This window comes from Pusillimonas sp. (genome assembly GCF_044464525.1).
Lineage (GTDB): Bacteria > Pseudomonadota > Gammaproteobacteria > Burkholderiales > Burkholderiaceae_B > Pusillimonas.
This window is the reverse complement of record NZ_JBIQLE010000004.1, coordinates 1-115,343: the sequence shown is the minus strand read 5'-3', so window position 1 is coordinate 115,343 and position 115,343 is coordinate 1. Positions and strand designations below refer to the sequence as shown.

The 115,343-nt window shown below is 59.2% G+C and carries 90 protein-coding genes, 1 tRNA gene and 1 CRISPR repeat array; of the genes, 60 read left to right on the top strand and 31 right to left on the bottom strand.

The window, feature by feature from the left end; all coding sequences use genetic code 11:
* Positions 1-7: 7 nt before the first annotated feature.
* Positions 8-604 carry a nuclear transport factor 2 family protein gene (locus tag ACIY1O_RS03665; protein WP_397473723.1) on the bottom strand — a complete coding sequence of 199 codons (597 nt, stop codon included), beginning with the start codon at positions 602-604 and terminating at the stop codon, positions 8-10.
* A 404-nt stretch (positions 605-1,008) separates the two neighbouring features.
* On the opposite strand from ACIY1O_RS03665, the gene ACIY1O_RS03660 reads away from it, so the two are divergent.
* From ACIY1O_RS03660 to ACIY1O_RS03640, 5 genes are all read left to right on the top strand, one after another.
* Complete coding sequence (locus ACIY1O_RS03660) at positions 1,009-3,939, top strand: ATP-binding protein (protein ID WP_397473722.1); 2,931 nt, start codon at positions 1,009-1,011, stop codon at positions 3,937-3,939.
* A 240-nt stretch (positions 3,940-4,179) separates the two neighbouring features.
* Positions 4,180-4,566, top strand: a complete 387-nt coding sequence (locus ACIY1O_RS03655) for a nuclear transport factor 2 family protein (protein ID WP_397473721.1) — start codon at positions 4,180-4,182, stop codon at positions 4,564-4,566.
* A 137-nt stretch (positions 4,567-4,703) separates the two neighbouring features.
* Entirely contained in the window at positions 4,704-5,372 is a 669-nt protein-coding gene (locus ACIY1O_RS03650) for a helix-turn-helix domain-containing protein (protein WP_397473720.1), read from the top strand.
* A gap of 482 nt (positions 5,373-5,854) precedes the next feature.
* A complete protein-coding gene (locus ACIY1O_RS03645) occupies positions 5,855-6,145 on the top strand; it encodes a hypothetical protein (protein WP_397473719.1) in 291 nt (96 codons plus the stop codon).
* Between the two features lie 155 nt (positions 6,146-6,300).
* Entirely contained in the window at positions 6,301-6,429 is a 129-nt protein-coding gene (locus tag ACIY1O_RS03640) for a sensory rhodopsin transducer (protein WP_397473718.1), read from the top strand.
* 59 nt (positions 6,430-6,488) lie between these two features.
* Here the strand turns inward: ACIY1O_RS03640 and ACIY1O_RS03635 are convergent, their stop codons facing one another.
* The 16 genes from ACIY1O_RS03635 to ACIY1O_RS03560 form a co-directional block, all read right to left on the bottom strand.
* A complete protein-coding gene (locus tag ACIY1O_RS03635) occupies positions 6,489-8,522 on the bottom strand; it encodes a polysaccharide biosynthesis protein (RefSeq protein WP_397473717.1) in 2,034 nt (677 codons plus the stop codon).
* A complete protein-coding gene (locus ACIY1O_RS03630; protein WP_397473716.1) occupies positions 8,512-9,708 on the bottom strand; it encodes a DegT/DnrJ/EryC1/StrS family aminotransferase in 1,197 nt (398 codons plus the stop codon). Before ACIY1O_RS03630 ends, ACIY1O_RS03635 begins: the two co-directional genes overlap by 11 nt.
* A 34-nt stretch (positions 9,709-9,742) precedes the next feature.
* Positions 9,743-10,402 (bottom strand): acetyltransferase, encoded by a 660-nt coding sequence (locus ACIY1O_RS03625; RefSeq protein ID WP_397473715.1) that lies wholly within the window; start codon positions 10,400-10,402, stop codon positions 9,743-9,745.
* Positions 10,399-10,995, bottom strand: coding sequence for a sugar transferase (locus ACIY1O_RS03620; RefSeq protein WP_397473714.1), 597 nt, complete (start codon positions 10,993-10,995; stop codon positions 10,399-10,401). The genes ACIY1O_RS03625 and ACIY1O_RS03620 overlap by 4 nt, the downstream gene beginning before the upstream one ends.
* Positions 10,992-12,125 carry a glycosyltransferase family 4 protein gene (locus tag ACIY1O_RS03615; protein WP_397473713.1) on the bottom strand — a complete coding sequence of 378 codons (1,134 nt, stop codon included), beginning with the start codon at positions 12,123-12,125 and terminating at the stop codon, positions 10,992-10,994. Before ACIY1O_RS03615 ends, ACIY1O_RS03620 begins: the two co-directional genes overlap by 4 nt.
* A complete protein-coding gene (locus tag ACIY1O_RS03610; protein ID WP_397473712.1) occupies positions 12,122-13,327 on the bottom strand; it encodes a hypothetical protein in 1,206 nt (401 codons plus the stop codon). Before ACIY1O_RS03610 ends, ACIY1O_RS03615 begins: the two co-directional genes overlap by 4 nt.
* 2 nt (positions 13,328-13,329) lie before the next feature.
* A complete protein-coding gene (locus ACIY1O_RS03605) occupies positions 13,330-14,706 on the bottom strand; it encodes a phenylacetate--CoA ligase family protein (protein WP_397473711.1) in 1,377 nt (458 codons plus the stop codon).
* Positions 14,697-15,881, bottom strand: coding sequence for a glycosyltransferase family 4 protein (locus ACIY1O_RS03600; protein WP_397473710.1), 1,185 nt, complete (start codon positions 15,879-15,881; stop codon positions 14,697-14,699). Before ACIY1O_RS03600 ends, ACIY1O_RS03605 begins: the two co-directional genes overlap by 10 nt.
* Complete coding sequence (gene asnB / locus ACIY1O_RS03595; RefSeq protein WP_397473709.1) at positions 15,878-17,839, bottom strand: asparagine synthase (glutamine-hydrolyzing); 1,962 nt, start codon at positions 17,837-17,839, stop codon at positions 15,878-15,880. Before asnB ends, ACIY1O_RS03600 begins: the two co-directional genes overlap by 4 nt.
* 18 nt (positions 17,840-17,857) lie before the next feature.
* On the bottom strand, positions 17,858-19,084 hold the full coding sequence (locus ACIY1O_RS03590) for a glycosyltransferase (protein WP_397473708.1): 1,227 nt from the start codon (positions 19,082-19,084) through the stop codon (positions 17,858-17,860).
* Positions 19,068-20,264, bottom strand: coding sequence for a polysaccharide pyruvyl transferase family protein (locus ACIY1O_RS03585; RefSeq protein WP_397473707.1), 1,197 nt, complete (start codon positions 20,262-20,264; stop codon positions 19,068-19,070). The genes ACIY1O_RS03590 and ACIY1O_RS03585 overlap by 17 nt, the downstream gene beginning before the upstream one ends.
* Before the next feature lie 34 nt (positions 20,265-20,298).
* Complete coding sequence (locus ACIY1O_RS03580; protein WP_397473706.1) at positions 20,299-21,771, bottom strand: lipopolysaccharide biosynthesis protein; 1,473 nt, start codon at positions 21,769-21,771, stop codon at positions 20,299-20,301.
* On the bottom strand, positions 21,771-24,002 hold the full coding sequence (locus ACIY1O_RS03575) for a polysaccharide biosynthesis tyrosine autokinase (RefSeq protein WP_397473705.1): 2,232 nt from the start codon (positions 24,000-24,002) through the stop codon (positions 21,771-21,773). The genes ACIY1O_RS03580 and ACIY1O_RS03575 overlap by 1 nt, the downstream gene beginning before the upstream one ends.
* 15 nt (positions 24,003-24,017) lie before the next feature.
* Positions 24,018-24,461, bottom strand: coding sequence for a low molecular weight protein-tyrosine-phosphatase (locus tag ACIY1O_RS03570; RefSeq protein ID WP_397473704.1), 444 nt, complete (start codon positions 24,459-24,461; stop codon positions 24,018-24,020).
* A gap of 1 nt (position 24,462) precedes the next feature.
* Positions 24,463-25,629 carry a polysaccharide biosynthesis/export family protein gene (locus tag ACIY1O_RS03565; protein ID WP_397473703.1) on the bottom strand — a complete coding sequence of 389 codons (1,167 nt, stop codon included), beginning with the start codon at positions 25,627-25,629 and terminating at the stop codon, positions 24,463-24,465.
* A gap of 170 nt (positions 25,630-25,799) precedes the next feature.
* Entirely contained in the window at positions 25,800-26,345 is a 546-nt protein-coding gene (locus ACIY1O_RS03560) for a transcriptional activator RfaH (protein WP_397473702.1), read from the bottom strand.
* Positions 26,346-26,818: 473 nt separating this feature from the next.
* Between ACIY1O_RS03560 and ACIY1O_RS03555 the strand changes: the two genes are divergently transcribed.
* Positions 26,819-27,127 (top strand): hypothetical protein, encoded by a 309-nt coding sequence (locus ACIY1O_RS03555; RefSeq protein WP_397473701.1) that lies wholly within the window; start codon positions 26,819-26,821, stop codon positions 27,125-27,127.
* A 53-nt stretch (positions 27,128-27,180) separates the two neighbouring features.
* Here the strand turns inward: ACIY1O_RS03555 and ACIY1O_RS03550 are convergent, their stop codons facing one another.
* A complete protein-coding gene (locus ACIY1O_RS03550) occupies positions 27,181-27,429 on the bottom strand; it encodes a hypothetical protein (protein WP_397473700.1) in 249 nt (82 codons plus the stop codon).
* 216 nt (positions 27,430-27,645) lie between these two features.
* On the opposite strand from ACIY1O_RS03550, the gene ACIY1O_RS03545 reads away from it, so the two are divergent.
* Positions 27,646-29,145 (top strand): amidase, encoded by a 1,500-nt coding sequence (locus ACIY1O_RS03545; protein WP_397473699.1) that lies wholly within the window; start codon positions 27,646-27,648, stop codon positions 29,143-29,145.
* A gap of 123 nt (positions 29,146-29,268) precedes the next feature.
* Here the strand turns inward: ACIY1O_RS03545 and ACIY1O_RS03540 are convergent, their stop codons facing one another.
* Entirely contained in the window at positions 29,269-30,006 is a 738-nt protein-coding gene (locus tag ACIY1O_RS03540) for a GntR family transcriptional regulator (RefSeq protein WP_397473698.1), read from the bottom strand.
* 172 nt (positions 30,007-30,178) lie between these two features.
* On the opposite strand from ACIY1O_RS03540, the gene ACIY1O_RS03535 reads away from it, so the two are divergent.
* The 12 genes from ACIY1O_RS03535 (at position 30,179) to ACIY1O_RS03480 (ending at position 41,556) form a co-directional block, all read left to right on the top strand.
* Positions 30,179-31,042 (top strand): VOC family protein, encoded by an 864-nt coding sequence (locus ACIY1O_RS03535; protein ID WP_397473697.1) that lies wholly within the window; start codon positions 30,179-30,181, stop codon positions 31,040-31,042.
* 14 nt (positions 31,043-31,056) lie between these two features.
* Positions 31,057-31,767 (top strand): class II aldolase/adducin family protein, encoded by a 711-nt coding sequence (locus ACIY1O_RS03530; RefSeq protein WP_397473786.1) that lies wholly within the window; start codon positions 31,057-31,059, stop codon positions 31,765-31,767.
* Entirely contained in the window at positions 31,764-33,215 is a 1,452-nt protein-coding gene (locus tag ACIY1O_RS03525) for a 2-hydroxymuconic semialdehyde dehydrogenase (RefSeq protein ID WP_397473696.1), read from the top strand. Before ACIY1O_RS03530 ends, ACIY1O_RS03525 begins: the two co-directional genes overlap by 4 nt.
* Positions 33,216-33,229: 14 nt before the next feature.
* Entirely contained in the window at positions 33,230-34,015 is a 786-nt protein-coding gene (gene dmpE / locus ACIY1O_RS03520) for a 2-oxopent-4-enoate hydratase (RefSeq protein WP_397473695.1), read from the top strand.
* 11 nt (positions 34,016-34,026) lie between these two features.
* The gene (dmpH, locus tag ACIY1O_RS03515; protein ID WP_397473694.1) at positions 34,027-34,815 is read left to right on the top strand and encodes a 2-oxo-3-hexenedioate decarboxylase; all 789 of its coding nucleotides are present in this window, start codon (positions 34,027-34,029) and stop codon (positions 34,813-34,815) included.
* Positions 34,816-34,845: 30 nt separating this feature from the next.
* Positions 34,846-35,793 (top strand): acetaldehyde dehydrogenase (acetylating), encoded by a 948-nt coding sequence (locus tag ACIY1O_RS03510; RefSeq protein ID WP_397473693.1) that lies wholly within the window; start codon positions 34,846-34,848, stop codon positions 35,791-35,793.
* Positions 35,794-35,812: 19 nt separating this feature from the next.
* Complete coding sequence (dmpG, locus tag ACIY1O_RS03505; RefSeq protein ID WP_397473692.1) at positions 35,813-36,832, top strand: 4-hydroxy-2-oxovalerate aldolase; 1,020 nt, start codon at positions 35,813-35,815, stop codon at positions 36,830-36,832.
* Between the two features lie 71 nt (positions 36,833-36,903).
* Positions 36,904-38,070: an ABC transporter substrate-binding protein gene (locus ACIY1O_RS03500; RefSeq protein ID WP_397473691.1), complete on the top strand. Its 1,167-nt coding sequence runs from the start codon at positions 36,904-36,906 to the stop codon at positions 38,068-38,070.
* 89 nt (positions 38,071-38,159) lie between these two features.
* Positions 38,160-39,080 (top strand): branched-chain amino acid ABC transporter permease, encoded by a 921-nt coding sequence (locus tag ACIY1O_RS03495; protein WP_397473690.1) that lies wholly within the window; start codon positions 38,160-38,162, stop codon positions 39,078-39,080.
* A 16-nt stretch (positions 39,081-39,096) separates the two neighbouring features.
* Positions 39,097-40,086, top strand: coding sequence for a branched-chain amino acid ABC transporter permease (locus ACIY1O_RS03490; protein ID WP_397473689.1), 990 nt, complete (start codon positions 39,097-39,099; stop codon positions 40,084-40,086).
* Complete coding sequence (locus ACIY1O_RS03485) at positions 40,083-40,838, top strand: ABC transporter ATP-binding protein (protein ID WP_397473688.1); 756 nt, start codon at positions 40,083-40,085, stop codon at positions 40,836-40,838. Before ACIY1O_RS03490 ends, ACIY1O_RS03485 begins: the two co-directional genes overlap by 4 nt.
* A gap of 19 nt (positions 40,839-40,857) precedes the next feature.
* Positions 40,858-41,556 carry an ABC transporter ATP-binding protein gene (locus ACIY1O_RS03480; RefSeq protein WP_397473687.1) on the top strand — a complete coding sequence of 233 codons (699 nt, stop codon included), beginning with the start codon at positions 40,858-40,860 and terminating at the stop codon, positions 41,554-41,556.
* Positions 41,557-41,609: 53 nt separating this feature from the next.
* Here ACIY1O_RS03480 and ACIY1O_RS03475 read toward each other — a convergent pair whose 3' ends face one another.
* Positions 41,610-42,641: a Rieske 2Fe-2S domain-containing protein gene (locus ACIY1O_RS03475; protein WP_397473686.1), complete on the bottom strand. Its 1,032-nt coding sequence runs from the start codon at positions 42,639-42,641 to the stop codon at positions 41,610-41,612.
* Positions 42,642-42,852: 211 nt separating this feature from the next.
* On the opposite strand from ACIY1O_RS03475, the gene ACIY1O_RS03470 reads away from it, so the two are divergent.
* The 5 genes from ACIY1O_RS03470 (at position 42,853) to bioD (ending at position 48,040) form a co-directional block, all read left to right on the top strand.
* Positions 42,853-43,854 (top strand): LysR family transcriptional regulator, encoded by a 1,002-nt coding sequence (locus ACIY1O_RS03470; RefSeq protein ID WP_397473685.1) that lies wholly within the window; start codon positions 42,853-42,855, stop codon positions 43,852-43,854.
* Positions 43,855-43,926: 72 nt separating this feature from the next.
* The gene (locus ACIY1O_RS03465) at positions 43,927-44,787 is read left to right on the top strand and encodes an alpha/beta hydrolase (RefSeq protein ID WP_397473684.1); all 861 of its coding nucleotides are present in this window, start codon (positions 43,927-43,929) and stop codon (positions 44,785-44,787) included.
* Between the two features lie 3 nt (positions 44,788-44,790).
* A complete protein-coding gene (gene bioA / locus ACIY1O_RS03460; protein ID WP_397473683.1) occupies positions 44,791-46,134 on the top strand; it encodes an adenosylmethionine--8-amino-7-oxononanoate transaminase in 1,344 nt (447 codons plus the stop codon).
* Positions 46,131-47,330, top strand: a complete 1,200-nt coding sequence (gene bioF / locus ACIY1O_RS03455; RefSeq protein WP_397473682.1) for an 8-amino-7-oxononanoate synthase — start codon at positions 46,131-46,133, stop codon at positions 47,328-47,330. Before bioA ends, bioF begins: the two co-directional genes overlap by 4 nt.
* Positions 47,327-48,040, top strand: a complete 714-nt coding sequence (gene bioD, locus ACIY1O_RS03450) for a dethiobiotin synthase (protein WP_397473681.1) — start codon at positions 47,327-47,329, stop codon at positions 48,038-48,040. Before bioF ends, bioD begins: the two co-directional genes overlap by 4 nt.
* Here the strand turns inward: bioD and cls are convergent.
* Positions 48,031-49,488 (bottom strand): cardiolipin synthase, encoded by a 1,458-nt coding sequence (gene cls, locus ACIY1O_RS03445; RefSeq protein WP_397473680.1) that lies wholly within the window; start codon positions 49,486-49,488, stop codon positions 48,031-48,033. The genes bioD and cls overlap by 10 nt on opposite strands.
* Before the next feature lie 248 nt (positions 49,489-49,736).
* On the opposite strand from cls, the gene ACIY1O_RS03440 reads away from it, so the two are divergent.
* From ACIY1O_RS03440 to ACIY1O_RS03390, 11 genes are all read left to right on the top strand, one after another.
* Positions 49,737-49,812: transfer RNA gene (locus ACIY1O_RS03440), tRNA-His, on the top strand.
* Between the two features lie 611 nt (positions 49,813-50,423).
* Positions 50,424-53,354 carry a xanthine dehydrogenase family protein molybdopterin-binding subunit gene (locus ACIY1O_RS03435; RefSeq protein WP_397473679.1) on the top strand — a complete coding sequence of 977 codons (2,931 nt, stop codon included), beginning with the start codon at positions 50,424-50,426 and terminating at the stop codon, positions 53,352-53,354.
* Positions 53,351-53,896 carry a (2Fe-2S)-binding protein gene (locus ACIY1O_RS03430; protein WP_397473678.1) on the top strand — a complete coding sequence of 182 codons (546 nt, stop codon included), beginning with the start codon at positions 53,351-53,353 and terminating at the stop codon, positions 53,894-53,896. Before ACIY1O_RS03435 ends, ACIY1O_RS03430 begins: the two co-directional genes overlap by 4 nt.
* Positions 53,897-53,910: 14 nt before the next feature.
* A complete protein-coding gene (locus tag ACIY1O_RS03425) occupies positions 53,911-55,284 on the top strand; it encodes a cytochrome c (protein WP_116518785.1) in 1,374 nt (457 codons plus the stop codon).
* Positions 55,285-55,401: 117 nt separating this feature from the next.
* Positions 55,402-56,841, top strand: a complete 1,440-nt coding sequence (locus tag ACIY1O_RS03420) for a glycoside hydrolase family 1 protein (protein WP_397473677.1) — start codon at positions 55,402-55,404, stop codon at positions 56,839-56,841.
* Positions 56,814-57,797: a SphA family protein gene (locus tag ACIY1O_RS03415; protein ID WP_397473676.1), complete on the top strand. Its 984-nt coding sequence runs from the start codon at positions 56,814-56,816 to the stop codon at positions 57,795-57,797. Before ACIY1O_RS03420 ends, ACIY1O_RS03415 begins: the two co-directional genes overlap by 28 nt.
* Positions 57,798-57,849: 52 nt before the next feature.
* Positions 57,850-58,866, top strand: a complete 1,017-nt coding sequence (locus tag ACIY1O_RS03410) for a helix-turn-helix domain-containing protein (protein WP_397473675.1) — start codon at positions 57,850-57,852, stop codon at positions 58,864-58,866.
* A 231-nt stretch (positions 58,867-59,097) separates the two neighbouring features.
* Positions 59,098-60,501 (top strand): family 1 glycosylhydrolase, encoded by a 1,404-nt coding sequence (locus ACIY1O_RS03405; RefSeq protein WP_397473674.1) that lies wholly within the window; start codon positions 59,098-59,100, stop codon positions 60,499-60,501.
* A gap of 154 nt (positions 60,502-60,655) precedes the next feature.
* Positions 60,656-61,075, top strand: a complete 420-nt coding sequence (locus ACIY1O_RS03400) for a RidA family protein (protein ID WP_397473673.1) — start codon at positions 60,656-60,658, stop codon at positions 61,073-61,075.
* A gap of 83 nt (positions 61,076-61,158) precedes the next feature.
* The gene (locus ACIY1O_RS03395; protein WP_397473672.1) at positions 61,159-61,953 is read left to right on the top strand and encodes an alpha/beta fold hydrolase; all 795 of its coding nucleotides are present in this window, start codon (positions 61,159-61,161) and stop codon (positions 61,951-61,953) included.
* A 78-nt stretch (positions 61,954-62,031) separates the two neighbouring features.
* Complete coding sequence (locus ACIY1O_RS03390; RefSeq protein ID WP_397473671.1) at positions 62,032-63,570, top strand: phospholipase D family protein; 1,539 nt, start codon at positions 62,032-62,034, stop codon at positions 63,568-63,570.
* 94 nt (positions 63,571-63,664) lie between these two features.
* On the opposite strand, the gene ACIY1O_RS03385 is transcribed toward ACIY1O_RS03390, so the two are convergent.
* Together ACIY1O_RS03385 and ACIY1O_RS03380 are read right to left on the bottom strand one after the other, a co-directional pair.
* Positions 63,665-64,099, bottom strand: a complete 435-nt coding sequence (locus ACIY1O_RS03385) for a hypothetical protein (RefSeq protein ID WP_397473670.1) — start codon at positions 64,097-64,099, stop codon at positions 63,665-63,667.
* A 140-nt stretch (positions 64,100-64,239) separates the two neighbouring features.
* Positions 64,240-65,751 carry an RNA polymerase factor sigma-54 gene (locus ACIY1O_RS03380; RefSeq protein WP_397473669.1) on the bottom strand — a complete coding sequence of 504 codons (1,512 nt, stop codon included), beginning with the start codon at positions 65,749-65,751 and terminating at the stop codon, positions 64,240-64,242.
* A gap of 343 nt (positions 65,752-66,094) precedes the next feature.
* Here ACIY1O_RS03380 and ACIY1O_RS03375 point away from each other — a divergent pair, with 343 nt between their 5' ends.
* The 16 genes from ACIY1O_RS03375 (at position 66,095) to bamC (ending at position 91,624) form a co-directional block, all read left to right on the top strand.
* Positions 66,095-66,823 carry a BON domain-containing protein gene (locus tag ACIY1O_RS03375; RefSeq protein ID WP_397473668.1) on the top strand — a complete coding sequence of 243 codons (729 nt, stop codon included), beginning with the start codon at positions 66,095-66,097 and terminating at the stop codon, positions 66,821-66,823.
* A gap of 25 nt (positions 66,824-66,848) precedes the next feature.
* The gene (locus ACIY1O_RS03370) at positions 66,849-67,247 is read left to right on the top strand and encodes a PRC-barrel domain-containing protein (protein WP_397473667.1); all 399 of its coding nucleotides are present in this window, start codon (positions 66,849-66,851) and stop codon (positions 67,245-67,247) included.
* Positions 67,248-67,587: 340 nt separating this feature from the next.
* A complete protein-coding gene (locus tag ACIY1O_RS03365) occupies positions 67,588-68,919 on the top strand; it encodes a sigma-54-dependent transcriptional regulator (RefSeq protein WP_397473666.1) in 1,332 nt (443 codons plus the stop codon).
* Positions 68,920-69,016: 97 nt separating this feature from the next.
* On the top strand, positions 69,017-69,304 hold the full coding sequence (locus ACIY1O_RS03360; protein WP_397473665.1) for a MatE family transporter: 288 nt from the start codon (positions 69,017-69,019) through the stop codon (positions 69,302-69,304).
* A gap of 70 nt (positions 69,305-69,374) precedes the next feature.
* Positions 69,375-70,937, top strand: a complete 1,563-nt coding sequence (glgA, locus tag ACIY1O_RS03355; protein ID WP_397473664.1) for a glycogen synthase GlgA — start codon at positions 69,375-69,377, stop codon at positions 70,935-70,937.
* Positions 70,938-70,979: 42 nt separating this feature from the next.
* Positions 70,980-74,000 carry an alpha-1,4-glucan--maltose-1-phosphate maltosyltransferase gene (locus ACIY1O_RS03350; RefSeq protein ID WP_397473663.1) on the top strand — a complete coding sequence of 1,007 codons (3,021 nt, stop codon included), beginning with the start codon at positions 70,980-70,982 and terminating at the stop codon, positions 73,998-74,000.
* Positions 73,997-77,398, top strand: a complete 3,402-nt coding sequence (gene treS, locus ACIY1O_RS03345; RefSeq protein WP_397473662.1) for a maltose alpha-D-glucosyltransferase — start codon at positions 73,997-73,999, stop codon at positions 77,396-77,398. The genes ACIY1O_RS03350 and treS overlap by 4 nt, the downstream gene beginning before the upstream one ends.
* A gap of 17 nt (positions 77,399-77,415) precedes the next feature.
* Positions 77,416-79,326, top strand: coding sequence for a 1,4-alpha-glucan branching protein GlgB (gene glgB / locus ACIY1O_RS03340; protein WP_397473661.1), 1,911 nt, complete (start codon positions 77,416-77,418; stop codon positions 79,324-79,326).
* Between the two features lie 4 nt (positions 79,327-79,330).
* Entirely contained in the window at positions 79,331-81,436 is a 2,106-nt protein-coding gene (gene glgX / locus ACIY1O_RS03335; protein ID WP_397473660.1) for a glycogen debranching protein GlgX, read from the top strand.
* Positions 81,433-83,277: a malto-oligosyltrehalose trehalohydrolase gene (gene treZ / locus ACIY1O_RS03330; RefSeq protein ID WP_397473659.1), complete on the top strand. Its 1,845-nt coding sequence runs from the start codon at positions 81,433-81,435 to the stop codon at positions 83,275-83,277. The genes glgX and treZ overlap by 4 nt, the downstream gene beginning before the upstream one ends.
* Positions 83,270-85,375, top strand: coding sequence for a 4-alpha-glucanotransferase (malQ, locus tag ACIY1O_RS03325; RefSeq protein ID WP_397473658.1), 2,106 nt, complete (start codon positions 83,270-83,272; stop codon positions 85,373-85,375). The genes treZ and malQ overlap by 8 nt, the downstream gene beginning before the upstream one ends.
* Positions 85,372-88,080, top strand: a complete 2,709-nt coding sequence (treY, locus tag ACIY1O_RS03320) for a malto-oligosyltrehalose synthase (RefSeq protein WP_397473657.1) — start codon at positions 85,372-85,374, stop codon at positions 88,078-88,080. The genes malQ and treY overlap by 4 nt, the downstream gene beginning before the upstream one ends.
* Before the next feature lie 37 nt (positions 88,081-88,117).
* Positions 88,118-88,744, top strand: a complete 627-nt coding sequence (locus tag ACIY1O_RS03315; protein WP_397473656.1) for an L-threonylcarbamoyladenylate synthase — start codon at positions 88,118-88,120, stop codon at positions 88,742-88,744.
* 86 nt (positions 88,745-88,830) lie between these two features.
* Positions 88,831-89,481 carry a site-2 protease family protein gene (locus ACIY1O_RS03310; protein ID WP_397473655.1) on the top strand — a complete coding sequence of 217 codons (651 nt, stop codon included), beginning with the start codon at positions 88,831-88,833 and terminating at the stop codon, positions 89,479-89,481.
* Positions 89,482-89,589: 108 nt separating this feature from the next.
* Positions 89,590-90,492, top strand: coding sequence for a 4-hydroxy-tetrahydrodipicolinate synthase (gene dapA, locus ACIY1O_RS03305; RefSeq protein ID WP_397473654.1), 903 nt, complete (start codon positions 89,590-89,592; stop codon positions 90,490-90,492).
* Positions 90,493-90,502: 10 nt separating this feature from the next.
* Entirely contained in the window at positions 90,503-91,624 is a 1,122-nt protein-coding gene (gene bamC / locus ACIY1O_RS03300; RefSeq protein ID WP_397473653.1) for an NlpB/DapX family lipoprotein, read from the top strand.
* A gap of 56 nt (positions 91,625-91,680) precedes the next feature.
* On the opposite strand, the gene ACIY1O_RS03295 is transcribed toward bamC, so the two are convergent.
* Complete coding sequence (locus ACIY1O_RS03295) at positions 91,681-92,205, bottom strand: rhodanese family protein (protein WP_397473652.1); 525 nt, start codon at positions 92,203-92,205, stop codon at positions 91,681-91,683.
* 21 nt (positions 92,206-92,226) lie between these two features.
* Positions 92,227-92,532, bottom strand: a complete 306-nt coding sequence (locus ACIY1O_RS03290; RefSeq protein WP_397473651.1) for an ArsR/SmtB family transcription factor — start codon at positions 92,530-92,532, stop codon at positions 92,227-92,229.
* 169 nt (positions 92,533-92,701) lie between these two features.
* On the opposite strand from ACIY1O_RS03290, the gene ACIY1O_RS03285 reads away from it, so the two are divergent.
* Both ACIY1O_RS03285 and ACIY1O_RS03280 read left to right on the top strand, forming a co-directional pair.
* Positions 92,702-94,057: an NAD(P)/FAD-dependent oxidoreductase gene (locus tag ACIY1O_RS03285; RefSeq protein ID WP_397473650.1), complete on the top strand. Its 1,356-nt coding sequence runs from the start codon at positions 92,702-92,704 to the stop codon at positions 94,055-94,057.
* 12 nt (positions 94,058-94,069) lie between these two features.
* Positions 94,070-94,426, top strand: a complete 357-nt coding sequence (locus ACIY1O_RS03280; RefSeq protein ID WP_397473649.1) for a DUF5368 domain-containing protein — start codon at positions 94,070-94,072, stop codon at positions 94,424-94,426.
* Between the two features lie 49 nt (positions 94,427-94,475).
* Here ACIY1O_RS03280 and ACIY1O_RS03275 read toward each other — a convergent pair whose 3' ends face one another.
* The 6 genes from ACIY1O_RS03275 to mutS all read right to left on the bottom strand — a co-directional run bounded on the left by ACIY1O_RS03275 (position 94,476) and on the right by mutS (position 103,906).
* Entirely contained in the window at positions 94,476-94,907 is a 432-nt protein-coding gene (locus ACIY1O_RS03275; RefSeq protein ID WP_397473648.1) for an SgcJ/EcaC family oxidoreductase, read from the bottom strand.
* Positions 94,852-96,312 (bottom strand): siroheme synthase CysG, encoded by a 1,461-nt coding sequence (gene cysG, locus ACIY1O_RS03270; protein ID WP_397473647.1) that lies wholly within the window; start codon positions 96,310-96,312, stop codon positions 94,852-94,854. The genes ACIY1O_RS03275 and cysG overlap by 56 nt, the downstream gene beginning before the upstream one ends.
* Positions 96,313-96,328: 16 nt before the next feature.
* Positions 96,329-98,026 carry an assimilatory sulfite reductase (NADPH) hemoprotein subunit gene (cysI, locus tag ACIY1O_RS03265; protein WP_397473646.1) on the bottom strand — a complete coding sequence of 566 codons (1,698 nt, stop codon included), beginning with the start codon at positions 98,024-98,026 and terminating at the stop codon, positions 96,329-96,331.
* 14 nt (positions 98,027-98,040) lie between these two features.
* Positions 98,041-99,843: an assimilatory sulfite reductase (NADPH) flavoprotein subunit gene (locus ACIY1O_RS03260; protein ID WP_397473645.1), complete on the bottom strand. Its 1,803-nt coding sequence runs from the start codon at positions 99,841-99,843 to the stop codon at positions 98,041-98,043.
* Positions 99,844-100,022: 179 nt separating this feature from the next.
* Positions 100,023-101,216, bottom strand: coding sequence for a JmjC domain-containing protein (locus tag ACIY1O_RS03255; protein WP_397473644.1), 1,194 nt, complete (start codon positions 101,214-101,216; stop codon positions 100,023-100,025).
* Entirely contained in the window at positions 101,213-103,906 is a 2,694-nt protein-coding gene (gene mutS / locus ACIY1O_RS03250; protein ID WP_487047365.1) for a DNA mismatch repair protein MutS, read from the bottom strand. Before mutS ends, ACIY1O_RS03255 begins: the two co-directional genes overlap by 4 nt.
* Positions 103,907-104,191: 285 nt before the next feature.
* On the opposite strand from mutS, the gene ACIY1O_RS03245 reads away from it, so the two are divergent.
* The 7 genes from ACIY1O_RS03245 (at position 104,192) to cas6f (ending at position 113,701) form a co-directional block, all read left to right on the top strand.
* Positions 104,192-104,617, top strand: a complete 426-nt coding sequence (locus tag ACIY1O_RS03245) for a hypothetical protein (protein ID WP_397473643.1) — start codon at positions 104,192-104,194, stop codon at positions 104,615-104,617.
* 181 nt (positions 104,618-104,798) lie between these two features.
* Entirely contained in the window at positions 104,799-105,800 is a 1,002-nt protein-coding gene (cas1f, locus tag ACIY1O_RS03240) for a type I-F CRISPR-associated endonuclease Cas1f (protein WP_397473642.1), read from the top strand.
* Positions 105,797-109,243 (top strand): type I-F CRISPR-associated helicase Cas3f, encoded by a 3,447-nt coding sequence (gene cas3f, locus ACIY1O_RS03235; RefSeq protein ID WP_397473641.1) that lies wholly within the window; start codon positions 105,797-105,799, stop codon positions 109,241-109,243. Before cas1f ends, cas3f begins: the two co-directional genes overlap by 4 nt.
* 413 nt (positions 109,244-109,656) lie before the next feature.
* Positions 109,657-111,024 (top strand): type I-F CRISPR-associated protein Csy1, encoded by a 1,368-nt coding sequence (gene csy1, locus ACIY1O_RS03230; protein ID WP_397473640.1) that lies wholly within the window; start codon positions 109,657-109,659, stop codon positions 111,022-111,024.
* Positions 111,024-112,061, top strand: coding sequence for a type I-F CRISPR-associated protein Csy2 (gene csy2 / locus ACIY1O_RS03225; protein WP_397473639.1), 1,038 nt, complete (start codon positions 111,024-111,026; stop codon positions 112,059-112,061). The genes csy1 and csy2 overlap by 1 nt, the downstream gene beginning before the upstream one ends.
* Before the next feature lie 48 nt (positions 112,062-112,109).
* On the top strand, positions 112,110-113,129 hold the full coding sequence (gene csy3, locus ACIY1O_RS03220) for a type I-F CRISPR-associated protein Csy3 (RefSeq protein ID WP_397473638.1): 1,020 nt from the start codon (positions 112,110-112,112) through the stop codon (positions 113,127-113,129).
* Between the two features lie 5 nt (positions 113,130-113,134).
* Entirely contained in the window at positions 113,135-113,701 is a 567-nt protein-coding gene (cas6f, locus tag ACIY1O_RS03215) for a type I-F CRISPR-associated endoribonuclease Cas6/Csy4 (protein WP_397473637.1), read from the top strand.
* A 128-nt stretch (positions 113,702-113,829) separates the two neighbouring features.
* A CRISPR array of direct repeats spans positions 113,830-115,298; the repeat unit is 28 nt; unit sequence GCTCGCTGCCGCATAGGCAGCTTAGAAA.
* Positions 115,299-115,343: the final 45 nt, after the last annotated feature.

Sequence of the window (115,343 nt, the reverse complement as noted above, 5' to 3'; positions counted from 1 at the left end):
CCTTGTGTTACTCCGCTCCTACCGAGAAGGCGGCTGTGTCTTCGGTCGTTTTCAAAGTCCACGAGCCCGACTGGCGGAACGAGCTGGCAGAGGCATAGGTATCTTCCATGAACTGGAAATAAATCATCTTTCCGTCACGGACCTTGGCGAGGATGGAAAACGGTGATGTGAACACGTCGCCCATAGTTACGGATCGGTAGGTAAATTTACCAAAAATCGCGACATCTTCGCCGGAAGCAATTTTATCGGTGATAGCAAAGTCTTCGATTTTCCAGTAGTGCCCGACCTGCATGAATACGCTGCTGTAGGCCTTCGGACCCTTGTTTGTACCGGTCCAAGGCAGGATTTTCTTAAGTTCCGGATTGTCGAAGTTAAGAGAAACGTAGGTTGCGTTTGGAGCGACCAATCGCTTCGCGGCAGCTTCAACTTTGTCAGGCGTGGTATTCGACAGGAATTCCATGACAACCGACAGTGAGGCTGCAGACTGCGCGTCGCCAATCGACTGTGCTTTGGCTGGGAGGACGAATGAAATTGACGCGATGGACATACTAGCGGCGAGCGCAATTACTGCGGCGGCCGATTTGGTTTGAATAATCGTGATCATGAGCGTTCTCCATTTAGGGGACCAATGGTGTTACTCAACGTTCGTCGGTCAATACTTTGAACCCCAAACTCTATCTGGGGTTGGCGATCGTGGAAGAGGTCCGGAGTCAGAAGTCTGAGTTTTGGGTTGGTCATGTTAAATTTCCTGTAGAACCTTTTTGTGTCGATAGTGGCTACCACCACTGCATCGATATCCGGTCTACCGTGGCGGTGCCTGAGGTAGATGCCCGGGCAGTTTTCGGCTTTATTGGCCGCACTCAGGCTATTGCCATAAAGGCAGTATCACTATCTCGCACAAAGCCCTCCGTTGATTGGACGGGCGTGCTTTTATGGACGATTCGTGCGGCCATTAGGGTGGTACAAGCTGGATGAGGACCTCGTGTATTGTCTTGCGGAGCCTGTAGCGTGGAAAAAAATCATTTGCATCCGCGGCCTCGCATGCCGGAGGAAGATGGGGTCCTCGAGTTTGGCCCGTTTCGTCTGCATGTCGCTAAACGCGTGCTGCAGCGACAGGGGGTGGCAGTCAAACTTGGCAGTCGCTCGCTTGATCTGCTGATTGCGTTGGTTGAGCGGGGCGGCGACGTACTTTCCCGGCGAGACTTGATCGCGCGAGCATGGTCAGGTCTAGTGGTGGACGAGGCCAACTTGCGGGTAGCCATCTCGAGCCTTCGCAAGTCCTTGGATGATGGGAAGGACGGTGCGCGCTACATCGTCAATCTCCCTGGTCGCGGTTACACCTTCGTCGCGCCCGTTTCACGAGTGCGTCTCGAGTCGCTATCTCCGAAACTCGAAGCCACCCCCGATTTACTCTTCGCCAGCGGAGCGCCCATTTCGCTCTCGGAACAATCGTTGCCCGAGCAGCTCGGACGTCTCATTGGGCGTGATGGTTCGGTGCAGGAAATTGTCGAGTTGCTCACAGATCATCGGTTTGTAAGCATCATCGGCCCGGGTGGAATGGGCAAGACGACTGTTGCGATCTGCGTGGCGCATACGATGCTAGATGCCTTTGACGGCGCGGTGTACTACGTCGACCTAGCCTCAGTGACTGATTCCGCGCTCGTGCCCGGCGCGATTGCTTCCGTGCTTGGCTTGAAGATGCAGGTGCATGATCCCAAGTCAAGCATCCGGGCGTTTTTTTGCGCCCGAAGAGCGTTGCTGCTACTGGACAATTGTGAGCACCTCATCGACGAAATTGCGGTTCTCGCAGAATGGCTTTATAAACGCACGCCGCAAACTCACCTGCTTGCGACCAGTCGCGAGTTGTTGCGTGTCGAGGGGGAACACGTTCATATCCTTCCAGCGCTTGATGCTCCGCCTGTTAGCGATGGTATTACGGCGGCCGATGCGTTGGCGTTTCCTGCGGTCCAGCTTTTTATGGATCGCGTGGCTGCAAGTGGGGTACAAGAGGCGCTGACGGATGAGCTGGCTCCGCTTGCCGTCGAGATTTGTCGAAAGATGGACGGCATCGCCCTGGCTATCGAATGGGCAGCCGGGCGGGTTCGATCGCATGGTCTGCGAGGAACCGCAGAACTGATCGACAACCGCTTCAATCTTCTATGGCAGGGCCGCCGTAGCGCGCCTCCCAGGCATCAGACTCTCCAGGCAATGCTTGATTGGAGTTACAACCTGTTGTCCGAGCGCGAACGTTGCGTGTTGTACCGGTCGTCCGTGTTTGTGGCTCCGTTCAAGCTAGCGGCAGCACAGCGGCTTGCAGCGGACGCGGTAATCACGGAAACTCAGGTGGCGGAAGCAACCGCAAGCCTCATCGACAAATCATTGCTGTCACCAGTGATCTTGAATGGATCAAGCTATCTGCGTCTTCTGGATACGACGCGCACGTACGCCTCGGTAAAACTGTTGGACTCGAGAGAGGTCAACACCGTCTCGCGGAAACTCGCCGAATATCTCATTGAGCAATTCTCCCGAAGTAGTGATCATGAGAGTGCGCGGCGGGCTGCGGACAGTGATGTGATGCAGGTCGGCAACGTGCGCACTGCTCTTGCCTGGGCATTCTCCGAGGAGGGGGAAGGCGAACTGGGAGTTCGTCTGGCAGCGTTCGCCGTACCGCTTCTATTGGAATTATCACTGCTGGAAGAGTGCCATCGCTGGTGTCAGGCCGCGCTGTTGCAACTGGGCTCACACGAGGGCTCCGCGACGCATCTCATTTTGCAAGAGGCGTTGGTGATCTCCGCATTGTTTACTTGCGTAGATCGAGATGAACTTCGTCATTCAATTGAATGCGGGCTGAGTCTGGCACGGAAGTTGGGCGACCACGAAACTGAACTCGAGCTGCTCGCGGGGCAGCATATCGTTATGTGCCATATTGGACGCTTCCGTGAGGCGGTCGAGGTGAGTTGCCGCAGTCTCGAGCTGGCGCGCAGGGTCGGTTCATCTGCGGGAATCGTCATGTCCGAGTGGATGCTCGGGTGTGCGTATCACTTGGCGGGCGATCAGGCGGGAGCGCTATGCCATATCGAAGAGGGCTTCAAGCAAGCTGCGGCGCGGGGCGTGACGAAGGTAGATATTTATGGTTACGAACATCGGACCCGCGCCCTTATCGTCTTGGCACGCGCACTCTGGCTGAGCGGCGCGACCGACCGCGCCGCTCAAGTTGCACGTCAGGCAGTCGAGGAAGCTGAGCCGGACGAGCAGCCAATGAGCATGTTCGTCGCTTTGCTATACGCTTCGACGGTTTTTTTGTGGCGGGGAGATGTAGAGGAATCGGAAGCGCTGGTAAGCCGCCTCATTGAACACGTCGGTCGTTACTCGTTTGGTACAAACGCGGATTTTGGCGTCGCGCTATCAGGCGAAGTAGCTTTGCTTCGCGGAGAGTTCCGGACTGCGGCAAACAGGCTTCGAGAGGCGCTAGCTACCATGCATGCGGAGAGGCGACAAATCCTCACGAACAGGCTGACCCGATCGATATCTGAGGCGCTGTTCGAATGCGGTGAGATCCTGGAGGCCGAGGCGATGATAGCCGCGGCAGTGGAAGGGGCTGAGGCACGCCAAGATTCATTCGACATACCTGAGTTGTTGCGTACGCGCGCGCAAATCGGGATTGTTTCCGGTCGATTGGATCCGCGCGCTGCTGAAGAGATGTTGCGGCATGCGATGGAGCTTGCAAACAGTCAAGGCGCGCTCAGTTTGGAATTGCGCTCCGCCATGGCTTTAGGTGCACTGCTTGCAAGCGAGAAGCGGGCTGAAGAAGCCTACGCGATCCTCGCCGAGGTTTACGGCCGCTTTACGGAAGGATACGAAACGCGCGATCTCAGAACCGCCTTACAGTTGATGAACGCCTGGCGTCGGGCCCCGACAGCAAAGCCAGACGCTGATTAAGTCGTAATGCCATTGCTTGGCGAGGTGTTCACCCCGAGGGCCTTATTCCAGCAAAGTCTCAGCATCGCAATACTGGAACTGCACTTTCGGTCAAGAAATAGTGAGCACTAATTAAAAAGAGGCTCCGGACTACACGGTCATTTACAGGGTTTTACACCGCTTTACGGGCGCCACGACACGCGAACTCGTAGGATACAAGGACGCAATTCGGGGGCGTACGCGCCCTGTAGGAGGTGTTTCTTGGCCAGTCAATCAAGCGGTTCTCTCCTTCCTCCAACTGTGGGAGAGTTCTTTGAGGCAACGAATGCTGGTGACCTGCCCCGTCTTCTTGAGGTCTTCGCGGCGGACTCGATCGTCAATGATCAGTTGGAGCAGTGGCGCGGGCGGGCACAACTAAGCGAGTGGGCCGCGCGAGATGTTATCGGGCAGCAGCTAACGCTTCGCCCCACTCATTGGATCCAGCACTACGGCCACTGCGTGGTCGCGGCTCACGCCGACGGAAATTTTGATAAGCGTGGGTTGCCTGAACCGTTGAGAGTTATGCTTTATTTCACACTCACGGAAGACAAAATCGTGCAGTTGATTGTTCTGCGAGATCGCTCGGGCACGTCTTCTTTCGACACGTAGTCGGGAAGCTCGGCGTAGAGATAGAGCAGGTCTCCTTTACGGAGCTTTTCAACTCCTTACTACCGCATTTGAGTGTGTACGCCCGATCATTCTACATAGGTGGATCGAGATCCACGTTTTTGATCGGAGAGAATCCCATGAACACTATCGCGGTGTCAGCCACTGAGGCTGAGGAACGGAGTCGGCAGAGCGGGGTGGCATTGGCAGCAACTTTGCTGGAGCTACTCACTGAAGCACAATCCAAGGTGGAACTTGATCGTCAGGGAGCCCAAGCATACCTGTCCCGGGCGGCAGGGTTGCTGGCGGCTACTCTGGAAAGGGACGCCCAACCGAAGGTTGAGCGCGCACTCTACGGCGGACTACCGCGGTGGCAGGCGAAACGCCTGAAAACCTTCATCGAGGAGAATCTCGAGCAGCCTATCAGAAGTCCTGATCTCATCGCACTCACTGGAATGAGCGCGGGGCACTTCTTTCGAACTTTCAAGGCGACATTCGGCCAGGCTCCGTTCGCCTACGTTGCGAGCCGGCGCATAGAGCGCTCGCAGCAGCTGATGCTAACGACTAACCATTCCCTTTCCCAAATCGCGCTCGATTGCGGGATGTGCGATCAGTCTCATTTCACGCGCCAGTTTCGGCGGCTGGTGGGTATGCCGCCGGGTGAATGGCGGCGGCAATATGCCTGCGGGTCGCTAGACACAAGTCGTCAGATACGGAAGTCGCAACATGCCGAATTCTCAAGTGACGCGTTTGCTTCGCGGATGTCGTCCCGCGAGGCTCGGAGCTCCCGGGCTCCGCTTGGCCAGTAAGCCGATGTCGATTGCCGCGCTGATGTCCCGCAATACAAGAGTTACGCAAAGTTCTCGTCCTTCAAGCAGACGTACCGAGATACCGTGAGCCGAAATAACGGTACTGGCGCCCACGGTGTTGAGCAGTACAGCGCTCCCGTATCGCACCCCCGCCAAGCGACGAAATAACGACCTCACGGTTCTTCCATACCAGCAAGCTTATCCAATTAATGGCTGGTCGTTTGCGAGATAGTGATACCTCAGTCAAGGCACTAGGGCATACATCTTTATCGACTACCAACCTCTTCATGTTTCGTCGATTCTCTCGACGCTGCGAGGAGCCGCGTACCGATGTGCTGCAAGCTTTAGCTTGACTGATCCCGCAAGGAGACGGCGAGGGTTTTATGAGCGTCGTCGAAAATTCCGGCGGTTTCAACGCTGAAAAGGCCGCTACGAAATCGGCCTAATCACCAGCAACATCACTACTTTCATCAGGAACAACTATGACTACTTCGACTACCAACTTTGCCATTGCGATCAGCCTGGTGGCGTCCGCTGCCTTCACGACAGCCCACGCGCAAGAATCACCAAGGCAGCCCCGACAGCCAGTACACGTCTCGGGGGCCAGTGAGAACGTTAAGAACGACCTTTCCGATTGGAGAAAAGCCGGCTTTGACCAACACACCTCTGACATACTTTCATACGACGTATACGGCGCCGAGTACCAGCGGCGCTACGCAAAGTACCAAGAGCTGAAACGACAACGGACTGGGGCAACTACCACCAGTGAGTAGGCGTGCTGTGCGAGGCCGAAACTGCTCCCAACAGTCGTGCGTGATGCGCGCACCGTTTAGCAATGTCGGCCCCGCCGCCCGCTCGCCAGCTGATCTTCCCAAGCGTCAGGCGGCACCGGCCGACTGCAGCATCGCGTCTTTTCGTTCCGTGATCTGTGGCAACAGAAGGTTATATCCCCGCAGATAGTACCAATGGCGACGACAGCGTAGTCCAACATACGAGGCTAGACTCCCGGCAGTTGGCGCTGGCTTTGCTAAGTACGGTTGCCTATCCGAACGATTAGGGCTGCCTATCACCTTATCTACCCCTTGGGTGTGGTGATGCTATTGTTTGAACCGCTGTTCAGGTCGCCATCGACCCGCGTTTTTGATAAATGAGATCGACGATTTCTCCGTTGCTCTGGTAGCCATCGACAAGCTGCTGGAACAGCTCGCGCGAGCGCGGGTAGTCGTCCAGCCGGATGGCGCTGTCCAGTTCGGCCAGGGCGGCCTTTAGTGCGCTCCAGGGCATGTCTTTTTCGTCGGCGCGCATGATCATGGGATGTTCGGTGGGCGAGACATTGTCGCCAATCAACAATTCTTCATATAGTTTTTCGCCGGGGCGCAGGCCGGTGTAGCGGATTTCAATATCGCCGTCGGAATTGCCGGCGTGGCGCACGCTCAGGCCCGAGAGCTGGACCATTTTCTCGGCCAGCCTGGCTATCTTTACCGGCTCCCCCATGTCCAGCACGAAGACGTCGCCGCCCCGGCCCATGGAGCCGGCCTGGATCACGAGTTGGGCCGCCTCGGGTATGGTCATGAAGTAGCGCGTGATGTCCGGATGGGTGACGGTGACGGGACCGCCCTTGCGGATCTGCTGCTTGAACAGCGGAATGACCGAGCCCGAAGAACCAAGCACGTTGCCGAAGCGCACCATGGTGAAGCGGGTGCGATTGTCGACGGCGCTGTCGCGCTTGCCATACAGGACCGGCCGGTCTTCCTTGGCCAGGGCCTGCAGGACCAACTCCGCCATGCGCTTGGTGCCGCCCATCACGTTGGTGGGGCGCACGGCCTTGTCGGTGGAAACCAGCACGAAGTGGCTTACGCCGGCACGTAGCGCGGCCTGGGCGGCATAAAGGGTGCCGAAGGTGTTGTTGACGACGCCCTCGGCGACGTTGTTTTCGACCATGGGCACATGCTTGTAGGCGGCGGCGTGGTAAACGGTGTCCACCTTCCAGGCGTCCATTACGTCGAACAGGCGACTGGGGTTGCGCACCGAGCCCAGCACCGGGACGATGCGTATCGGCAAGCCTGTCCGTTGTGCGTGTTCTTCAAGTTCGCGCTGGACGGCATACAGCCCGAACTCGGAATGCTCGAACAGGATCAGGGCTCGCGGTGTGCCGCGCATGATCTGCCGGCAAAGCTCTGAGCCGATCGATCCGCCCGCGCCGGTCACCATGACGACCTGGTCGTCTATGCAGCGGGCGAACAGGGCCTGGTCGGGCGCGACGGGATCGCGCCCCAGCAGGTCGTCGACGCGAACCTCGCGCAGGGCCTCGACCTGCACGCGGCCGGCCGCAAGGTCCATCAGCCCAGGCAAGGTGCGTACGGGCACGGCGTGCGACACCAGCATGTCGATGATTTCATTACGGCGCGCCCGCGAGGCCGATGGTATGGCCAGGAGTATTTCGTGGGCATCTGTATCGCGCAGCATATAGTCGATCTTATTCGGCGAATACACTTGCAGGCCTGCCATCAGGCGTCCTGTCAGCTCGGGGTTGTCGTCCATAAAACCAACGGGCAACAGTTCACCGCCCAGCCGCAGCGCTTGCAGAAGCTGGTTGCCGGCCGCGCCCGCGCCGTAGATCACCACGCGTGGACGTTCTTCTTTGCGTCGGCCGCCATTCGGTATCAGGGGCAGGGTGTCCTCGCCGAACTGTACGTTGTTGAAATAGTGCCGCACGAGCGCCCGAAGACCACCAATGAAAAGCAGGCTCAGCAGCCAATAGATGATGATGGTCGAGCGCGGAACGATGGCGCGCGAGTCGCCATACAGGTAGACGACGACGGCCAGCAAAGCGGCGGCAGCGGTGACGACGCGGCCGATCGCCGTCAGTGCCTGCGGGCCCAGGTAGCGCATGACGGTGCGGTACAGCCCGCAACGCAAGAACAATGGGATGGCGGTCAAGGGCGCGGCGGTGAACAGCCACGCGTGATTGCCGAAGGGCTGTACGACGCGGGCGTCTCCCAGCCGTATGACAAACGCCAGCCATAGCGCCAGCCAGATCAGGAGCACGTCCACGGCGATCTGCAGCATGCGCTTGCTGCGAGGGGAGAGCTTCAGCAGCCGTTCCCTCAGCGCCTGGCTGTGAACGTGCAGGGTTCGTTCACTGTCCATGGTGAGTTTCCATAAGCGTTGCCTCGCGCATGACGCCGGCCAGCGCCAGGCAGGTTTGCGTGATCTCGTTTTCCTCTAGGGTGGGGTGAACCAGAAACATCAGAGAGGTTTCACCCAGTTCGCGGGCTACCGGCAAGGGGCGCGCTGGGCGCCAGCCCGTGCCGTCAAAGGCTTTCTCCAAATAGACCTCAGAACATGAGCCCTGGTAGCAGGGCACGCCGCGCGCATTGATCTCCTGAATGATTCGGTCGCGGCTCCAGTCGTCCCGCAGGCTTTCAGGCTCGACAAAGACATAGCATTTATAGGCAGCGTGTCGGCAATAACCGGGGACCTTGGGCGCTCGCAGCCCCCGAATGCGGCGGGCTGCGTTCCAGATGCGACGCGCGTGCGCAAGCCGACGCTCATGCCATTCAGGCATGCGTTGAAGCTGGATGCGGCCAATGACCGCTTGAGTTTCCTGCATGCGCCAGTTGGTGCCGAAGCTTTCATGCAGCCAGCGAAATCCGGAAGGGTGCTCGCGTTCATAGACTGCCTCCCAGCTTTTACCGTGATCTTTATGTGCCCAGATCTTGCGCCACAGCGTCTTGTCGTTGGTGGTGATCATGCCGCCCTCACCGCCGGTCGTCATGATTTTGTCCTGGCAGAATGACCAGGCGCCGATGTGGCCAATGGAGCCAACAGGCCTGTTCTTGTAGCGGGCGCCATGGGCTTGGGCGCAGTCTTCGATGACCCATAGGTCGTGCTCGCGGGCCAACTCCATGATGGGGTCCATGTCGCAGGGCCAGCCCGCCAGGTGCACGCAGATCACGGCTCGTGTTTGTTTCGTCAGCACGGCCGCGATGGACCGGGCGTTGATGTTTTGCGAGTCGCGATCGACGTCGGCGAACACGGGCACTGCGCCACTGCGCACTATGCTCGAGGCCGAAGCCAGGAAGGTGCGCGGGGTCACGATAACCTCGTCGCCCGGCTGGAGTTCCAAGGCGATCAATGCCGCTTCGAGCGCCTGCGTGCCGTTACCCAGAGCGACGGCATGAGCGCAGCCGGACCATTCGGCAAATTCCTTTTCGAATCGTCGACCTTCCTCGCCCGTCCAATAGTTGACCTTGTTGGAAAGCAGTACTTTGCCGACAGCCTGAGCTTCCTCGTTGGTGTAGTGCGGCCAGGGCGAAAAAGCGGTATTCAACATAATGTGCAAGCTCGCAAAATAAGGGAATGGATGTTCAGGGTATCGATGGCAGGTCCGGCGCTTGCGCGTGGGCCGGTCGAGCGCGCGCCGGCGTTCCGACGGCAATCATGCCGTCGGCCACGTCACGCACGACGGTCGCGCCGCTGCCTACGGTGCTTTCGCAACCTATGCGGATCAGGTGATTGACATTGGCGCCCAGGCCTACCCAGCTTTGCCGGCCGATACGCGCTCCGCCGCCCAGGCCCGCATTCGGTCCGATGTGTACGTAGTCTTCCAGTACGCAGTCGTGCTCTATGATGCAGCCGGTATTCAGGATGACGCCGGCGCCCACGTGCGCGCCGGCATTGACGACGGCGCGCGCGAACACCACGCAGCCGGCTCCAAGCTGTGCGTGGCGGCTGATGATGGAGGCCGGATGCAGCACGCAAGTCATCGGAGCTCCGGCCGCCAACAGTTTCTTCTGCACGTTTGCGCGGACCTGGTTGTCGCCGATGCCGACGATGACGCCGTCGTACTCGTGCAGCCGTTCGAGCAAGAGCGCCACGTCGCCACGGATTTGCCACGGGCCGTTATGAATCGCGGTGCGTGGCCAGGCGTCGTCGTAGAATTCCGTGCTGGTCCAGCCGCTGCATTGTGCCGCGTCGGCAATGACGCGGCCATGGCCGCCGGCGCCCACAATCGCTAACCGCTTCATTGTTTGTCTCCCATGAATTTACGCATGGTCGCCTCGCCCTGCGCGGCAACGCCGCGCCGACTCAGGACCAGCCGCAGCGTCATCACCAATATCTTCAGGTCGAGCCGGAAGCTGCGGTGGTCCACATACCAGATGTCCAGCTCGAATCGTTCGCTCCAGTCGACGTTGTTGCGGCCATGGACTTGAGCCCAGCCTGTAAGGCCGGGGCGCACCTCGTGCCGGCGACGCTGCCTGGCGTTGTAGTGCGGCAGGTATTCCATTAGCAGGGGGCGGGGGCCGATCAGGCTCATGTTCCCCTTCAACACGTTCCAGAGTTCCGGCAATTCGTCCAGGCTGGTAGAGCGAAGCTTTTGTCCGAAGGGAGTAAGGCGGTCGGCGTCCGACAGCGGTCGTCCTGAGGCGTCTTGAATATCCAGCATCGTGCGGAACTTGATCAAGGTGAAGGGCTCTTCATTCAACCCGGGCCGCTGTTGCCGGAACAAAACGGGGCGCCCCAGCTTTACGGCCACCAGCAACGCCACGCCCGCGAGCACCGGTGCCAGCAACACCAAGGCCAAGGCCGAGACCACGATGTCGAACAGTCTTTTGATCATGAGTTCTGTCTGCCTATGTTCATCTTGCTTAGCATGTATGCATTGACTTTGTGCACGTCGAATTTCTGCTCGGCGATGGCGCGTGAGCGCTTGCCCATGGCCGCGATCCGGCTCGGCGAACTGTGTAGCGCTTCCATGGCTTGTACCAAGGCGTCCACGGAGCGGGGCGGCACAAGATGGCCGTTGCCGCCTTCTTCCACGGTTTGCCGACAACCGGGTGCGTCGGTGGTGATGACGGCGCGGCCCATGGCCATGGCCTCGAGCACGGTGCGTGGAGTGCCTTCGCGGTAAGAAGGAAGGACATAAACGCTGCTGGCGGCTACGGCCGGGCGCACGTCTTGCAGACGCCCCAAATAATGGATGGCGCCGGATGATGTCCAATCCTGAAGCTCTTTCTCGTGGATGGCATCAGGGCTGTCGTCTATCCATCCCGCGAGGCTGAAAACGCACTCGGGATAAGTAGAGCGCATGCGCGCCGCAGCGGCTGCATATTCGCGCACGCCCTTGTCGCCCAACAGCCGGGCAATCAGCAAGAAGTGCGTCGCGGCCGGCAAAGGCGCCACCTGATACTGATCCAGATCCACTCCGGAGCCGTTCACCACATGCGCGTCTTGCCCATTGGAAATAATGCTCAAGGAACAGAACAAGGCTTTGTCATCCGGATTCTGGAAGAAAGCCGCATGGGCTTTCTTGAGTCCCAGGCGATATAGGCCTTGGGCGAGCGAGCGCAGCAGCTTGCGGTCTGACTTCCCGTCGCCCTGGAAGGTGTAGCCCAAGCCCGTAATCAGTGCGTAACGGCGTGGAACGCGAGCCAGCCAAGCAGCCAAGGTTCCATAGATGACGGGTTTGATGGTGTATCCCAGGGTGTAGTGCGGCCGCACACGACGCATCAGGCGCCATAGGGCGAACAGGGTCTTCAGGTCGGCAGCAGGATTCATGCCCGTACGCCGCAGGGGTATGTCGTGGGCTGTGAAGCCGCGGGCTTCCAGTTCGCGCCTTGCGGGCGAGCGGGGTGGCAGGTTTGGCGCGGCGACGTGGACGTCCAGGCCTTGGGACCGCAGGGCGTCCAGCAGCGCACCACGAAACTGCAAGATTGAATCGGCAAAGCCAGCAATCAGCAAGAATTTCATGGTTTGAGGGCGCCGGGGCCGTAGTCGGCCGGCGCATAAGTATTTCGAACAGCCATTCGATGGCGGGCCGAGCGTTGGCGCGAACGTCCCATCAGCGAGATGAACAGGTAGATCAGCATGGGGGCGAACATCCATTTCTGTCGCACAGCGATGCCAAGATTGGCCGTGGTAAGGGCCAGGATCAGCCACGTCAGCATGCAGTAGAACCACATGAAGGCCCGATTGCCCGCCAGTTTGTATCGGCGCCGGCGAAGAGCCTGGGCGCCGCCCGCGAAGACCAGGAAGATCAGCGCCAGGTTGTCGACAGAGGCCGCCAGCGCGAATATGCTGCCCGCTTCGTAGGGCATGGGCCGGAACAGATAACTGAACAGCTGCATGGGCAAGCTCATCGAGGCGATGTCCACGCTGCTGCCTCCTTGCGTGTTGACCGATTGCCGCTCTTCGACGTAGCTCATGATGTCGTCCGTGCCGGACGCTTCGCCCAGCCCCGCATAGCCAAGGGCGAATGGCACCATGACGGCGGTGGCGGCAAGCGCCGCCGTACCCAGGAAAAGCCGCTGCCCCAGGGGCAGCCGGCGTTGAAGCACGAGCGAACCGGTCAGCGCAATGACCATGACGCCCGCAATGTGGGGCCTGACCAGGGCCATGATGAAGATGGCCACGGCGAGCAGTACGTAGCGCCGGCGCACATCGAGGGCCGCGAACAGTGTCAGAGCGGCTGCCATGAACGCCAGCGAGTCTTTGCCCAACGCCGATGACCAGAAACTAATGGATGGAAGCAGTACGATCAGCGTGGCAAAGCGACGCAGCAGCCTGGACTTGTCTGCGGTCGCAGCTTGCAGGCAGGCGTCGAACGCGATCAGGCCGATGCTGCCGAAGATATTGAAAAGCAGGCACGCGCCCAGGAAGGACAGATCCAGCCCGGTTACGAACAGGGTGGCGATGTTGACCACCGCTCCGGTGCCAAAAGGCGCCATGAACTCGCCTTGCTGCGCCTTCATGTAGTAGACCAGAGCGTCGGCGCCATTCTCGATGGCATATGCGGCGTACGCCAGGCAGAGCAGGGTATGCCATGCGTAAAGCAGTGCTGCGCGGCCATGGCGCACGCCCAGCATGCGCCCGGCCTTCAGCGCCGCCAAAAGTCCCGCCAGGCATACGAGTACGGCGCTAGCCAGTTGCAGTGGCAATCCGATCAGTTCCATGTTCAGACTCGCCGGGCAGGACGCATGGCGTCCGGGGAAAGGCGGTTTTTGACGATGCGGAACTTCCCGCTGGCCTCACGCGGAATCTCGTCCACCTGATCCAGCCTGATGCGCATCGCGCTGCCCAGGCGCTCGGTCAAGGCGTTCAGGAAGCGGGCGCGTTGTTCGGACGTGAAGCGTTCATTGCCTACTACCGTGACGTCGACCGTGTCAGGAGCGTCTTGCACGACCTGGAAGCAGATGATGCCCCGGGCATCTTTGGTGCAATTGCTGATGTTGCCCAGATTCACCTTGCCGTTTTCGGGCGACCAGATGAAGTCGGCGCTGCGGCCGTCGATGTGTTGCACCACGGGAAAGCATGAGCCGCATGCGCAGCGGTGATCCTCTGGCGCCAGGCTGATCCGATCGCCGATGCGGTAGCGGATCAACGGCGTGCCTCGCGTGGTGAACGGCGTAACCAGGATTTCCCCCTCGCGTGCGGGCCGCATGGCTTCGTCGACGACTTCGAAGACACCCGTAAGGGGATGGATGTGCAGCGACCCTTCGGGGCATTGCAGGATGAAGGGCGCGCCTTCCGAAGCCGCATACTGGTCGACCACGCGGCAGCCCAGGGTATCCGGTATCAGCTCACGGTGAACCGGCAGCACGGTTTCAGCGGTAGGAAAAAACGTGTCGACCTTGCCGTCGTAGCGTAGCCCGCGCTCCTGGGCCAAGGTGCAAAGATCCAGCACGCTGGAAGGGAAGCCAACGATGTAGTCGGGTTGGAAAGCCTGCAACGCCCGCCAGTACGCGTCGAAGTACTGCGTGCCGATGTGGAAGGTTGAAAAGAAGCGGATCTTGTTGAGGTGGTCGTCGCGCCAGACGCGGCCGCTTTCCAGGTCGGACGGGCGCAGCAGGCTCTTGCCGCTGAACCACGCCACCTTGCGGCCCAGCTTGTACCCGTAGCGCGCCCGAAAGTGATCCTTGAGCGCGAAGCGTTCCTGCATGTCTTCCGGATGGTAGATCACCTTCATCGACGCACCGGTGGTTCCGCCGGTGAGGCTTACGATGCCCTGGCTTTCGTCCAGTGTTCGTATCTGCTCCATGTTCGCCAGCAGATCTTCTTTTTCGAGAATGGGAAACTGGTGCAGCGCCTTGCCGCGATGCCGGGCGTACCAAGGCGATTTTTCAGTTGCCCATTGCAGAAACAGTGCTTGACGGCGGGCGGCTTCGCGCGCCACCTCTTGTGGCTCCGCCTGTTCGTATTCGCGGTAATAGCGCTGGTACTCGCGGTATCTACCGCGATGTCTTTGGCGGTAGAGATGGGTGTTGTAAAGGCTGATGCCGGCATCCTGAACCGAGGCCGGCGCGTATTTCAAGATCAGTTCTTTCAATGCCATGCAGGGTTTCCTTTGTGTCGAATCGGCGCCGGCACGGCGTCCTCGTAGAGGGCCTCAAACCGTTTCACCGCATGGGCGAGCGTGAAATTTCCAGCAATGCGTTGCCTGGCCCTGGCGCCCAGTTCCGTCCTGTCTGCTTTTTCCAGCTTCGCCATGTTGACCATGGCGCGTGCCAGGGCTGCCGTGTCGTTGCCGGGTATGAGCTGCCCGGTGTCGCCCAGTAACCGGCCCGCATCGCCCACGTCGGTGGCGATGCTGGGCAGCCCCACGCACATGGCTTCACCCAACACGTTTGGAAAACCCTCGGTGTGCGAGTGCAGGCAGAACACGTCCATGGCGCTTAGGCAGGCAGTAACGTCCGAGCGCTCGCCCAGCAGGAAGAAGCGCTCTGGGTTTCCGCCGGTCGAAATTTGCCGTAGAAGTGTTTTGTTTTGATCATTCACTTCCCTTCCCACCATCAGGAAGCGCAAGTCGGGCCGATGCTGCATTGCCTCGATGGCCGCTTCGACGAAGCCGTGATGGTTCTTTGCGGCGCTGTAACGACCCACCGAGCCGATAACGACCTCGTCCGGTGTAATTCCCAATTCCTTGCGCAATGCTTGGCGGCCCTCGATTGAGTATGCGAAGGCTTCCGGGTCATAGCCGTTGTGGATGACCTCCATCCGTGAGCGGTCATAGCCGGCTTGTGCGTGCACCTCGAGGGCGGCGTCGGCCACGCAAACGATGCGCCAGGGCAGGTGGCGTGAGGCGATGGCGCATGCGCTGCGCACCGCCTTTTTCAGGCGTGTGCCACCTGATTCGAAGTGCGAATTTCGTATACCCCACAGCACATGGCGGATGCCGAGCCGGCGTGCTGCCAGTCCGCCCAGGAGATCGGCGTAGTACATCCAGCATTGCAGTATGTCGGGTCGGTTGGTGCGTATCCGCCGTACCAGCCGGGCATAGGTGCGCGGGGCATCTCTCAGCGACTGCATTCCCAGGCACTCAACGGGGACCCCGGCTTCCTCCAGGCGCGGACCAAGCACGCCTTTGCTTGTAAGTGAAATAACCCGATGCTCAAATAGCGGCTCGTTCAGATGGGCCTGGATAAGGCGGTGCAGGAAGCGCTCCGCCCCGCCCACATCCAATCCCACTATCACATGCGTGATGCGAATGGGCTTTACAGATGCCGTCATGCACGCTGCTCCCGCAACCACGACTGAAACATCAACACGCACCACAGGCGGCTCGAGTGGTCTTGCTCGCCTTCCTGATGTTGGCGCCAGGCGCGTTGGATCGGGGCCGAATGCAGATAGCCTTCGCTGGCAAGCCGGCCGGGTTCTATCAAGGCCTCGGCCCAATCGCGCAAGGGGCCGCGCAGCCAGTCCGCCAATGGAATGGAAAAACCCTTCTTGGGTCGTTCGATAAGTGATCTGGGAACGTGCTTGTAAAGTAACTGCCGCAACGGCCATTTGCCTTCATTTTCGCGAATTTTCCATGTCAGAGGCATGCGCCATGCCAGCTCTACGACACGGTGGTCGAGCATGGGAACGCGCACTTCAAGGCTGTGCGCCATGGCGGCGCGGTCGACCTTGACCAAAATGTCGTCCGGCATGTACATGTTGGTGCTGGCGGCCATCATGTAGTGCTCAAAGCAGTCTGCTTGCGCAAGGAAAGACGAATCCATCAAGGGCGTGGATGCTTCGGTCGCATCGCGTACCAGTTCTTCGGGCTGCACCCAGTGGCTGCTTAATCGGCGATAGAATTCGCGATCATGGGATGATGACAACAGGCTGGATAGCTTGTGCAGCTTGTCGCCGTCGATGTTTCGGCCCCGCCCGCCAAGCGCCGCGCCACGCAGGCGTCCCAGTGTGGCGTCCCAACCCGAGGGCGGCACGCGGGTCAGCAGCGAGGCGCCGATCCCGCGCAATGGCGCGGGAATACGCTGGATACGGCGCCACAGCCCGGGCGCAAACTTGAATGTGTTGTAGCCGCCGAATAGTTCATCGCCTCCGTCGCCGCTAAGCGCTACTGTTACGTGTTGGCGGGTAAGCCGGCTGATGAGCAGGGTGGGTATTTGCGAACTGTCTGCAAAGGGTTCGTCGTAGACAGCGGAAAGGGTCGGGATAACCGCCAGCGCATCTTCCGGGCGGACATAAAGCTCGGTGTGGTCCGTGCCAAGATGCGCGGCAATGGTCGCCGCGTGAGGTGCTTCGTCGTAGCGTGTGTCGTCAAAGCCGATGGTAAAGGTGCGAACGGGGCGCGAGGCCCGCGCTTGCATCAGCGCGACGACCAGGCTGCTGTCGATGCCGCCGCTCAAGAATGCGCCCAATGGCACATCGGAAAGCATCTGCCCTCCAATTGCGCGGGACAGCTCCGCCTCCAGTGCGTCTACGGCGTCGTCGGGTGTCCCATCCAACGGGTTTGCCAGCCCTGCCGCCGCCGTCTCGGCAACCGACCAATATGAGCGGGGACGTGCCGTGCGGGCCGCTTCGGGCCGCGAAAGAGGCAGCACCAGCGAATGGCCGGGTGCAAGCTTATACACTCCTTCATAGATGCTGTGGGGTGCGGCAATATATCCGTGACGCATGAATGAGGCCAGGGCGGGACGGCTTACGTCGGCCTTGAAGGCAGGATGCAGTTGCAACGCCTTGAGCTCCGAACCGAAAATCAGGGTGTCTCCTGCCCATGTCCAATACAAGGGTTTTTCGCCCATCCGGTCGCGGGCCAGCACAAGCTCCTTGTTTTTGCGGTCCCATAAAGCGAAAGCGAACATGCCGGTCAGGGATTTGAGCATTTCCTCCAGGCTCCATGCGCCGGCGCAGGCCAGTAGGGTCTCGGTGTCCGAATGGCCACGCCAATTGGGAGCGCGATTCTCTTTTTCGAGACGGTCGCGAAGTTGGAGGTGGTTGTAGATCTCGCCATTGAAGACGACGACGTGGCGTTCTTCATGTGAAATCATGGGTTGGTGTCCCGCCTGGGAAAGCTCCAGCACAGAAAGCCGGCGATGGGCCAGGGCCAAGCCGCAATGCGGGTCGGTCCAGATGCCTGAGTCATCCGGCCCCCGATGGGTCAGCGCTTGGGCCATGCGCATGGCGGTGCTGCTCAATGAGTCAGTTCGTGTTTGAGAATGAAAGCCGGTCAGGCCGCACATGGTGTTCCTTGTCGAGTGTCAGCGGGGCGTTGCGGCCCGCGGAAGCAGAAGGGGCAGGTAGGCATCGACAGTGCGCTCCACATTGAAGTCCTGGGCGCGCCGACGCACATCGGGAGGAGACTCGTCCAGCAATGTTTGCTCGATGGCGGCCGCCAGGCCTTCTGCATCGCCAACGTCGACGAGCCTGCCCCAACGCCCGCCGGCCAGTATTTCCTCCGGGCCGCTGGGGCAGGCGGTGCTGACCACCGGAGTGCCGCAGGCCATGGCCTCGACGAGCACGTTGCCGAAGCCCTCCCAGCGGGAGCACAACACAAAGGCCGCCGCGCGGCTCATCCACTTGTAGGGATTGGCCTGGAAACCCGCCAGCAAAACGTCCGGGCTGCAGTCCAGCTCGTCGATCAGCGTCTGCAAGGCTGCACGCTGATCTCCCTCGCCGAGGATGACCAGTCGCACCGCTTGCTTCCGATGCAATATGGCGAACGCGCGGATGAGGGTGGGGTAGTCTTTTTCCGGGCTTAGGCGCCCGGCGGCGATCACCACTGGAGGCTGGTTTGGCTCAAACCAGGGATGATCAAGACCTTCCTGGCTTTTTATCGCCAGAGCAGTGGTTTCGATGGGGTTATGACGGGTGTGGATGTGCCTGGGATTGCAGTGCAGTATTGCCGCAAGGTCATGGGCGACGCCGTCCGAGACGGCCACGATGGCATCGGCCTTGGCATACGCGCCGCGCATCAGCCTGGGAAGGCACCAAGCTAGTTTCGGGCGCGAATCGGCTAGAAGGTGGCTCAGGTTGGCGTGCTCAGTCAGCACCAAATGGCAGGGTACGCCCGATAGGCGCCGCGCCCACGAGGCGATGATGTTGACGTAGTTCATGGCCGAGATCAGCGTGGCGGGGCGCTCATAGCGAAGGTAACGCGCAAGCGGCCACAGCGCCTGCAGTGTGCGGCGCACGTCCAGGTTGACGATGCGCACCTTGCGAGACACATCGGTTAGATAGACCCCGGCTTCTCGCGCGAGAACCAAGTCGACATCCAGCCCCTTGGCCGACAGGCCGTTGGCCAAAGAGACCATGACGCGTTCGGCCCCGCCCCCGTGAAGCGAGGGGATGAAAAGCGCCAGACGCCCGGCTGCAGAGCCGACCGTGGCGGGGCAAAGAGGCGACGTCATGTTTTCGGTCGCGCCCAGGATGTTGGCGTTGCCGCTCACGGTTTGTGTGGAAGCCGATGGTTCAGACATTGGTGGCATGGCGAAAATCCCGTTCAAGCACGCGGCGTATGGGCTCCAGCCTGGCCGGCGTTTCTTCCAGCAAGGTGGCGACGATGTCTTGGGGCAAATAGGCGTGGAAGTCGACCGCTGCGATGCAGGCGTGTCGTTTGCCGCAGTATGTGAACATTTGCAGCACCTTCGGATCCCACTCGAAGCCCACCACCGGCACGTCCAGCGCCATGGCGGTAACCGCCGCGTGCATGCGGTAGGCTGCCAGGGCCTGGTAGCTTCCGATGCGTTGGATCAAGTCGGACGATGAACGTACGGAAGTGAAAACGGACAACCCGGGATACTTGGGAGACAACTCCAGCCACAAAAAGCGCGCAAAGGCGTTGTCGACCGCCGAGCCGTTGGAGAAGATTTCGATGCGTTCGGCCCCAACCTCTCGGGCCAATTCTTCGATAAGCGCGTCCCACCACTGGACGGCTTGGCGTGTGTCGCTCATGGGATGATCCGGCGTTACCGTCTTGAGCACCGTCGGTGCGATGACACCCAGGCCCACGGTCTCAGTGCGCCGCACCAATGCATCACAACGATCCAGGTACAGGCCGCTGTCGAAGCCGCATATGATCTTTTGATCGACCTCTTCCTCACCGATTTCCTTTATGAGCGAATAGGTATTGCCGTCACGACAAACGATTGACTCCACACTGTCTGATTGCACGATGCGCGCCATGATTTGTCTTCCAACCCAGCTGTAGCTTTTGCCCGCGCCCACCGAAAAAAGCTTGACCGGCACGCGGCGCCTCTCGCATTGCCGCACGATGCACAGTATCAATAGGGGGAAATTGAGGAAGTTGTCCATAAGCAGATTGCCCCCTCCTATCACCACCTGCCGGTACTCTTCCACCCGGTAGTTCGCGGCGATTCTGCGATAGCGGGTGAAGTAGAACAGCACCGCCACGGCATAGTTGACGACGCTCAACCGCAGTAGGGCTGACTTGATCCGGTGGGGAATCGACTGTGCGGGCGGCCTGTCGTTCGCGGGCGCGATGCCGCTCAAGGAGGGCTCGGCCGCCACTTTGGTAGCGCCGCCGGTGAAATCCCGAAAGGCCGCCGGAAGATGGTATTGCCGGCACAGCTTTTCCATCGCCATCTTGATGATGCCGTCGCCCACATTTCTGGACGAGTATTCGCCGATGAACAGAGTCTGCTTCATTGAGTCGCCTTGGTTGGGACGGGCTGGCAGCCGTTCATGGCCGGGTTTCCGCCAGCTTGTTCGTTGTGTCTTGGCGCCAGGCGCGAAGCTTCTCGCGCAGGAACTGGTAGCCGGCCACCCGGCCGCCGTGGCTGGCCGCCAAGTAGATCAGGGCAAAGCACACACTGCCAACCAGCGCGTGCCACCCCGGCGGCATGGAGGCCGCGTCCAGAAGCCATGCCGTGATCAGGGTGGCAAGTGTTGCTGCTGCCACGGGCTCTGCGATGTCGCGTAATTGGGCCGCCCAGGTGTAGCCGATCAGCCTGGAACCACAATGCATGTAGTACACGCTCGACAACACCGCGGCGATGATCTGGCCGGCTACGATGCCGGTCAGCCCGAAGGGAATCGACGCCGCCAGCAGTAGCAGGTGGATGGCTTTCTTGACAAGGCCGGCGTACAGCGCAAGATCCGTCCTGCCCTTGACTTTCAGCATGTTGAAGTTCACCGTATGAATCGGCAGCAGAATCCCGGCCAGACACAGCAATTGCAGGTAAGGCACGGCAGGCGCCCAGCCGGCATCGAAGGCCAGTTCGAATAAAGGCCGCGCCAGCAGGGCCGCCAAAAGCAGGGCCGGTGCGGTGATGTAGAACAGCAATTGCAGGATGATGCGGTACATTCGAAGCAGCCCTTCCGTTTCGTCCTGCAGTTGCGCCATTGCGGGGTAGGTGGCTTGCTGGACGGCGGAATTGAGCTGATCGACAACAAGGTCGCGTATTCGTTTCGCGAAGTAATACAGGCCGGTGGCCTCGGCGCTGAAAACGCGGCCGATCACCAGCACGTACGAGTTCTCGTACAACACATTCAATGTGCTTTCTATGGTCAGCTTCGAACCGAATCCGAACATCCGCCGAAACGACTGCATGCTGAAGCCCAGGCCCGGACGCTGTGTTGACGATAGCCATAACAAAGCAGTGGATACTGCGGCCGAAGCCATGAATTGCGCGACCAGGCTCCATACGCCCATGCCTGCATAGGCCATGAGCACCGCCAGCGTGCCCGCAATGAGGGTCGCGCTGGAATTGATGCGCATCAGCGACTTGAAGTCCATGGCCCGGTTCATCAGCGACAACTGCACTACCTTGAAGGCATTGATGAACAGCACCAGGCCCATGACGCGGATCAGCGCGATCAATTGTGGCTGCTCGTAGAAAGCAGCCACCCACGGCGCAATGGCAAACAGGGCAATATAGATAACTACGCTGAACGCAAGATTCGTCACAAAAGCGGTAGACAGGTCGACGGCGGCAACGTCTTTTTGCCTGATGATTGCCTGGCCGAACCCTGACGTCATCAGCACGTCGGCCAGGGCGTAGCAAATGGCGATCATGGCCATCAGGCCAAACGCTTCCGGGGCCAGGAAGCGCGCCAGGAACAAGGTGAAGACCACCGACGCGCCGCGGCTCACGATCATATTGGCCAGGTTCCATGCAATGCCGTGGCCGATTCGCTTGCCCAAGCCGTTCATTACTTTGCCCGCGAGCCATATTCGTACTGGGTGTATCGGTAGCTGCCGTACTTGCCGCCATAGCGGCGGCTTGCAGCGGACAGGTCGTTGAAGATGACACCATTGATGCGCGCTCCCGACTGGCGCAACCGCTTTGCGGATTCCTCCAGCTCGCCCAGGGTGGTGACCTCGGCCCGGGCCAGAAGAAATACCGCGCCGGCGTGGGATGCCAGGGCCATGGCGTCCGAGACCGCCAGTATCGGCGTGGTATCCAGCAGCACGACGTCGTAGCGACGCGCCAAAGTTTCCAACGTATCCGGCGCCAAGGGCGAAAGCAGCAGCTCTGCCGGGTTGGGCGGCAGCACGCCCGTAGCGATCAGGTCCACGTTCGGAAGCACGTTGGGGCGGATGGCTTGCTCGACCGTAATCGCTCCGCTGATCAGCTCGCTCAAGCCGTTGGCGCGTTCCTGTCCGAAGTACTGGTGCACATAGCCCTTGCGCAGGTCGGCGTCCACCAGCAGCACGCGTTTGCCGGCGGCGCCAAGGACGACGGCGAAGTTCACACTGGTGAACGACTTGCCTATGCTTGGGGTCGGGCCACTGAACAGCACGATGTTGTTGGGCGCGTCCAGCAGGGCGAACTGCAAGGCTGTGCGAAGGCTGCGCAAGCTTTCAATGGCCGGGTCGCCGGGCGTGGTGGCCGCCAATACATGAGTGCCTTTCCGGCGCTCGTCGATCATGCGGTGCAGCTCGGTCTGCCGTGCCGTGTGTGGCACGGTTGCGAAGACGTGCAAGCCCAGAGCAGACTCTATGTCCGCGGGGTCCTTGATGCCCGGGCGCATCATGTTGCGCAGGAAGGCCGCCCCGACGCCCAGCATCAAGCCCAGCAGCAAGGCCACAGAAAGTATCAGTGGCTTGTTCGGCTTGATGGGCTGGCTGGGCGCGACCGCGATGTCGACCACCCGCACGTTGCCTATCTTGCCTTCCTTGACCAGCCTCAGTTGCTGCGCGCTGTTGAGCAGATTGACGTAAAGCTCGCCGTTGACCTTGACGTCCTGCATGAGCGTCAGCAACTGCTGCTCGAGATTGGGCAGAGCACTGATCTTTTCAGAGACGTCCTCGATTTCCTGCCGGACGGCGGCAATCTGCCTATCCACGACGCGCATTTCCGGATGCTCGGCCGTATACAAGGCGGCCAGCTCGCGCCGCTTCTGCTCAAGGGAGAATAGCTGGGCCTGAAGCTCAACCGAAGTATTCAGGGACAGCGATCCTTCGGTTCCCAGATCGAAGGTGCCGTGTTCATCACGAAAAGCGGTGTAGCGGTCTGCCGCCTCGTCCATTTTGGATTTAAGTTCCGGCAGGAAATCGTCCAGGAAGGCCAGCGACTTCTCGGCCTCCGCGGCCTTGCGTTCAATATTCTGTTCAACGTAGGCTTGGCCGATGGCATTGAGGATGCGCGTAATGCGCTGGGGGTCTGTTCCGGTTATGACGGCTGACAGCACGCCCGACTGCTTGCCTTTTTCGCTGATCTCCAGCGAACCCTGCAAACTCTTGATCATGGAGATGCGAGATTGGCGTGTGACGACAAACCGGGCGCCTTGCCTCGCCTTCAATTCGGCGATGCGTATTTGCCCAACATCGCCTTCGAGCTCGAATGAAACAAGCTCGCCAACTTTACCCCGGGCAAGCTCCCGGCCCTCGGGTCCGTGCACGGCATAGCCATCCGGTGTGGCGATTAGAGTCAGGCTGACGCCTTCAAGATGCGCGGGCAGGTCCAGGCGGTCAAGGCGGATGGACTCGGCGCCCCAGACATAGCCTTTGAAGCCCGGCAGGCTAGGGTCGGATAGCTTGTCTGATCGTGAAGCCAGCCATCTTCCCACCAGCGGCAGGTACTCGGGGCGCGCGTTCAGGTGCAACCTCAGATCATCCACCGCCCGGCCGATCACGAGTCGAGAGCGGAGTATTTCGATTTCAGCCGAGGCGGGCGATTGGACGTTGAACAGAGCCGCCATTTCGCTTAGTGCGTTATTGGCCGCAGTGTCGTTCTGTTCGACCTGGATAAGGCTGTCGGCCTGATAGATCGGCCTTGCCAGGAAGGCATACAAGATGCCGAAGAACAGGGTGGCCGCAGTAATGCCCGCGATCAGCCAGCGTGAAGCGATCACGACATCGAGCAGTCCCATCAGGTCCATTTCGTCCCTGTCCTGCTGTTCGGACAAGCTGGGCGGTGTGTCTTTATTAGTTGGATTCATAAGGAGCTTTGCTGGTCATCCGATTCGGCGGATGCGCCGCACCCAGTTGTCGATGCCGCTTTGGATAGCGGCGTGAGCCTGCTCAAAGGCTTCACGCGGTCGTCGGTACGGGTCGGCTATTTCCAAGAGCTTGCCGTCTTGCGTCTCCCCCAAGCAGCGGATTTTTCCGCGCGCGAGAGGGTAACGTGTGGCAAGTTCGCGTTGCTGATGGCTTTCCATCACCAGGATGAGATCGGCGTCCGAACACATGGATTCGGTGACTTGCCGGGCGCGATGGCCCGACAAGTCCAGCCCCTGCGCCAGTGCGATCTCCTGGGCCGTGGCATGTGCAGGCCTTCCAACCAAGGCCGAGATACCCGCCGAGTGAACGGCCTTATCAGGAAAGTGGCGCTTGAGCAGCGCCGCGGCGACCGGGCTGCGACATATGTTGCCAATGCAAACGAGCAGGATGGTATTCATGTCAGCGGTAAGAATTTCGGGTATTGATGAACAGCGAGTTGTAGCTGGGCAGCAGATTGCTCACGAAGCGGTTCCACCGCACAACCGGCGCCGGGTCTACGTACACGACGTCCCTTGGTTGCAGTTGGAAGTCATTGGCCAGCACGAAGGCTGTCGGCGAGCTTGCGTCCAGGTGATAGATTTCCGGCAGGGCGTTCTCCCCGCCCAGTTCATGAGGCAACTTGCGAACCACGTAGATCTGGCCCGGATTCGATGTCCAGGGATCGGGTCCGCCCACCTCGCCCAGCGCTTCAGTGAGGGATAGGCGGCCGTCATGCAGCGGCAGCGCACGAGGTGTCCATACTTCGCCCATGACGAATACCTGCGACTCGTCCTCGTTGCGCACGCGAAGCAGGTCGCCGTTGGCAAGTAGAATCCGGTTGGGGTTGACGCCCTGGCGGGTCAGCTTGGGCATGTTGATCTGAATGGTCTGGTCGTCGCGGGTCAGCTCCAGTGATGAACGGTCAGCCTCGGGGCTGAAGCCGCCCGCCCGGTTGATGGCCTCGGGCAGCGTCATGGGGATGTCGTCCAGGGTTTGCAAGCCCGGTACCCTGACCTCTCCGTCCACATAAACGCGTCCATTGCGGTAAGCCTGGACGCGCACCGTGATCTGAGGCTCATGGACGAATTTGGCCAGCCGACGAGTCAATAGCTCTCGCGCCTCGTTTTCGGTAAGGCCGGCGATCTTGATCGGACCGATGAAGGGAAACTGGATCGTGCCGTCCGGGTTCACGTTGTAGCCGTTGCCCACGTCCGCCTGGGTCGTCGACCCCATGCTGCGGTTGGAAGTGGCCGGGGTCAGCCCCAGTTCGGGGTGGCCCCACACGACGATGTTGACAATGTCGTTGCGTCCGATGCGATAGGCCGTGCCGGTTCCGAACAGGCCCTTGACCTCTTCATCCACTCCGTCTGTCGCAGCTTCGCGTTGCCGAAGGATGACTTCCGAGGTGATGGGAGTCAGCGCGCCGGCGGGGGCCGTATCCGCCACCGCGTTTTCCTGGCCTTGGTCGAGGCTCATGCGCATGCCGGGCGCCATGGCGCAGGCCGATAGCAACAGCGCGACAGCAAGGACCGCCACGATGGATCGTGGCGCGGCAGGTGATACGTTCTCGGAATTCGATGTCGTCATCAATAAATGAGTACAGGAATGGGAAAAATGGAAGCGGCGCGCGGCCGGGGCGCAAAAGCGTTGGACAATGGCTACCGCAATGTTTGTTGCTTGAAGGCATCAAACATGAAGAGCGTGCCGCGCCCGTGCGGCGAATCTGATTGTGCGCGCCGCGCCTGGCGGCGCAGGGGTCAGGCGATCTCCACCTGCTGGTGCTCGACCGCGATCGATTGCCGGCGCCCCAGAAGCGCTAGCAATACAACAACCCGTTTAGATGACACGTCCTGAACCAGGCCCTCGAGGCCCTCCAGGCCGTTGTCTTTGAGCCGCACCCGCCGGCCCGGCTGGATGGCGCCTAATATGTGTGGCTCGGCGCGATTACGCCAGTCTTCGTATTGCCGAATGGAATCCAGGCTGGAGTCCGGCATGGCCGCCAGCTCATCGCCGAACGACACCAGCGATTGGATACCCCGTGTAGAGCGCAGTGGCGCAACAGACTGCCCGGGACGAGAAGGCTGTACGAACAGATACCGGGGAAACATGGGTTCGCAGTGCTCGGCCGTCTGGCCGGCGCGCTTCACTATCCGGTACATGGGCAGATAGGTCTGAAAGCCTTGTCGCCGGGCATTGGCCTGCGCGATGCTTTCTTGGCGTGCCTTCGTGTAGGCCACGAACCAGGGCTGCGGGTGATTGTGTGCCCGCAGCCCTTTTGTAGATTCGGAATCTAGACTCTCCATCGGTACTGTGTCCTCCTTGCGTATGCCTGCTCTGCCCGGGGAACCGGTAGAGCAAGGAACAATTTATCATCGCGATTTGAGTTGCCTGTAACAAACAGCGTGCCTTTACAACGGAAAAGGGCGTGGCTCGCTGTCGCGAGCTTAAGAAGGCCGAGGAAATGCTTCCCGTCTATATGACACGAATGAGAGCGGTGGAAGAAGAGCTTGTTACCTGACGTGGTCTGGTGTGCAGGCATTTTCGTCAGAGGACGGAAAAGCGATGCGGCCAGCGGTGAACGCGGTTCAGGACGTTTCGCGCCAGCTATCCTGGCGGGCCCCAGGAAGGCTTCATGTGACACTTGGCGTATGGTATTCTTTGCAAAAGCAACGATATGTCACGCGCTGGCAAGAACGTGTCGCGTTGTTGTCTTTAAAAGAAGGACGCCGGCTAGCGGCCGCTGGTTGCGTATTGTTGCGCACGCTAGGCTTTGGTAGTGGCGTTCCGCAAAGTCATTCAAGGCAAGTGGCCGGTCATGCTCATCAGCTCCAAGTCTTTTTATTTTTCTTACCCAGGGTTCAGGGGATTCATGCGCGCGCGAGTCATGCGTTTCACGCTACATTTTCTGGTCGGCCTCGCGTTGGGGGTGTTCCTTTTGCCCGAGAGCGCATCCCTGGTGCTGGCCTTGGCCGTCGCCGCAGCAGCAGCCAAGGCGTTCTACGACTATCTCAGGCAAGGGGTCGACCTGCTCGCCTGTGTCGGCATTGTTGCCGGCGCTCTTGTGGTCTTGCTGGCCACCATCTGACCGCAGCGGCGCTTGCAGTGTCACGCCGTGCCCTGTACCCAGGTTTGGAAACGTCAGTTCTCGTCGGTGTCGGACTGTTCTGATTCTTCTATAAAGGTCGCAAGAAGCTGGCGCGCCAGTTCGACCTGGTCTTCTCTAACCATCAATACCTGTGCATTAAGGCCGCTTGTGACCGGGCCAGGATACATTGTGCTGAATGCCGCGCCCTGCATGACGAAATCAATGTCGTAAGCCTGCATCATGGCGGTTAGGACCGAGGCCTCGGAGTCTGACCGAGGGGAGTAGATGGGTGTCATTTCCATGGTTTTCTCCTGGGGCTGCCGCAACGGAACCCGTGCCCCATCTTAGCTTGCGGAAGGCACTGTGTGTTGTTCAGTTTATCTTCAGCCTGGCAAGATGGAGGAAAACCCTTGGCTGCCCGGGTGTGTCTTGAATCTGACGGGGTAAACGGCTTTAATCAGTGAAATCAAATTAGAGCCGGCCGCCAACCGCGCGGTCCACAAAAACAGGAGAAAGACATGGCATTTTCATTTCCCGATCAGAATGGTCTGCGCTACGTGGGCGAAGACTTGGGCTTGGAGTTGACCCAGGCCGAGGTCGAAAGCTATCACGAGTACCTTAAAGAACTGACGCCGGCATTTCGAATGATAGAAAAGCTGCCCGACCTGCCGCCGGCGGTGAAATATCCGCGAACACCGGGCTATCGTCCAGAAGGCGCCGACAACCCACACAATGCGTGGTACTACAAGACCAGCATCAAGGGGGCTCCGCGCGGCAAATTGCGGGGCAAGCGTATCGCCGTCAAGGACAACGTGTTCGTTGCGGGCGTACCGCTTACCAACGGCGCTTCAGTGCTCGAGGGTTTTGTGCCTGATACCGATGCCACCATCGTCACGCGCATGCTGGATGCCGGTGCAGAAATCGCCGGCAAGTCGGTTTGCGAATACCTGTGCTTTGCCACCAATAGCGCCACAGCCAACACCGGCCCGGTCGATAATCCACGGGCGCCTGGCCACACCACAGGCGGGTCCAGCAACGGCAGTGCGGCATTGGTCGCCGCCCACGCGGTCGACATGGCCATTGGGGCCGACCAGGCCGGGTCCATCCGCATGCCGGCGTCGTTTTGCGGCATCGTGGGGCATAAACCCACGTACGGCCTGGTGCCGTACACCGGCGCATTGGGCATCGAATATTCATTCGATCACCTTGGCCCCATGGCTGATACGGTCGAAGAGTGTGCTTTGCTGCTTGAAGTCATCGCCGGCGACGACGGTATTGATGGCCGCCAAAAAGGGGTGCGTACCCAGCCCTATACCAAGGCGCTGGGCAAAGGCGTAAAAGGCATGCGCATAGGGGTGGTGCAAGAAGGCTTCGGCCGTCCCGAGTCCGAAGATGGCGTCGATCAGGCTGTGCGCGAGGCGGCCAAGCGTCTGCAGAAGGAGGGCGCCACGGTCGATCTGGTTTCCATTCCCTGGCACAACATTGGCTCGGCCTTGTGGCTGCCCATCGGCATTGAAGGCTCGTACCAGAATCTGGTGCACGCCAACGGGATAAGTTATGGGACGCTGGGCGAATACTCATTGTCTTATATGCGTGCCATTTCGGGCTGGCAAAACCACGCCAACGAGCTTGCGCCCACCATCAAGGGCAGCTTGCTAACCGGCGAGGTGCTTAAGCGTCACGGAGGCAGGCTGTACGCCAAGGCGCGCAATCTCGTGCGCCGGCTGCGCACTGAGTACGACACCTGGCTTGAGCAGTACGACGTGCTGATCATGCCTACCACCCCCATGACTGCAACCGAGTTGGTCTTTGAAGACGCTTCGCCCAAAGATATTCTGCACGCAAGCTGGGGCCCGCTCAACAATACCTGCCCCTTCGACCTTACCGGACACCCGGCCATTTCGGTGTGCGGCGGCATATCTGACGGCAAGCCTGTGGGGCTGATGATTATCGGCCGTCATTTTGAAGACGCCACCGTATTCCAGGTGGCCGACGTTGCGCATCAGCAGCAAAAATAGTGTCGATCAAACGGCGGCAATAGCGTGCCGCCGACAGCAAAAAGGGAATCGCGCTGATTCCCTTTTTTGCCGTGAGCCGAGAAATTGTACCCGCGACGCAGTTTTTGACGCCGACTTTGAGCCTTATCCGCTGAAAAGTTCTGCCGGCAAATGCTTCATGGCCTCGTAGGTCATGCCTATGTGTTCCGACAGTACCTTGCAGGCGGTGTCGGCATCATGTGCCAGCGCGGCGTCGAGTATGGCCTGGTGTTCACTGTGGACGTCGCGGGGTATGGGCTTGCGCATGATGGCCAGACGGCGGTAGCGTTCGGCCTGTTGGTAGAGTATGCCCAGGAAATGACGTATCCACGGCGAGGCGCACGCGCTGATCAACGCCTGGTGAAACTCGCGGTTGCGTTCTTCCCATTCGTCAAAATAGCCTTCTTGCTGTCCGTCAATGCGCTTTTCGGCACGGTCAAGCCTATGAAAGGCGGCGACCAACCGGCTTTCCCACACATCGTCCCCGTTCTGCATGGATTGCCGCAAAGCTTCACATTCGAGCAAGATGCGAGTTTGGGTGATGTCGTGGAAGTCGGCCAGCGACATGGGCTTGACGTGGAAGCCACGCTGATCCTGGGCTACGACCAGGGCATCTGAGACCAGCAAGGCGAGTGCTTCGCGCAGCGTGCCGGCTCCTACCCCATAAGAGTCTTTCAAGTGCTCGACCCTGAGTTTCGTGCCCGGAGAAAGGCGGCCTTCAATGATGTCGCGCCGCAGGCTGCGGTAGGCTGTGCCGACAAGAGTCTTGCCGACGCCCCCGTTCCCGGGGGCGGGTTCGACATCAATCGGTAAAGACGTGGCGGATTCTACTGGACGATCCATAGGCCGTATCAAGGAAAAATTCTCGTTCACCTATTCTACATGATTGCTCGACTTTATTTATATTTTAAATAAATCTCGATAAAAACTATTGACGCCGATATTTTGTGCAATTATCCTAGAACCTAAATAGTCGAGGCGGGTTGTTCCAGTCGCTACACGCAAGGAGACGACATTGATACATTTGCACGATATTCGCTACGTCAGGCTGGGCACGTCCGATCTTGATGCCGCAGTACGGTATGCAACCGACCTCTTGGGTCTAGAGGTGGCGCGCCGGGACGGTAATGCTGTCTACATGCGCTCTGACAGCCGTGATCACACCTTGTGCTATTTCGAGGGCGATCCAGGCGACCACACTGCGGCGTTTGAAGTGGACACGGCCGCAGAACTCGACAACGCGGCGGCGGTGCTCGAAGCGAAGGGGTACAAGGTTACCCAAGGCACGGCGCAGGAAGCCGAGCAGCGCTATGTCCGCGAGTTCATCAATTTCAAAGATCCATCCGGCAACAGCATCGATCTGGTTCACGCGCCGCACCATAGCGGGCGCCGGTATTTTCCATCGCGAGATGCCGGCATCACGGGCTTTAGCCACATAGGGTTGCGCACGCTTGACGGCCGCCGCGACGAAGCTTTCTGGACGGGGCTGCTCGGCGCGAAAGTAAGCGATCGCATCGGCGAAGCCCCTTTGCTGCGTATTGACGAGGTGCATCACAAGATTGCGCTGTTTCCGTCCACTTATCCGGGCGTCCAGCATATTAATCACCAAGTGGAAAGCATCGACGACATTATGCGTGCTTACTACATCATGCTCGAACGGAACATACCCATCAAATTCGGTCCGGGCCGTCATCCGACATCCGGGGCGATGTTCCTCTATTTCGAGGGGCCCGACGGGATGATTTACGAATACTCCACAGGGGTGCGCCTTATAACCGAGGAAGACGAAAAAACCTATCGCCCGCGAGCATTTCCGGCCATTCCCTCGTCTTTTTGCATGTGGGGCTCCAAGCCCGACATCCCGGAGTTCAAGACGTGAGCGACATACTTGCTATGCCGGTCGCTTCCGCCGCCCAGCAGCAGATCGTGCGCCAGGCGGCGCGGGCGCTGGCTCGCGCCAATCTGGTCCATGCATATGGGCATTGCAGTCTGCGGCTGGACGAGCGTCATTTCCTGGTTTGCGCCGCCAAACCCATGGGCCTTATCGACGACAACGATAACGGAACAGTGGTGGCCATCGACGGCGAACTTCCCCAGGGCGTGTTGGGCGAAGTCCGCATACATCAAGAAATCTATCGGCGTCGGCCGGATGTGGCCGGTGTGGTGCGCAGCATGCCGCGCGACGCCATGACGCTGTCCGCCGCCGGCATCACTCCCGCCGCGCGGCACGGAATAGGCGCGTATTTTTCGCCGTCAGTGCCGCTGTGGAACGACATTCAATTGATACGCAGCCGGCAGCAGGCCGAGGGCGTGGCCCAGATCATGGGCGAGTCGCCCGCGGTGGTCATGCGCGGTAACGGTGCCGTGGTGGCCGCAGAATCACTCGAAAAAGCCGTGGCGCTTACCTGGTATCTCGAGGACGCCGCGCGCATCGAACTGAATTTACGCTGCGCCGGCCTGGCTTCGAACGACGGCGTCATAAAACATCAGGCCGCACAACAAAGAGCCACTAGCGCAGGGCGCATCTTTGAACGCATGTGGGAATACTTAATTGCCGGCGATGTCGCATCGACCGGCACAATTAACAAAAGAGAGCACTCATGAAAGATTTCAAGAATTTCATCAATGGCCAGTGGGTCGATTCGAATAAAACCTTCGAGAACCGCAATCCAGTGGATAACAGCCTGCTCGGCCTGGTGCATGAAGCCTCCGCCAAGCATGTGGATGAGGCCGTGCGTGCGGCGCGCGCCGCACTTAGCCCCTGGGCGCAGCTAAAGGTGCAGCAGCGCGTTGACCTGTTGCACGCGCTGGTCGACGGCATCGAGCGCCGCTTCGAAGATTTTCTTGATGCCGAGATCAAAGACACCGGCAAGCCTCACGTTTTGGCCAGCCATGTCGACATTCCGCGCGGCGCCGCCAACTTCAAGGTTTTTGCAGATCTGATCCGCAACATCCCCACCGAAACCTTCCCCATGGATACACCGGACGGCGGTCAAGCCCTGAACTACGGCGTTCGCGTGCCCCGCGGCGTAATTGGCGTGATCTGCCCCTGGAACCTGCCGCTGTTGCTCATGACCTGGAAGGTGGGGCCGGCGCTGGCCTGCGGAAATACCGTGGTGGTGAAGCCTTCTGAAGAAACCCCGGCCACTGCCACCTTGCTGGGCGAGGTCATGAATGAGGTCGGCATACCGGCCGGCGTCTATAACGTGGTGCATGGTTTCGGCCCCAACTCGGCAGGCCAGTTCCTTACCGAGCACCCCGACGTCGACGGCATTACATTCACAGGCGAAACCGGTACCGGCGAAATCATCATGAAGGCTGCAGCCAAGGGCGTGCGTCCCGTTTCGTTTGAGTTGGGCGGCAAGAACCCTGGAATCGTATTTGCCGATGCCGATTTCGACAAAGCTGTAGCCGGCATCACCCGCTCGGCATTCGAAAACACCGGCCAGGTTTGTCTGGGCACTGAACGAGTTTATGTGCAGCGCCCCATATTCGAGCGCTTTGTCGCCGCCCTCAAGGAAAAGGCCGAAGCCTTCAAACTGGGCAACCCCCGAGACGAGGGCATGAACTTCGGGCCGCTCGTTTCCCTCACCCACCGCGAGAAGGTGCTTAGCTACTACGAGAAAGCGCGTGCCGAGGGTGCAAACATTGTTACCGGCGGCGGCGTGCCCGACATGCCGGCTCCCATGGATCAAGGCGCGTGGGTGCAACCCACGATCTGGACAGGCCTGCCCGAAAACTCGCCCGTGATACGTGAAGAGATCTTCGGCCCCTGCTGCCACATTGCGCCATTCGATACCGAAGAAGAAGTCATTGCCATGGCCAACGACACCTCCTATGGGCTTGCGGCCACGGTATGGACCCAAGACCTTGGCAAGGCGCATCGCTTGGGAGCAGCCCTGAACGTCGGTCTGTGCTGGATCAACTCGTGGTTCCTGCGCGACCTGCGCACCTCGTTCGGCGGAGCCAAGCAGTCGGGCATCGGCCGTGAAGGCGGAGTGCACTCGATGGAGTTTTATACTGAACTTCGCAACGTGTGCATTAAGCTTTAAGCCATAGGAAAACCATGAACCAGCAAAAAATACAGCAATACGGTGATGCTCTTTTCGAAGCCTTGGTCTCGCGTCAGGCGATTGACCCGCTAACCGCCACCGAGCCTGACATCACCATCCAAGACGCATACCATATTCAATTGCGCATGATCGAACGCCGCCTGCAGGATGGCTCCGAACAGGTCATTGGCAAGAAGATCGGTGTCACCAGCAGGGCGGTGATGGACATGCTCAAGGTCGATCAGCCCGATTTCGGCCATCTTACGTCGTCGATGGTGTTTGGCGACGGCGCCGCCATCGAAGCCGGCTCGCTCATCGCGCCCAAGGCCGAGGGCGAGATCGCCTTCATCCTGAAGCACGACCTGACCGGCCCGGGCGTCACCAATGCCGATGTGCTTCGCGCCACCGACTACGTGCTGCCGTGCTTCGAGATCGTCGATTCCCGTATCCGCGACTGGAAAATCCGTATCCAGGATACGGTGGCAGACAATGCGTCTGCCGGTGTTTTCGTGCTGGGCGACGCGGCTGCCGACCCACGCAAGATCGATCTGGCACTGGTTGGCATGACGCTGGAAAAGAACGGCGACATCGTCGCCACCGGCGCCGGCGCCGCAGCCCTGGGCCATCCGCTTAACGCGGTGGCGTGGCTGGCCAATACCATGGGCGAGCTGGGCATGTCTTTGCGCGCCGGCGAGGTGATCTTGTCGGGATCGCTTGCCGCGATGGTGCCGGTGCAAGCCGGCGATAATCTGCGGGTCAGCCTTGGCGGCATAGGCTCGGTCGGTGTACGGTTTATTTAAGGATACGAACAATGGCGCTCGATAAGGCAACCATTCAAAAGCTGGCCGTCCATCTGGACGAAGCCGAAATGCAGTGCAAAGAAGTCGTCAAGATCACCGACGACTATCCAGATATGGATTGGGACGATGCCTATGCGGTGCAAGATGCGCTGCGGGCCATAAAAACTTCGCGCGGTGTGCGCATAACCGGGCTCAAGATGGGCCTTACCTCGCACGCCAAAATGAAGCAGATGGGCGTGGTGGACCCGGTGCGCGGCTTCCTGACAGACTACGGCATGATCGCCGACGGCGGCGAATGCGACACCTCTACGCTGATCCATCCCAAAATCGAGGCGGAAATCGCTTTCGTCACGAATAAGCCCCTGAAAGGGCCGGGCTGCCACATTGGCGCGGTGCTGGCGGCAACCGATTTCATCTTGCCCGGGCTCGAAATCATCGACTCGCGCTATAAAGATTTCAAGTTCGACCTGAAAAGCGTTGTGGCGGACAACACCTCGGCGGCACGTTATGTGGTGGGCGGCAACGCGCGCAGCGCCATGGGCATCGATCTCAAGAACCTGGGCGTCGTCATGGAGAAGAACGGCGAGGTCGTGGCAACGGCCGCCGGCTCTGCCGTGGTGGGACACCCGGCGCAAAGCGTCGCGATGCTGGCCAACATGCTGGGTGCGCGCGGCGAAGAAATTCCGGCGGGCACACTGATTCTTACCGGCGGGGTCACCGAAGCGGTGGCTGTAGACAAAGGCGACAACATCACAGTGCGCTACCAGCACCTGGGCTCGCTTTCATTGCGGTTCGTGTAGCGGTCTCGCACATCGACAAAGGAAACTGACATGACACAAGCTGGCAAAATCAAGGTGGGCATCATCGGTTCGGGCAATATTGGCACCGATCTCATGATCAAGGTGCTGCGCCAGAGCAAGGGCCTGGAAATGGCCGCAATGGTTGGCATTGATCCGAAGTCCGATGGCCTGGCTCGCGCTGCGCGCATGAATGTGCCGACCACGGCAGAAGGTATTGAAGGGCTGGTGGCGATGCCCGGGTTTTCGGATATTCGCATTGTGTTCGACGCCACCTCGGCGGGGGCGCACGAACACCATAACGCCATATTGCAAGAGCACGGCGTGCAGGTCATCGACCTGACCCCGGCAGCCATCGGGCCCTATGTAATTCCCTCCATCAACCTCGACGAAAAGCTTGACGCGCCCAATATCAACATGGTTACCTGCGGCGGCCAAGCCACCATACCCATGGTCAAGGCCGTATCCAATGTGGCCAAGGTGCACTACGCGGAAATCGTCGCTTCCATTTCCAGCTGCTCGGCCGGCCCGGGCACGCGCGCCAATATTGACGAGTTCACCGAAACCACGTCAAAGGCCATTCAGGTGTTGGGCGGCGCCACGCGCGGCAAGGCCATCATCATTCTTAACCCCGCCGAGCCCCCGCTGATCATGCGTGACACCATCTTTACGCTGTCTGATCCGGCCGACCAGGACGCTGTTCGCGAAAGCGTCGAAGCCATGGTGCAAGAGGTTCAACGTTATGTGCCGGGGTATCGCCTCAAGCAGGAAGTGCAGTTCGATCTTTACGACGAAAGTTCGCCGCTTAACGTTCCTGGCCTGGGCAAGGTGACCGGCCTTAAAACGTCCATCTACCTCGAGGTCGAGGGCGCAGCGCATTATCTTCCCGCCTACGCGGGCAACCTCGACATCATGACCTCGGCAGCGATGGCATGCGCAGAGCGCCTGGCCGAGACCCGCATGAGCGGCATGGCCGTCTAAGGCGGCAAGGAGCAACATCATGAGCGACAAGAAACTTTATATCTCCGACGTAACACTGCGCGACGGCAGCCACGCCATCCGGCATCAGTACAGCCTTGAAAACGTGCGCCAGATCTCCAAGGCGCTTGACGAGGCCCGGGTCGACTCCATCGAAGTCGCGCACGGCGACGGCCTGTCGGGCTCCAGCTTCAACTACGGTTTTGGCGCCCATACCGATCTTGAGTGGATCGAGGCGGTGGCTGAAACGGTAAGCCATGCCAAGGTAGCCACCTTATTGCTGCCGGGCGTGGGTACGGTGCACGACCTGCGCTCCGCCTACGATGCTGGCGCGCGCATTGTGCGCGTGGCCACCCACTGCACCGAGGCCGACATTTCCAAACAGCACATTGAATATGCGCGTGAGCTGGGCATGGATACGGTTGGCTTCCTGATGATGAGCCACATGAACGAGCCCGCCAAGCTTGCGCAGCAGGCCAAACTCATGGAAAGCTACGGCGCCACCTGCGTGTATGTGGTCGATTCGGGCGGTGCGCTCAACATGAACGACGTCCGTGATCGCTTCCGCGCCTTCAAAGACGTGCTCAAGCCCGAAACTGAAACCGGCATGCACGCTCACCACAACCTGTCGCTGGGTGTGGCCAATTCCATCGTGGCCGTCGAAGAAGGCTGCGACCGCATCGACGCCAGCTTGGCCGGCATGGGGGCGGGTGCGGGCAACGCACCGCTCGAAGTGTTCGTCGCGGCGGCTGAGCGCATGGGCTGGAACCATGGATGCGATCTATACAAGCTGATGGATGCAGCCGACGACATCGTGCGTCCCTTGCAAGATCGTCCTGTGCGGGTCGATCGCGAAACCCTTGCGCTGGGCTACGCAGGCGTTTATTCCAGCTTCTTGCGGCACGCCGAGGCGGCAGCCGAAAAATATGGGCTCAAGACGGTCGATATCCTTGTTGAACTGGGCAGTCGCCGCATGGTGGGCGGACAAGAAGACATGATCGTCGACGTGGCGTTGGATCTGCTGCAAAAAGAAAGCGCCTGACGAGGCGTACGGCATCATGCCGAAACAGGGCTGGCGAACCGGCCCTGTAAATAAAATCAAGGAGACAAGTAATGAAGAAAACCACCATTGCCGCTTTTGCGGCAGGCCTGCTTACGGCCGTTCCCATGGCACATGCCGACATAACCGTCGGGTTTTCCGGTGTATTGTCAGGGCCGCAGGGCGTGCTGGGGCAAGACCAGCGAGACGGGTTTCTGCTGGCTATTGAACAACTTGGCGGCCAGCTCGGTGGGCAGAAAGTCGAGGTGGTCGTCGAAGATGATCAGCTCAAACCCGATGTCGGGGCACAAATTGTCCAGAAGTTTCTCGAGCGCGACAAAGTTGATGCCATCGTGGGGTTGGGCTTTTCGAACGTACTTATGGCCGAGCTGCGGCGTATCAAGGATTCGGGCGTTGTGGCCATTGCCACCAACGCAGGCCCAGGGCCTGTTGCGGGCAAGCTTTGCGCGCCCAACCTGTTCGGAATTGCCTGGCAGAACGACACCATGTCCGAAGCCATGGGCCAATATGTACAAGACGTCGGCCACAAAAATGCGTATCTCATGACGTCCAGCTATCAGGCCGGTAAAGACAAGCTCAATGGATTCAAGCGATATTTCAAAGGCGATATCCTCAAAGAGGTCTATACCCCGCTGGGCCAGCTCGACTTCTCTGCAGAGATTTCAGCCCTCCAGGCAGAGAAGCCCGAGGCGCTGTTCGTCTTCTACACAGGGGGTACCGGAGTCAACTTCGTACGCCAGCTGCGTCAGGCCGGCATCATGGGCAAGACGCCCGTTTACTCTGAAGGGATGATCGATTCCAATACTTTGGTCTCGCTCAAGGCCCAGGCCGACGGCAATATCTACGGCGCTACGTGGGCCCCGGTGCTTGATAATCCGCAAAGTAAAAAATTCGTCAAGGCTTTCGAAGACAAATACGGGCACACGCCGTCTGAGTACGCTGCGAACGGCTATGACGCCGCTTACTTGTTGGACACTGCGGTCCGCAAGCTGGATGGCGATGTCTCTGATCGCAAAGCGTTCGTCAAGGCAGTCAAAGAAGCCGGTTCCGAGTTTCCGACGGTGCGGGGCAAGTTTGCATTCAACACCAATAACATGCCTATTCAGAACCTCTACGCCTTCAAGGCCGAGGCTCAGGGTGAAGATGTCGTTGTCAGGCAGCTCGCCACGGTATTCACCGACCATCAGGACGCCTACGTTTCCGAGTGCGACATGAAATAGCGTTGCGCGGAGTGTCCGCGAATGTTCTTGCCATGGGAGACGAAGGCTTCTCTCCCATGGCCGCCACGACCTCTTGACGGAAGCTTGTCATGAATAGCTCGCTGTTCCTATCGCAATTGCTCAATGGGCTGCAATTGGGTGTCTTGTTGTTCCTGCTGTCATCAGGCCTGACCCTGATCTTCGGCATCATGAACTTCATCAATCTGGCTCACGGATCGTTGTACATGATCGGCGCCTTTGTAGGCGCGGCCAGCTACAACGCAAGTGGTTCGTTTTTATTCTCGCTGGGGGCGGCGGTGGCGGCCGCAGCCGTTGTGGGCCTGATAATCGAACACCTGGTCGCACGGCCGCTATACCGCAACGATCACCTGTACCAAGTGCTTGCCACCTTCGGGCTCATGATGTTCTTCAACGAACTGGCCATCGTTATCTGGGGTAACCGTCCGTATTTCGTCACTATCCCCGAGGCTATCCGGGGATCGGTCGAGATTCTTGGGGCTCCGTACCCGGTCTACCGCCTGTTGATCATCGCCGTAGGTGTCGTTGTGGCGTTCGGGGCTTGGTTCCTCATACAAAAAACCCGCTTCGGCATGTTGGTCAGGGCCGGCACCACGCACGCCTCCATGGTCAGCGTGCTCGGCGCCAATGTCGACCTGATCAAAAAATCGCTTTTCATGCTTGGGGCGGCATTGGCCGGACTAGCCGGGACGTTGGCCGGCCCTATTCTTTCGGTGCAATCCGGCATGGGCGACCCTGTGCTGATTCTGGCTTTGGTGGTGATTGTGGTCGGGGGAATCGGCTCGATAAGAGGGGCTTTGTTCGCAGCCATTCTCATCGCCGTCATTGATACTCTGGGACGCGCCTACTTGCCGGGGCTATTGGCCCTCGTGTTGGCGCCAACCGCGGCAAATACGGTGGGCTCGGCTCTGGCATCGATGTTGATCTATTTGTTGATGGCTTTTGTGCTCGCTTTCAAGCCGCACGGTCTTATGGTTTCGGCCAAGCGCTGATAAAAGGGGCAGAATCATGACTACCAGGAATTTGACGCGTTGGACCTTGCCGGTACTGTTCATTTTGCTTGCCGCCATACCGATTGTCGCGCAAGCTCTGAATGAACCTTTCTATGTCACGTTTTTTGCTCGCGTACTGATCTACGCTTTGGCGGCGTGTGCACTTAATATTGTGCTCGGATTCGCCGGCCTGGTCAGTTTCGGCCATGCCATGTTCATAGGCTTGGGCTGCTATGCCGTCGCCATACTCAGTCATTACGGGATCAGCAACGGCTGGATCCAGCTGGTTGTGTGCATAGGCGTGTGTATCATCGTGGCTGTGCTCGTCGGAGCTGTGTGCCTGCGCACGTCCGGTATCGGCTTCATCATGATTACTCTGGCGTTCTCGCAGATGTTCTATTTCTTGATGGTCAGCCTGACGCCCTTCGGTGGCGATGACGGGTTGAACATCTACGAATCCAGTAATTTTGGCTTGTTCGAGCTAAGCGGCAGCACAGAAGTGTATTGGGCCACCTGGGCCTTGCTGCTTGGGTTGGCACTGTTCTTGAATCGTTTGCGCAGTTCACCTTTTGGGATGGTGCTGCGGGCGACACATATCAACCCGCGCCGTGTGGACGCTTTTGGCTATTCCGTGTTTAGGCTTCAGTTGTCGGCTTACGTGCTGTCCGGCGTCATTACGGGTCTTGCCGGCTTTTTGTTGGCCAACTTAACTGCTTTCGCTGTTCCAAGCTACATTGCATGGCACTTGTCCGGTGAACTGATCGTCATGGTTGTCATTGGCGGCATCGGTTTGGTGGTTGGGCCCATCTTCGGCGCAATTGTCTTTCTTTTGCTCGAAGAGTTTCTCAAGGGCTGGACCACGCACTGGATGCTGGTGATGGGGCCGATCATCGTCCTGATAGCACTTGCCGCGCGCAATCAGTTTTCATGGGCCAAAGCGCTTTTTAACCGGCCGCCGGCCGCCGAGACCGCTGTCAGGGCTCGTCCCGCAGGAGAAGCTCAATGAATGCCCCTTCACTTACGGTACACGGTCTGGTGCGATATTTTGGAGGCCTGAAGGCGACAGATGAGGTCTCACTAGAGGTTCGACCCGGCGAATTGCACGCCATCATCGGTCCGAATGGCGCGGGCAAGACGACGCTGATCAACTTGCTGACCGGCGAACTGGCGGCCGATGGCGGGCAGATATTTATCGGAGACGTCGACGTTTCGGGTCAACCCGTGCAGCAGCGGGTCGAGCTTGGCTTATTGCGTTCGTATCAAATCACGTCCGTGTTCGATGCGTTCACCGTGCGCGAGAATATTTGCCTGGCCGCGAGGCGAAAGCAGGGGGTGCGGATGGCGGTCTGGAAGCCATTGACCCAAGACGTCGATACCATGCAGGTGGCCGATCGCGTCATGGCCGAGTGTCAACTGCAACATGTGGCGGACGAGTCGGCAGCCAACCTGGCTTACGGGCAACGGCGGCAGTTGGAGATCGCGATGGCGCTGGCGGCTGGGCCTCGCTTGCTGCTGCTCGACGAGCCCATGGCCGGCATGAGTGCAGCCGAAGGCGCGGCAGCGATCGAACTGCTGCGTTCGCTGAAGGGACAGTACACCATTGTGTTGATCGAGCACGATATGAACGCCGTTTTTTCACTTGCTGATCGCATTAGCGTTCTGGTGTATGGGAAGGTCATCGCGACCGGTACGGTCGACGAGATCAGGAATCATCCCGACGTGCGAAAAGCCTATCTGGGCGATGACGATGACGCGTGAACTCATGGCAGGAGCCCCAATGCTTTCCATTAAAAAACTGGCCGCCAAGTATGGCCCTTCACAGGCCTTGTTCGACGTGGACCTGGATGTCGCCCAAGGCGAAGTCGTGGGTCTGATCGGTCGCAATGGCATGGGCCGTACCACGGTTATAAAATGCTTGTTCGGGCTGCTGCGTCCCTGCGCAGGAAGCATACATTTCGAAGGAGCTGATTTGGCTGGTCTGCAGCCATATCACATCGGGCGCATGGGTGTTTCCCTTGTGCCTGAAGGACGGCAGATTTTTCCGGCACTCACCGTCGAAGAAAACTTGCTTGCCACGGCTTCAAAGCGGGGCGGTCAAAACCAATGGACGCTGGCCAAGATTTACGAGCTGTTTCCACGATTGCAAGAGCGCCGTACAAACATGGGCGACCAGCTTTCCGGTGGTGAGCAGCAGATGCTGGCCATAGGCCGTGCGTTGATGACGAATCCGCGTCTGCTGATTCTGGACGAGGCTACCGAAGGGCTGGCGCCCGTAGTGCGAGCCGAGATCTGGAAGGTCTTGAAACGGCTTAAGGATCAGGGGCTGTCCATGATCGTGGTAGACAAGAACACCAAGGCGCTTCTGCGGCTGTCTGATCGAAATGTCATTCTCGACAAGGGTGTTTCCGTGTGGCGCGGCAGCTCGCCCGAGCTGGCCGCCCAGCCCGAGCTGATCAACCAATATGTGGGTGTCTAGGTACAAGAACCTTCGAAGCAGGCCTATGCCTGTGTTCTGGTAATTAGTGGCGCTTATGTTTTAGCGGCCTGTTCGTCGCGTATCCTTTGCTCGAGCTTGCGGCGTGCGCGCACCGCGCCTGCGTCGCCAGGAAGCAGTACGGGGCTTAGTCCGAACAGGTCGTCGGTGCCCATGGCTTGTTGTTGCTCGCTAAGCATGGGTTTGTCCTGATTGCTGAACGCGTTGTGCATGATGGCTTGCCGACGAGCATTGACCTCTTCGTCTTCCATGCAGAAGCGCCGGGTAAGCCAATAAAAATAGTGGGATGTTGTTTCGGTTTCCGGCGTGACGATATGCGCGTTGTCGGTGCGCAGGCCTTCGCTTTCAGGTTCTTCACGCGGTGTAATGGCGATATCCAGATGCATTATGCCGGGTGCGCGCCAGCGCACCTCAGTTCGAAAATTGACAGCTTGGCCGGGTTGGGGCATGAGGCGGTCATAAGCGGGTGGGGCGCTGTCGTGCAGGCATTCCCAGACTATATGGACATCGTCTCCGTGTTCGGTCACCTTGGGTTTGGCCGCGGTGAATGCGCCGCCGCCTACGGAATCAGCATGTACGAAATCTGCATGGCTCAGATCCATGACGTTGTCGGCGATCAGTTTGTAATTGCAATCGGTCCAGAGATAGCCTTTTGAAGCGGCAGTGGGCACAGATGCATGCAGGCGCGAAAAATCGGGCAGCAGATCGTCTCGGGCTTCTTCAGCCTCGCCCATCCATATCCATGCGATGCCGTCTTTCTCCATTACCGGAAACGACCGCACTTTCGCGGCGGCCGGCGTGTTGGAGCTATGCGGATTCACCACGCAGCGGCCGGAGCAGTCGAATTGCAGTCCGTGATAACCGCATTCTATGGCGTCACCCTTGATGACGCCCAGATGCAAGGGAACGAAGCGGTGGGGACATCGGTCGTGCAAGGCCGATAGCCGGCCATCCGTTCGTCGAAAGAAAACCACGGGCTGGTCAAGCAACTTACGATGAAACATCTTGCCGGGCTCGATTTCGTCAGCCCAGCCCGCCATATACCAGGCGTTCTGTAGAAATGCCATGTTTGTCTCCATTCGGCAGCTTTGGTAGAGCTCATTCATATTCAATGGGTGCGTACGAATCTTGCGCATGAAGCACCTGAGCCCTACTTTATTGCCCGGCGTTCAATACATATAGTGGATTCTATTTATTCACAGTATTTGATTCATTTATAGTATGTTGTTTATTTAGCTGTTTCTTTGACTTTCCAAGGTAAGCCTGCCAGGTGACCTCTTGAAAACTGACTTGAATCTATTGCGAGTGTTCCTCGCTGTGCATGAGGCGGGCAACGTAACGGCCGCGGCTGCGCGTTTGGGCATCAGTCAGCCCGCAGCCAGTGCCGCACTTGGCCGATTGCGGCGTGCCTTGGGCGATCCCCTGTTCGTTCGTCACGGCCAGCGCATGCGCGCGACACCGCTGGCGCAAGGCATACTGGGTAAAACCCGTGAGGTGATCGATGTAATTGATCACGAGATCTTGGCGCCGGCCACGTTCGACCCGGCCAGGTACGTAGGCGAGCTTGTGATCTGTTTGAGCGAGATCGGCGAGGTCGTTCTGCTACCGGCAATTTATCGCATGCTGCGCGAGCGGGCTCCAGGTCTTAAGCTAAAAACCTTCAGCCTTGGCCCGGATGAGCTGGATCAGGCAATGTACGAGGGTCGGATCGACATGGCCGTCGGTTATTTTCCAGACCTTACCGGGGCCAACATCTACCAGCAGCGGCTGTTTTCACATGTTCTGGCTTGCATGGTTCGAAGTGATCACGCTATTTCGGGCCCGCGCATGACCATGACACAATTCAAGAAGGCGGAACACCTGCTTGTGCGCGATGGCAGCCGGACCATGGAAATGTACGAACGCTATATCCAGGCACAAGGAATACAACGCCGGGTAGGTTTACAGATGTCCCACTATATGAGCGTGCCGGGTTTGGTGGAAGAGTCTGACATGGTCGTGGTATTGCCGCGCACCATTGCGCAAAGATTCGCAGAAAGCTGGCGTTTGAAGGTGCTGGCGCCGCCCGTCGGTATCCCGCAATACGATCTAAAGCAGTATTGGCATCGCCGTTTCAACAATGATCCGCGTCTTAGATGGCTTCGCAGTGTGTTGCTCGAACTATTCGACGGCTTTCTGGCGCCGGAGCCGAATGACGCCGGCGCCGCGGCACAAGGGCGGACACTTGGCGGTGACCGTCCAGCCAAAGGATCGCGTCGTGGAAGCGTCCGCAAGAGGTAGAATCCTCTACGTAAGGACGTTATACGATCCTTGTGCTTGATAGCTTACATATACGGAAAAATGGAGGATTCAATGAAGGGCCAAGATAGTGTGACGGCGGTGCGGGTGCAGTGTCCGGTGGAAGAAAGCGAGCGGCAATACAACTTACGAGCGGCGTTCCCCAGCTTTCCTGAAACGCGCGAGACCTGGGTGCAGGCAAGCCGTGAGCTGATTCAAAGTGTCGCACCCCGCGTTGATCTGGCCTATGGCGACAAGCCGCTGCAAAAGCTGGATTATTACGCTGCCAAGGCGGGCGGCCCTTTGCTTGTGTTTGTTCACGGCGGGTACTGGCAAGGCGGCGACAAGGCCGATGTTGGTTTTATGGCCGGCCCGTACATTGCGGCCGGCATCAACGTGGCGGTCATCAATTACTCTCTGGCTCCCGAGGCTCGAGTTGAAGAGATGGTGGACGAGGTGCGTTCCGCACTTGTCTGGCTGCATGCTCAGGCTGATGAGTTGAATTTCAATGCCCAGCGCATATCGCTCATGGGCCATTCGGCCGGCGGCCATCTTATTTCAATGATGGTGGCGCGCGTCGATACGCCGGCTCCCGAGGGCATGCCGGCTATTGTCAACCTTTTTCCCATCAGCGGCGTATTTGATGTGCCGCCTTTGCTGCCGTCATCCATCAATACGGCGCTGGGCCTGGATCAGCCCCGTGCCGAGGCGCTTAGCCCGCTGGCATGGCCGGGCCCCAGCGACACGTACATCCATACCTTCGTCGGTTCGGGTGAAACCGAGCAGTTCCATCGCCAATCCGAGGCGCTTGGGCGGGCCTGGAAGGTTGCGCGGCACGACTCCGTACCGGGCACCGACCATTTCACCGTGCTTAATGTACTGGCTGACGCGTCGTCCGAGTATACGAGCGCCGTAATCGCCGTGATCAAGGGTTGATTTATGTCCGAAGCAACACACACCAGCTCGGCGGGTTGGATGGCGCGCAGTTTGCGCAGCGTGTGGCATCCGTGCACCCAGATGCAGCATCACGAGACCACGCCGCTGGTTGCAGTCAGCCGAGGCAAGGGCGCCTGGCTTTTCGACCACGAAGGGCGGCGCTACCTGGATGCCATCAGTTCATGGTGGGTGAATCTGTTCGGCCATGCTAATCCACGCATCAACATGGCGCTTAAAGATCAGCTCGATCAGCTTGAGCATGCCATGCTGGCGGGCTTTACCCACGAACCGGTCGTGATGCTGTCAGAGCAGTTGGCAGAGCGCACCAATCATGCTCTAGGGCATTGCTTTTACGCGTCAGACGGCGCTTCGGCCGTCGAGATCGCCCTGAAGATGAGCTTCCATTACTGGCGCAACGTGGGCCAAGCCGGCAAGCAGGAATTTGTCTGCCTGAAGGGCAGCTATCATGGTGAAACCCTGGGGGCGCTAAGCGTCACCGACGTGGCACTGTTCCGCGATGCCTACGGGCCGTTGCTGGGCAGCGCCCATGTCATCGATTCGCCCGACTCGCGTCAGGCTCCTGAGGGGGAAACGGCAGCCGACCAGGCGCGACGGGCTGCGGCAAAGCTCGAGGCGCTGCTGCAGCAACGCGCCGGATCAATCGCCGCCGTGATCGTCGAGCCCTTGGTGCAATGCGCCACAGGCATGGCCATGTACGACCCGCTCTATCTGTCGCTGCTTCGCGACCTATGCGATCGCTACGAAGTGCACATGATCGCCGACGAGATCGCGGTTGGGTGCGGGCGCACAGGCACCTTCTTCGCGTGCGAGCAGGCATCGGTGTGGCCCGATTTCATTTGTCTATCCAAGGGCATCACCGGCGGCTATCTGCCGCTGTCGCTTGTCATGACGCGCGGTCATATCTACGAGGCTTTCTACAGCGACGAGGTGTCGCGCGCCTTTTTGCACTCGCACTCGTATACGGGCAATCCACTTGCTTGCCGCGCGGCCCTGGCAACACTGCAAATCTTCGAAGAGGACAACGTTCTGGATGCCAACCGCGCGCTGGCGGCAAAAGTAACGCGTGCCCTTGAGCCGCTGGCGTCTCATCCCAGGGTGCGGCATTTCCGCAACTGCGGCATGATATGGGCCTTCGACGCGGTGCTGGATTCGTCCGATGCTTCGTTCGCACGTCGCTTCTTTACATTGGGTCTGGAGCGGGGGTTGTTGCTTCGGCCAATAGGCAACACTGTCTACATGATGCCGCCGTACATTCTGGATGACAGCGAGGTCGCATACCTGGCCAACAGTGTGCGCACGGTATTTGAACAAGCACTAACGCCATGAAGCCGCTGGATACAGTGCGCGAGCGGCTTGCCGCGCTCGACCAGCAAGGCTTGCATCGAGTGCGCAGAATCTCCGACAGCCCATGCGGCGTTCGCCCGACAGTCGATGGGAAGTCGGTGCGGGCGTTTTGCAGCAATGATTATCTTGGCCTGGCTGCCGATCCGCGTATTGCGCAGGCGCTTCAAGAAGGGGTGGAGCGCTTTGGCGTAGGCAGCGGGGCATCGCATTTGATTAGCGGACATCACCACGTGCACGCCCGTCTTGAGGAAAGGCTGGCTTCGTTTCTGGATGATCACATACCTGGTGTGGCGGCGTTATATTTTTCCACCGGCTATATGGCCAACGTTGGCGTGCTCGCGGCTCTGGCCGCTCTGGACGAAGATGTTGAAATATTTTCAGAAGCGCTGAATCACGCCTCATTAATTGATGGCATGTGGCAGGCCAGGGCGCCGGTCAGGGTATATGGACATTGCGACGTTGTAGCGCTCGAAAGCATGTTGTCGGCCAGCACGGCCAATGTCAAGGTTGTTGTCACCGACAGTGTGTTCAGCATGGACGGCGACCTGGCTCCCTTGCCGCAAATGCTGGCCCTGTGCGAAAAATTCGGCGCCTGGTTATTGGTGGATGACGCACACGGGTTCGGTACTCTAGGCAGCCGAGGGCATGGGGCGTTGGAGCATTTTTCCTTGCGGTCCGACCATCTCATTTACGTCGGTACCTTGGGCAAGGCGGCCGGCGTCGGCGGCGCCTTTGTTGCGGCCGAGGCCGGAATGATCGATTGGCTCGTTCAGCGCGCACGGTCCTATGTCTACAGTACTGCGTCGCCTCCCGCATTGGCGCACGCGTTACTGACCAGCCTGGACATCATCGAGGGGCCCGACGGCGCTGCCAGGCGCCAGCGGCTGCAAGCCCATATCAAAGTGCTTGACCGCGAGCTTGCCCTGAAACAGTGGCAAAGGCTCGAGTCGGCAACCGCCATACAACCCATCCTTATCGGGGCCAATGAACAAGCCACACTGGCAGGCAAGCGTCTGCACGATGCCGGCTACTGGGTTCCCGCTATCCGGCCTCCGACTGTGCCCCCCGGCACGGCAAGATTGCGCATTACATTGTCGGCCGCCCATGACGAAGCCGATGTGGTGGAACTGGCACGCGTCATCAACCGGATCGAAGATCGCCACAAGGACATGTCATGAGCGTCACCGCGAGGTTTGCCTGTTTCGTGACCGGCACCGATACCGAGATCGGCAAGACCCTGGTCAGCAGTGCCATGCTGCATGCGTTGACCCGCGAAGGTGTCAAAGCCGCAGGCATGAAGCCGGTGGCCGCAGGCGCAGAAGAACGCAATGGCGTCTGGCACAACGAAGACGTCGATCGCCTGAATGCAGCCGCCAACGTCAAGCTGGCGCCGGAACTGGTAACACCTTATCTTTGGCGGGAGCCCATCGCGCCGCACATCGCGGCGCAGCATGCGGGCGTGCAGATGTTCTCAAGCCGAATACTTCAGGCCTACGCCCAGATAAAAAAAGAGTGCGATGCTCTGGTCGTGGAAGGGGTGGGCGGCTTTTGCGTGCCTCTTTCGGATTATTTCGATACCGCTGATCTGGCGCGCGAGCTGGACATGCCGGTCGTCATGGTGGTTGGGTTGCGGCTGGGCTGCATCAACCATGCTTTGCTTACAGTGCAGGCGATATCGGCCCAAGGCCTTGAGCTGGCTGGTTGGGTCGCCAATACGGTCGACGTCGACATGCCCTATCTGCAGGAAAACATCGATACTCTGCGCCGCCGTCTTAGCGCCCCAATGCTTGGCCATGTGCCGCGCCTGAGCTTGCCAACAGCCGAGGCGGCGGCGGCTCACATTGATTTCAGCATGCTGCCGGGGTGGCCAAAGGCGCTTCAAAGATAAGGGCTGGCCAGCCAGATTATCTTATTGCGCAGGCGCTTGATGAAGGGCATGGTGGCCAGCGTCTCCAGCGTTACCGCGTCGGAGTTTTCAATTTCAGCGTCGATTCTTTGTTGTAGGTCTTCTGCCATTTCTCGGCTGTGAATCTCGACGTCCAATTCGAAGTTCAACCGCAGGCTGCGGGGGTCGAGGTTGGATGAGCCGACGTATGACCAGGCGCCGTCTATGGTTATGAGCTTTGAATGGTTGAAGGTGCCGCGAGCGCGCCAGACGCGGCAGCCGTTGCGAATGACCTGGTCGAGTTGCGCCGTCATTGCGTAGTTGACCAAGCGCAAATTGTTTCGGCCCGGAATCACGATATCGACCTGTACGCCTCTGCGCGCTGCGGTATTGATCGCCGCCAGCAACGCGACGTCGGGCAGAAAATAAGGTGATTGAATGCGTATGCTGTGCTGCGCGACCGCAAAAGCACCAAGCAGCATGTGGTGGGTGCTGAGAATGGTGCGATCCGGACCCGAGCGCACGCACCGCGCCGGCACACGCGGGTTCGGCGGCGACCAGCTTTCGCAGCACCAGATTTCGTGGGGAAGGACTTCGCGGGTGGTGAACTCCCAGTCTTGCGAGAAGGCCGCGGTTAGTTGCAGCACGATGGGGCCTTCAACCTTGAAGTGGGTGTCGCGTGCGGCAGGCTCGCCCGAGGGCCCGGTAGTGAAGCCGGCACGGATGTTCATTCCGCCGGTAAAGCCGATGCATCCGTCGACAATAAGTATCTTGCGGTGGCTGCGCAAGTTGGCATACGGCATGCGCAAGCCCAGCGGGTTCGTCATGAACAGCGCCGTGCGCACACCCTGGCGGCGCAGCAGATGAACAATGGGCGGCCTTGAGTACTTTGAACCGATTGCGTCGATCAACACGCGTACTGCAACCCCGCGCTTGACCGCCCTTGCCAGAGCATCGGCGATCATCCGGCCTTTGTGATCATTGTCGAAGATATAGGTTTGCAGGGCGATCGATACCTTGGCGTTTTCGATGGCTTCGATCATGGCGGGATAGGTTTCATCGCCGCTGCAAAGAAGCTGAATGTAGTTGCCGTCGCATAACGGGAAACTGCTTACCGTGTCGCCCAGGGTGCGCAAAGATTCAAACTGTGGCGCTGAATACGGCGCCACGTCGGCGATAGGTGTGTCGTCAAGCGTGCTGTAGTCGCGTAGCGATTTGTCTCGCTGCTGCGATATTTGGTCGTGGCGCACGCGGTTGATGCCGGCTATCAGGTAAAAACAGGCTCCAAACAGCGGCGAAAATATGATCACGCCTACCCAGCCGATGGCGGCACGCACGTCGGTCTTGTTCATGGCGGCATGTATTGCAGCGGTCACGGCCGCCGCAACAGTGAACAAAAACACGAAGTGTGGCCAGTATTCTTGCAAGAAAGCTTGCAGCGAAAGCAGCATATTATGAGTTTCTTAGATGTTGGGTTCGTGAGCGGAGGTGCATGGCAGGGAAAGGCCGACCCTAGCTGACCAAGTATATAGAAAGTAGTCTGGCAGTTGCGGTGAAGGCCGGCGGTTGTCGGGCCTGGATAGACCGGCCGGCTTCAAATACACCGTTTCGCCGGCACTAAAGTGCTGGCGTTTAATCCGTGTGAAATTCATGCTAGAATCTTCATTCTTTGCTGGCTTGGGCTGGCAAAGAAACAACGGTGACCGTAGCTCAGTTGGTAGAGTCCCGGATTGTGATTCCGGTTGTCGCGGGTTCGAGCCCCGTCGGTCACCCCACATTTCTCTTTTGAATCAAATAGTTAAGTCTGCGCTCTATTTTCATAATACGAAAATTAGAACAAATTGAGCCGCATTAGAACTTTTCTCATTCTGTAGCTGAGGCTCGCCTCACAATCCGGCGATCATAATGTCGGTGCGTCGTTTACGGATTTGCATGGGCCGCCGAAATTTTCCTCACTCGTCGCCCGTCGTAAATTCGCCGCGTCGTTGCCGGGTTCGAGTGCGTTTCCGGGTCTTTTTTCCCTTCCAGTATGTGCGTCATCTAATTGGCCCTTAGGTCATGAAACGTGAAGCGCTCGCTAGTTTCGCCTTCGGTCAGGCAGTCAATCATGGCCTTCGCCCACATGCACTTGAAACCAGACTCGGTGTAAGGCTGTCCACGACGATTGGCAAATACGAACGCTGAAAGCGGCGCTGGCTTTTTGCCGGCGCGCTTGACGGCCGCGATATCGTGCAGCAAACCCCGCTACCCGATCACTGCCGAACGTTGTAACTTCCTTTAACCGCAGCTAAACTACTCCCCAATTTCGAGGCCCGCGGCTACTCTCGTAGCGGATGTGCGAAACCTCGATCGCTGTAGCCTATAAAACAAGACGGAAGGGGCGCAAATGAGTAGGGGGCTCTCGCGGCGCGAGTTCATCAAGTTGGGAACGGTCGGAGGCATCACACTGATGTTTGCTCGCCTTCCCGCCGCCCAGGCGGTCCAGGTGCATTCAGGGGTACATTCCAAAAACTGGCTGAACACCGACGGATCGGCCCGCTACCGATGGGATGCGCTGCGCAAGGTGACAGGCGAGAAGGTCTTTGCCTACGACTATCGCGCCCGCGACCTGCCGGGTTGGCCCGAACAACAGGCGCACGTCTTCTTCATCAAGGCCACGCAGGCAGACCGACGTTTCGAAGGGGTGGACCTTTCTCTATTGGGCAGCCATTTGCAACCTGATCGCTTGGTGCTGCACGAAGACCTGGAGCGCGATGGCATACACGCGCCTAATCCGCCCGATTTGGGTCCCGACTTCTACGGTCGCCACCTGCTTACACCCAAAGGAGAAACGCCTTCCATGCTTGGCCACCCCGTGGCCATGCTGGTGTACGAGGATTTCGAACGTTTCCAGGTCGCCCGGAGACGATTGCAGTTCGCACCCGAAGCCGTCCTATACGGTGAGCAAACTGGCCCCGTGCCGCCGCCACCTTACGGGGCGGCGCGCTATGTACGCATCGGCGGCGCAACGCCCGCCGACCCGCCACTTTACTCGCCCATGCAAGACGCCGTCATCTGGGGGGCCTTCGAAGGCGATAAGCCTGTGTGGCCCAAGCCGGACGACGACAACCCATTCATTCCTCACGTGGCGGCGCTCAAGCACAGGGGCGGTGGCGTAACACTTGATTCTGAACAAGTGGCCCGCGAGAGCGGCGATGCCATGCGTCGTGGGATGGATGCCGCACAAGCCATAGAACAACGCCTCGAAGAGGCTCGCGCAGAACCTCGCAAATTCGTGCTGCGGCGGCAAGGCTATTCACAGTCCATCGACCCTTGCGCCATGGAGCCGGACAATGGCAACGCATGGTACGACCCGCATACGCGCACGCTTTGTCTGATTACCGCCACGCAGTCGCCCTACGAGGCGGCCCGCGTGGCGGCCCTGATGGTCAAGGACAACCCGCGTTTCCCGGTAGAGAAAATCGAGTTGCTTACGGGCTCGACGGTGGGCTATGGCTCGAAAGACCACTCCATCTTTCCTTATTACGCCATCGCCGCCTGTTTCTATGGCGCCGGTCGGCCCGTGCGCCTCGCGAACACACGCTACGATCAATTCCAGATGGGCATGAAGCGCCACGCCATCGACATGGACGTGACCATCGCCGTGGACCGCAGCAGCGGTCTTTTCGACGTTTTGAAAGGCGAGTACACCTGCAATGGCGGGGGTCGCGCGAACTTCTCGTTTTCGGTGGCCCAGGTGGCGGCCACCGCGGCCCAGTCCATTTACTACTTCCCGCAATCCGACCTGGCCGGCGTAGCGGTGTCTTCGCCGGCCGTGGAAGCGGGCTCAATGCGCGGCTACGGTGCTTTACAGGCAATGACCATGACAGAAGTCATGGTGGATGAAATCGCCGCCGAACTGGGTTTGGACGCCATCGAGCTGCGCCGACGCAATGCACAACGGCCCGGCTATCCCAACACCCAGGGCGCTGTGCCCGAGGGCGATCCGCGCAACCTCGAAATGCTCGATCGGGCCGCCGCGCATCCGCTTTGGCGCAACCGCGAAGCGGACAAAGCCGCCTACGAAGCCGCACACCCGGGGCATCGCTACGGCCTGGGGTTTGCGCAAGCACAGAAAGATTACGGCTCGGGTGCCGATACGGGCGCGCTGGTGCTTGAGTTTGACGCGCAGGGCGTGCTTGCCATGCGCCATTGCACGCAGGAAATCGGCACCGGCGCCACCACGGCACAGCAGATCATGGTCCAGCGCATACTGGGCAAGGTCCCCGACGTTGCCGTTTTTGGCATCACCGCGTTCGAACAGCTTCCTTTGGTAAGCAACGAAATTCCCTTTACCCTGACACAACAGCAGCAAGACGAACTGGCGCGCGATCCCTATTGGGTGCCCAGCCTGTTACCGCCCATGAGCGCATCCAATAGCGCGTACTTCATTGGTTTCAGCACGCGCCAGGCGGCCCGTTTTCTACTCGAAAACACGATATGGCCGGCCGCCCAAGCCATCTGGGGCGGCGGCCCGGCCGGCGGCCAGTTGGCAAGCGGCGATATGCGCATGCAAGACCTGCGCTTAGTGAATGGCGGCATCGGTGGCGGCGGCATGTCGCCCATTCCATTTGAGGATATCGCCCGCAAGGCGCATGAACTTGGATTGATCACCGGCGTGGCGGTGCATTGTTTCAGCCGATGGCAGTGGGCCAGCGCAGAGTTCGACATACCCGGCGCGGGCCTGCGGACACTACCTGTCGATGCGTTGGCGGTACGCTACGGCGATGGCGCGCCCGACGAATACAAGCGTCTCATGACCACAGGCGGCTACCATTTCATAAAGCGCAGCACAGTGCAGTTTCCCTCCACGGACCGCAACAGGGCCGGGGTCACGCAGTATACGGCGGCGGCGTGCCTGGTGGCGGTCGACGTCAACACTCACACCGGCGAAGTGCGCGTATTGAAGCACCATAGCGTGCTGGATACCGGCATGGTTATCGTGCCCGAACTGGTTTCGGGCCAGCAGCAAGGTGGCCTGGCCATGGGCATTGGCCATGCCCTGATGGAAGACCTGCCGCTATACGGCGATGGCCCTGGCAACGGAACCTGGAACTTCAACCGCTACACAGTGCCGCGCGCCTCCGACGTGGCAGTGTGGCGGCAGACCGCCGAGTATCTGCCTCCGCAGTCCGACTCTTCACCCCCCAAGGGCCTGGCCGAAGTGGTGATGATCCCGGTCATCCCGGCTATTTCCAACGCCGTGGCGCACGCCATCGGCGCACGATTTCATCACTTTCCCATTACACCGGGCAAGATCAGAAAGGCGCTGTCATGACTCTTGAAAAGCGGCCGCTAGCCCTGACTATCAACGGCCAGGACATCGGTCCGATCGATGTGCCCGCCGGCATGCCGATGATCCACTTCCTGCACGAATACCTTAACCTCACGGGCACCCACTTCGGTTGCGGGCAAGGGATATGCCATGCCTGTGCCGTCATGGAAAAGCGCCCGGACGGCACGCTGGCTGAAACCCGCACCTGCATCTTCGATGCGCACTACTTCAACGGCAAGTCCATTGTCACCATTGAGGGGCATGCCACGCACGATGCCCAAGGTCGCCTCGAATCGTTGACACCGGTGCAGCAGGCATTCGTCGAGCACTTTGCTTTCCAGTGCGGCTATTGCACCGCCGGCTTCGTGGCGGGCGCCACCGTTTTCATCGATGAGCTCAAACGCGCGCCAGTACGGCGCGAGCACTTGGAGGCGGCCATAGAAACGGCGCTGGACGCGCATATCTGCCGCTGCACGGGCTATGTGCGTTACCACGAAGCCGTCCGGCAAGTTGCCCTGGCCACTCCGGGCTGTGTTACCGACTAAGGAGGACGAGTGCCATGACATCGCACCGAATGCGCCGCGCGCTCTGGGCCGTGCTCTTGCTGCTTGCCCTGCTGATGCTGGCTGTGTACCTGGGGTTCTTCCGCAGCTCCAGCGTGGGCGCGGATGTCGAGCAGCCGCTCAGCGTCGACGACATGCGGCAGTTGCTGCCGCGCGGGCGCGAGATGGCCGCTGCGGCCGATTGCTTCGGCTGCCACTCCACTCCGCAAGGGCCGCTGGCGGCCGGCGGCGTCGCCATCGGGACGCCATTCGGCACGCTGCATTCCACCAACATTACGCCGGACCCTGTGCATGGCATCGGCCGCTACACTCGGGCCGATTTCCACCGCGCCCTGCGCGACGGCGTGGCGCGGGGCGGGCGTAACCTGTACCCGGCCATGCCTTATGTATTCCTGCACCGCATCACGCCCGGGGACGCCGACGCGCTGTACGCCTACCTCCAGACCATCCCGCCCCTGGCAGTGCCCAACCAGCCCAACACCGGCGTCTATGTGCTGCCGGTGCGCGGCGCCATGAACTTCTGGAATCTCCTGAACTTTCCCAAGCGAGAAGGCATCGAGGGCCTGGCCGCGCCGCCTGCTGGCGGCCCTGGCGATGATGTCGGCGAACAATCGGCCCTATGGACCCGCGGCGCCTACCTAGTGGAAGGAGCGGGCCACTGCGCGGCCTGCCATACGCCCATGAACTTCATGATGGGCACGAACTTCTCGCGCCATTTCGAGGGCGCCGTCATCGACGGCCTGCAGGCCCCGGACATACGCGCCGCCACCCTGGCCCGGCAAGGCTATACAGTCGACACGCTCACGCGCTTCCTGCGTACCGGCGTGTCGCCGCAAGGTACTTCATTTGGCGGCATGTACACCGTTACCCATGCCTCCACCAGCGAACTGAAAGCGCAGGACGTGCAGGCAATGGCGACCTACCTGCTTACCGGGGCCGACGGCCGGGCGGCAACCGCGGCCGCAGCGCCGATATCGGCCGCAGTCGACGCCCACGCACGCGCGAAGGAGGGCGGCGCCCATACCGACACGCCAACCACGCCTGGCCTGGCCACGGGCCGGCTGCAATATATATCCGCATGCGCAGGCTGCCACGGCATGGCCGGCGAGGGCATCCCCCACCTTGCCCCCGCCATGCAGGGCAACGCCGCCCTGAGCAACAGCGATGCGTTCAACTTCATCAAGGTCGTGCTGGAAGGCATACCCACGCAAGCTTTTGCGGGCAATGAACGCATGTACGCCATGCCCGGATTCGCCGAGCAGCTCAGCGACGAGCAGATCGCGCAATTGTCCAACTGGGCTCGCGGACAATGGGGCGGACAGCCGGCCGACATATCCGCCAAGACGGTAGGCAGGCTGCGGAAAAAATAAGGGCGGATACCTCCCCTATCCATAACGCTTTTGTCCCATTGCTATTGGAAAGCCGTGGTAAATCGGTAACCATCGGTCTTCTTTTGAGAAATCAAGCAATAAGAATCTGCCGGAGCCATGGCCTTCGACAGTTTCCTCAGGGACATCGACATGCAAGCTCCATCTATTTCACGCAGGAATTTCATCAAGCTGGCCGGCGCTTCGGGCATGCTGGCCGGGCTTCCAGCCACCGCGTTCGCCGAGCAGAAAACCTTCTCCGACGGCTTTTTATGGGGCGTGGCCTCGTCGGCTTCGCAGGTGGAAAGCCGCCAGGGCCGGGGCCGCAGCAACTGGGATGACTTCGCCGACCAAAAAGGGCACATTCTCGATGGCTCGACAAACGCCGTCAATACGGCCTTCGAAACCCACTACGCCGAGGATTTCGCCATGCTGGCCGCCGCCGGTGTGAATGCATTCCGATTCTCCTTCGCATGGCCGCGCATCCAGCCGGACGGGCCCGGCAAACCCAACGAAGCGGGGATGGCGCTGTACGACCGCATCATCGACGAAATGCTGAGTCGAGGCATGAAGCCGGCAGCCACCATGTGCCATTGGGACATGCCCACCTGGGCGGGCGACCTGCGCGACCGCGACATCACCCAGCGTCTGGCCGACTATGCCGACATATTGACACGCCGCTTCGGCGACCGCATTGGACTGTGGCTGGCGCTGAATGAACCGAACACCGTGGCGGCCGCCGGCTATGCCCTGGGCATTCATGCGCCGGGCCTGGCGTCGATGCAAGCAACGGGCGCGGCGGTGCATCACCAGAATCTGGCCCAGGGCCTGATGATAGCGGCGGCCCGCGCCAACCTGCCCAAGGACGCTCGGGTTTCCACCACCATCAACTGTCAATCGGCACGTCCTGCGACCGACTCGTCCGAGGACGCGCAAGCCGCCGAAATGGCCGAAGCTTTCTGGAACGGCGCATGGCTGGACCCCTTGTTCGGCCGCGATTATCCCGAAAAAGTGCGCGCGCTGGTCGAACCATTTGTCAAAGCCGGCGACATGGAGAACATCGCGGCGCGGCCCGACTGCCTCGGAGTCAATTACTACGCGCGCGTCTATGCTCAGGCGGCGGCCGGGTCGCCCCTCGGCTTCATGCCGCTGGTCGATCATTTCCCCAATAAACTCATCCCCACGCAGATGCTGCCGGTCGAGCCCGACGGCCTTACAGAGATACTGCTTCGCATTCACACCGAATACGGCGCCCCCGACATCTACGTCACTGAGACGGGCTTCCCACTGGAAGATCCCCAGCCCGTGGACTGGGTTGTGCAGGACCCCAAGCGCAGCACTTATCTGCGGTCTTATTTACAGGCGGCGCATCAGGCCGTCGATCAGGGCGTCAAGCTGCGCGGCGTTTTCTACTGGGCCGCCACGGACAATTGGGAGTGGGCCATGGGCTTCACCAAAACCTTCGGGCTGATCCAGGTGGATCGCGCCACACAGAAGCGCACACCCAAGGCCAGCCTGGCCTATTACGCGAAATGCATCAAGATGAACGGCGTGGCATGAAGCAGCGCGTCAAGCAAAAATCGTGGTTAGCCGCGTTGGCCTTCAGCGCGGCACTGTCGCTGACGGGCACGCAAGCCCTCGCCTCGGAAAACGGCAGCAGCTTCTATCTGCTGGGGTCCAAGGGCCCGATGGCCGGCGTCGTGCCCGCGCCCGGCTTGTATCTGCAGAACGACGTCTACTACTACACGGCGCGGGCGGACGCATCGCAATCCCTGCCCACCGGCGGCCAGGTGGCCGTCGGCCTCAAAGCACAGGCTCTGATCAATCTGCCGACCCTGGTCTGGTCCACACCGTACAAGTTGCTGGACGGCCGGCTGGCACTGGGGCTGACCCTGCCTTACGGCCATCAGTACATCGATGCCGATCTGGTGCTCGGCCCTTACGCCGGCGACACCACCAGCCGCGTGACGACCCTGGGCGATCCGGTCGTCACCGGCACATTGGGGTGGCAAAACGGATCCTATCACTGGAGCCTTGTCGGCATGGTCAACGTGCCCGCCGGACATTATCGAGAGAACTCTATGTCGAACATCGCCTTTCATCGCTGGGGCGCCGACGTGTCCATGGCCGGGACCTGGTACGACCCCGCCGTAGGCTGGGACATATCCGGCGTGGTCGGCGTGACCTTCAACGGCAACAACCCGAAGACGAATTACCGAACCGGCACAGAGTGGCACCTGGAGGCCGCGGTCTCCCGCGACATCGCCGGCCCTGGCACCACCCTGGGCGCCATCGGCTATTATCATCAGCAGATCAGCGATGACAGCGGAGACGGCGCGGTGCTTGGCGGATTTCGCGGACGCACGGCCGCCCTTGGGCTCACGGCCAGCCATGCATTCAAGTGGGAAAACACACCCATCCAGGCGCGCTTGAAGGTTTTGCGTGAGTTCAATACCCGGAACCGTGTCGAAGGCACCGCCGTCTACCTGACGCTATCGCTGCCCTTTCATGATTGAATCATGCGGCAAAACGCGTCGTTCAACCGTTTGATTCGCTGCCGGAGAAAACATGATGGAAGGTGGTTTCTACATCTCGACCGACATGGTCGAGGAATCGATACGTGACGATTTCTGGCGCGAGACGTCATCCCTGCTGTATGAAATCACGCCCGCGGGCGACGAAGGCATATCGGGATCGGTGCGCTCGCGCCTGTTCGGCAACATGGTGCTGGGCAACACGACGTTCAACCGACAATACTGCAAACGCACGTCCAGCCTAATCACTCAGACGGATCTGGATTTCTACTTGCTGCAACTGATTCTCGCCGGAGAATACCGGGGTGATTTCGCCGGCAAAGATCTGCTCGCCCGGCCCGGCGACATGTTCATCCTGGACCTTGCGCGTCCATTGATCAGCCTGAAGGAAGCCGGCGCCAGGATTACTCTCGTCATCCCTCGCAAAGACATCGGCCAAAACTGGACAACACGTAACCTGCACGGCGTGGTGCTGCGGGGCAATGTACCCACCAACCGGCTGCTGTTCGATTTCATCGTGTCGCTCGATGGGCTGCTCGACGACATGGAGGCCCACGCCATGCCGGGCGTGGGTGAATCGCTGATGATGCTCGTAAAAGCGGCCCTTAGCGGCGCCACCTTGACACACGAGCAATGCATGGCGATCAACCTCTCGATGCGGCAGCGCATCATCGAATACATCGACCGCCATATTTCGGACCCCTCGCTCGGGCCCAAGTCCATCATGCAGCACTTCAGGCTGTCGCACTCGCATCTATACCGGACGTTCGAGTCTGACAAGGGCGTGGCGCGGCTGATCAGGGACAAACGTCTGGATCTGGCGTATCGCATAATCCTGCACAAGCACGGCCAGAGGCTGTCGCTGAAGGAGCTTGCCTATAAATGCGGCTTCTCGAGCCGATCGCAGTTTTCGCGTTTCTTTCACGATAGGTTCGGCGTCGCCCCAAAAGAATTGCGCGGCTTGCAAAAGGCCATGCCGTGCGACACGGGCTCTTCCTCCATCCTGTTTCATCGCTACATCGCTACGCGCATCCCGCCTGCCGACGACTAATGCATTGTTTAATCGGTTCGCGCATCCGGATGTATGGACGTCCCAGACAGGATGCAAGCCGGATGATGCTGCCGTCAAAAAGGCTCGTGGGAGAAAGGCGCTCCAGATTAGAGACGAATCCGGCCCATGACGCCCTCTACTGGGTCCTGGCAGCGGCTATAACTAGAACAACAATGCATTTCGTATGCATCTCATGAAGCTCCGGCTTCCTCACCTTCCTACGACGAGCGAATGATGTCTGTACTTCCGATCTCCCGCCGCGCCTTCCTCAAAGGAATGGGCGCTACGACCGCGGCCATGATACTGCCGCGTTTTGCCTGGGCCAAAGAGCCGACCTTTGGCCAAGACTTCTTGTGGGGCGTGGCAACCTCGGCGCCCGAATCGGAAAGCCGCGCCAATCGCGGACGCAGCAATTGGGACGTCTTCATCGACAACATCGGCGGCTCTGCCGACGGCACGAACAACGTGCGCAATACCGAATTCGATTCCCGCTATCTGGACGAATTCAAACTGCTGCAGGCTTCCGGCGTCAAGGCGTTTCGGTTTTCTTTTGCCTGGTCGCGAGTGCAGCCCGAAACCCCGGGCGCTCCCAATATGCGGGGCCTGGATCACTACGATCGCATGATCGACGCCATGCTGGAGCATGGCCTGGAGCCTGTTCCGACCTTGTTCCATTGGGACATCCCGTTATGGGCCGGCGATTTTCTGGATCGCGACATCAGCCGCAGAATGGGGGACTACGCCGAAATCATGGCGCGCTTGGTCGGCGACCGGGCCAAGACCTGGCTGCTTTTCAACGAGCCCGGCATCATTCCCATCTTTGGCTATGGTCAAGGCATTTTCGCTCCGGGCTACCGATCCCGGCGCTACCTGGGGGCGGCCCTCCATCATGTCAACCTTGCACATGGCAGGGCGCTGACGGCCGTCCGGGCAAACACGTCCTCTGGCACACGGGTTTCATCCGCCTTCAATATCATGCCGTTCGAAGCCCCCTCTGGCAGCGCCGAAGACGTGGCAGCCGCACGCTTCATGGATGTTCTATGGAACGAGGCGGTTCCCGCGCCGGCTTATGGTCGTGGGTATCCTTCTTTGGTCCTGCCGCTGGTGGAACCCTACATCCAGAACGGCGATATGGAAGCCATTGCGGTCAAGCCCGATTTCTTCGGCTTGAACTTCTACTCTCGGTCGTTCGTCAAGGCCGACCCTGATTCTCCGGTGGGTATCGCGCTGGTTGAGCCGCCCGCAGAGCTCGAACGAACCGATGAACTGCCCTATGACCCCGACACGTATACCAAGGTGCTGCTAAAAGCCCATAAAGACTACGATGCACCCGACATCATCGCCACGGAGTTCGGCTTTCCCGTGGCCGAAGAAGCTCCCAAGGACGGATGGGTGAACGACCCCTTGCGCATCAAGTACATGCAAGGATATATCCGGGCCGCCCATGACGCCTACCAGCAAGGCGTCAAGCTGAAGGGGATGTTCTATTGGTCTTCGACGGACAATTGGGAATGGGTGCTGGGCCTGAGCAAGCACTTCGGCCTGATACACATCGACCAGCCCTCATTGAAACGCATCCCCAAGCGCAGCCTCGAATACTATGCCAAGTGCATCCGGCTCAACGGACCGGCTTAAGTTTCTGTGTTGACCCCGCAGTTACCGACCGGCGAAGCTCTCCAGAGGGATGCCGCTTGACCACACCTGTCGCTCTACCGATGCCCGCAAAAAACTGGACCAGAATCGCAAACTGGTCTATTTTTAGCGTTTTGTTCGACGATGCGAGGATGCCATGAGCGACGCGTTTCAAAAGCAAGTCTATCCCTCGGCGGCCTGGTCGCGCGACCTTTTTGCTGAAGTCGTAACGGTAAAGGGGCCTGGCACGACACTGTATCTTTCCGGCATAGGGGCCGAGGCGCTGGGTGAACAGCCGGGCGACATCCAACACCTTGGTGATGTCTACTCGCAAACCCGACTCGCTTACCAGAAGGCTGCCCAGGTGCTGGCCAAGCATGATGCGAGCTTGGCTGACGTCGTCAAAATTACCGCTTATCTGCTCGATGCCCGCTTCGCACCTGCCTATCACCAGGCGCGCCAAGAGGCATTTTCAGGGCTGCCGCCGCCGTCTCACACTTTGCTGATTATTTCTGCTCTGGCTTGGCCGGGCATGTTGGTCGAAGTGGATTTGACGGTTGTCAAGGGGCAGCTTTAAACCAGCACGGGTTCAACTGGATCAGGGCATACCGGCAGGGCGTCTGACCAGAACAATTCATAACGATGATAATCGAGGGTTGCATGAGCGAGAGTGTCGAAGTCGGCGGGGCAAAGGTCGCGTATCGCGTTGACGGCGATGGGCCGGCAATGGTGCTGGTGTCGGGCACTGGCGGCGACTTGCATAGCAACTGGGATCACCTCATGCCCGCCTTGGCGGCCCGGCGCAAGGTGGTGCGTGTTGATTACTCGGGCTCAGGCCATACACAGGACAATGGTGGTGCACTGTCGATCGACCTGTTGGCCCAACAGGTGCTGGCCGCGGCCCGAGCCTGCAATGTGGGGCAGTTCGATCTGGTCGGCTATTCTTTGGGCGCCGCTGTGGCAGCCTGCATCGCAGCCCAGCATCCAGAACTGGTGCGCTCTTTGGTTCTATTGGCGCCATTCGCCGATGGCCGCGAGCCCCGCATCAGGCTCCAGTTCGAAGTATGGCAGCAGCTCATTCGCAGTGATCGGGCTACTTTCGCGCGCCTTGTCCTGCTCAATGGCTTCAGCCGCGGGTTCTTGGGCGGCTTCAACGACAGCCAGATGAACGAGTGGGTAGAGCTTATATGCAAGACCAATCGCTGGGACGGCATGTTGCGCCAGGTGGAATTGGATGCGCGGCTCGACATCCGGCAGCAGTTGGCGGGAATAAATTCGCCCACCCTGATCATTGGCTGTGCGCAAGACCATATCGTTGGGCCGGAGTCTGCACGGGGCATTGCGGCGGCAATATCGGGTTCTCGTTACGCTGAGCTTGATGCGGGCCACATGGCGCCCTTTGAGCGGCCCAAAGAGTTCCTCGGCCTTATTGATGATTTCGTCGGCGTAGCCTAAGCCAAGGTCTGTCGTCTGAGTGGTTCATGTAAGATCGCTGGTTCGAACAACTCCCAGTAAACGGTGTGGAGCGCGGGCATGAATCGGATGTTGAGCTTGGCGTGTGCCGCCCTCATGTTAATGCTGCTTGCAGCCTGTGCGCAGCTGCCGTCACTGGACGCCCGCACGCAATCCAGCGTTTTTACCGACACCGCTCACACGGAAATGGGCCGCGCCATTTTGCCGTTGGCGGCGGCTCATCCGGGTAAATCAGGTGTGTCGCCGCTGGCCCGAGGCGGCGATGCATTCGCCGCGCGAGCATTGATGGCGCAGGCAGCTGAAAGTTCGATAGATATCCAGAACTACATCTGGCACGACGACATGGCGGGCGTCTTGTTGTTTGAGGCCCTGCTGGAGGCCGCCGATCGGGGTGTAAGAGTACGGCTGCTGCTTGATGATAACAACACTGTCGGCATGGACGAAGTGCTTGCAGCGCTTGATAGTCATGCCAATATCGAAGTTAGGCTCTTCAACCCCTTTGTGTACCGCAATTGGCGCTGGCTGGGCTACCTGACCGATTTTGGGCGCTTGAACCGCCGCATGCACAATAAATCGTATACGGTCGATAACCAGGCTACGATCATCGGAGGGCGCAACGTCGGCGATGAATATTTCGGCGCTTCGGAAGAATTTCTTTTCATTGATCTTGACGTCCTTGCCGTAGGGCCGGTGGTCAATGATGTTTCCCACGACTTTGATCGCTATTGGAAAAGCGCGTCGGCTTATCCGGCCGACCTTATTATTTCGCCTGCAGCCGACAACGGGCTGGAACATCTGAAGTCCAGGGCGGCAGAGATCAAACAAAATCCACGTGCCGCCGGCTACGTCAAAGCGATGAATGAGCTGCCTTTGGTGCGGCAGCTTTTGGATGGCAGTATCGAGCTCGAATGGGCGGTCACACGCATGGTCAGCGACGACCCGTCCAAGGGTTTGGGCCAGGCCCAAGAGCACGAGATGCTGCCTCAAAGGCTGGGGAAGATATTTGGCGTGCCTGAGCGAGACTTGTTCATGGTGTCGTCCTATTTCGTGCCCACGAAGGCGGGGGTTGACTATCTGTCGGGGCTGGCCATGAATGGTGTGGACGTCACCATACTGACCAACTCACTCGAAGCCACTGATGTGGCGGCGGTACACGCCGGCTACGCCAAGCGCCGGGCTCCTTTGCTGGCGGCCGGAATTGACCTTTATGAATTCAAGAAGGTCACCTCAATCGCCTCCTTTCGAGATCGAGGCCTGACCGGCAGCTCTGCCTCCAGTCTTCACGCAAAAACCCTGTCGGTGGACGGAGAGAAGATATTCATCGGATCGTTCAACTTCGATCCCCGCTCGGCGCGTCTCAATACAGAGATTGGCTTCGTCATCGAAAGTCCCAAACTGGCTCAGAGCTTGCCCGCCGCAATACAAAAGCAAGCATCGGGCATCGCCTACCGGGTTTTCCTGAACGAGTCGGGTGAGCTTCGTTGGGAAGAGATGCGCGACGGCCGTCGGGTCGTGCACGAATCGGAGCCTGGGGCGAGTGTCTGGCGTTTGATGGGGGTATGGATACTTTCCCACCTGCCCATCGAGTGGCTCTTATAGTCTGGTGCCCCAACGCGCGAACTTTTACTGCGCGGGCGCGATCCGATGCCCATCAAAACCACAAGCGTCGGATCGCGGGTGTTTCGATGCAGGGTTATTTATCGAAGCGGGTTTTGATTTCGTCCATGCAGCGGTCTTGAGCATCGCCCGACATCGCTTTGCACTTTTCCTTTTCAACTTTGTACTGGGCGTCTTTCTTTTCTTTGTTGGCGTCGTGGGTTGCGTCCGCGGTTTTTTCGCTACGTTCGCTTTCGGCCTCGGCCTTGTCGCGATTGGCATCAGCCTGCTTTTCGCAGATGTCTTTTTCGTCGCCCTGCATGCTTTCACAGCGCTTCATCTCGACTTCGTGGCGTTGATCGCGCTGTTCGTCGGTCATGGCGGCATTGTCGCGGGCTTGTGAGTTCGATTGTTGAGTTGTGCCTGCGCCTGCGTCGGCTTGGGTATCGGCGGTGGACTGAGCCGCAGCGTTGAATGCAGTCAGACTGAACCCCAGAGCCAATGTGCACAGAGCGGATTGTAGTTTCGTCATGGACAACTCCTTGGTGAAATTCGAATTACGTTCAGGTTCAAAGGCCCTGCCTCTTGGCCCGTCGTAATCGTCTTTTAGCAAGCGCTGTGCCGGCAGCCTTTGGGGCCACCGGCCAGCCGTTGGCCTGTGCGCTATGTGCGCTATGGCGCTCGGCGAAGCTCGGCTGACGGATACTTGATCTGGGCGCGGTACTTCGAGACAGTTCGGCGCGCCACGATTACTCCCTGGCCCGCCAGTTTGCGCGCCAGCATTACGTCGGACAAGGGGTCTTTGGGGTCCTCCGCATCGATCATCTCCTGTATAAGCGCGCGCACGGATCCTGCCGAGCAAGTGCCGCCCGAGCGCGTGGCCAGCTCGCGTGAGAAGAAATGCTTGAACTCGAAAATGCCGCGTGGCGACGCCAGATACTTATTACTGGTGGCGCGTGAAACGGTCGATTCGTGCATCTCCAGTTCCTCGGCAATTTCGCTGAGCATCAGTGGGCGCAATGCCACATCACCGTAGTCAAAGAATGTCTGTTGCCGCGCCACGATGGCTTGCGCCACCCGCAATATCGTCGTGTTGCGCTGTTCGAGGCTGCGTATCAGCCATCGGGCTTCTTGCAGGGCTTTTGCCATCAGATTGCGCTCTTCGTAGCGACTTTCTTTAAACAGGCGCGCATAAGTAGCATGAAGTTGGGCCCGTGGCACCGCCTCTTGATTGGGAAGAGGGACCCACTGTTTACCGATCTTTCGCACTACTACGTCCGGGATGATGTAGCAGGACGGGTCGATGGATGCATAGCGGGTTCCGGGTCGGGGGTCCAGGCTACGTATCAGGAGGCAGGCCTGACGGGCGTTCTCTTCGTCGCAATTGAACGTCCGCATCAAGCCGTTGTAGTCGCAGCGGCCAACTTTTTCCAGTGTGGAGCCGGCAATCTGGATGGCCAGATACCGGCCGGGAGTTGCTTCGGGCAGTGCTTCCAACTGAAGTGTGAGGCATTCGGCCAGGTTCCGTGCTGCAATGCCGGGCGACGCAAGCTGTTGAATGAGCTTCAGCGCGGTGCTCCATTCGCAGTCTGAGGGCGGCGGCGAGAGCAGATCGTCGGACGCGAGTTCCGAAAAAGGGACGCGAAGGTAGCCGTCGTCATCCAGGGCCTCGATAATGAACTCAGACAAAAGTCTGTCGCGTTCGCTTAACGGCTGGCCGCGAAGATTGTCCCGTAATGCGTCATGCAAACCTAGCGACGCACGGGCCCATTGCCCGACGTCGTTGTCATTTCCGTCTCCCTGGCGAGAGGTTGGATAGTCTCCGGAATAAGTACTGGAAAGCTCGGCTTGCTCCGCCGAGACCTCGACCGTTTCTACGGATACCGCCGGCTCGCTGTCCGTTGCTTCGACGTGGTCCGAGGGCTCTGCCTGGGCAGTCGCTAACCGCTCGTCCGAGGACGATGAATCAGTGTCGCTGGGAGATGCTCCCTGCAGAAAATCGTCGCCGCCATCGTCTGTGTCTGCGGGGTCAGTTTCCGTTTCTTCCAGAAATGGGTTGGTGGCGATGGCCTGAGAGACCTCCTGATTGAAGTCAAGGGTAGACATTTGCAGTAACTTGAGCGACTGCTGAAGCCGTGGGGTCAGGCTGGTTTGCTGCTTGGCGCGTAATTCGATGTGGACCACTTTACGTCTCCTTCGCGATGAGGAATGCAAAACATTGAGGTACTACCCCAAGGTATGCAATATGCATGCCAGTTTGTGCAAGCAGAAGTAAATACGGCCAAGCTCATGAGGGACTTGGGAAAATTGCAGGTTCTGTCTCAAGGAGCATGGTGCACACGTAAGTTGCGGTTACGGTTGTCGGAGAAAAAATTGCCTGCTTTGTAAGAAGTGCGTTGAGGTTAGGGTTTTTTGTCCCCCATCCGGCGTGCCGACCGCACTCACGGCACAGGGCTTGCTGTACTCCAGGGTGAAACTATCGTTTCTGATGAACTCAGTCATGAACAGCAAGATGGGAGAGACCTCAATGCGCAACAAAGATCAACGTTGGATCGCACGGACCTCCTCGCGCGAAAATGAGGATCGGCCGTATGACCTTTTCAGCCGCGACACGGGACGGGTCGAAGCGTCCCGCTACGCGCCCCAGCGCGGTGACGCGGCTACGAACGCATGGCAGCGGGACTGGCGTCAGCCTCGTCATCGGCGTGACGAGCAGGCCGGCCCTGAGAGCAGAGCCTACGGGCGGCTCGATTCCTGGGAGGATGATGCGCACTCAGGGGTGCACGCGCTTGAGCCCGGCCAGAGGCTGCATAGCCGCAGCGCCGACCCGGGCCAAAGCAGCTACGGCGGATTCACCAATGAAGACCCCAGGTTCCAAGGCCAGCAATTTCATCGTCGAGTTACAAGCGATGAATATCCGGTTCCCACTCAAGGCGACGGCATGCAGGGACGGTGGCTATATGCCGACGCGAGCGAAGGCTACCGGGAACGGCGGATAGTGCCCAAAGGCTATAAGCGCTCGGACGAACGCATACTGGAAGATGTCTGTGAGCGCTTGAGCCATAGCGGCTTGGACGTCAGCGACGTGTCGGTGAATGTGGAACAGGGCACGGTCAGCTTGGAGGGCAGTGTCGCCGGCCGTTGGATGAAGCATGCGGTCGAAGACTGTGTGGACGATTGCCTCGGAGTTGAGGATATCGAGAACCGAATCCGGGTGACCAGGCGCGACGCAGCCGACCCGAGCAAAAACGAGTGATTCAAATCACTTTCAGGAGAAAAACATGGAACAGAACACACATATCATTGACGACCCTCGTGGCGACGGGCAAGGCCCGGGGCCTGAAATCATGGCCGCCGCCACGCTGGACGGGAACGACGTATACAACCTTGCAAATCAGAAACTGGGTTCCATCAGCGACATCATGCTGGATGTGCCGCGAGGCCGCATTGCGTACGCAGTGATGTCTCGCGGGGGAATTCTGGGTATGGGAGACAAGCTTTTCGCCATTCCCTGGAGCGCCCTGACACTGGACACTCAGCGCAAGTGCTTCGTGCTGGACATTGACGAAGAGCGAATGAAAGCAGCAGAAGGCTTCGACAAAGACAATTGGCCTCGCATGGCCGACGTCGCGTGGGCTACTCGTACCCACGAATACTACGATCAGTCTCCATACTGGTAAGCAGTCCGACCGGGCTACCCGGAACAGGCGCCCAGGCCGAAAAATCGAGCCGGGCACCTGGCGGATAGGTTGACGGTTTTGTGTCAAAAGCGTGCCCCGCCCTATTAGGCGGGGCACGCGCGTGTCCGCCGGATTAAACTCTATTTGAATAGCCGGTTGCTAACAACGAGCAAAATGCAGAAAAGCTGCTTATCATAGAGTTTCAATTGTCATACGGTATTACTACTGTATTATTTTAGAACGCGTAATATAGCCCTAACTTACGAAAATAATCTTTCCGGTCCGCCGGGGGTAATGGTAGACGACGGCGTCTGCGGCGCCGATTGTTTTCCTAACACACATGCCTTACCTACTTGTTATTGAAGACGAAAGCGAAACCCGGCAACTGATCGCAGAGATCGCCGAGGAAGAGGGCTACGATGTCGACCAAGCGGGCGACATCAGGCAGGCGCGCATCTTAATGGAACGAAGGCGCCCCGATGTCGTCTTGCTCGACATGCATCTTCCCGATGGCGACGGCATGGAGCTTTGGCTTGATCTGCAGCTACCCGATACAAAAGTAGTTTTCATCACTGGTCACTCCACAGTAGAGAGCGCCATCGAGGCGCTGCGATGCGGCGCCACGGATTACCTGCAAAAACCGCTTAGTCTGCGGCGGCTGAAAAGTGTTCTGAGTGACATTAAAGGCTTGCTGCGTGTCGAGCCCAAGGCGGCTTCCGAACACCACTTCGAAAAAATCATCGGCAAGTCGTCGGCCATTCGCAATCTATGTGCACATATCGAGAAGGTGGCGCCCACCATTGCGACAGTCTTGCTGATCGGGGAAAGCGGCACAGGAAAAGAGTTGGCGGCCGAGGCCATTCACTTGGCCAGTGCTCGCCACGCCAAGCCTTTCATGCCCGTCAACTGCGGAGCAATTTCTCCCAATCTAATAGAAAGCGAACTTTTCGGGCACGAAAAAGGCAGTTTCACGGGGGCCGACCGCCAGCACAAAGGGTATTTCGAGCGCGCGTCGGGCGGTACCCTTTTCCTCGACGAGATCACCGAAATGTCGATGGAACTGCAAGTTAGGCTTTTGCGCGTGCTGGAATCCGGCCGCTTCATGCGTGTGGGTACGCATGAAGAGATCGAGGCTGACGTAAGGGTGGTGGCGGCCACCAACCGCAGCCCCGAGCAAGCGGTGCAAGAAGGCGTGCTGCGAGAAGATCTATATCACCGCCTTAGCGTTTTTCCGCTCCATTTGCCTTCTTTGCGCGAACGTGAAGACGATGTCTTGTTGCTGGCCCAGCATTTTCTTGATGAGCTCAATCGCAACGAAAAGACCGCCAAGCGGTTCTCTCCCGAGGCGCTGTCGGCCATGCGGGGTTATGCCTGGCCGGGTAATGTGCGCGAACTGCGCAACTTCGTCTATCGCAGCTATATTTTGGCGGACGAGGTTATCAAGGGCGATTTCAACACCTTCGATCTGGACGAGCACGCTCCTACACAAGGCGCCGAAATACTCGTTCCTGTGGGTGTTGCCCTGGCTGATGCCAATCGGCAGTTAATTCTGGCCACGCTGAAGCAATGCGGCGGAGTCAAGAAACTGGCGGCCGAAACGTTGGGCATCAGCATCAAGACGCTGTACAACCGTCTTGAAGAGTACGGCGAATTTTCAGAAACGTCCGAGTAATTCTCAATTGCTTAGTGCGATGACGCCCCTGCCTGCACCACGGCAGGAGCAATACTTGCAGGCTGCTTCTTGATCAAGCTGATAAAGGAGCGAAGCCATGGCTACCCATGATGATGACGCAAAGAATGCCGAGCGTTTGCAACGCCTGAAAGAAGATCCGCGGACCAGTCCTCGGATTGGTCCGAGTGACTCGTCGGATACGGCAAGCGAGTTGCCTGACAATTTCCCCGACACTGACAGCGATCGTCGCAACACCGGCGAACGGGCCGAGGTTGAAAACCGGCGGGACCCTGCCGGCGATGACGTCCAGCCCGATAAGGTCGTGCCCGAACGTGATGCAGGGCTGTCGCATTCCGCCCCCGATCCGGAGCGCAACGGAGGCTGAGCCAAGGCAAGGTTGAACGGGCACGCAGTTTGCTCTGAGCAGGTGAACATAGTCACCTACGGAGAGCACTGTGGCGATAAAAATATTGGCGGTTACTTCGGAAGCTTTTCCCTTGGCCAAGACGGGCGGGCTTGGAGATGCAGTCAGTGGTATGGCGCGTGCCGTCCAGGAAATGGGTGCGGACATCACCATTATGTTGCCTGCCTATAGAGGGGTGCGACAACGTTTGATTCACGCACGCGTGGCCGGACATCTGAGTGGATTGCCAGGGGGGGAGGCGCGCATAATCAAAGGCTATTGCCGCGACTCGGGCCTTGGTGTGTTGCTGCTGGAAAACAAAGCGCTTTATGATCGCGACGGCATCTATCTTGATGACAATGGAGTCGAGTACGCAGACAGCGCTTTGCGCTTTGCGGCGCTTTCTCATGCGGCCGCGCGTGTTGCCGGGGGGCTTCCCGGGCTGCCGGGATTTGATGTGCTGCATGCGCACGACTGGCACGCCGCGTTGGCCCCATTGGTCTTGCGGCAGCTGGGCGCGTCTCATGTCCAGAGTGTCCTGACATTACACAACGTTGCTTTCCAAGGCTCATTTGACGCGAATGCGTTAGAGCAGGCGGGAATCGATCCAGCGCTGCACGAGTCGGGCGGCCTGCTGTATGGAGGCCGCGTTAATTATCTTCACTCCGGCATTGTGTGCGCGGACAAGATTACCGTCGTGAGCCAAAACTACGCTCGTGAAATATTGACGCCTCAGTTCGGTTGCGGGCTGGACGCATCGCTGGGTTCGCGGGGAGCTGATTTGCTTGCCATTCCGAACGGCATCGACGTCTCCGTATGGAACCCGGTCTCCGATCCCTATTTGCGGGGTTGCCATTTTCATGCCGGCGATTTGTCCAACAAGGTGGAATGCAAACGCAGGCTGCAGGCCAAGTTCGGTCTCCAGGAATCCCCGGATTCCGTTTTGCTTGCAATGGGTAGCCGGTTAACAGGACAAAAGATGGCGGACATCGCTGCCGATGCTTTGCCGCGCGCGCTCGATGCTCATCCTGATTTGCAGGTGTGCGTGATAGGTTGCGGCGAGAAACACATTGAAGCTCGCCTGCGCCGGCTGGGCGAGCATTATCAAGGGCGCTGTGCGGTGCACATAGGGTATTCCGAAGACCTTGCTCATTTGCTGCACGCCGGCGCGGATATCCTGCTGCATGGCAGCCGCTTCGAACCGTTCGGCCTGACGCCGCTTTATGCCATGCGCTATGGAACCATTCCGATAGGTTCGCAAGTGGGCGGCATGGTCGATACCATCCATGATCCTGGCCGGGCGGTGAACGGCGAAGCCATGAATTTGGCCACCGGTCTGCTTTTTACCGGCGATCAAGTGGACGATATGTGCGCGGCCATTGACCGGGCCTTGCACCTGCGTGGCAACGGTGAAACTTGGCTCGAGATGCAGCGTAATGCCATGCGGCGAGATTTCAGTTGGGAGCAGGCCGCCCCGGCCTACATGCATTGCTATCAAGCTCTGTGCAAGGATCGACAGGGGGTGAAGCAAGGTCGCATTCCTCAGGTGCGCACGCCGCTGCATGTAAGGCCTGTGCCTGCGGCCGCTCGTCAGATGGGAATTTCGGTAGCTTGAAGAATATAAGGCGCCGCCGCTGACGGTGCAGGACGGATGCCAATGAACGAGTCTTCAATCTCCAGGGACATTCCCCGCCGCCTTCTTCTGCTGGGGAAGAGGCCGGGCCAAGATCACTCGGCCTGGAGCCGTACTTGCCGACAGGCGAAGATGTACGGCTTTGACGGTATTGTTGTGCCCCCTTTATGGAAGCCGTCTGGCGAAGATATGGTCGCGCCTGATCCGGACAGGTTCGCTTTTCAGGATGCGGGGGACGAAAGCGTGGCGCATGCGCTAGCCCGTCTTGCGGCGGAATGCGTGAAAGAGCGTCTGCACCTCTACATGGATGTGCAATTCGATGGCGCCGCTGCGGTGAATGAATGGTGCCCACGCCTGGCGCAGTGGCTGGACGCAGGTCTTGAAGGTTTTCGTTGCAAGGGCTTGGCGCAGCTCGATGCGGAAAATTGGGCACGCCTCATTGGCAAGATTCGCGCTTCGGCCCCGCAAGGTCGCTTCATGGCGTGGACGCCCGGTCTGAACACTGAGCAAGTTGCAGCCTTGCGCGGGGTGGGGTTTGATGCCACGTTTCTTTCCCTGCCTTGGTGGGATTACCGCTCGGCCTGGTTGGCCGAAGAGTATGCGCGCCTGGCCGCTGTAGCGCCTGTCATAGCTCCGCTTGCGCCGAATGGACCAGCGGTCGTCCAGGACAAGGCCGCACTATCCGCCGCACTGCGCGGCAGAAGCGTCTGGACGGCGGCGGTCTGCGGTGGCGGCATACTCGTTCCCGAGGATTTCTTGTGGGCGGACACCGGAGGAGAATTAAAAGCAGCAAACGAATGGCTGGCCTGCAGGAAGGAAACGGGCGAAGCGTTGTTCATCTTGACTGGGCCCTTGAGTTCTTGCACCGCCGTGTTTCGCGGTGGCGCCGGTTTGGTGTTGAATCCCGGCGCCGAACTTGAGACGGAGGTGAACTGGCCCTTGTTGCAGGGCCGGCTGCCCCATCTATACGCCGACTTGCGTGCTCCTTCCGGTGCCAGCGGGCGTCTTGGGCCGGGGGCGTTCCTTCGTTTCTGGGCGCGGCAGCTTAATGCTGTAAAGCCGCCGTCATCAAGCATGGCAGAGAAGCGCAAGCTGGGCTTGGGCTTAATGAGCGCGTCGCGCATCGCGATCGAGCACGTCCGACCCGCTGTGGATGACGGACGTTTTCCCGTCAAGTCCATTGTGGGTCGTGCTGTAGAGGTGGAGGCCGACATCTTCATGGATGGCCACGAGCGCTTGGCTGCGTGCGTGGCCTGGAAGGCTGCCGATGAGACGGATTGGCGGGAAGTTCCCATGGCGCATCTGGGCAATGACAGATGGAGGGCGTCTTTTACGCCTACGCGTATGGGCAGACACATGTTCATGATCAAGGCTTGGCATGACAGGTGGGAGTCTTTTCGGACCGGCATAGTCAAGAAGCGCGACGCGCAAATGGATATTGCGCTCGATCTCCAAGAGGGTCGTATTCTGGCAGGAGAAGTTGTTCGCCGTGCCCGGCGAGAGATTCCCGAGACGGCCGCCATGCTTCAAAACGTGATTGAGACCGAAGATGCCGATGCCTTGTTGTCCGACGCCGTGACGCAAGCGATGGCGCGACTTGATGTGCGGGCGTTCGAGACCTGCTCCGCCGTCAGCTATCCCATGGCGGTAGAGCGGCGCGAAGCAGGCTTTTCCAGCTGGTACGAGTTGTTCCCGCGCTCGCAAAGCGCGACAGCCGGCCTTCATGGGAAGTTTCTCGACGTGCGCCGACGACTTGCCGCAATTAGAGATATGGGCTTCGACGTTCTGTATTTTCCGCCTATCCACCCAATCGGAAGGATAAATCGCAAGGGGCGGAATAATTCACTGACGGCGTCGGACGAAGACGTGGGTAGCCCCTATGCAATCGGTTCGGAAGAAGGCGGGCATGATGCCGTCCATCCACAATTGGGCACGCTGGACGAGTTCAAGGATTTGCTCCACGCTGCGCGCGAACATGGCCTGGAGATTGCGCTGGACTTCGCCATACAGTGCTCGCCGGATCACCCCTGGCTGAAAGAGCACCATAACTGGTTCGATTGGCGGCCCGATGGTTCGCTGCGCTACGCGGAGAACCCGCCCAAACGATACGAAGACATTGTAAACCCCAACTTCTACCAGGGTGCGCAGTCAAAGCCGTGTGCCTCTCTGTGGCGGGCACTGCGCGACGTCGTGCTTTTTTGGATCGACCAGGGCGTGCGTATTTTCAGGGTGGATAATCCACACACCAAGCCATTGCCGTTCTGGGAGTGGATGCTCGGCGAAATTCACGCTCGCCATCCGGATGTGATCTTTCTTTCGGAAGCATTTACACGGCCGCGCATGATGTATCGCCTTGGAAAACTGGGCTTTTCGCAGTCATACACATATTTCACATGGCGCAACGATAAGGAGGAGCTGACTTCTTATCTGGAAGAGCTTGGCTCCCGCCCGATCGCAGACTTTTTTCGCCCCAATTTTTTCGTCAATACGCCCGACATTAATCCGTATTTTCTGCAGTCGGCAGGCCGGTCGGGATTTTTGATACGGGCAGCCCTTGCGGCGACGTTGTCCGGCTCGTGGGGCATGTACAGCGGCTTCGAATTATGTGAAGCCGCCGCTTTGCCTGGGCGGGAGGAATACCTGAATTCAGAAAAGTACGAACTGCGACAGCGAGACTGGAGCCAGGCGGGAAACATTATCGCGGAAATCACGCAATTAAATCGTATTCGCCGCAGCACGCCGGCCTTATGGACGCACCTGGGCCTGAGCTTTCTTCCGGCCCATGATGACAGAGTCCTTTTCTTCTCTAAGACGACGCCCGAGCGTGACAGCATCGCGCTGGTGGGCATCAGCCTGGACCCTCACGCCGCCCGCCGAGCATGGGTGGAGCTGCCGCTATGGCCCTGGGGCCTGAATGACGGTGCCGTGCTGCGGATGGAGGATGCATGTGCCGAACGGGAGTTCGAGTTGCGCGGCAAACACCACGAGGTTGAGTTTTCGCCGCGACAGCCATATTTCGTTTGGCGGTTGAGGGGGCTGGGATGAAAACACCACGCGAAAGCCGCGCAGCGCATTCCAAGCGGGACTCTGTCGCGCGCAATGAGCCGGGTTGGTACAAGGACGCCGTTATTTATCAACTGCATGTGAAGTCTTTTCATGATGCCAACGACGACGGGGTAGGCGACTTTGCCGGCTTGCTGTCGAAACTGGACTACATCGCAGAACTGGGTGTGGACGCCGTCTGGCTTTTGCCCTTTTATCCCTCGCCCCGGTTAGACGACGGATACGACATTGCCGATTATCGTTCGGTGCATCCCGATTACGGCGCCTTGGCGGATGTGAAGCGTTTCATACGTGCGGCGCACGCGCGCGGGCTGAAAGTAATCACCGAGCTGGTGGTCAACCACACTTCGGACCAGCACCCGTGGTTTCAGCGCGCCAGGAAAGCACGCCCCGGCTCGGCGGCACGCGACTATTACGTTTGGTCTGACAACGATCAAGCCTACGCCGGCACCCGCATTATTTTTTGCGATACCGAAAAATCAAACTGGACCTGGGACCCGGTGGCCGGCGCCTATTTCTGGCATCGTTTTTATTCGCACCAGCCCGACCTGAACTATGACAACCCTCGAGTCCTGAAGGAAATTATCAGCGTGATGCGGTTCTGGCTCGACTTGGGAGTCGACGGGCTAAGGCTGGACGCGGTGCCCTACCTGGTGGAGCGTGAGGGAACCAATAACGAGAACCTGCCGGAGACCCATGATGTATTGCGCCGAATCAGGGCGGTGATGGATGAGCACTATCCGGATAGGCTGCTTCTGGCAGAGGCCAATCAGTGGCCGGAAGACGCGCAAGAGTATTTCGGGAATGGAGACGAGTGCCATATGTCGTTTCACTTTCCGCTGATGCCGCGCATGTACATGGCTATCGCCCGCGCCGATCGTTTCCCGGTCACCGACATCATGCGTCAGACGCCCCCCATTCCCGAGAGCTGCCAATGGGCTATTTTTCTGCGCAATCACGATGAGCTCACCCTGGAAATGGTGACCAGTAGCGAGCGCGATTACCTATGGGATTTCTATGCCGCCGACAGGCGCGCACGGATCAACCTGGGAATACGACGACGGCTCGCGCCCCTGATGCAACGGGACCGGCGTCGTATCGAGCTGATGAACAGTCTGTTGCTTTCCATGCCAGGAACACCCGTGCTGTACTACGGCGATGAGTTGGGCATGGGGGATAATATCCACCTGGGCGACCGGGATGGCGTGCGTACACCTATGCAATGGACACCAGACCGCAATGGTGGTTTTTCTCGCGCCGATCCAGAGCAGTTGACCCTGCCGATGCTTATGGGGCCCTTATACGGCTATGAGGCAATCAACGTCGAAGCTCAGCAACGCGATGCTCATTCGCTATTGAACTGGACGCGCCGCATGCTGGCAAAGCGCCAGCAAAAGAAGGCTTTTGGCAGGGGTGGGCAGCGTTTTCTTTTCCCCGGCAATCGCAAGATTCTGGCTTATCTACGTGAATACGAGGACGAGGTCCTGTTATGCGTAGCCAATCTTTCCGATGCGTCGCAGCCTGTTGAACTGGACCTGGCGCAAATGGCGGGCAGGGTGCCGGTAGAGCTTCTGGGCGGGACGCCGTTTCCGGACATTACCGAGTCGCCCTATATGCTGACGTTGCCTCCCTACGGATTTTACTGGTTCGAACTGAGCTCTTTAGCGTCGTCTCCGGCTTGGCATTCACCTTTGTCCGAGCAAGCACCCGAGTATGTGACATTGGTACTGCGCCGCGGAGGCGCCGGACCAAAACTTCTGGAAGAATCGCGCAAGATTTTGTGCCGCGAGGTATTACCCCCTTATCTGGCGAGGCAACGGTGGTTCCCTCAAGATAAGCCAGTTGGCCGGGTTTCATTGGACTACGCCGTGCCGCTTACCGCGGAGGCCGACATGGTGCTGGCGGAGCTGGCCGTCCAAGACGACAATTCCACCCATACTTACTTCTTGCCCATGGCGGTTTTGTGGGACGAGCCGATCACGCCGCTTCAACAGCATCACGGCATAGCGCGCGTCCGGCGCACGGCTGAGACGGGGCTCTTGGTCGACGCAATGAGCGTGCCGGCATACGCCCTGGCCATGCTCGACCGCTTCAAGGCCGGCGCGCGTCTGCCCTTGCCGGGCGACCGAGCGGATGTGCTGGAGTTTCGGCCCGAACCGGGGCTGGATTCCCTTCCGGGTTTCGAGCCTGAGGACATTGACTGGTTCCAGGGCGAGCAATCCAACAGCTCATTGTGGCTGGGGGATTCGGCGGTGCTGAAGCTGTTGAGGCATGTGCAGCCTGGCGAGCACCCCGAAGTCGAAATGACCCGCTATTTAACCCGGGCGGGTTATGCCAACAGCGCCAGCCTGCTTGGAGAACTGCGCAGAATTGACGCCGATGGCCGACCGTACACCCTGGCTCTTTTGCATGCTCGAATTCCCAACCAGGGAGATGCCTGGAGCTGGACGAACGATTACTTGGGGCGGACGCTGGAAAACGCCACGTTGACGGCGGAGAGCCATGGTGATTATCTGGAGGATTTAGCCGGCTACATGGCTATGGCAGGAATCATCGGCCAGCGGCTGGCCCAGCTGCATGGCGTATTGGCGGGAGCCGGCGGAGACGATCGGGCATTTGCTCCAGAATCCGCCGCCGCCGTGGATGCTCGGCGCTGGATCAAGGATATTCGGTCAATGATGCAAGCGTCGATTTCGGCGGCCTGGAACAATCGCAATCAGCTTACTTCGGCAGGCCTGGCGCAGGCCGGGGAATTGCGCGAGGCGCGTACGGGTCTTCTGCGCTGGATAGACAGCGGGGCCGCGCGCGTCGTGGGGCACATGCGATGCCGCATACACGGAGACCTGCATCTGGGACAGGTACTCATCGCGCAGAACGACGTGCACTTCGTCGACTTCGAAGGTGAGCCGGATCGGCCGCCTGAAGCCCGGCGGGCCAAGGCCAGTCCCTGGCGCGATGTGGCGGGCCTGCTGCGTTCCATCGACTATGCGGCACAAGGCTTTGCACAAGCCGATTCCGGCAACGAAGCGGGGAACAATACGCAACCCGACACGGACAGAAGCCCCGACGGCGTGGATGGCAGTTCTTTGGCCCTGCCCGACGCCCCGACCACGAGACAGCGGCATGCGCGCCTGCTGGGCCAGTTTCGCGAGAGCGCCTGCGAAGCATTTCTTGCGGCATATCGCGCGGAGGCGTCCAAATCATGTCCCAACCTGCTTGACCCCGCTATGGATGATTTGCTGCTAGAGCTGGCGCTATTGGAAAAGGCGGCCTACGAAGTGTGCTACGAAGCGGGGCACCGGCCGGACTGGCTTCCGGTTCCCCTTACGGGTTTGGTCCGGATCGCGCGCCGCATCCTGGGGCAGAGCCAAAATGAGTGAACGACTTGAGAGCGGCCATGGCTGACCACGACGCAACTGAAGACTTCGGCCCATTACTCGGCGAGCTTGACATTCATTTGCTCGCCGAAGGCCGCCATGAGTATCTGGCTGATTGCCTGGGGGCTCATCCTTGCACGGTGAAAGGGGTGGCGGGCACCAGATTCGCGGTCTGGGCGCCCAACGCACAGAGTGTCTCTGTGGTGGCCGACTTCAATGCGTGGGATGGGCGGATGCATCGGATGCGTCTTCGGCCGGAGTGCGGGGTGTGGGAAACCTTCGTACCTGGCGTGGACGACGGCGCCTGCTATAAGTTCGAATTGGTCGGGCGGGACGGCAGCTTGTTGCCGCATAAGGCGGACCCCGTCGCGCGTCGGACCGAGCTGCCGCCTGCAACCGGGTCAATTGTTACCTCGGTGCGCGACTTCCAATGGACCGACGAGGATTGGCTGGCGCAACGTGCTGGACATCAAGGCCCCACGGCACCCATCTCTATCTATGAAGTGCACATGGGCTCGTGGCAGCGGAACGAAAGGGGGGCCGCGACCTGGCGCCAATGCGGGCCACGGCTTATAGAACATGCATGCAGGCTGGGCTTTACCCACATTGAGCTGCTGCCGATCATGGAGCACCCCTTCGGCGGTTCGTGGGGCTATCAGCCTCTGGGGCTGTTCGCGCCTACTGCGCGCTGGGGCGAACCTGCGGACTTTGCCTGGTTCGTCAACGCCTGCCACGAGGCAGGTTTGGGCGTAATTCTTGACTGGGTGCCTGCCCACTTTCCGTCCGATCCGCACGGCTTGGGCTTGTTTGATGGCACCGCCTTGTACGAGCACGCCGATCCGCGCCAGGGGCTGCACCCAGATTGGGACACCTTGATCTACAACTTCGGTCGAACCGAGGTTCGCAATTTCCTTGTCGCCAGCGCTTTGGAGTGGCTGCGGCGCTATCACGTCGATGGCTTGAGAGTGGACGCCGTGGCTTCGATGTTGTATTTGGATTACAGCCGTGAGCCCGGTGAATGGATGCCGAACCGCCACGGCGGGCGCGAGAATCTGGAGGCAGTCAGTTTCCTGAGTGAGCTGAATGACACCGTCAGGCGTCTTTGCCCGGGCATCATTATGGTGGCCGAGGAATCCACGGCCTGGCCCGGGGTCACTGCCTCTACCGACAAAGGTGGCTTGGGCTTCGACTACAAATGGAATATGGGTTGGATGCACGATAGCTTGCGCTACATGAGCCGCGAGCCCGTGCATCGCACGTATCACCACGATGACATGACGTTCGGCACGGTGTATGCGTGGACAGAGCGCTTCGTGCTGCCGCTTTCCCATGACGAAGTGGTTCATGGCAAGGGCTCGCTCCTGGGCAAGATGCCCGGCGACCGATGGCAGAGTTTTGCCAACCTGCGCGCGTATTACGCATTCATGTGGGCCAGCCCGGGACGCAAGCTTGTGTTCATGGGCGCGGAACTCGCTCAGCAACGAGAGTGGAATCACGACGACTTTTTGCAATGGGAAGCATTGGCTGATCCGGCGCATGCCGGTGTCCAGCATTTACTGCGCGATCTCAACATCTTGTATAGGCAGTATCCAGCCCTGCATGCCGCCGATGACGATCCCCTGGGTTTTGCCTGGTTGATAGGCGATGATCGGAACAACAGTGTGTTTGCATTCGAACGGCGTAATGGCGAGCAGGTGGTACTTGTCGTGTGCAACATGACGCCCGTGCCCCGGTGGAACTATCACGTTGGCGCGTCAGTGCCGGGCCGTTGGCGAGAACTGTTGAACACCGATGCGGCGGTGTACGGGGGGGCAAACGTGGGAAATGACGGCCAAGTTCAGACGCGGGCCGAGCCGGCTCACGGGCGCGCGCAGTGTCTGTCCCTGACGCTACCGCCGCTTGGGGCCGTGTTTTTTGTACCGGAGGGTTAACGCCATGAGCGATTTACGTGTCGATGCGCTGCTTCCGGGGCTACCCTATCCGATGGGGGCGACAAGCGACGGCCTGGGTGTTAATTTCGCCGTTTTTTCGGCCAACGCGACCAGGATTGATCTTTGCCTGTTCGACGAGCGCGGACGCAAGGAGCTCAAGCGCTTGCCCTTGCCCGAGTGCACGGATGAAGTCTGGCACGGTTATCTACCCGACGTTCAGCCCGGCCTCGTCTATGGCTATCGAGCACACGGGCCTTACGAGCCCGCGCGCGGGCACCGGTTCAATCCGCAGAAACTCTTGCTTGATCCTTATGCCAAGCAACTGATTGGAGGCTTGCGCTGGTCGGACGCGCTGTTCGGCTACCGTGTCCGGCATCCTCGCCTGGATCTCAGCCAGGACAGGCGGGATAGCGCGGCCTGGGTGCCTAAAGCCGTAGTATCCGACGAAGGCTTCAATTGGGGAGGCGACGAGCCGCCTGCCGTGCCATGGGAAGACACATTCATATACGAAGCCCATGTCAAGGGCCTTTCCATCCTACGCGATGACGTGCGTGTCGATTGGCGGGGCACTTTCGAGGCGCTGGCCCATCCTGCTTTTATTGAGCATCTGCTGAAGCTGGGCGTAACCGCACTGGAACTGTTGCCAGTTCACGCTGCTCTGGACGACCATTTTCTGGTCGAGCGCGGCCTGAGCAACTATTGGGGCTACAACACCTTGGCCTATTTCGCTCCAGAGCCGCGCTATTTGGCGTCGAAAAGCTCAAATGGGCTGCGCATGGCCATACGACGGCTTCATTCGGCCGGCATCGAGGTCATACTGGATGTTGTCTACAACCACACTGCAGAGGGCAACGAGCTTGGGCCGACCCTGTCATGGCGTGGCCTGGACAACGCCAGCTACTACCGCCTGATTCCGGGCGAAGAACGTTACTACATCAACGATACCGGCTGCGGTAATACGGTCAACCTTTCGCATCCACGAGTGCTGCAAATGGTGATGGACTCTTTGCGGCATTGGGCGCAGAGCTACAGGGTGGATGGCTTCCGCTTCGACCTGGGCGTGACGCTTGGCCGAGAAGGTACCGGGTTCGATCCGGGTTCCGGCTTCTTTGACGCCATACTTCAGGATCCTCTGCTATCTCGTCTAAAGCTGATCTCCGAGCCGTGGGACACCGGCCCGGACGGGTATCAACTGGGCAACCACCCCCCAGGGTTTGTGGAATGGAACGATCGATATCGCGACACATTGAGGCGGTTCTGGCGCGGTGACGCCGAACAGCGAGGCGAACTGGCCGCCGCCCTTGGCGGCACGCCCGCATTGTTTGATTACCGGCACCGGCGGCCCTGGGCGTCGATCAATTTCATAGCGGCACATGATGGCTTCACAGCAGCTGATGTCGTCAGCTATAGCGAAAAACACAACGAGGCCAACGGTGACGACAACGGCGACGGGCACGGTGAGAATTACAGTTTCAACTGGGGTGTCGAGGGGCCTTCCGACGATGCCTCAGTGTCCAAGGTACGAAACAAGGTGCTCAAGTCGATGCTGGCCGGCGTGCTGGTCTCCGATGGTACGCCCATGTTGCTTGCCGGAGATGAATTCGGCAACAGCCAGCAAGGCAACAACAATACCTACTGCCAGGACAACGAAGTCGCCTGGCTGGATTGGTCTCAGGCGGCTGGCAAACCGGGACGGGACTTGATTGCCTGGGTGAAGCGTGCCAGAGCCTTGCGGCGCGCGCACCCATCCTTGCGCCGCAGCCGTTTCGGCGATGATGGCGTGGAGCTCGCACCGGGTATCAAGCGCGCCGCTTGGTACGACATGGATGGGTGCGAAATGAGCGAAGAGGCTTGGGCCTTCGCCGAGGGGAGGGTGCTGGGTTTCCAGCGTGCCGATATGCGCGACGGAGACGTCGACGTGACGCTGTTATTGCTCAATGGCAGTGCGGATGACATAGCCTTCGTGTTGCCCGCCTTGCCGTGCAGGTGGTATCGGCGCCTGGATAGCGCAACTGAAATTGACAGCGAGGGCGAAGTGCGTGCCGCCCAGATCGAGGTTGGTGCACACAGCCTGGTCTTGCTTGCCAATAACGAAGGCGGCCGGCCATGACCGCCGCTAGCCTTTCAGACATCGAAGGCAGCGCCTCTTCGAAGCTATACGGCTTCGGCGCTGTTCCGCTGGCCGACGATGCGACGCGCTTTCGCTTGTGGGCGCCCAGTGCCGACAAAGTGATGCTGGCGCTTGACGGCCAGGCGCTCGCTGCCATGGCTCGGCTTGCGGACGGCTTTCATGAACTGACACTTCATGCGCCGGCAGGCACCCGTTATCGTTTCGGCATGCCCGCGGATGTCTGGGCGCCCGATCCCGCTTCGCGCCTGCAGGATGGCGATGTGCACGATTCCAGTATTGTTTGTGATGTCGACCGCTATTCATGGCAGTTTCCGGAATGGATCGGCAGGCCATGGACTGACACCGTTTTGTACGAAATACATTGCGGCCTGGCCGGTGGCTTCGTCGGCGTCCGGCAACGTCTGCCCGAGCTGGCGCGTTTGGGGATTACTGCGGTGGAACTGATGCCCATAGCTGATTTCCCAGGTCCTCGGAACTGGGGCTACGACGGTGTATTGCCCTATGCCCCAGATCGCGCTTACGGCTCGCCCGATGAGCTGCGTGCATTGATTGATGCGGCCCACGGCCTGGGGATGATGGTTTTCCTCGATGTTGTGTACAACCATTTCGGGCCCGACGGCAATTACTTGCCCAGTTACGCGCCGGAGTTCTTCCGGTCTGACCTGGATACGCCCTGGGGGCCGGCAATCGACTTCCGCCGCCGGCCAGTGAGGCGCTTCTTTGCGGAAAACGCCTTGTATTGGCTGCGCGAGTATCGCTTCGATGGATTGCGCCTGGACGCCGTGCACGCCATAAGCGATCAGACCTGGCTGCCGGAGATGGCGGCTTTTGTGCGCCGCGCGGTAGATTCGCGCCGGCACGTACATCTTGTGCTCGAGAATGATGACAATGCCGCCGGCTTGCTGAAACAAGGCTTCAATGCGCAATGGAACGATGACGCTCATCATGTCGTGCATCATCTTCTGACTGGAGAGTCGTCCGGCTATTACGCATCGTATGCGCGAAACCCCGAAAACATGCTTGCTCGCGCTCTGGCAGAGGGCTTCGTCTTTCAGGGACAAACCGATCCGGCCCGGAAAGACCGACGCCGCGGCGAACCGAGTGCCGACCTTTCGCCCGACCGCTTTGTTTTCTTCTTGCAAAATCACGACCAGGTCGGAAACCGCGCCCTGGGCGAGCGCCTGGCCGACCTGGCAGTGTCCCTCGAGTCTTTACGAGCGGCTGTCGCGCTTCAATTGCTGACACCACATATTCCCTTGTTGTTTATGGGCGAAGAGCAGGGCGCCAGAACCCCCTTTCTGTATTTCACCAGCCATGACAACCCCGAATTAGCGCGGGCGGTGCGTGACGGACGGCGTAAAGAGTTCGCAGGTTTTCCCGCCTTTGCCGACGAGCAGGTGCGCAGCGCCATACCCGATCCAAACGAGCCGGATACCTGGCAGCGCTCTCGATTGCCGCAGCATGATGACCCGACTGCAGAGCAGTGGCGACAGTGGTACGAGCGGCTGCTCGCCTTGCGCGGCGACTACATCGTTCCTCGCTTGCCTGGAGCGCGCAGCCTGGGCGCCGAGGTTTTGGGGCCGCGTGCGGTACATGCCTCGTGGGAAATGGGCGATGGTGCACGGCTGACAATTTTCTGCAATCTCGGTTCGGAGCCTTGCGCATGTCCGGCTCTTTCCGAAGTGCGGAAGGAGTCGGTGTTTTTCCTTGGGCCGTGCAACGATGACGATGGGATTGAGGCCGCAGACTGGCAGAGGGGCGTGCCCGGTAATTGCGTGGTTGCCGCAATGGAACCGGCTGGGGAGTCAAACCATGCCTGACGCGAAAACAACGCCGTTGCATCAGCTTGCCGACGCCGTGGGCCTGGCTGCAAGCTGGCAGGATGTGCATGGCCGAATGCAAACTGTGTCGGACGAATCGCTTGAAGCTCTGCTTGATGCGATGGGTCTGGAATGTGGCAATGGAGCGAGGATTGAGTGCGGCATAAGGCGCTTGCGCGAAGAGGCGGCCCGGCTTGAAGGGCGAATGATTGTGGTTGAGGCGGGCAAACCTGTTGTTTTCGACCACCACGGACCCTCGCGTTACCGTTTGGAATACGAGTCCGGAGTAGGGGGGCGTGAAGGCGAATTGCAAGCCATGGGTGATTCAAGCGCGCAGATCGCGCCTGTGGATATTCCGGGTTATCACGCCCTGCAGCTGGGAAAAAGCAGGCTGATTTTAGCCGTGACGCCGCGCCGATGCATTGGCCCGCCAAACGACGCTGCGTGGGGGGTGGCGGCTCAGGTGTACAGCTTGCGTCACCCGGCCGAAGCGTCTACTGACACGGTCATGCAGGCGGCGCTAGCTGCGGGCGACTATGGTGCTTTGGCTCGGCTCGCTTTCCAGGCCGGCCGGCGCGGTGCGGCCGCCTTGGCTATTAGTCCCGTCCACGCCTTATTCAGCGCCGACCCCATGCGCTACAGCCCTTACGCGCCATCGAGCCGGCTGTTCCTTAATGTCGCTTATCTGGATGTGCTGACACTGGGCGAGGATGCCTTGCGCGCCGCGCTAGCATCCCTGCCGGATGCCATGCGCGATTGGGCGTCAGGCCTTGCGCACATGGCGGCTGTGGATGAAAGCCTGATCGACTGGCCGACAGTGCAGGCTGCTCGCCTGGCAATTGCCAGGGCGCTTTTCGTGCATTTCGAGGCGCATGGCCCGGACGACGCAAAGCAATCCTTTGAAGCTTTCCGCCGCGCGGGCGGCGAGGCGCTGCAAAGCCATTGCCTTTACGAAACCTTGCACGGGCATTACGCCAAGACACTGGGGCCGGAACACGGCTGGCAAGATTGGCCGGCTCCCATGCAGGAGCCCAATGCCGCAGCGGCGCAGGCCTTTGCCCGTCAGTCAGCGCCCGAACTACGCTTTCATGCCTTCATGCAATGGCTGGCCGACGAGGGCATGCGCAAAGCTCAAAAGGCGGCGCTCGAGGGTGGCATGTCGATGGGGTTAATTACCGATCTGGCCATAGGCGCCGATGTGCGGGGCAGCCAGGCCTGGGGCGCTGCGCAGGATATTTTGCAAGGCGCGACCGTGGGGGCCGCCCCTGACCTCTATCACGACAGCGGCCAGGATTGGGGCTTGACCGCGTTTTCTCCCCGCGCATTGCGCGAACAAGGTTTTCAGCCCTTTCTTTCCATTTTGCGCCACGCTTTGTCCCATGCCGGCGGTGTGCGCATCGACCATGTGCTGGGCCTGGCGCGGATGTGGTTGGTGCCGCAAGGCGCATCCGCAGCCCAGGGCGCCTTCCTGCATTACCCGCTGCAAGACATGTTGGGCTTGCTGGCTTTGGAATCGCACCGCCACAAAGCCATCGTGGTCGGAGAGAACCTGGGTACGGTTCCGGAAGGGTTCAACGATCTATTGAGCGCAAAGGGCGTGTTGGGCACAAGCGTGTTGTGGTTCGAACGTGAAGAGCAGCCCCCACAGCGTTTCATACCTGCGGCAGATTGGCCGGATGATGCAATGGCCACCACGACCACCCACGATTTGCCTACTGTTACCGGTTGGTGGCGTGGCACAGATATTGACTGGCGGCATCGCTTGGGCCGGCTCGGAGCCGATGAGCTGGAAGCGGCCAGATCCGAGCGTGAACACGATAAGCATCTATTGACTCAGGCCTTACATCTGCAAGCTTACGCAAATGATGACGCACCGCTGCCCGAGGTGTTGGAATGGGTGGCGGCGAGCCCGGCGCCCTTGTGCATTTTTCCTCTTGAAGACATGTTGGGCTTGGCGGAGCAGCCCAATATGCCGGGCTCACGCCCTGTAGGAGAACACCCGAACTGGTTGCGCCGCTTGCCGCTGGACGTCGACAAGCTGTTCGACAGCGCTTCAGTCACGCTGCAAGCGGTCCAGCGCGGAAGGAAGACGCCATGAGGGTTCCTCGCGCAACGGTGCGTCTGCAAATGCATCCTGGATTTACGCTGGATGATGCGCGCGCACGCATCCCCTACTACGCCACTTTGGGCATCAGCCATTTCTATCTTTCCCCCATCAGTTGCGCCGTGCCAGGCTCCCAGCATGGCTACGACGTTGTCGATCCGTCGCGCGTCAGCCCGGATCTAGGCGGTGAGCCGGCGCTTCGAAGACTCGCTCGTGCGCTGCAAGACCGCGACATGGGAATCTTGCTGGACATCGTGCCCAACCACATGGCCACCCATCCGGGCAATGAATGGTGGTGGGATGTCTTGGCCCATGGCATGCATAGCCGTTATGCGGCCTGGTTCGACATAAATTGGCATCCCGCGGATAAGAGTCTGCACGGCAAAATACTGGCGCCATTCCTGGCGGACAATTATGCTGACAGCCTGGCGCGGGGTGACTTGCGCTTGAACTACGACGGCAAGACGGACCGCTATCTGATCATGGCCGGCGCCGCAGCTTACCCTGTGGCGCCAGGGTCGCTTGCAGGCGATGATCGGAACCCTGTCGACGTGCTGGCGGAATATGATCCGGCCTTCCAGGCTGGGCAACGGCGCATGCATGAACTGCTTGAGCGACAGCACTATCGTCTATGCAGCTGGCGGTGTGCGGCAAAGAACATCAACTGGAGGCGTTTTTTTGAGATCACCGGACTGATCGGCGTAAGGGTCGAAGAACCCGAGGTATTCGATGCCGTGCACGAGCTGCCTCTGAGGCTATATGAAGAGGGCTTGCTGGATGGGCTGCGAATCGATCACGTTGACGGCCTGGCGCGGCCTCTGACGTATTGCGAGCGGCTGCGGGCGGCCATGCTTGAAAGAAGGCCGCAGGCCGCGACGCCTTGGGTGGTTGTCGAAAAGATACTTGCCCATGCAGAACCTCTGGATCATCGTTTCCAGATCAGCGGCACTACGGGCTACGACTTCATGGATCAAGTTGCTGCTGTATTGCACGATGAAAAGGGCTGCGTGCAGTTGGTCGAGCTTTGGCGCCAGAACACGAAGAACCCCGACACCGCCGCCCGTTTTGTGCTGCAAGCAAGGCTCCTGATGCTGCGTCGCCATTTCGTTGCCGAACGCACGGCTTTGACCCGCTGCATGCATGAACTGATCCGCGGGGAAACTGGTTCTGATGCATGGTCGATGGAGGCTCTTGATCGCGTTCTCGAGGCATTTCTGGCCGGTTTTCCCGTTTACCGCAGCTACATCGAAGGCGGAGAAGCCTCCGCTGGCGACATGGCCGTCATCGAAACCGCCGCTTCGGAAGCGCGCACGAGGCTGGATAGTAGTGAGCAGCGCCTATTGAAGGTGATGGTCGATCGGCTGACCGCTGTTAAACAGCGTGACCCGGATATCCTTTCCGCTGCAGAGGACCCCGTCCGCATCAAGGTCATACGGCGTTTCGAGCAATTGACACCGCCTTTGGCGGCCAAGTCTCTGGAAGACACGGTTTTTTACCGCTACGGGCCGCTTTTGTCTCGTAACGAGGTGGGTTCCGACCCTTCATTTTTGACACTGAAAGTCGAGGAGTTCCACTCAAACAACACGCATCGCATTAAACGGCACCCGGCTTCGCTGCTGGCGACCGCCAGCCACGATCACAAGCGTGGTGAAGACATGCGCGCCAGGCTGGCTGTTTTGAGCGAACGTGTGGATGCCTGGCGGCAAGCCTGTTCCGAATGGGAAACCTGGCAACGAACCGAGTGCGGCCGGCCTATGCCGCAGGCCGAAATCTACATGTTGTGGCAGACTCTTGTCGGTGCCTGGCCGTTAGACTTGGACATCCGCAATGCTGCTGCAGTGGCAGGTTTTGGGAAGCGTATCGCGCAATGGCAACTGAAGGCCCTGCGCGAGGCAAAGAGCAGTTCAAGCTGGCTCGAACCCAATCTGGAGCATGAGCGGGACAGCGCCACGTATCTCTACAAGTTGCTCGGCTGGCCTACGGAGGCGGCCAGGCGGTTGGCTGAAGCTGCGGACGCCGTCGCCGAGCGGGATGCTGTCGGCGAACATGTCCCTCAGTCGGGCTTGCTGAAATCGTTTCACGAGTTCGTACAAAGCATTGCGCCCGCCGGCGCCGTCAACGGTTTTGCTCAGCTCGTGCTGCGATTGACTGCGCCGGGGGTGCCGGACCTGTATCAGGGAACGGAATGGTGGGATTTCAGTCTGGTTGACCCGGACAACCGTCGCCCCGTCGACTATACGGCGCGTCAGAGAGCGCTTGAATCGATCGGCCCCGAGAAAAACTTGGCTTCCTTATTGCCTCATTGGCGCGACGGCCGGATCAAACAGGCAATGTTGTGCCGTCTGCTCGAACTGAAGGCGGCATTGCCGGATGTCTTCAATGGCGGCGCGTACGACCCCCTGGAAGTTGCAGGGGTTCGTCGCGACCGGCTCATGGCTTTCGCGCGCCGGCACAATGGCCGGCAAGTGATTGTGGTGGCGCCCCGCTTGTGTGCGGACGCCGTGTCGCGGGCGGCGGACGCTCGTCCCGTTATCGATATGACTTGTTGGAAAGACACCGGTATCATGGTAGCTGCCCATCGTGGCGGAGGCTTCAAGGATGTTTTCTCGGGCCGGTTTTTTCACCCTTCTGACGGCGCTGCGCTAAAAGCCGAGCATCTGTTTGCCGATCTGCCGTGTGCCGTCCTGACGGCGGCCTGAGTACGTTACAACCACCAAGAATGATAGGATACGTTTCATGGCTCAATTTTTCGTGGTCCATCCGCAAAACCCCCAATCACGTCTACTGAAACAGGCCGGCCAGTTGCTGGCCGACGGCGGCTTGGTGGCCGTTCCCACCGATTCCAGCTACGCGGTGGTAGCCCGTCTCGATGACAAAAGCGCCGCCGACGCCCTGCGCCGCCTGCGCGGGCTGGACGAACGCCATCACCTTACGCTCTTGTGCCGCGATCTGGCCGAAATAGGGCATTTCGCGCGCGTCGACAACAGGCAATACCGCTTTCTCAAGCTGGCCACGCCCGGGCCCTGGACATTCATCCTTGAAGCCACGCGTGAAGTTCCCCGGCGAGTTTCCCACCCATCGCGCAAGACCATAGGCATTCGCGTTCCCGACCATAAAGTTACGCTCGATCTGCTTGAGGCCGCCGCCTCACCCCTGATCTCCACTACGCTTATCCCCGAGGCGGAAGAAGACCCGCTCAACGACGCTCAACAGATTTTCGACCGCTACAGCAATGAGTTGGCTGCAGTCATAGATGGCGGCGCCTGCCCCCTGACACCCACCACCGTGATCGACCTTAGCGGAAACGACCCTGTGGTCGTGCGTCGCGGCGGCGGGAATCCAGCAGACTTGGGGCTCGACTGACGAACTTTCCTTCAGCCGTACAATCCAATAGTTACTTCATCTCATTTCTTCGCCGGCCATCCGGCTGGGCGCACTTTTTCCCTCATATGGATTCACTGATTCAAACCATCGCGGTCTACGCGCTGCCCGTGCTGTTCGGCATCACCCTGCACGAGGCGGCCCATGGTTATGTCGCCCGCATGTTCGGCGACCCCACGGCGTATGAAGCGGGGCGCATCAGCCTGAATCCCATCAGGCACGTCGACCCTATCGGCACCATTGCCGTCCCATTGTTCTTGTTGTTCAGTACCAAGCTGATGGGCGGGGCGGGTCTGCTGTTTGGCTGGGCCAAGCCTGTGCCCGTCGACTGGGGACGGCTGCGCAATCCCAAGCGCGACATGCTGTGGGTCGCCTTGGCCGGGCCGGCGTCCAATCTCGTCATGGCCGTGCTGTGGGCGATCTCCTTACGCTTGCTTATCGGTAATGGCGCATCGCCTAACGACTTCTGGGTGCTGATGGCATTTGCCGGTATTCAGATCAATCTGATATTGATGGCCCTGAATCTGTTTCCTCTGCCTCCCCTGGACGGCGGGCGTATCGTCTTTAGCCTGCTGCCATCGCATCTGGCCTGGAAGTACGCGAAACTTGAGCCTTACGGACTCGTCATTCTTATAGTTTTGATGCTGACCGGCGTGCTCTGGATGCTTCTAAGGCCCTTGCTGGCGTTCGGACAGACCATCGTCACCTGGTTCTTGTAAAAAACCTGTCAGGGGGGCAAAATGCCGGGGCGGTTTATCCGGTAAACTTGCACGTTATAGTTTATTAAGGCAGTTCGCGCCCACGGGTCTTCCCGGAGCTTTCTCATCATGGCCAGCACAGACAACGCTACACCCACGTTTCAGGGCAGTTTGGTCGCCCTCATCACTCCCATGCACCCAGACGGCAGTCTGGATTTTGCCGCTTATCGAAAGCTGATCGATTGGCATGTGAAAGAGGGCACGGACGGATTTGTGGTGGTCGGGACTACCGGCGAGTCGCCCACGGTCAGCATGGAAGAGCACGCCGAACTTATTCGCGTTGCTGTCGAACACTTGGCGGGTCGGGCGCCTGTCATCGCCGGCATCGGCGGCAACTCCACCGACGAGGCGATCGAGCTTTCGCAATACGCCAAGAATGTGGGGGCGCAAGCCGGGCTGTCGGTTGTGCCGTACTACAACAAGCCTACCCAAGAGGGCCTGTATCAGCATTTCAAGACTTCCGCCGAGGCGGTCGACCTGCCGGTTGTCCTATACAACGTGCCGGGGCGAACCGTTGCCAATCTGGCCAACGAAACCATACTGCGTCTGGCCCAGGTGCCCGGCATCATCGGCCTTAAAGACGCTACCGGCGATATCGGGCGTTTGGGCAACCTGATGTATCACAAGCCCGAGTCGTTTCAGGTTTTCAGTGGTGATGACCCCACCGCCGCCGCCCTCATCCTGCTGGGCGGGCGTGGCAATATTTCAGTCACGGCCAACGTGGCGCCGAGGCTGATGCACGAGTTGTGTGCGGCTGCCCTGTCTGGAGATGTCCGGCGCGTGCGCGAGCTTAATGGTCGCCTGTCCGAACTGAACAAAATGCTATTTGTAGAATCCAACCCGATTCCCGTCAAGTGGGCAGTTGCCGAAATGGGGCTGTCCGCGCTGGGCTATCGCTTACCTTTAACCCCCCTGGACGAGCGTTATCATGAACTGGTGCGCAGCTCGTTGAAAAACGTGGGCTTAATCTAAAATGTCAATTATGCATAGAAATAAACGCTATGCCGCCTTGGTCGCCGGCCTGGGGCTGGTCGTGCTGTCGGGTTGCTCAACCTGGAATCAGCTTACAGGGAAAGAAGAGTCGGTCGATTACCGCAGTACTGCGCCCAGCGCCGGAAACCCGCTAAGTATTCCACCCGATCTTACCCAAGCCGGAAGCAACGCTCATTATCGGGCGCCCGAAGGCACCACCACCTTCAGCCAGTACGCGCAAAACGTCGAGCAACAGCAAGCCGCCGGCGCCTCAAGCAATGTCCTGCCGACAAGCGATCAGGTTCGCGTCGTGCGAGATGGCAATCTGCGCTGGCTTGTCGTCGACCAAGCCGCCGAAGACGTCTACCCGAAGGTTCTTGATTTCTGGGGTGAGCAGGGCTTCACTATTTATTCCCAAAACCCCCGCGCGGGTTTAATCGAAACCGATTGGGCCGAGAATCGCGCCAAGGTTCCCGAAGGCTGGATCAAAAGCGCTCTGGGCAGCATTCTTGATTCGGTCTTCGACAGCGGCGAACGCGAACGCTTCCGCTCGCGGCTCGAGCGTGTCAACGGCCGAACCGAAATCTATATCAGCCACGACCAGATGGTCGAGACTCCTACCGCCGACAATACCGGGTTCAGGTGGATCGAAGGCAAGGAAGACCCCGGCCTGAACGCGGCCATGCTGGCGCGGCTCATGGTGTTCCTGGGTACTGATATTGAGCGCGCACAGGCGATGGTCACACAGGCCGAAGCCGACCCCAATCGCGTTCAGGTTCAGCGTCCCGCCGAAGACCAGGCGTCGCTGCTTCTTAACGAGCCGTTCGACCGTGCATGGCGCCGCGTCGGCGTAGCCATCGATAGCGCGGGCTTTTCGGTTGATGACCGTGATCGCTCCGCCGGTGATTATTTCGTTCGCTACCTTGATACCGACACCGGACGCAAGATCGAACAGCCCAACTTCTTCGGGCGCCTGTTTGGCAGCAAAGGCACGGCCGAAGCTCAAGTCTATCGAATTCACGTGGCCGACCAGGGCGGCAGTTCGGTGGTCAGCGTGCTTGATCAAGCCGGGCAGGTTGATCAGTCGGATACCGCCAAGCGCATCGTCAACGTGCTGGCCAGCAATATGTAGATTGCGCTCCGGCACGGCAAAACGGCGCCCTCGGGCGCCGTTTTGCCGTCATAGGGTCAGGCCAGGCTTCGGCGATTCCATGGCATTTTCATCAACAGCCTTGCCAGGCCGCAAAAGCCCGATGCTCCGGCAAACACCAGGCCCGCGCCCACGAACCCGGAAAGCGCCAGCCACCAAGGCGAAAGCGCGATGCCAAGCACGGTGCCCAGCACAATCATTGATCCGGCGGCGATTTGCACCTGCCGCTGTAGCTCCAGCGGTTGGGCCGTGTCGATACTTACGGGCAGGCCCGCTTTCTTCCAGGCGTCCAAGCCGCCCTCCATGACATAGGTTTCGCACTGGGTGCAGGCTTGGAGTGTTTTTGCGCTTAATTGCGTGCGGTTTCCCGAGCTGCAATGAAATATGACGGCGCTGGCGTTTTTCAGGGCGTCGTGGCCTTTCGCCAGTTGCTCCATCGGCAGGTTCAGAGCTTGAGCAATATGTTCGCGAGCGTGCTCGTCGGCCGAACGGATATCCACCAGCAGGGCGCCTTCGGAGATGTGCCGGCGGGCGGCTTCGGGGGTAAGGGATTTCAGGGTCATCGGTCGGGCTCCAGGCGTGGGTCAGGGACAGTAGATTTCCTTGAGCGTGGCGACGAGTTTGGCGACATCGGGGTTATCGATGCGGTAGTGCAGGGTTTGCGCTTCGCGCCGGTACGTCACCAGGCCCTCTTCACGCATCTTGGCAAGATGCTGCGAAAGTGCCGATTGACTCAGATCGACGTATTCCTGCAGGGCTCCGACGGACATCTCTTCGTACTCTATCAACAGACATAAAAGCAGAAGCCGGTGGGGATTGCCGACGGCGCGCAGCATGGTAGCCGCCTTGGCGGCTCCTTCTTGCAGGAACAGGAGATCTTTATCGTTCATGGCAATGTACGAATTGTATATTAGTTTTTTCTAAATTAGAATATACTAATTGAAAGTGGATGTAGTCTTCGAGCACGGACAGGATAGCGAATGCCAAGCGGCCGTGCATCCCGCCACAACGAAAAACTCAGCGCGAGCCTCGGCACGTGCATTGAAGGGAGCCGACTCCATGGCCAAGAAAGACTCTTTTGATTGTATCTATGCGCACGACGAGGCGCCGAATTCCGAACAGCGCAGGTTGTTCCTGATGGCGGGTGTTGCCGGGGCGCTGGCCGCCGCGATACCGCCAGTGGCCGATGCTGCCGAAAAGGCAAAGACTTCCGCTCGAATCGTCATTGCAGGGGCGGGCGCGGCCGGCCTGACAGTGGCATCGAGGCTGGCCGCGACCCTGGACGGAGCGAACATCGTCCTGATTGACAAGCGCAAAGAGCATTTCTATCAGCCTGGCTTCACGCTGGTCGGCGCCGGCGTAAAGCCCAAGGATTACGTGGTCTCGGATACGGCAAGTTATGTTCCCGCCGGCGTGCGATGGGTGAACGAACGCGTCGCCGAGCTCGATCCCGACGGCAACAAGGTCGTGACCGACAGCGGGGCCTCGTATCCCTATGATTTTCTGGTGGTCGCTACCGGATTGCAATTGGAGTACGGCCTGATCGAAGGCATGGAAACCGCCTTGATCGGCAAGAACGGCGTTGCCAGCATCTATCAGGGACCGGAGGCCGCCGCCGCAAGCTGGCAGGCTCTGTCCGCTTTTGCGGACCAGGGGGGAACAGGCATTTTTCTGCGTCCGTCCACCGAGATGAAGTGTGCGGGCGCACCCCTTAAATATACTTTTCTTGCCGAAGACCATCTTGCGCGGCGAGGAAGGCGCGACAGGTCGCGCATCGTCTACAACGCGCATAACAAAGAACTGTTCAGCGTGCCCATTGTGTCCGAGAAAGTACGCATGCTGTTCCAGCAGCGAGGCGTCGAGGTCAATTACGAGAGGGTGCTCCGGGCTATTGATCCGGGCAGGCGCATCGCCCTGTTCAGCACCCCCCGGGGCACCGAAGAGCAAGGCTACGATTTCATCCACGTGATTCCGCCGATGCGCGCGCCCGAAGCGGTTCGGAACAGCCCCTTGCCATGGCGGACAGGGCCGTGGGGAGCCGAGGGATGGATGGAGGTAGACAGGGGAACCTTGCGCCACGTGCGTTACCCCAATGTGTTCGGCGTGGGAGACATTGCGGGCGTGCCCAAGGGCAAGACCGCCGCGAGCGTGAAGTGGCAGGCGCCGGTGGTGGTCGACCACATCGTCGCCGAGATCGCCGGCAAGGTATCCGAAGCCCTCTATACCGGCTACACATCGTGCCCATTGATCACACGCCTGGGCAGGGCCATGCTGGTGGAGTTCGATTATCAGAACAATCTCGTTCCGTCGTTTCCGGGAGTCGTTGCGCCCCTGGAGGAGTTATGGATCAGTTGGGTGATGAAGACGATGGCGCTCAAGCCAACATATCTCAGCATGTTGCGTGGCAAGGCATAAGGAGGCGGTACCATGAAAGAACTCGATCTCTTCGTATTGTTGGCGGTGTTCCACGAAATGCTCGGAGCGCTATTGTGGGTGCTTCTGTTTGCCGCGGTCTTCAGCATCGCGGCATTGGCGGTTCTGTTGTTGCGCGAGCGCCGCATCGACGCGCGCCGGCTCTTGCGTTCGCAGGCAATAGGGCTGCTTGGCGGCGCCGGCGCGCTGGTCCTCATGGTTCGTGTTTCGTCCTCGGGCTTCATGGATGTGGGCGGGCCGATCGATTGGCTTCTTATCGCCCTGGTGTTCGGGATTGGGCTGATTGGCGTCACGGTTGCCTTCTACACACTTGGCGGGTGGTGGGCGCTTCTGCGCCATACGGCAAAGTAAAAAACTCGTGCCGCCACACGGCCCTTGCAGCCTGGCCTGAAGCCCCGGCCTAGTCTGTAGAAGGGCGGGCAAGGCCCGACGCATGGTAGCTTTTGATTTGCCACTGCCCCGTTGTTTTCTGGGCGGTGATCGATAGGCAGACGGGCCGCAGACGCCGGTCGGCCTCGATGAACGTGATCTTTGCGTGGCCCGAGACGACGTCGGGCGTCAACGAGATGGCTTCGATATCTTCGATAAGGGCGCTGGTGCCCGACGGTACGTTTCGATAATACTCGAGCACGGCGTCGCGCCCAGAAAGCAGGGTAGGCGCCAGCCCCTGGAACAGCACGTCGGGGGCGAACAGGGCGGCGATCGCCTCGGCATCGTGGTTGTCGAACGCGGCTTGCCACAACCCCAGCAGGGCGCGCAGCGCGTCGTTTCCAGGGTCAGGCCTGGACGATGGCGGGGTCTCGCTTGATGGAGGATTGGAATCGTGGTTCATGCCCGGAAGACTCAAGATGGTTGATATGCATACCATACCAGCTAAGGTCCGGTCCGAGCGCGGCCACCTCGCCAATTACCAGCAAAGATGGAGCCTGGAAGCCGTGGTAAGCCGCCAGCCCCGCCAGTTCGCACAGCCGGCCGGTAAGTACCCGTTGCTTGGTCCGGGTGCCGTTCTCTATCAATGCGAAGGGCGTGCCGGCCGTTCGCCCGTGCTTCAGTAGCTGCGCCTCCAGCCACTGTATCTGGCTGACGCCCATGTAGAAGACCAGTGTCTGGTTGGGTCGGGCCAGCGAGGGCCAGTCCAGGACGCCTTCCTTGCTGCTGTGCGCGGTGATGAAACGCACCGATTGAGCGTGGTCGCGATGCGTCAGCGGGATGCCGGCGTATGCGGTGCAGGCAAGCCCGGCTGTCAGCCCGGGTACCACTTGATAAGGAATGCCCTGTTGGGCCAGGTACTCAAGCTCTTCGCCGCCGCGCCCAAACACGAAAGCGTCGCCGCCCTTCAGGCGCACAACCCGTTCGCCCGCCCGGGCGTGCCGGACCATCAGGGCGTGGATGCGCGCCTGCGTGGCGTGGTGGTCTTCACCCGGCGTCTTGCCCACGAAAATGCGCTCGGCGTCCCGCCGGGCCAGATCGAGCACTTCATCGCTGACCAGCCGATCATACAGAATGACGTCCGCCTCGTTGAGCGCGCGCAGGCCTTTCAGTGTGAGCAGGCCGGGATCGCCCGGCCCGGCTCCAACCAGCAATACTTCGCCGACCGGAGCTTGTTCGGGGGTGGACAGCTCGTGCAGCAAGGCCTTCTCCGCCGCTTCGGGCTGTTGCGCCCGCAGGGCCGAGGCAACCGGGCCGTCCAGCAGCCAATCGTAGAATTGCCGGCGACGCTGCAGGCCGGGCCGCAGGGTTCGTATCGCGCCGCGATGCCTGGCCGCCAGGCCGGCCAGTGCGCCCAGAGAGTGGTCGAACATCGATTCGATGCGCTCGCGCAAGCGTCGCGCCAGCACGGGCGCCGCGCCGGAGGACGAGATGGCGATGGTTAGGGGCGAGCGGTCGACAATGGACGGCACCTGGAAGGAAGACAGTTCCGGGTCATCCACGACATTGATGAAAAGCCGGGCCTGCTCCGCCAGTTGGGCGATGCGGCGATTGAGGGCGCGGTCGTCGGTTGCCGCCACGGCGAGCCAGGCTTCGTCAAGCCATTCGGGCTGGAATTTTTGCTGCCGGACGGTGATGCGCGATGCTTTGGCTAGCGCCAGAAGGCCGGGCGTGAACGACGGGGCGCCCGCCAGCACATCCGCGCCCGCCGCCAGCAGGCTGCGTATCTTGCGCTCGGCGACAACGCCGCCGCCCACGACCAGCACGAGGCGGCCCTTAAGGTCGGTGAAAATGGGAAACAGCTTCATGTTCGGCTTCCTGTGTTCAGGCGGTCTCGAGCACGATGGGGATCAGGCGCTGCTCAGGAGCCGGCACGACCTGGGTGCGAATGAGAAAATCGCCGAAATGCTCATCCGGCAGGCGGTTTGCGGCATAGGCGGAAAACAGCTCGTCCAGCGCTGCCAGAATCTCGGGCTCGGTGATGTTCTCGCGATGTAGCGTATTGATTCGCTGGCCCGTGAAGTCGGCGGCCAAGCGAAGATCGTAGCGGCCCGGCGCGCGCCCCACCAGGGCTATCTCGCCCAGATAGGGGCGTGAACAGCCGTTGGGGCAACCCGAAAGGCGCAACAGTATGGGCGCGTCGGCCAGCCCGTGACGCTCGAGCAGGGCTTCGAGCTTGGGCAGCAACACCGGCGCATAGCGTTCGCTTTCAGCCATTGCCAGGGCGCAGGTTGGCAGCGCCACACAGGCGATGCTGTGGCGGCGGATGCCGCTTTGGCTCGCATAGCCGTCCAGTCCGTACCGGCCCGCCAGCTCGTCCAAGCGGGCCTTGTCTTGTTCGTCGACATTGGCGATGACCAGGTTCTGGTTGCAGGTAAGGTGGAACTCGCCGGTATGGACGCGTGCGATTTCCCGCATGCCTGTCAGAAGCTGCAAGCCGTTCTCATCCCACAGGCGGCCGGCTTCGACGTAGAGGCCCAGATGCCACTTGCCGTCGGCGCCTTGCAGCCAGCCATAGTGGTCGCCGTTGTTGTCGAAATGGTACTGGCGCACGGGTTCCAGTTCGAAGCCGATGCGTTTTTCCAGCTCGGCCTTGAACCACTCCAGGCCAAGATGGTCGAGCGTGTATTTCAGGCGGGCGTGCTGGCGTTCAGAACGATTGCCGTGGTCGCGCTGCATGGTGACAACGCCTTCGGCCGTTTCGATCAGCCGCTCGGGCGTGACGAAACCTATGACGCTGCCCAGGCGCGGATAGGTGGTGGGGTCGCCGTGGGTTGCGCCCATGCCACCGCCGATCGCTACGTTGAAACCCTGTAGCTTGCCGTTCTCGATGATGGCGATCAGGCCTAGATCCTGGGCGAAGACGTCGATGTCGTTCAGGGGCGGGATGGTGACGCCCATCTTGAACTTGCGCGGCAGGTAGGTGGGGCCGTAGATGGGCTCTTCCTGGGGTTGCCCGACGATTCTCTCGCCGTCCAGCCAGATTTCGTGATAGGCGCCGGTGCGGGGCAGAAAGTGATCGGAAAGCTTTTGCGCCCATTCGTGCACGAGGCGATGCTGGCTGGAAAGATGCGGGTTGACCGCGCCCACCACCTGCCGGTTTACATCGCCGCAGGCGGCCAGTGTGGTGGCCATGGCCTTGTTGAGCGCCTGCATGGTGGCCTTGAGGTCGCGCTTGACAACGCCGTGCCATTGAAAAGTCTGCCGCGTGGTGATGCGCAGGCCGCGCGTCGCCCAGGTGGTGGCGATGCGATCGAGCTCCAGCCATTGCTGTGGCGTGACCACGCCGCCCGGCAGGCGCGCACGGATCATGAACGAATGGGCCGGCTCAAGCTTGCGCTTGCGGCGCTCGTCGCGAATGTCGCGGTCATCTTGCTGGTAGCTGCCGTGAAATTTCAGCAGCTTGTTGTCGTCGTCGCTGATGGCGCCGGTAATCGGGTCGTTCAAGCCTTCTTCTATCGTGCCGCGCAGGTAGCGGCTGTCTATCTTGATCTGTTCCAGGTGGGAAATCGAGGTGGTCATGCTGATCCTGTTGCTTAATATACGTCGCGGGCGTAGCGGCCTTGGGCGGCCAGCTCGTCGAGCCAATGCTTGGCCTGTGCGGGGTCCAGCCCGCCTTCTTGGTGGGCAATGCGCTGCAAGGCCTGGTGCACGTCTTTGGCCATGCGATTGGCGTCGCCGCACACATAGACATGTGCGCCGCCCTGTATCCAGGCGTAGAGCTCGGCGGCTTGCTCCAGCAGGCGGTCTTGTACGTATATCTTCTGCTCTTGATCACGTGAGAAGGCCAGGTCAAGGCGATGTAGCTGGCCGTCGCGCAGCGCCGCCTGCCATTCCGTTTGATAGAGGAAGTCGGAACTGAAGTGCGGGTTGCCGAAGAACAGCCAATTGCGGCCGTTGCCGCCCTGGGCGGCGCGTTCTTGCACGAAGGCGCGGAAGGGCGCCACCCCGGTGCCGGGGCCGATCATGATCACGTCGCGCGAGGTGTCGACCGGCAGGCGAAAGCGGGTGTTCTCTTCAATGAAGATACGCACGCGCTCTCCTTCGGCGAGCCGGCTCAGGTAGCCCGAGGCCGCGCCGCAGCGGGCCTGCCCTTCGAATTCATATTCGACATTGGCGACGGTAAGATGCACTTCCTCGTCGACGCTGGATTGGCTCGACGCGATGGAGTACAGGCGGGGCGCCAGCGGCCGCAGCGCCTGGACGAATGTTTCGGCGGTCCATGTGGCGGGGTGCTTGCGCAGCACGTCGGCCAATTGCCGGCTGGAGACCAGCTCGCGGAAGGCGTCCGGCTGGTCGGGTTGCAGCACCGTGGCCAGCTCTTTGCTTTGCGACTTTTCGGCAAGGGCCTGCAGGAAGGGGCGGGTCAGTTGCGTCAGCTCGCGATGGGAAGCCAGCCAGTCTTTGAGCGGACGCTCGACGTCGGATATGTTGACGGCTTGATCGCCGTCCAGTTCCACCAGTTCCAGCACCTCGGCCACCAGAGCTTCGGACTGCACCGGCCATACGCCCAGCGCGTCGCCGGGCTGGTAGCTGAGCTGGCTGTCTTCCAGCGATAGCTCAAGATGGCGCACGTCTTTGTCGCTGTCGGCTGCGGTGATGGGCTGGTTCAGCAACAGCTCTGCTTCGAACGGCGCTTCGCGCGTATAGCGGCTGGCCTTGGGATGCAGGGGCGTGACGCTGGCGCTGGGTGGCGGCTGGTCGGCCTGCTTCAGAACGACTTGCGCCTGCTCGAACGCCTTCTGGGCCCAGGGCTTGGCGACCGTGTCGATGTCAAGGTCAGCCAGGCCTACGTCGTGTACGCGTGTTGCGCCCAGCTCGGCCAGCCTGTCGTCGATCTGGCGCGCGATGCCGCAGAACGAAGGGTAGCTAGAGTCGCCCAGGCCCAGTACAGCGTAGTTGAGCGAGGGCAGCTTGGGCGCGCGCCGGCCTGCCAGGAACTCGACGAAACCGATGGCGTCGTCGGGCGGTTCGCCGTCGCCTTGCGTGCTGATTACGATATACAGCAGTTGTTCGTCCTTGAGCTCGCGGGTGGTGTAGCGGTCGGCCCGTACCAGCCTTGCAGGCAGGCCTGCCGAGCGCACCTGCTCGAACAGTGTTTCGGCGGCGCGCTTGGCGTTGCCGGTCTGGCTGCCGTAAAGAATGGTCAGGGGCCGAGGCGCTGCGGCGGGCGTGGCTGCCAAGGCGGCGATCTTCTGGGCCGGATGCGCAGCGGGAGCCTGGCGAGCCAGGCCGGCGAAGTAGCCTGAAAGCCAGCTCAGTGACTGGGTGTCCAGGTCTTCGGAGAGCTGCTTGAGCAGGACGTGTTTTGATTCGGGTAGATGTGACAATGCCAACATGACAGACTTCATGAATGAATGAACATCCATTCTATGAAGCCGCGCACGTTAAGCGAACGACAACATTCTTATTACTTTATGCGCTTTTCGTAGTTGTGGCTTTGGCTGCCCGGTAATTAAGAAAGCCAGGCCTCGCGCGCAAGCCGGTGCATGCGGCGCCTGGCGCGTTCAATGAATCATCAAGTATTTGCCGGCAGGTAATGCATCCATCCCTGGGCCAGCCAATCGTCAAGCATGGAGATTTCGCGTGATGTCAGCGACCGCGCATGACGTCCCGCGCAGTCGAGCTGCCTGTCGTTGGCCAGTGCGCGCAGGCCGGCGCTTGGCGGCAGGTCGGCCAACTCGCCGTTGATGTAGAGCTCTTTGCCTCGATACATTATTCGCGTGCATCGGTCGGCCGCCAGAATGCCGGTGGATGGCCAGCCGTCCGCCAGCCCTGTGTCTTCGGCCGTGGACTCAAACCAGGCCGCCGGCGAAGGCTCGGTCAGCCATTGGCCTAGAAAGCGGGACGCAAGCCCTTCATCAAGCACTATCCGCCTGGCCGCATCAAGCGCGGTCTGCACCAGGTGGTCGGGCAGATGGGCTGGGTTTCGCGTTGCCGCCGCGCCCCGGTCGCGGTAGCGCGCGCCAAGTTTGGGGCCGGGCCCCGGGCGGGCGCCGTAAAGGCCAGGGTCTTCACCAACGCGGGCCATAAGCTGATCCGCGGCGGCTTCCAGCACGCCCCGCGCCAGCCCGGCCAGGGTCGGCGCGCGAAAGCCGATCGAAATCGTCATGCAGTCGCCTTGGGCGATGCCGTCATGGGCCACCTGCGGCGGCAGGTAAAGCATGTCCCCCGGTTCAAGCACATATTCGTGCTCGGCTTCAAAATTGCGCAAGATCTTGAGCGGCAGGCCTTCTTGCAGGGTAAGATCTTTTTGTGTACTAATGCGCCAGCGACGCCGGCCATGCGCCTGAAGCAGGAACACGTCATAGCTATCGAAATGCGGCCCCACTCCGCCGCCGTCTGAGGCTACGCTGATCATGGCATCATCCAGGCGGGCATCGGAGATGAAACGGAAGCGGTGCAGCAGTTCGGCCATGTCGTCGTCGTGCGCATCGGTGTTCTGGGCCAGTACCGTCCAGCCCGGCCGGCGCATGGCCGGCAGGCGCGCAAAGGGGCCGGACTTCATTTTCCACTGCTGGTCTTCTTGCCAGATCAGGCGCGATTCCACTTCTTCCCGGCGCACGAGTGCACGTATATCGGAGATAGAAAGGGGCGGCTGGAATCCAGGCATGGCTTGCCGCACCAGTAATGGCTTGCGCTGCCAGTGCTTCTTCATGAAAGCCTGAGGGCTGAGGCCGCCGAGCAAAGTTAGTGGAGTGTCCGGATTCATAGGTGGTCGGCTCGTAGCCGGTACAGTGCATCAAGCGCTTCGCGCGGGGTCATCTGGTCAGGGTCCAAAGCAGCCAGCGCCTCGGCGAAGGCGTGAGCGCTTTGCGCTTCTGCCGTGGCATCGGGGTGGTCGTTTCCTTTCGACATGGCCAGGCTCTCGTCCGAGATCCAATGAGAGTCGTGGTCTTCATTTGGGGCATCCACGGAGACGCTGGATGCCGCCTCGACAAAGAGGTCGAGTTGCGGCGTGGGCGCGCCCAGCGCTTCCAGGCGCGACAGCTCGCGGCCCGCATGGCGGATGACCGCCGGGGGGATTCCCGCGCGTTGAGCCACTTGTATGCCGTAGCTGCGGCTGGCTGGCCCTGGCCTGACCTCGTGCAGGAACACGATGCCTGAGGCCGAATCCGCCGCCGCCAAATGAACGTTTGCCGCGGTGAGCGATTCAGCCGGTAGGCGGGTCATTTCGAAATAATGGGTGGCGAACAGTGTCAGTGCCTGATTGTGATTCAACAGTCGGTGCGCGATGGCCCAGGCCAGGGCCAGGCCGTCGTAGGTCGATGTGCCGCGTCCGATTTCGTCTAGCAGCACCAGGCTTTGCGGCGTGCTGGCAGCAAGGATGGCCGCTGCTTCGGTCATCTCCACCATGAAAGTCGAGCGGCCGCCGGCCAGGTCATCCGCCGCGCCGATGCGTGTGAAAATGCGATCGATTTGTCCGACGCGGGCGCTGCGTGCGGGAACGAAGCTGCCTACGCGGGCCAGCAGGGCGATCAGCGCGACCTGCCGCATATAGGTTGATTTACCACCCATATTGGGTCCGGTGATAAGCAGCATGCGCCGGTCGGCATGGAGTTCGCAATCGTTGGGCGTGAAGCGTTCAATAGTGCGTTCCACCACAGGATGGCGACCAGCTTCGATAATGACCTCGGATGCCGCTGTCAGTTGTGGCGATACCCAGTCGTTGTCGCGTGCGTGTTCCGCCAGCGCCGCCAGAGCGTCTATTTCGGCCAGCGCCGATGCGCAAGACGAAAGCCGCGCCGCGTGGGGGGCCAACAGATCAAGCACTTGCTCGAACAGCCATTTCTCGCGCGACAGGCTCCGGTCTTTGGCCGACAGGATCTTGTCTTCCCAGGTTTTGAGTTCGGGCGTAATGAAGCGCTCGGCGTTCTTCAATGTTTGGCGGCGACGGTAATCGGCGGGTACTTTGTCTGCCTGGCCCCGCGTGACCTCGATGAAGAAGCCGTGCACGCGGTTGTATTCGACGCGCAGGTTGGAGATGCCTGTGCGCTCTCGCTCGCGGGCCTCGAGCTCGACCAGGAACTCGCCGCTGTCGCTGGCAAGGCGGCGCAGTTCATCCAGCTCGGCATCGTATCCAGCGGCGATGACGCCGCCGTCCCGCACCATCAGTGCAGGCTCGGCGTCGATGGCGTCGCACAGCAACTTGGCCAATTCATCGTGCAGATCGGTGCGCCGCAGGAATTCATCCAATTCGGGCGTGGCGTTGAACGCCGTGCCGATATGCTCTCGCAAGAAAGGCAGCAGCGCCAGGGCGTCGCGCAGGCTGGCCAGCTCGCGCGGGCGCACCGAGCGCAGGGCGATGCGGGTGGAGATGCGCTCGATGTCGGGATAGCGGTGGAGCGTGTCCTGTAATGTTTCCAGGCCGGCCGTTGCATCCAGGCTGTCGCTGTCTCGTCCCGCCAGAAAGGCCTCGATCACCCGCAGGCGAGCCTGTGCCGGCTCGTTGTCTCGCAATGGATGGTGCAGCCAGCGGCGCAGCAGCCGGCTGCCCATCGGTGTACGGCAATGATCCAGGGTCGAGAACAGCGAAGGCCCATCGTCGCTGCCCAGCGCTTGGCTCAGCTCGAGGTTCTTGCGAGTGACCGGATCCAGCACCACGTAGGCCCCCGGCCTTTCGACGCGGATGGATTGGATGTGGCTAAGAGATTGGGACTGTGTCTGGCTGACATAGTGCAACAATGCCCCGGCTGCGCAAATCGCCGCCGGCATGTCGCCCAGATCGAAGCTGGAAAGCGAATCGACCGCAAAATGCGTTTGCAGCACGTGGCGCGCGTTGTCGGCTTCGAAGTGCCAGTCAGGCATCGTGCTGACCGCAACTGGCCCGTCGAGGCGCATGCGCTTGCTCTCGGCACACAGCAGCTCCGCTGGCGCGATCCGATGCAATTCGGATTCCAGCATATCCGGCGCGCACTCTGTAACGCAAAAGTCGCCATTGGCCAGGTTCATCCAGGCGATGCCGCTGCATTCGACTCGATTGATGCGCGCTGTCCAGAGGGCGGCGATCTGCCTGTCGGCCTTGGCGGGCAGCAGCGCATCGTCGGTAAGCGTGCCGGGCGTGACGATGCGCACGATCTTGCGTTCGACCGGGCCCTTGCTGGTGGCCGGATCGCCGATCTGCTCGCAGATAGCCACCGATTCGCCCAAGGCGACCAGCCGCGCCAGATAGCCTTCCATCGCATGAAAGGGCACCCCCGCCATGGGGATGGGCGCGCCATTGGAAGTGCCGCGTTTGGTCAGCGTCAGATTAAGCAAGCGCGCCGCCCGCTCGGCATCTTCATAGAACAACTCATAAAAGTCGCCCATGCGATAGAGCAACAGATGTGCGCCGGCCTCTTTTTTTAGGGTGAGGTACTGGCGCATCATGGGCGTGTGGGCGCTTATATCCTGTTTTTCCATTAAAAATTCAATAAATTATGTCGTGTCAGGGAGCAGGCCGGGGCTATTCGGGGCAAACCCGATATCGCTGTTTTCAAGCGTGAAAGGCATGCTACCGAAGAACAGACATTGTAATGAGTCTGCCTGCCGTCGCGCGATGATGGCATACGCAAGCGCCGACGCCTGAGCCTTCGGAAACTACGCGGGGCATTTCCGTCGCCTTTCGCGCCTCCGGCCTCGACGCTTTGGGTAGCCTAGCACCACGCTATGCGTATCTCTTAGCCACCCCTACCCGACGAGGCTTCCATGACACTTCTTGCCAATATCAACAAACTGAAGAATAGCGTTCTGCAGGCCAGCAATTTGAACGAGGCGTGGAACCAGTTCTTCGACCTCACCATGCACCCTTCCTTCATGAAGGCTTCCGGCCCGGCACGCCTGGATAATCTGAACTTCATACTTGAACAAATTTGCAAGCACATGAAGCCGGGCAGTCAGAGCAAACCCAGGGTCTCGCCTGTGGTGCGGTGCAAGGGCACCGACTTCTATCACGGCGCGCTCGACATCGACGGCAAGCCGGGAGCCTTCATATATTTTGATGACGCCGGGGTCGGCATGGCGGCGCTTATCGTCCACGGCATAACAACCGAGTTCTGCCGCTTCACCGCCACCGTCGTCCAAAGCCCGCACTGCTTCGCACCCATGCCGGCCGATAAGCCGGCGGTGCATTAGCAGTTGTCATAGGCTAGTCCAGACAGATGCCCAGATATGCCAGGATTTGTCTCAAGAAGACGGCTGATTTCTTGGGGCAAATTGACACTGAATAGAGGTTGCGTGCATGGTAGCCCTTACGTTGAGACCGGGCGCTTGTTCGAGGTATGCTCTTCTTTGAACTTATGTTACAAGAATTATCATGAAAGATATCGCTGCTTCGGACCTCAAAACTATCTTGCATTCCAAGCGGGCAAATATCTACTACTTGGAACATTGCCGAGTTCTAGTCAACGGGGGGAGGGTTGAATATGTTACTGATGCGGGTAAGCGCTCCTTGTATTGGAATATTCCCATCGCGAATACGACCAGCATCCTCTTAGGAACAGGTACTTCGATTACGCAGGCGGCCATGCGTGAGTTGGCGAAATCTGGAGTGCTGGTGGGTTTCTGTGGTGGCGGAGGAACGCCTTTATTTTCGGCAAATGAAGTGGATGTCGAGGTCGCATGGCTCAATCCGCAAAGTGAATATCGTCCCACGGAGTATTTGCAGGCGTGGGTCCGCTTCTGGTTTTCCGACGACCTCAGGCTGATAGCCGCTAAGGCCATCCAGAAGCATCGAACACTGCGCTTGCGGGAAACCTGGCGTCTATCTCATTGGCGTGAATTTGGTTTTGATGTTGATCGGGGTCGACTTGACCAGATGCTTGACCGTACCCTGATACAGATCGAGCGGGCAGATGATTTGACTGCGTTGTTTACCGAGGAGGCGCGTCTTACCAAAAGCTTGTTCAAGCTTGCAGTCGATACGGTGGGGTATGGCGAGTTCACGCGCGCTAAGCGTGGGTCGGGTACGGACCCCGCAAATCGCTTTCTGGACCACGGGAATTATTTGGCCTATGGCTTGGGAGCCACTGCCTGCTGGGTATTAGGGCTGCCGCACGGGCTGGCAGTGTTGCATGGCAAGACTAGGCGGGGCGGACTCGTATTCGACGTTGCAGATTTAATCAAGGATGCCTGCATTCTGCCGCAGGCTTTCGTATCGGCTATGCGTGGCGATGATGAACAGCAGTTCAGACGGCAGTGCATAGAGATATTGACCCGCACCGAATCTCTAGACTTTATGATCGATGCGGTCAAGGACGTCGCGCTAACCACCGCTCGGTTGGCGGAACAGGGAGTGAAAGAGGGTGGCGCCGCGTGAATGTGCTTCTGATCTCGCAGTGTAGTAAGAGGGCGCTCGTAGAGACTCGCCGTATTCTTGATCAATTTGCCGAGCGGCGGGGCGAACGAACCTGGCAGACGGCAATAACATTGGCTGGGCTGGATACCTTGCGTAAATTGCTGCGTCGAACCGCGCGTAAAAATACGGCCGTGGCTTGTCATTGGATTCATGCCAAAAATCACACTGAACTTTTGTGGATCGTGGGCGATACCCGTCAGTTCAATACAGAAGCTGCGGTTCCTACCAACACAACTACGCGTGATGTGCTGCGGCGTAATGACGAGAATGACTGGCACCGTCTACGGCTGATGCGGCAGTTGGCTGCGTTGGCGGCGTTACTGCACGATATGGGCAAGGCCTGTGAAGCATTCCAGTTGCGTTTGCGGCCTGGCGCGCCAAAAGAGAAGAACCGCTATCGTCATGAGTGGATTTCGGTGCGCTTATTTCAAGCTTTTGTGGGGCGGGACGATGATGTTGGCTGGCTACGGCGTTTGGCTAATGCCGCTCAGCACGAGGGCGAGGACACTGATTTCGAAGCTTTTTGGCTGGACTTCGGTAGTGGGCGCCTGTGGCGAGATGGTATGGATCCAGATGCCGTGCAGCATGCGCCGTTCGGTGCAGGGGCGAACAGCCTTCCTCCGTTGGCGCAAGCGGTGGCCTGGCTGGTGCTGACCCACCATCGCCTGCCTACTTTGCCACGTAGTGCTACGGAAACGGCCTCGTCGCAGCTTTGGCACGGCAGAATAATACGCAGTGTCAGTGGGGCGGAGCTCTCAAACGTAATGAGCAGGATCACGGCTGACTGGAATGAGCCGTGGGAAACAAAGCACGAGCCCGATAAAGCCCAGTCGTATTGGTCTTTTCCAGCCGGGCTTCCCGTACGTACGCCATTGTGGCGCAAGCGGTCGGCTCGCATTGCCCGGAGCATGCTTCAAGATCTGCCAATGGCGGCAGACAGCTTGTCGGACCCGTTTGTTATGCATTTATCCCGGTTGATATTGATGCTGGGGGACCATTATTACTCCAGTCTCACAGAAGAGACGCACCGGGTGATCGGCATTCCTGATTACCCGCTGTTTGCGAATACCGACCGTGCCACGGGAGCCTGCTTGCAACGACTTGATGAACATCTTCTGGGGGTCGAGCGGCACGCAGGACAACTTACGCATGGGTTGCCAAGCTTGGCTAGCCAGTTGTCGCATCTGATCGGGCATCGCGGCTTGAAACGGCGCAGCAGCAACCCGTTGTTCCAATGGCAGGATAAGGCGGTGGATCTGGCCGTTGGTGTACGGCGACGGGCTCAGGATCATGGGGCTTTTATTGTCAACATGGCCTCGACCGGTTGCGGAAAGACCCTAGGCAATGCCAGGATCATGAATGCGCTGGCGGATCCACAGCGCGGCTTGCGTTGTGCATTTGCCATTGGCTTGCGTACATTGACTTTGCAGACTGGTCGTAGTTTCCAGTGCGATCTTGATCTGGGTGATGACGAGCTGGCGATCCAAGTCGGTGGGGCGGCAAGCCGAGAACTATTCGAATACTATGAACAACTGGCCGAGCGTAGTGGCTCTGCTTCCCGGCAGGCGCTGGTCGATGAGTCTACTCATGTGGTGTTCGAGGGTAACGATCAGCATTCTGTGCTCCAGCAACTGGGGAATGACGGGCAAGCACGAAAGCTCCTTGCAGCACCGCTCTTGGTGTGTACAGTGGATCATCTCACACCCGCCACTGAGAGCTTGCGTGGAGGCCGGCAGATCGCCCCGATGTTGCGGCTGTTGACTGGCGACCTTGTACTTGATGAGCCCGACGACTTTGACCTAGCTGATCTTCCGGCGCTTACCCGTCTAGTATATTGGGCAGGCTTGCTAGGATCGCGTGTGTTGTTATCTTCCGCTACCTTGCCGCCCGCCCTGGTGGAAGGCTTGTTCATGGCTTACAGAGAAGGGCGCGTGTGTTATCAGAAGAACCGGGGCCAGCGCCCGGGCGAGCTGCCGCATATCTGCAGCTTGTGGGTTGATGAGTTTTCTCAAGCACACGCCGATTGTGCTGGCCAGGATGAGTTTCGCCAACAACATCAGGCGTTTGTCGAGCGGCGGGTCAGCAAGCTGGGCAAGCAAGCAGCGCGTCGACGAATGAGTTTGCTGCCATTGCCGGCGGGCTTTCAGACCTTCGATAAAATTGAACGCCGCCGACAGTTTGCTTTGACATTGAGGGATGCCGCGCTGCAGCTGCACTCACACCATCACTGTATTGACCCCCAGAGTGGCAAGCGGGTCAGCTTTGGTCTACTGCGCATGGCTAATATCGACCCTCTCTTTGATGTGGCATTGGCATTTTTTCGGAATGGCGCGCCGTCGGGAGCAATCATCCATCTGTGCGTGTATCACTCGCAGTTCCCTCTGTTTCTGCGCTCCGCTATTGAACATCGTTTGGATACCGTTTTGAATCGCCGTAATGAGATGGCGGTATTCGATCTGCCTGATGTTCGACGAGCAATCGATGGGCACGTTGCCGAGGACCAATTGTTTGTTGTATTGGGATCGCCGGTTACCGAAGTTGGTCGTGACCATGATTATGACTGGGCTGTGGTTGAGCCTTCTTCTATGCGTTCGCTCATCCAGTTGGCGGGTCGAGTGTCGCGCCATCGTCCGAATCGGATTGCAACTGCGTGCAATGTGCTGGTGTGCGACAGCAATCTGCGTCATTTTGAACAGCCCGGAAAGCCGGCATTTCTTCGTCCGGGCTTCGAGAGTAAGGGGGTTACCCTACATTCGCACCGCTTGATGGATTTGTTGGCGCCTTGGCTGGATGAGCAGCAGCAGATGGTGGTTGATGCTCGTCCGCGCATTTTGCCTCGCCCGGTGAATATCCGGCAACCGAATGGCACTCTGGTGGATCTGGAACATACCAGGTTGGAGAATATGATGTTGCCTTCTAGACGGCCCGTCGCGCCGGTGCATCGCAATCGACTGGACAAGGTGATGCCCGAGCCCTCGATGTCTACGGAGTTGAACGCCAGTAGTTGCTTACGGGAAGCGGCACACTTGACGGGCTTTTTGCAACAGGCCCAGCCTTTTCGAGACGATGCTCAACCTAGGGTGGAGGTCGTGCTAAAGCCGAATGAGGATGACGATGATTATGCTTTGTATAGAGTGGCGTCAGGCAACCGGAAATGGCAGGAACTTTATGTGCGCGTGGAAAATAGTCTGAATCATAGGGTTCCCGATAAGGCGGTGCGTGATGGCGACCGAGTCGTCCCATGGGTAGTAGAGCAGGATGTCGTTGCGTCCATTGAAAGCCAGGCAGAAGACATGGGCCTAGACCCTGCGCGTTTTGCTATCTCATTCGCGCGGGTATCTTTAGCGGAAAGTGCCCACGGTTGGCGTTGGCATCCAGTTCTGGGGTTTTCGCGGAAAGAATGACGTATTTAGGCGGAGGCGGGTTCGTTTTGCAACGGCTCAAGCAGGGGTGCGTGCGACACAGTGTTGAGTTCCGCCGTACGCATATTGAACTAACTTTGCAAATTGAGCCAGAGTTGCGCATCGCCGCCAAAGTAGCCGCTTAGTCACGAGGTTGTATCGACTGTGCCCCTATGCCGTTCGAGCAGAATATCGCTGATGCGGCTAGCCATCACTTGCTGAGGTGGGCTGTAAATGGCAGTCTGGTAAACTGCCTGTTCGGCAGGAATGTAATAAAATATCTTAAAATTAAACAAAAAATTTTATAAGCTGTTTGTGCAACAGATATAGAGACTAACAATTTGATATATTAAAATAAAACATAAAATGGATGTGAATTTAGTTGTTGCGTGATGTAGCTCTGAGGGTGATGGAAAATGTCTGAATCCAGGTCAATACAGCAACAAATGCAAACCAAGATTGCAGCCTTCCTGCAAGAGAGGTTGCAAGGCAGGCTTGACAAGCTTCCGCCAGATGCGCCAGCAAGGATGGATTTGATTGCCCAGTTTCAGCCTGCTGCTTGGTTGGAAGATGCAGCTCGGCGGGTAGGCCAAATACAGGCTGTCACGCATTCGCTCAAGCCAATTCACCCTGATGCGCGAGGCTCTAATCTCTATGTCGATCCCGCATCGCTTCCGTCCCTGTCGTATGTCGGAAGCCATGTGCTTCGTGAGCACTTTACCAGCGACGTGGTCGGTAATGCGGCGGCTCTCGATGTATACAAGTTCCTCACGCTGGAAATGGAAGGTCGCAGCATTCTCGATTGGCTATTGGCGGATGAGCCCTCTGCTGTTGCCGCGCTCAGTGATAACCCCGAAACAGCCAGGGCGTGGCAGGCTGCTTTCGTGGGGTTGACTCAGGAGCGTCAAGGTGTAGCAGCTTCTCATGTGCGTGCCAAGCAAATGTATTGGCTGGTGGGTGGTGACGCGACCAATGACTCAGAGTTTCATCTATTGGCACCGTTATTTGCCACCTCATTGGCGCATGCCGTGCACGGCGTGATCCAGGAAGACCGTTTTGGCGAGGCGAATAAGGCGGCGCGGTCGGCGCGGCGGGCCGGTGAGATGCATGATGGAGTCTTGCGTGAGTACCGAGATCTGGCCATGCAGCGTTTTGGGGGGACTAAACCCCAAAACATTTCCCAATTGAATAGTGAGCGTGGTGGCGTCAATTATCTATTGGCATCTCTTCCACCTATATGGAAGCAGCGTAATATACGGCAGCCCTGGGGGCTGACGTCGGTTATCGACCAGATGCTGTTTCAATATCAGAGCGTGCGTTCTGTGCTGCGGGAAATGCTGGCTTTTCTCTTGAGCGATCCGCCATCCAATGCTGTGACTCGCAATCGGCGGGATGAATACGTTGATCAGTTGATTGATGAGTTAGTGAGCCTTGGGACGGTAATACAGCAGACTTGGCCGGCAGGGTGGTCAGCCGATGTGCGATGCGAAATCGTAATGGAAGAAAGATTATGGTTGGATCCGGGAAGGGCCGAGAGCGACGAGAAATTCCTGGCTGAGTGGCAGAAGATGGCTTGGCCTGCTCAGATTGGGCATCGTTTTGGTAATTGGCTCAATGCACGTCTGCAAGACCATCTGCCGGTCGGTGAGGTCGAGCACCGACATTGGAAAACAGAGTTGCTGATTGATGAGTCCGAAGATGGGTGGGCACGTCGGCTGCACAAATTACGTGGCAGGTTTGATGCTCTCCACGCTACTGCGGGCCATACGGGGAGGATATCGTAATGACGGTAGAGGATAAGGCCCAAGGTTTTCTGGTTCTTCCTCGTCTACAGATCCAGAATGCCAATGCAATCTCTAGTCCGTTGACTCATGGATTTCCTGCCATGACCGCATTTCTGGGGCTGATGTGGGCCTTGGATCGCAAACTGGCGGCAGCGAACATCCCCTTGGTACCGACGAAAGTGGGCGTGATTTGTCACGACTATGAAGAGCAAGTGCAGGATGGTTACGTCAAGACCTTTCGCCTGACGCGCAATCCGGTGGATAAAGATGGTAGTACCGCAGGCATCGTGGAAGAAGGTCGTATCCATTTGGACGTGACATTGGTGTTTCAGATGGCAGGGGGTAGCCCTGAGGACAAGGACAATCTGATTTTTCATGGCGATGATACGCGGCGCCGTGAGTTGGCGTGGCAGGTGCGCGACACGCTGGATACGATGCGCGTGGCCGGGGGGACTGTCTTGCCCGCAGTTCCACAGCCAGGAAGGCGAATTACGCCGCAGTTGATCGCATGGCCTGATGACACTGATGCGCAAGACCGAGCGTTTCGTAGATTAAGGCGTGCCTGGCTGCCCGGCTTCTCATTGGTAAGTCGTGATGACCTGCTCTTGCAGCATTTTCAGAAGTTACATGCGAGTGATGTGAACGCCACAGTACTGGATGCCTGGTTAGACCTCGCCCGATTTAATTATCGTAGCCATCAGGGTGATAGCCGTGATTCAGTAGTTTGGAAGCATGACAGGCCACGAGGTTCCGGTTGGATAGTGCCAATCTCCGTCGGCTATTCCGCGTTGTCTTCCCTGTACGAGGGGGGGCAGGTTCTTAATGCCAGGGATAACCGAACGCCGTTTAGGTTCGTAGAAAGCGTGTATTCGATGGGGCAGTGGATTAGTCCTCATCGATTGAGCTGCATTCAGGATTTGCTCTGGGAAGGAAAAACACTGCAGGATCAAGGGCTTTATCTGTGTCGGAATGGGTACGTACCACCGTCAAACGACGAGCCACTTGATTCGCTTGTTGCTATGCCGGCCAGCTATTGACTGATTTAAGCCTTGAGCTTCCATCCAAACTTGGAAAGAGGAGTTTCCATGTCATTGAAAACCGCTTCCGTTCTTGCCTTTGAACGCAAACTTGATCCTTCTGATGCTTTATTTCACTCGGGTAATTGGGACGATCAGGGCAATGCCGTTAACTGGCCGATTATCCCTATTCAAGAAAAATCCGTGCGCGGCACAATTTCAAACCGTTTGAAAGCTAAGGATCAGGATCCAGCAAAGCTAGATGCCGCTATCGAGAATCCAAATTTGCAGACCGTAGATATTGCTATGCTCCCTGCAGATGCCGATACGCTTAAGGTTAGTTTTACTTTGCGTGTGTTGCCCGGTGCGGGCAAGCCATCAGCCTGCAACAATTATGAGTATGAGGCCAAACTTTTGCAGTCCGTCCATGGTTACGTTGCCACCCACGGTTTTGGTGAGTTAGCCCGTCGTTATGCCCATAATCTTGCCAACGGCCGCTTCCTATGGCGCAATCGGATCGGTGCCGAACAGGTCAGAGTGGTTGTGTCGTTGCTTGAACAGGGCATGCCTACTAAAAGCTGGACTTTTGATGCGTTGCATTTGAGTATGCGGAACTTCGATGCAGGCAGTGCACAGGCTGACCTCCATGCTGTGGCTGCCTTGATCGCAGACGGGCTGACCGGCAAGCGCCACGTGTTACTTCATATAAATGCATTCGCAAGAATAGGGGGTGGACAAGAGGTATTTCCTTCTCAAGAACTTATTCTCGAACGTGGCCGTGGTGACAAGAGCAAGACGTTGTATAAGGTGGGGGACGTTGCTGCTATCCACTCACAGAAGTTGGGAAACGCGATTCGTACTGTAGACGACTGGTATCCAGGCGCAGCGGATTTGGGCCCTATTGCAGTTGAACCCTATGGTTCAGTAACAACTCAAGGGAAGGCATATCGGCAACCTAAGGAAAAGCAGGATTTTTACAACCTGCTTGATGGCTGGCTACTCAAGGATAAAGTTCCCGCTGTCGAGCAGCAGCACTTTGTCATGGCCGTGTTGGTCCGTGGAGGCGTATTTGGTGATGCGGGGAAGTAAATCGAATGACAACACATTTCATCGACATTTGTTTATTGCCTGACCCTGAGTTTGGACAGCCGTTGCTGCTTGGTGCCTTATATGCCAAGTTGCATCGTGCTTTGGTGACGATGAATTCTAGTGACATCGGGATCAGTTTCCCTGGCTATTGTTTACGGCCTCGGGGATTGGGGGCTGTGTTTCGGCTGCATAGTGAAGAAGCAGCATTGCAGCGTTTGATGGCAACAGAATGGATGCATGGCATGCGCGATCACACTAATACCAGAGAAATTCTGCCTATACCAAGCATCACCGAGCATCGCCAATTGTTACGTCGTCAGTTTAAGACTAGTGCCGAACGCATGCGTCGCCGACGTATGCGCCGTAAGGGAGAAACTCCTGAACAGGCGTTAATTGCCATTCCTGATGAGGTAGAGCGTCAGCCTACTTTACCGTTTGTTCAGTTGCGTAGTCAGAGCACAGGGCAAACCTTTTGCATTTTTTTGGAGTTGGCTGAGTCGCTGGCTGAGCCTAGGCGGGGTGTCTTCAATAGCTATGGTTTAAGTACGACAGCGACGCTTCCCTGGTTTTAACCCTTTTTTCTGGATAATAAAAAACTCTTTTCGTATCAATTGTTTAGGAAGTTCTGGCTTTTTTGGGTCCATATCATTCTTAAGCTTAAGTTCTTTAAAAATCAAGTTCTTACTATGCTTTTGCTCTAGCTCGCTGCCGCATAGGCAGCTTAGAAATTCGCCGCGCTCCGTTTCGGATAGCTCGTCCAGCTCGCTGCCGCATAGGCAGCTTAGAAACTGAGTCATTCGTGAAAGGGACGTTCGCAGGCGCTCGCTGCCGCATAGGCAGCTTAGAAATTATGACGTATGGGCGAGACAGGATTATCTGCGCTCGCTGCCGCATAGGCAGCTTAGAAAATCAAGTACCTGTGGCGCTGGAAGCAAAAGAACGCTCGCTGCCGCATAGGCAGCTTAGAAATGTATGGCGCGTTGCTTGAGTCGGCTCCGTACGCTCGCTGCCGCATAGGCAGCTTAGAAAGGAAGCGGCATGGCGGCAAGATCGATGTGTTCGCTCGCTGCCGCATAGGCAGCTTAGAAAGTATCGATGATGATTAAGCGTGGAATCTGCCCGCTCGCTGCCGCATAGGCAGCTTAGAAAGAGCGCCGCCCATGCGTGAGAAGAAACGCCGTGCTCGCTGCCGCATAGGCAGCTTAGAAATTCAAGCATGCGAATACCCGAGTACACGCCCTGCTCGCTGCCGCATAGGCAGCTTAGAAATTAAAGCAGGCCGAAGCCGAACACGAAGCCAGGCTCGCTGCCGCATAGGCAGCTTAGAAATTGCTATGCTCCGACCCGTTCCCAATCGCCCCGCTCGCTGCCGCATAGGCAGCTTAGAAATATCTCACACTTACAAGCCCTTTGCGTCTTAGGCTCGCTGCCGCATAGGCAGCTTAGAAAGAAGAGATAGCACGGCAATACGTGGCAGAGCAGCTCGCTGCCGCATAGGCAGCTTAGAAATTGATTTCCTCAGCCTTGACTGTGGCCTCGGCGCTCGCTGCCGCATAGGCAGCTTAGAAATTCCAGCCCAAAAGCGCAGCAGTGTTGTATTTGCTCGCTGCCGCATAGGCAGCTTAGAAAATCAGGCAACGGCCCAAAATCGTAGAGCACATGCTCGCTGCCGCATAGGCAGCTTAGAAATTTGCCCGAGCCACTGAAAGATCAACGGTGCTGCTCGCTGCCGCATAGGCAGCTTAGAAAAAAAAGCTGGCGACCTTGGGCCATTCACGGTCGCTCGCTGCCGCATAGGCAGCTTAGAAAGACAAGGACAAGCAGCGCTTTCCCAAGGCATGGCTCGCTGCCGCATAGGCAGCTTAGAAAATTGAGGCCCGCTCGCGAAAGCTGGCGGACAAGCTCGCTGCCGCATAGGCAGCTTAGAAATTTTGAAAGCCCCGATCCCTTTATCCCCACAGGCTCGCTGCCGCATAGGCAGCTTAGAAAACGCCCGCCGCATTGAGGGGAAGGGGAATGATGCTCGCTGCCGCATAGGCAGCTTAGAAAATCATCGTTACTGGCGAACCATGCACGCTTTAGCTCGCTGCCGCATAGGCAGCTTAGAAAACTTGGCCGCGCACGCAAATACGGTCAAGTTTGCTCGCTGCCGCATAGGCAGCTTAGAAAGGCTGGAATGACTGCTACGCCGCCATCGAAGCGCTCGCTGCCGCA

Coding starts and splice junctions, on each gene's coding strand:
- ACIY1O_RS03665 (WP_397473723.1), bottom strand. CDS start 604: ATGATCACGATTATTCAAACCAAATCGGCCGCCGCAGTAATTGCGCTC.
- ACIY1O_RS03650 (WP_397473720.1), top strand. CDS start 4,704: ATGAACACTATCGCGGTGTCAGCCACTGAGGCTGAGGAACGGAGTCGG.
- ACIY1O_RS03645 (WP_397473719.1), top strand. CDS start 5,855: ATGACTACTTCGACTACCAACTTTGCCATTGCGATCAGCCTGGTGGCG.
- ACIY1O_RS03635 (WP_397473717.1), bottom strand. CDS start 8,522: ATGGACAGTGAACGAACCCTGCACGTTCACAGCCAGGCGCTGAGGGAA.
- ACIY1O_RS03630 (WP_397473716.1), bottom strand. CDS start 9,708: ATGTTGAATACCGCTTTTTCGCCCTGGCCGCACTACACCAACGAGGAA.
- ACIY1O_RS03625 (WP_397473715.1), bottom strand. CDS start 10,402: ATGAAGCGGTTAGCGATTGTGGGCGCCGGCGGCCATGGCCGCGTCATT.
- ACIY1O_RS03620 (WP_397473714.1), bottom strand. CDS start 10,995: ATGATCAAAAGACTGTTCGACATCGTGGTCTCGGCCTTGGCCTTGGTG.
- ACIY1O_RS03615 (WP_397473713.1), bottom strand. CDS start 12,125: ATGAAATTCTTGCTGATTGCTGGCTTTGCCGATTCAATCTTGCAGTTT.
- ACIY1O_RS03610 (WP_397473712.1), bottom strand. CDS start 13,327: ATGGAACTGATCGGATTGCCACTGCAACTGGCTAGCGCCGTACTCGTA.
- ACIY1O_RS03605 (WP_397473711.1), bottom strand. CDS start 14,706: ATGGCATTGAAAGAACTGATCTTGAAATACGCGCCGGCCTCGGTTCAG.
- ACIY1O_RS03600 (WP_397473710.1), bottom strand. CDS start 15,881: ATGACGGCATCTGTAAAGCCCATTCGCATCACGCATGTGATAGTGGGA.
- asnB (WP_397473709.1), bottom strand. CDS start 17,839: ATGTGCGGCCTGACCGGCTTTCATTCTCAAACACGAACTGACTCATTG.
- ACIY1O_RS03590 (WP_397473708.1), bottom strand. CDS start 19,084: ATGCCACCAATGTCTGAACCATCGGCTTCCACACAAACCGTGAGCGGC.
- ACIY1O_RS03585 (WP_397473707.1), bottom strand. CDS start 20,264: ATGAAGCAGACTCTGTTCATCGGCGAATACTCGTCCAGAAATGTGGGC.
- ACIY1O_RS03580 (WP_397473706.1), bottom strand. CDS start 21,771: ATGAACGGCTTGGGCAAGCGAATCGGCCACGGCATTGCATGGAACCTG.
- ACIY1O_RS03575 (WP_397473705.1), bottom strand. CDS start 24,002: ATGAATCCAACTAATAAAGACACACCGCCCAGCTTGTCCGAACAGCAG.
- ACIY1O_RS03570 (WP_397473704.1), bottom strand. CDS start 24,461: ATGAATACCATCCTGCTCGTTTGCATTGGCAACATATGTCGCAGCCCG.
- ACIY1O_RS03565 (WP_397473703.1), bottom strand. CDS start 25,629: ATGACGACATCGAATTCCGAGAACGTATCACCTGCCGCGCCACGATCC.
- ACIY1O_RS03560 (WP_397473702.1), bottom strand. CDS start 26,345: ATGGAGAGTCTAGATTCCGAATCTACAAAAGGGCTGCGGGCACACAAT.
- ACIY1O_RS03550 (WP_397473700.1), bottom strand. CDS start 27,429: ATGGAAATGACACCCATCTACTCCCCTCGGTCAGACTCCGAGGCCTCG.
- ACIY1O_RS03545 (WP_397473699.1), top strand. CDS start 27,646: ATGGCATTTTCATTTCCCGATCAGAATGGTCTGCGCTACGTGGGCGAA.
- ACIY1O_RS03540 (WP_397473698.1), bottom strand. CDS start 30,006: ATGGATCGTCCAGTAGAATCCGCCACGTCTTTACCGATTGATGTCGAA.
- ACIY1O_RS03530 (WP_397473786.1), top strand. CDS start 31,057: ATGCCGGTCGCTTCCGCCGCCCAGCAGCAGATCGTGCGCCAGGCGGCG.
- ACIY1O_RS03525 (WP_397473696.1), top strand. CDS start 31,764: ATGAAAGATTTCAAGAATTTCATCAATGGCCAGTGGGTCGATTCGAAT.
- dmpE (WP_397473695.1), top strand. CDS start 33,230: ATGAACCAGCAAAAAATACAGCAATACGGTGATGCTCTTTTCGAAGCC.
- dmpH (WP_397473694.1), top strand. CDS start 34,027: ATGGCGCTCGATAAGGCAACCATTCAAAAGCTGGCCGTCCATCTGGAC.
- ACIY1O_RS03510 (WP_397473693.1), top strand. CDS start 34,846: ATGACACAAGCTGGCAAAATCAAGGTGGGCATCATCGGTTCGGGCAAT.
- dmpG (WP_397473692.1), top strand. CDS start 35,813: ATGAGCGACAAGAAACTTTATATCTCCGACGTAACACTGCGCGACGGC.
- ACIY1O_RS03500 (WP_397473691.1), top strand. CDS start 36,904: ATGAAGAAAACCACCATTGCCGCTTTTGCGGCAGGCCTGCTTACGGCC.
- ACIY1O_RS03495 (WP_397473690.1), top strand. CDS start 38,160: ATGAATAGCTCGCTGTTCCTATCGCAATTGCTCAATGGGCTGCAATTG.
- ACIY1O_RS03490 (WP_397473689.1), top strand. CDS start 39,097: ATGACTACCAGGAATTTGACGCGTTGGACCTTGCCGGTACTGTTCATT.
- ACIY1O_RS03485 (WP_397473688.1), top strand. CDS start 40,083: ATGAATGCCCCTTCACTTACGGTACACGGTCTGGTGCGATATTTTGGA.
- ACIY1O_RS03480 (WP_397473687.1), top strand. CDS start 40,858: ATGCTTTCCATTAAAAAACTGGCCGCCAAGTATGGCCCTTCACAGGCC.
- ACIY1O_RS03475 (WP_397473686.1), bottom strand. CDS start 42,641: ATGGCATTTCTACAGAACGCCTGGTATATGGCGGGCTGGGCTGACGAA.
- ACIY1O_RS03465 (WP_397473684.1), top strand. CDS start 43,927: ATGAAGGGCCAAGATAGTGTGACGGCGGTGCGGGTGCAGTGTCCGGTG.
- bioA (WP_397473683.1), top strand. CDS start 44,791: ATGTCCGAAGCAACACACACCAGCTCGGCGGGTTGGATGGCGCGCAGT.
- bioF (WP_397473682.1), top strand. CDS start 46,131: ATGAAGCCGCTGGATACAGTGCGCGAGCGGCTTGCCGCGCTCGACCAG.
- bioD (WP_397473681.1), top strand. CDS start 47,327: ATGAGCGTCACCGCGAGGTTTGCCTGTTTCGTGACCGGCACCGATACC.
- cls (WP_397473680.1), bottom strand. CDS start 49,488: ATGCTGCTTTCGCTGCAAGCTTTCTTGCAAGAATACTGGCCACACTTC.
- ACIY1O_RS03435 (WP_397473679.1), top strand. CDS start 50,424: ATGAGTAGGGGGCTCTCGCGGCGCGAGTTCATCAAGTTGGGAACGGTC.
- ACIY1O_RS03430 (WP_397473678.1), top strand. CDS start 53,351: ATGACTCTTGAAAAGCGGCCGCTAGCCCTGACTATCAACGGCCAGGAC.
- ACIY1O_RS03425 (WP_116518785.1), top strand. CDS start 53,911: ATGACATCGCACCGAATGCGCCGCGCGCTCTGGGCCGTGCTCTTGCTG.
- ACIY1O_RS03420 (WP_397473677.1), top strand. CDS start 55,402: ATGGCCTTCGACAGTTTCCTCAGGGACATCGACATGCAAGCTCCATCT.
- ACIY1O_RS03415 (WP_397473676.1), top strand. CDS start 56,814: ATGCATCAAGATGAACGGCGTGGCATGAAGCAGCGCGTCAAGCAAAAA.
- ACIY1O_RS03410 (WP_397473675.1), top strand. CDS start 57,850: ATGATGGAAGGTGGTTTCTACATCTCGACCGACATGGTCGAGGAATCG.
- ACIY1O_RS03405 (WP_397473674.1), top strand. CDS start 59,098: ATGATGTCTGTACTTCCGATCTCCCGCCGCGCCTTCCTCAAAGGAATG.
- ACIY1O_RS03400 (WP_397473673.1), top strand. CDS start 60,656: ATGAGCGACGCGTTTCAAAAGCAAGTCTATCCCTCGGCGGCCTGGTCG.
- ACIY1O_RS03395 (WP_397473672.1), top strand. CDS start 61,159: ATGAGCGAGAGTGTCGAAGTCGGCGGGGCAAAGGTCGCGTATCGCGTT.
- ACIY1O_RS03390 (WP_397473671.1), top strand. CDS start 62,032: ATGAATCGGATGTTGAGCTTGGCGTGTGCCGCCCTCATGTTAATGCTG.
- ACIY1O_RS03385 (WP_397473670.1), bottom strand. CDS start 64,099: ATGACGAAACTACAATCCGCTCTGTGCACATTGGCTCTGGGGTTCAGT.
- ACIY1O_RS03375 (WP_397473668.1), top strand. CDS start 66,095: ATGCGCAACAAAGATCAACGTTGGATCGCACGGACCTCCTCGCGCGAA.
- ACIY1O_RS03370 (WP_397473667.1), top strand. CDS start 66,849: ATGGAACAGAACACACATATCATTGACGACCCTCGTGGCGACGGGCAA.
- ACIY1O_RS03365 (WP_397473666.1), top strand. CDS start 67,588: ATGCCTTACCTACTTGTTATTGAAGACGAAAGCGAAACCCGGCAACTG.
- ACIY1O_RS03360 (WP_397473665.1), top strand. CDS start 69,017: ATGGCTACCCATGATGATGACGCAAAGAATGCCGAGCGTTTGCAACGC.
- ACIY1O_RS03350 (WP_397473663.1), top strand. CDS start 70,980: ATGAACGAGTCTTCAATCTCCAGGGACATTCCCCGCCGCCTTCTTCTG.
- treS (WP_397473662.1), top strand. CDS start 73,997: ATGAAAACACCACGCGAAAGCCGCGCAGCGCATTCCAAGCGGGACTCT.
- glgB (WP_397473661.1), top strand. CDS start 77,416: ATGGCTGACCACGACGCAACTGAAGACTTCGGCCCATTACTCGGCGAG.
- glgX (WP_397473660.1), top strand. CDS start 79,331: ATGAGCGATTTACGTGTCGATGCGCTGCTTCCGGGGCTACCCTATCCG.
- treZ (WP_397473659.1), top strand. CDS start 81,433: ATGACCGCCGCTAGCCTTTCAGACATCGAAGGCAGCGCCTCTTCGAAG.
- malQ (WP_397473658.1), top strand. CDS start 83,270: ATGCCTGACGCGAAAACAACGCCGTTGCATCAGCTTGCCGACGCCGTG.
- treY (WP_397473657.1), top strand. CDS start 85,372: ATGAGGGTTCCTCGCGCAACGGTGCGTCTGCAAATGCATCCTGGATTT.
- ACIY1O_RS03315 (WP_397473656.1), top strand. CDS start 88,118: ATGGCTCAATTTTTCGTGGTCCATCCGCAAAACCCCCAATCACGTCTA.
- ACIY1O_RS03310 (WP_397473655.1), top strand. CDS start 88,831: ATGGATTCACTGATTCAAACCATCGCGGTCTACGCGCTGCCCGTGCTG.
- dapA (WP_397473654.1), top strand. CDS start 89,590: ATGGCCAGCACAGACAACGCTACACCCACGTTTCAGGGCAGTTTGGTC.
- bamC (WP_397473653.1), top strand. CDS start 90,503: ATGCATAGAAATAAACGCTATGCCGCCTTGGTCGCCGGCCTGGGGCTG.
- ACIY1O_RS03295 (WP_397473652.1), bottom strand. CDS start 92,205: ATGACCCTGAAATCCCTTACCCCCGAAGCCGCCCGCCGGCACATCTCC.
- ACIY1O_RS03290 (WP_397473651.1), bottom strand. CDS start 92,532: ATGAACGATAAAGATCTCCTGTTCCTGCAAGAAGGAGCCGCCAAGGCG.
- ACIY1O_RS03285 (WP_397473650.1), top strand. CDS start 92,702: ATGGCCAAGAAAGACTCTTTTGATTGTATCTATGCGCACGACGAGGCG.
- ACIY1O_RS03280 (WP_397473649.1), top strand. CDS start 94,070: ATGAAAGAACTCGATCTCTTCGTATTGTTGGCGGTGTTCCACGAAATG.
- ACIY1O_RS03275 (WP_397473648.1), bottom strand. CDS start 94,907: ATGAACCACGATTCCAATCCTCCATCAAGCGAGACCCCGCCATCGTCC.
- cysG (WP_397473647.1), bottom strand. CDS start 96,312: ATGAAGCTGTTTCCCATTTTCACCGACCTTAAGGGCCGCCTCGTGCTG.
- cysI (WP_397473646.1), bottom strand. CDS start 98,026: ATGACCACCTCGATTTCCCACCTGGAACAGATCAAGATAGACAGCCGC.
- ACIY1O_RS03260 (WP_397473645.1), bottom strand. CDS start 99,843: ATGTTGGCATTGTCACATCTACCCGAATCAAAACACGTCCTGCTCAAG.
- ACIY1O_RS03255 (WP_397473644.1), bottom strand. CDS start 101,216: ATGAATCCGGACACTCCACTAACTTTGCTCGGCGGCCTCAGCCCTCAG.
- mutS (WP_487047365.1), bottom strand. CDS start 103,906: ATGGAAAAACAGGATATAAGCGCCCACACGCCCATGATGCGCCAGTAC.
- ACIY1O_RS03245 (WP_397473643.1), top strand. CDS start 104,192: ATGACACTTCTTGCCAATATCAACAAACTGAAGAATAGCGTTCTGCAG.
- cas1f (WP_397473642.1), top strand. CDS start 104,799: ATGAAAGATATCGCTGCTTCGGACCTCAAAACTATCTTGCATTCCAAG.
- csy1 (WP_397473640.1), top strand. CDS start 109,657: ATGTCTGAATCCAGGTCAATACAGCAACAAATGCAAACCAAGATTGCA.
- csy2 (WP_397473639.1), top strand. CDS start 111,024: ATGACGGTAGAGGATAAGGCCCAAGGTTTTCTGGTTCTTCCTCGTCTA.
- csy3 (WP_397473638.1), top strand. CDS start 112,110: ATGTCATTGAAAACCGCTTCCGTTCTTGCCTTTGAACGCAAACTTGAT.
- cas6f (WP_397473637.1), top strand. CDS start 113,135: ATGACAACACATTTCATCGACATTTGTTTATTGCCTGACCCTGAGTTT.